The organism is Kitasatospora sp. NPDC048239 (assembly GCF_043202015.1).
In the GTDB taxonomy this organism is placed as follows: Bacteria; Actinomycetota; Actinomycetes; order Streptomycetales; family Streptomycetaceae; genus Kitasatospora.
In genome coordinates this window covers 249,286-358,078 of sequence record NZ_JBICZP010000007.1, presented here as the reverse complement: position 1 = coordinate 358,078, position 108,793 = coordinate 249,286, and the positions used below count along the sequence as shown (strand labels likewise).

Annotated in this window: 111 protein-coding genes and 1 pseudogene (2 of these 112 running past the window's edge); 49 read left to right on the top strand and 63 right to left on the bottom strand. The window is 74.3% G+C overall.

The window, feature by feature from the left end; genetic code table 11:
• On the bottom strand, positions 1–600 hold the 5' portion of the coding sequence (locus ACGFZP_RS21940; protein ID WP_392935454.1) for a hypothetical protein. The gene continues 3,210 nt to the left of window position 1, outside the view; only the first 600 of its 3,810 coding nucleotides appear in the window; the start codon lies at positions 598–600; its stop codon lies off the left edge, out of view.
• A gap of 389 nt (positions 601–989) precedes the next feature.
• Here ACGFZP_RS21940 and ACGFZP_RS21935 point away from each other — a divergent pair, with 389 nt between their 5' ends.
• From ACGFZP_RS21935 to ACGFZP_RS21925, 3 genes are all read left to right on the top strand, one after another.
• Positions 990–1,406, top strand: a complete 417-nt coding sequence (locus ACGFZP_RS21935; protein WP_392935452.1) for a hypothetical protein — start codon at positions 990–992, stop codon at positions 1,404–1,406.
• Positions 1,407–1,554: 148 nt separating this feature from the next.
• On the top strand, positions 1,555–1,701 hold the full coding sequence (locus ACGFZP_RS21930) for a hypothetical protein (RefSeq protein ID WP_392935449.1): 147 nt from the start codon (positions 1,555–1,557) through the stop codon (positions 1,699–1,701).
• A 209-nt stretch (positions 1,702–1,910) separates the two neighbouring features.
• Positions 1,911–2,063, top strand: coding sequence for a hypothetical protein (locus ACGFZP_RS21925; RefSeq protein ID WP_392935447.1), 153 nt, complete (start codon positions 1,911–1,913; stop codon positions 2,061–2,063).
• 353 nt (positions 2,064–2,416) lie between these two features.
• Here the strand turns inward: ACGFZP_RS21925 and ACGFZP_RS21920 are convergent, their stop codons facing one another.
• The 4 genes from ACGFZP_RS21920 to ACGFZP_RS21905 all read right to left on the bottom strand — a co-directional run bounded on the left by ACGFZP_RS21920 (position 2,417) and on the right by ACGFZP_RS21905 (position 4,780).
• Positions 2,417–3,448 (bottom strand): LuxR C-terminal-related transcriptional regulator, encoded by a 1,032-nt coding sequence (locus tag ACGFZP_RS21920; RefSeq protein WP_392935445.1) that lies wholly within the window; start codon positions 3,446–3,448, stop codon positions 2,417–2,419.
• 9 nt (positions 3,449–3,457) lie between these two features.
• Positions 3,458–3,898 carry an ester cyclase gene (locus ACGFZP_RS21915; RefSeq protein WP_392935443.1) on the bottom strand — a complete coding sequence of 147 codons (441 nt, stop codon included), beginning with the start codon at positions 3,896–3,898 and terminating at the stop codon, positions 3,458–3,460.
• A gap of 169 nt (positions 3,899–4,067) precedes the next feature.
• Positions 4,068–4,289 carry a helix-turn-helix domain-containing protein gene (locus ACGFZP_RS21910; RefSeq protein WP_392935441.1) on the bottom strand — a complete coding sequence of 74 codons (222 nt, stop codon included), beginning with the start codon at positions 4,287–4,289 and terminating at the stop codon, positions 4,068–4,070.
• The gene (locus ACGFZP_RS21905; RefSeq protein WP_392935439.1) at positions 4,289–4,780 is read right to left on the bottom strand and encodes a DUF2975 domain-containing protein; all 492 of its coding nucleotides are present in this window, start codon (positions 4,778–4,780) and stop codon (positions 4,289–4,291) included. Before ACGFZP_RS21905 ends, ACGFZP_RS21910 begins: the two co-directional genes overlap by 1 nt.
• A gap of 197 nt (positions 4,781–4,977) precedes the next feature.
• Between ACGFZP_RS21905 and ACGFZP_RS21900 the strand changes: the two genes are divergently transcribed.
• Both ACGFZP_RS21900 and ACGFZP_RS21895 read left to right on the top strand, forming a co-directional pair.
• Complete coding sequence (locus tag ACGFZP_RS21900; protein ID WP_392935436.1) at positions 4,978–5,325, top strand: hypothetical protein; 348 nt, start codon at positions 4,978–4,980, stop codon at positions 5,323–5,325.
• A 4-nt stretch (positions 5,326–5,329) separates the two neighbouring features.
• Entirely contained in the window at positions 5,330–6,172 is an 843-nt protein-coding gene (locus ACGFZP_RS21895; RefSeq protein ID WP_392935434.1) for an alpha/beta fold hydrolase, read from the top strand.
• A gap of 149 nt (positions 6,173–6,321) precedes the next feature.
• On the opposite strand, the gene ACGFZP_RS21890 is transcribed toward ACGFZP_RS21895, so the two are convergent.
• Positions 6,322–7,923 carry a hypothetical protein gene (locus tag ACGFZP_RS21890; RefSeq protein ID WP_392935431.1) on the bottom strand — a complete coding sequence of 534 codons (1,602 nt, stop codon included), beginning with the start codon at positions 7,921–7,923 and terminating at the stop codon, positions 6,322–6,324.
• A gap of 766 nt (positions 7,924–8,689) precedes the next feature.
• Complete coding sequence (locus ACGFZP_RS21885) at positions 8,690–9,163, bottom strand: DIP1984 family protein (protein WP_392935428.1); 474 nt, start codon at positions 9,161–9,163, stop codon at positions 8,690–8,692.
• 166 nt (positions 9,164–9,329) lie between these two features.
• Here ACGFZP_RS21885 and ACGFZP_RS21880 point away from each other — a divergent pair, with 166 nt between their 5' ends.
• Positions 9,330–9,938 (top strand): DJ-1/PfpI family protein, encoded by a 609-nt coding sequence (locus ACGFZP_RS21880; protein WP_392935425.1) that lies wholly within the window; start codon positions 9,330–9,332, stop codon positions 9,936–9,938.
• A 67-nt stretch (positions 9,939–10,005) separates the two neighbouring features.
• On the opposite strand, the gene ACGFZP_RS21875 is transcribed toward ACGFZP_RS21880, so the two are convergent.
• Positions 10,006–10,554 (bottom strand): hypothetical protein, encoded by a 549-nt coding sequence (locus ACGFZP_RS21875; RefSeq protein ID WP_392935422.1) that lies wholly within the window; start codon positions 10,552–10,554, stop codon positions 10,006–10,008.
• A gap of 247 nt (positions 10,555–10,801) precedes the next feature.
• Here ACGFZP_RS21875 and ACGFZP_RS21870 point away from each other — a divergent pair, with 247 nt between their 5' ends.
• Both ACGFZP_RS21870 and ACGFZP_RS21865 read left to right on the top strand, forming a co-directional pair.
• Positions 10,802–11,080, top strand: coding sequence for a hypothetical protein (locus ACGFZP_RS21870; RefSeq protein WP_392935419.1), 279 nt, complete (start codon positions 10,802–10,804; stop codon positions 11,078–11,080).
• A gap of 192 nt (positions 11,081–11,272) precedes the next feature.
• Positions 11,273–12,052 carry an SDR family NAD(P)-dependent oxidoreductase gene (locus ACGFZP_RS21865; RefSeq protein WP_392935557.1) on the top strand — a complete coding sequence of 260 codons (780 nt, stop codon included), beginning with the start codon at positions 11,273–11,275 and terminating at the stop codon, positions 12,050–12,052.
• A gap of 186 nt (positions 12,053–12,238) precedes the next feature.
• On the opposite strand, the gene ACGFZP_RS21860 is transcribed toward ACGFZP_RS21865, so the two are convergent.
• The 4 genes from ACGFZP_RS21860 to ACGFZP_RS21845 form a co-directional block, all read right to left on the bottom strand.
• Positions 12,239–12,586 carry a DoxX family protein gene (locus ACGFZP_RS21860; RefSeq protein ID WP_392935416.1) on the bottom strand — a complete coding sequence of 116 codons (348 nt, stop codon included), beginning with the start codon at positions 12,584–12,586 and terminating at the stop codon, positions 12,239–12,241.
• Positions 12,587–12,950: 364 nt separating this feature from the next.
• On the bottom strand, positions 12,951–13,727 hold the full coding sequence (locus ACGFZP_RS21855) for a hypothetical protein (RefSeq protein WP_392935413.1): 777 nt from the start codon (positions 13,725–13,727) through the stop codon (positions 12,951–12,953).
• Positions 13,728–13,981: 254 nt separating this feature from the next.
• A complete protein-coding gene (locus ACGFZP_RS21850; RefSeq protein ID WP_392935410.1) occupies positions 13,982–14,962 on the bottom strand; it encodes a zinc-binding dehydrogenase in 981 nt (326 codons plus the stop codon).
• Positions 14,963–15,089: 127 nt separating this feature from the next.
• Entirely contained in the window at positions 15,090–15,674 is a 585-nt protein-coding gene (locus tag ACGFZP_RS21845; RefSeq protein WP_392935408.1) for a TetR/AcrR family transcriptional regulator, read from the bottom strand.
• A gap of 508 nt (positions 15,675–16,182) precedes the next feature.
• Here ACGFZP_RS21845 and ACGFZP_RS21840 point away from each other — a divergent pair.
• Positions 16,183–16,617, top strand: a complete 435-nt coding sequence (locus tag ACGFZP_RS21840; protein WP_392935405.1) for a helix-turn-helix domain-containing protein — start codon at positions 16,183–16,185, stop codon at positions 16,615–16,617.
• Positions 16,618–16,677: 60 nt separating this feature from the next.
• Here ACGFZP_RS21840 and ACGFZP_RS21835 read toward each other — a convergent pair whose 3' ends face one another.
• The gene (locus tag ACGFZP_RS21835; protein ID WP_392935403.1) at positions 16,678–17,280 is read right to left on the bottom strand and encodes a ClpP family protease; all 603 of its coding nucleotides are present in this window, start codon (positions 17,278–17,280) and stop codon (positions 16,678–16,680) included.
• Between the two features lies 1 nt (position 17,281).
• Positions 17,282–17,920, bottom strand: coding sequence for an ATP-dependent Clp protease proteolytic subunit (locus tag ACGFZP_RS21830; protein ID WP_392935400.1), 639 nt, complete (start codon positions 17,918–17,920; stop codon positions 17,282–17,284).
• Positions 17,921–18,336: 416 nt separating this feature from the next.
• On the opposite strand from ACGFZP_RS21830, the gene ACGFZP_RS21825 reads away from it, so the two are divergent.
• The 4 genes from ACGFZP_RS21825 to ACGFZP_RS21810 are packed head-to-tail and all read left to right on the top strand — an operon-like array spanning position 18,337 to position 21,094.
• Positions 18,337–18,648 (top strand): WXG100 family type VII secretion target, encoded by a 312-nt coding sequence (locus ACGFZP_RS21825; protein ID WP_392935397.1) that lies wholly within the window; start codon positions 18,337–18,339, stop codon positions 18,646–18,648.
• Positions 18,649–18,651: 3 nt separating this feature from the next.
• Complete coding sequence (locus ACGFZP_RS21820) at positions 18,652–20,238, top strand: peptidoglycan-binding protein (RefSeq protein WP_392935394.1); 1,587 nt, start codon at positions 18,652–18,654, stop codon at positions 20,236–20,238.
• 26 nt (positions 20,239–20,264) lie between these two features.
• Positions 20,265–20,636 (top strand): hypothetical protein, encoded by a 372-nt coding sequence (locus ACGFZP_RS21815; RefSeq protein ID WP_392935392.1) that lies wholly within the window; start codon positions 20,265–20,267, stop codon positions 20,634–20,636.
• Positions 20,633–21,094, top strand: a complete 462-nt coding sequence (locus tag ACGFZP_RS21810) for a protease inhibitor I42 family protein (protein WP_392935390.1) — start codon at positions 20,633–20,635, stop codon at positions 21,092–21,094. The genes ACGFZP_RS21815 and ACGFZP_RS21810 overlap by 4 nt, the downstream gene beginning before the upstream one ends.
• Positions 21,095–21,221: 127 nt before the next feature.
• On the opposite strand, the gene ACGFZP_RS21805 is transcribed toward ACGFZP_RS21810, so the two are convergent.
• The 4 genes from ACGFZP_RS21805 to ACGFZP_RS21790 all read right to left on the bottom strand — a co-directional run bounded on the left by ACGFZP_RS21805 (position 21,222) and on the right by ACGFZP_RS21790 (position 24,935).
• Complete coding sequence (locus tag ACGFZP_RS21805) at positions 21,222–21,767, bottom strand: DinB family protein (protein WP_392935388.1); 546 nt, start codon at positions 21,765–21,767, stop codon at positions 21,222–21,224.
• Between the two features lie 613 nt (positions 21,768–22,380).
• Positions 22,381–22,812: a hypothetical protein gene (locus ACGFZP_RS21800; protein ID WP_392935386.1), complete on the bottom strand. Its 432-nt coding sequence runs from the start codon at positions 22,810–22,812 to the stop codon at positions 22,381–22,383.
• Between the two features lie 568 nt (positions 22,813–23,380).
• Positions 23,381–23,884: a hypothetical protein gene (locus tag ACGFZP_RS21795; RefSeq protein WP_392935384.1), complete on the bottom strand. Its 504-nt coding sequence runs from the start codon at positions 23,882–23,884 to the stop codon at positions 23,381–23,383.
• A gap of 187 nt (positions 23,885–24,071) precedes the next feature.
• Positions 24,072–24,935: an alpha/beta fold hydrolase gene (locus ACGFZP_RS21790; RefSeq protein ID WP_392935381.1), complete on the bottom strand. Its 864-nt coding sequence runs from the start codon at positions 24,933–24,935 to the stop codon at positions 24,072–24,074.
• A 54-nt stretch (positions 24,936–24,989) separates the two neighbouring features.
• Here ACGFZP_RS21790 and ACGFZP_RS21785 point away from each other — a divergent pair, with 54 nt between their 5' ends.
• Positions 24,990–25,595, top strand: a complete 606-nt coding sequence (locus ACGFZP_RS21785; RefSeq protein ID WP_392935379.1) for a TetR/AcrR family transcriptional regulator — start codon at positions 24,990–24,992, stop codon at positions 25,593–25,595.
• 574 nt (positions 25,596–26,169) lie between these two features.
• On the opposite strand, the gene ACGFZP_RS21780 is transcribed toward ACGFZP_RS21785, so the two are convergent.
• Positions 26,170–26,943: a hypothetical protein gene (locus ACGFZP_RS21780; RefSeq protein WP_392935376.1), complete on the bottom strand. Its 774-nt coding sequence runs from the start codon at positions 26,941–26,943 to the stop codon at positions 26,170–26,172.
• Positions 26,944–27,274: 331 nt separating this feature from the next.
• Here ACGFZP_RS21780 and ACGFZP_RS21775 point away from each other — a divergent pair, with 331 nt between their 5' ends.
• Positions 27,275–28,072 carry a ricin-type beta-trefoil lectin domain protein gene (locus ACGFZP_RS21775; protein ID WP_392935373.1) on the top strand — a complete coding sequence of 266 codons (798 nt, stop codon included), beginning with the start codon at positions 27,275–27,277 and terminating at the stop codon, positions 28,070–28,072.
• A 383-nt stretch (positions 28,073–28,455) separates the two neighbouring features.
• Here ACGFZP_RS21775 and thpR read toward each other — a convergent pair whose 3' ends face one another.
• Both thpR and ACGFZP_RS21765 read right to left on the bottom strand, forming a co-directional pair.
• On the bottom strand, positions 28,456–29,073 hold the full coding sequence (thpR, locus tag ACGFZP_RS21770) for an RNA 2',3'-cyclic phosphodiesterase (protein ID WP_392935371.1): 618 nt from the start codon (positions 29,071–29,073) through the stop codon (positions 28,456–28,458).
• Positions 29,074–29,137: 64 nt separating this feature from the next.
• A complete protein-coding gene (locus ACGFZP_RS21765) occupies positions 29,138–29,875 on the bottom strand; it encodes a class I SAM-dependent methyltransferase (protein ID WP_392935368.1) in 738 nt (245 codons plus the stop codon).
• 279 nt (positions 29,876–30,154) lie between these two features.
• Between ACGFZP_RS21765 and ACGFZP_RS21760 the strand changes: the two genes are divergently transcribed.
• On the top strand, positions 30,155–30,529 hold the full coding sequence (locus ACGFZP_RS21760) for a hypothetical protein (RefSeq protein WP_392935365.1): 375 nt from the start codon (positions 30,155–30,157) through the stop codon (positions 30,527–30,529).
• Between the two features lie 99 nt (positions 30,530–30,628).
• On the opposite strand, the gene ACGFZP_RS21755 is transcribed toward ACGFZP_RS21760, so the two are convergent.
• Positions 30,629–30,988 (bottom strand): winged helix-turn-helix transcriptional regulator, encoded by a 360-nt coding sequence (locus tag ACGFZP_RS21755; RefSeq protein ID WP_392935364.1) that lies wholly within the window; start codon positions 30,986–30,988, stop codon positions 30,629–30,631.
• 52 nt (positions 30,989–31,040) lie between these two features.
• On the opposite strand from ACGFZP_RS21755, the gene ACGFZP_RS21750 reads away from it, so the two are divergent.
• Positions 31,041–31,928 carry an NAD(P)-dependent oxidoreductase gene (locus ACGFZP_RS21750; protein WP_392935361.1) on the top strand — a complete coding sequence of 296 codons (888 nt, stop codon included), beginning with the start codon at positions 31,041–31,043 and terminating at the stop codon, positions 31,926–31,928.
• Positions 31,928–32,089, top strand: a pseudogene (locus ACGFZP_RS21745) (chaplin); the annotation flags it as partial. The gene ACGFZP_RS21750 and the pseudogene ACGFZP_RS21745, both read left to right, overlap by 1 nt.
• A 92-nt stretch (positions 32,090–32,181) precedes the next feature.
• Here ACGFZP_RS21745 and ACGFZP_RS21740 read toward each other — a convergent pair.
• The 6 genes from ACGFZP_RS21740 to ACGFZP_RS21715 all read right to left on the bottom strand — a co-directional run bounded on the left by ACGFZP_RS21740 (position 32,182) and on the right by ACGFZP_RS21715 (position 36,753).
• The gene (locus ACGFZP_RS21740) at positions 32,182–32,592 is read right to left on the bottom strand and encodes a DUF3052 domain-containing protein (RefSeq protein WP_392935359.1); all 411 of its coding nucleotides are present in this window, start codon (positions 32,590–32,592) and stop codon (positions 32,182–32,184) included.
• Positions 32,593–32,802: 210 nt separating this feature from the next.
• Entirely contained in the window at positions 32,803–33,867 is a 1,065-nt protein-coding gene (locus ACGFZP_RS21735) for a cobalamin-independent methionine synthase II family protein (RefSeq protein ID WP_392935357.1), read from the bottom strand.
• A 366-nt stretch (positions 33,868–34,233) separates the two neighbouring features.
• A complete protein-coding gene (locus ACGFZP_RS21730) occupies positions 34,234–34,425 on the bottom strand; it encodes a hypothetical protein (protein ID WP_392935355.1) in 192 nt (63 codons plus the stop codon).
• A 138-nt stretch (positions 34,426–34,563) separates the two neighbouring features.
• On the bottom strand, positions 34,564–35,283 hold the full coding sequence (locus tag ACGFZP_RS21725) for a hypothetical protein (protein WP_392935353.1): 720 nt from the start codon (positions 35,281–35,283) through the stop codon (positions 34,564–34,566).
• A 270-nt stretch (positions 35,284–35,553) separates the two neighbouring features.
• Entirely contained in the window at positions 35,554–36,078 is a 525-nt protein-coding gene (locus tag ACGFZP_RS21720) for a hypothetical protein (RefSeq protein WP_392935351.1), read from the bottom strand.
• Between the two features lie 198 nt (positions 36,079–36,276).
• The gene (locus ACGFZP_RS21715) at positions 36,277–36,753 is read right to left on the bottom strand and encodes a hypothetical protein (protein ID WP_392935350.1); all 477 of its coding nucleotides are present in this window, start codon (positions 36,751–36,753) and stop codon (positions 36,277–36,279) included.
• 107 nt (positions 36,754–36,860) lie between these two features.
• Here ACGFZP_RS21715 and ACGFZP_RS21710 point away from each other — a divergent pair, with 107 nt between their 5' ends.
• Both ACGFZP_RS21710 and ACGFZP_RS21705 read left to right on the top strand, forming a co-directional pair.
• The gene (locus ACGFZP_RS21710; RefSeq protein ID WP_392935348.1) at positions 36,861–37,481 is read left to right on the top strand and encodes an L-threonylcarbamoyladenylate synthase; all 621 of its coding nucleotides are present in this window, start codon (positions 36,861–36,863) and stop codon (positions 37,479–37,481) included.
• 165 nt (positions 37,482–37,646) lie between these two features.
• Complete coding sequence (locus ACGFZP_RS21705) at positions 37,647–38,231, top strand: choice-of-anchor C family protein (protein ID WP_392935345.1); 585 nt, start codon at positions 37,647–37,649, stop codon at positions 38,229–38,231.
• 73 nt (positions 38,232–38,304) lie between these two features.
• Here the strand turns inward: ACGFZP_RS21705 and ACGFZP_RS21700 are convergent, their stop codons facing one another.
• Complete coding sequence (locus ACGFZP_RS21700) at positions 38,305–39,843, bottom strand: TolB family protein (protein WP_392935343.1); 1,539 nt, start codon at positions 39,841–39,843, stop codon at positions 38,305–38,307.
• Positions 39,844–40,175: 332 nt separating this feature from the next.
• Positions 40,176–40,478 (bottom strand): DUF4193 domain-containing protein, encoded by a 303-nt coding sequence (locus tag ACGFZP_RS21695; RefSeq protein WP_392935340.1) that lies wholly within the window; start codon positions 40,476–40,478, stop codon positions 40,176–40,178.
• Positions 40,479–41,829: 1,351 nt separating this feature from the next.
• Here ACGFZP_RS21695 and ACGFZP_RS21690 point away from each other — a divergent pair.
• From ACGFZP_RS21690 to ACGFZP_RS21655, 8 genes are all read left to right on the top strand, one after another.
• Positions 41,830–42,276, top strand: coding sequence for a hypothetical protein (locus tag ACGFZP_RS21690; RefSeq protein WP_392935337.1), 447 nt, complete (start codon positions 41,830–41,832; stop codon positions 42,274–42,276).
• Positions 42,277–42,500: 224 nt separating this feature from the next.
• Positions 42,501–43,049 carry a TetR/AcrR family transcriptional regulator gene (locus tag ACGFZP_RS21685; protein WP_392935335.1) on the top strand — a complete coding sequence of 183 codons (549 nt, stop codon included), beginning with the start codon at positions 42,501–42,503 and terminating at the stop codon, positions 43,047–43,049.
• A gap of 24 nt (positions 43,050–43,073) precedes the next feature.
• On the top strand, positions 43,074–43,430 hold the full coding sequence (locus ACGFZP_RS21680) for a hypothetical protein (protein ID WP_392935333.1): 357 nt from the start codon (positions 43,074–43,076) through the stop codon (positions 43,428–43,430).
• A gap of 225 nt (positions 43,431–43,655) precedes the next feature.
• Complete coding sequence (locus ACGFZP_RS21675; protein ID WP_392935331.1) at positions 43,656–43,850, top strand: hypothetical protein; 195 nt, start codon at positions 43,656–43,658, stop codon at positions 43,848–43,850.
• Between the two features lie 146 nt (positions 43,851–43,996).
• Positions 43,997–44,923, top strand: coding sequence for a class A beta-lactamase (gene bla, locus ACGFZP_RS21670; RefSeq protein ID WP_392935329.1), 927 nt, complete (start codon positions 43,997–43,999; stop codon positions 44,921–44,923).
• Positions 44,924–45,190: 267 nt separating this feature from the next.
• Positions 45,191–45,589, top strand: coding sequence for a hypothetical protein (locus tag ACGFZP_RS21665; protein WP_392935326.1), 399 nt, complete (start codon positions 45,191–45,193; stop codon positions 45,587–45,589).
• A gap of 184 nt (positions 45,590–45,773) precedes the next feature.
• Positions 45,774–48,731 (top strand): ATP-binding protein, encoded by a 2,958-nt coding sequence (locus ACGFZP_RS21660; RefSeq protein ID WP_392935324.1) that lies wholly within the window; start codon positions 45,774–45,776, stop codon positions 48,729–48,731.
• Between the two features lie 182 nt (positions 48,732–48,913).
• Positions 48,914–49,075, top strand: a complete 162-nt coding sequence (locus tag ACGFZP_RS21655) for a hypothetical protein (RefSeq protein WP_392935321.1) — start codon at positions 48,914–48,916, stop codon at positions 49,073–49,075.
• A 36-nt stretch (positions 49,076–49,111) separates the two neighbouring features.
• Here ACGFZP_RS21655 and ACGFZP_RS21650 read toward each other — a convergent pair whose 3' ends face one another.
• Positions 49,112–49,705: an MBL fold metallo-hydrolase gene (locus tag ACGFZP_RS21650; RefSeq protein ID WP_392935319.1), complete on the bottom strand. Its 594-nt coding sequence runs from the start codon at positions 49,703–49,705 to the stop codon at positions 49,112–49,114.
• Positions 49,706–49,843: 138 nt separating this feature from the next.
• Here ACGFZP_RS21650 and ACGFZP_RS21645 point away from each other — a divergent pair, with 138 nt between their 5' ends.
• Together ACGFZP_RS21645 and ACGFZP_RS21640 are read left to right on the top strand one after the other, a co-directional pair.
• Complete coding sequence (locus tag ACGFZP_RS21645; RefSeq protein ID WP_392935555.1) at positions 49,844–50,752, top strand: GlxA family transcriptional regulator; 909 nt, start codon at positions 49,844–49,846, stop codon at positions 50,750–50,752.
• 116 nt (positions 50,753–50,868) lie between these two features.
• A complete protein-coding gene (locus ACGFZP_RS21640) occupies positions 50,869–51,561 on the top strand; it encodes a signal protein (RefSeq protein WP_392935317.1) in 693 nt (230 codons plus the stop codon).
• Positions 51,562–51,619: 58 nt separating this feature from the next.
• Here ACGFZP_RS21640 and ACGFZP_RS21635 read toward each other — a convergent pair whose 3' ends face one another.
• From ACGFZP_RS21635 to ACGFZP_RS21620, 4 genes are all read right to left on the bottom strand, one after another.
• A complete protein-coding gene (locus tag ACGFZP_RS21635) occupies positions 51,620–53,059 on the bottom strand; it encodes an oxygenase MpaB family protein (RefSeq protein WP_392935552.1) in 1,440 nt (479 codons plus the stop codon).
• 119 nt (positions 53,060–53,178) lie between these two features.
• Complete coding sequence (gene uppS, locus ACGFZP_RS21630) at positions 53,179–53,931, bottom strand: polyprenyl diphosphate synthase (protein WP_392935550.1); 753 nt, start codon at positions 53,929–53,931, stop codon at positions 53,179–53,181.
• 439 nt (positions 53,932–54,370) lie between these two features.
• On the bottom strand, positions 54,371–54,589 hold the full coding sequence (locus tag ACGFZP_RS21625; RefSeq protein ID WP_392935316.1) for a hypothetical protein: 219 nt from the start codon (positions 54,587–54,589) through the stop codon (positions 54,371–54,373).
• A gap of 206 nt (positions 54,590–54,795) precedes the next feature.
• Entirely contained in the window at positions 54,796–55,098 is a 303-nt protein-coding gene (locus ACGFZP_RS21620; RefSeq protein ID WP_392935313.1) for a YkvA family protein, read from the bottom strand.
• Positions 55,099–55,323: 225 nt separating this feature from the next.
• On the opposite strand from ACGFZP_RS21620, the gene ACGFZP_RS21615 reads away from it, so the two are divergent.
• Positions 55,324–56,052 (top strand): ribonuclease H, encoded by a 729-nt coding sequence (locus ACGFZP_RS21615; protein ID WP_392935312.1) that lies wholly within the window; start codon positions 55,324–55,326, stop codon positions 56,050–56,052.
• Between the two features lie 64 nt (positions 56,053–56,116).
• On the opposite strand, the gene ACGFZP_RS21610 is transcribed toward ACGFZP_RS21615, so the two are convergent.
• Positions 56,117–56,764 carry a DedA family protein gene (locus ACGFZP_RS21610; protein WP_392935309.1) on the bottom strand — a complete coding sequence of 216 codons (648 nt, stop codon included), beginning with the start codon at positions 56,762–56,764 and terminating at the stop codon, positions 56,117–56,119.
• Between the two features lie 458 nt (positions 56,765–57,222).
• On the opposite strand from ACGFZP_RS21610, the gene ACGFZP_RS21605 reads away from it, so the two are divergent.
• The 3 genes from ACGFZP_RS21605 to ACGFZP_RS21595 all read left to right on the top strand — a co-directional run bounded on the left by ACGFZP_RS21605 (position 57,223) and on the right by ACGFZP_RS21595 (position 61,007).
• The gene (locus ACGFZP_RS21605) at positions 57,223–60,000 is read left to right on the top strand and encodes a M4 family metallopeptidase (protein WP_392935306.1); all 2,778 of its coding nucleotides are present in this window, start codon (positions 57,223–57,225) and stop codon (positions 59,998–60,000) included.
• A 206-nt stretch (positions 60,001–60,206) separates the two neighbouring features.
• Complete coding sequence (locus ACGFZP_RS21600; RefSeq protein WP_392935304.1) at positions 60,207–60,791, top strand: hypothetical protein; 585 nt, start codon at positions 60,207–60,209, stop codon at positions 60,789–60,791.
• A gap of 90 nt (positions 60,792–60,881) precedes the next feature.
• Positions 60,882–61,007, top strand: a complete 126-nt coding sequence (locus ACGFZP_RS21595; protein WP_392935302.1) for a hypothetical protein — start codon at positions 60,882–60,884, stop codon at positions 61,005–61,007.
• Here ACGFZP_RS21595 and ACGFZP_RS21590 read toward each other — a convergent pair.
• Positions 60,998–62,125 carry an AI-2E family transporter gene (locus ACGFZP_RS21590; RefSeq protein ID WP_392935299.1) on the bottom strand — a complete coding sequence of 376 codons (1,128 nt, stop codon included), beginning with the start codon at positions 62,123–62,125 and terminating at the stop codon, positions 60,998–61,000. The two genes, ACGFZP_RS21595 and ACGFZP_RS21590, sit on opposite strands and share 10 nt — an antisense overlap.
• 186 nt (positions 62,126–62,311) lie before the next feature.
• Positions 62,312–65,173: a hypothetical protein gene (locus ACGFZP_RS21585; RefSeq protein ID WP_392935297.1), complete on the bottom strand. Its 2,862-nt coding sequence runs from the start codon at positions 65,171–65,173 to the stop codon at positions 62,312–62,314.
• Positions 65,174–65,690: 517 nt separating this feature from the next.
• Between ACGFZP_RS21585 and ACGFZP_RS21580 the strand changes: the two genes are divergently transcribed.
• On the top strand, positions 65,691–67,769 hold the full coding sequence (locus ACGFZP_RS21580; RefSeq protein ID WP_392935295.1) for a transglycosylase domain-containing protein: 2,079 nt from the start codon (positions 65,691–65,693) through the stop codon (positions 67,767–67,769).
• 99 nt (positions 67,770–67,868) lie between these two features.
• On the opposite strand, the gene ACGFZP_RS21575 is transcribed toward ACGFZP_RS21580, so the two are convergent.
• Positions 67,869–68,768: a spherulation-specific family 4 protein gene (locus ACGFZP_RS21575; RefSeq protein ID WP_392935292.1), complete on the bottom strand. Its 900-nt coding sequence runs from the start codon at positions 68,766–68,768 to the stop codon at positions 67,869–67,871.
• Between the two features lie 651 nt (positions 68,769–69,419).
• Between ACGFZP_RS21575 and ACGFZP_RS21570 the strand changes: the two genes are divergently transcribed.
• The gene (locus tag ACGFZP_RS21570; RefSeq protein ID WP_392935291.1) at positions 69,420–70,070 is read left to right on the top strand and encodes a hypothetical protein; all 651 of its coding nucleotides are present in this window, start codon (positions 69,420–69,422) and stop codon (positions 70,068–70,070) included.
• Here the strand turns inward: ACGFZP_RS21570 and ACGFZP_RS21565 are convergent.
• From ACGFZP_RS21565 to ACGFZP_RS21550, 4 genes are all read right to left on the bottom strand, one after another.
• The gene (locus ACGFZP_RS21565) at positions 70,039–70,845 is read right to left on the bottom strand and encodes an alpha/beta hydrolase (protein WP_392935288.1); all 807 of its coding nucleotides are present in this window, start codon (positions 70,843–70,845) and stop codon (positions 70,039–70,041) included. The two genes, ACGFZP_RS21570 and ACGFZP_RS21565, sit on opposite strands and share 32 nt — an antisense overlap.
• A 42-nt stretch (positions 70,846–70,887) precedes the next feature.
• Positions 70,888–71,307 (bottom strand): hypothetical protein, encoded by a 420-nt coding sequence (locus ACGFZP_RS21560; protein ID WP_392935286.1) that lies wholly within the window; start codon positions 71,305–71,307, stop codon positions 70,888–70,890.
• A 71-nt stretch (positions 71,308–71,378) separates the two neighbouring features.
• Positions 71,379–72,215 (bottom strand): DUF1963 domain-containing protein, encoded by an 837-nt coding sequence (locus ACGFZP_RS21555; RefSeq protein ID WP_392935283.1) that lies wholly within the window; start codon positions 72,213–72,215, stop codon positions 71,379–71,381.
• A gap of 80 nt (positions 72,216–72,295) precedes the next feature.
• Entirely contained in the window at positions 72,296–72,865 is a 570-nt protein-coding gene (locus ACGFZP_RS21550) for a hypothetical protein (protein ID WP_392935280.1), read from the bottom strand.
• A 198-nt stretch (positions 72,866–73,063) separates the two neighbouring features.
• On the opposite strand from ACGFZP_RS21550, the gene ACGFZP_RS21545 reads away from it, so the two are divergent.
• Both ACGFZP_RS21545 and ACGFZP_RS21540 read left to right on the top strand, forming a co-directional pair.
• Positions 73,064–73,993, top strand: coding sequence for a hypothetical protein (locus tag ACGFZP_RS21545; RefSeq protein WP_392935277.1), 930 nt, complete (start codon positions 73,064–73,066; stop codon positions 73,991–73,993).
• Positions 73,994–74,176: 183 nt separating this feature from the next.
• Positions 74,177–74,872: a hypothetical protein gene (locus ACGFZP_RS21540; RefSeq protein ID WP_392935276.1), complete on the top strand. Its 696-nt coding sequence runs from the start codon at positions 74,177–74,179 to the stop codon at positions 74,870–74,872.
• Between the two features lie 45 nt (positions 74,873–74,917).
• Here ACGFZP_RS21540 and ACGFZP_RS21535 read toward each other — a convergent pair whose 3' ends face one another.
• On the bottom strand, positions 74,918–75,865 hold the full coding sequence (locus ACGFZP_RS21535; protein WP_392935273.1) for a hypothetical protein: 948 nt from the start codon (positions 75,863–75,865) through the stop codon (positions 74,918–74,920).
• A gap of 174 nt (positions 75,866–76,039) precedes the next feature.
• Positions 76,040–76,264 (bottom strand): hypothetical protein, encoded by a 225-nt coding sequence (locus ACGFZP_RS21530; RefSeq protein ID WP_392935271.1) that lies wholly within the window; start codon positions 76,262–76,264, stop codon positions 76,040–76,042.
• 387 nt (positions 76,265–76,651) lie between these two features.
• Here ACGFZP_RS21530 and ACGFZP_RS21525 point away from each other — a divergent pair, with 387 nt between their 5' ends.
• Entirely contained in the window at positions 76,652–78,577 is a 1,926-nt protein-coding gene (locus ACGFZP_RS21525) for a WD40 repeat domain-containing serine/threonine protein kinase (protein WP_392935269.1), read from the top strand.
• A gap of 9 nt (positions 78,578–78,586) precedes the next feature.
• Here the strand turns inward: ACGFZP_RS21525 and ACGFZP_RS21520 are convergent, their stop codons facing one another.
• Positions 78,587–79,426 (bottom strand): hypothetical protein, encoded by an 840-nt coding sequence (locus ACGFZP_RS21520; RefSeq protein WP_392935266.1) that lies wholly within the window; start codon positions 79,424–79,426, stop codon positions 78,587–78,589.
• Positions 79,427–79,513: 87 nt separating this feature from the next.
• Positions 79,514–80,215, bottom strand: coding sequence for a hypothetical protein (locus tag ACGFZP_RS21515; protein WP_392935264.1), 702 nt, complete (start codon positions 80,213–80,215; stop codon positions 79,514–79,516).
• 295 nt (positions 80,216–80,510) lie between these two features.
• Between ACGFZP_RS21515 and ACGFZP_RS21510 the strand changes: the two genes are divergently transcribed.
• Together ACGFZP_RS21510 and ACGFZP_RS21505 are read left to right on the top strand one after the other, a co-directional pair.
• On the top strand, positions 80,511–80,969 hold the full coding sequence (locus tag ACGFZP_RS21510) for a MarR family winged helix-turn-helix transcriptional regulator (protein ID WP_392935261.1): 459 nt from the start codon (positions 80,511–80,513) through the stop codon (positions 80,967–80,969).
• Between the two features lie 72 nt (positions 80,970–81,041).
• Complete coding sequence (locus ACGFZP_RS21505; RefSeq protein ID WP_392935260.1) at positions 81,042–81,866, top strand: aldo/keto reductase; 825 nt, start codon at positions 81,042–81,044, stop codon at positions 81,864–81,866.
• 48 nt (positions 81,867–81,914) lie between these two features.
• Here ACGFZP_RS21505 and ACGFZP_RS21500 read toward each other — a convergent pair whose 3' ends face one another.
• From ACGFZP_RS21500 to ACGFZP_RS21480, 5 genes are all read right to left on the bottom strand, one after another.
• Positions 81,915–82,739, bottom strand: coding sequence for an alpha/beta hydrolase (locus tag ACGFZP_RS21500; protein WP_392935257.1), 825 nt, complete (start codon positions 82,737–82,739; stop codon positions 81,915–81,917).
• Positions 82,740–83,038: 299 nt separating this feature from the next.
• Complete coding sequence (locus ACGFZP_RS21495; RefSeq protein WP_392935254.1) at positions 83,039–83,287, bottom strand: DUF5302 domain-containing protein; 249 nt, start codon at positions 83,285–83,287, stop codon at positions 83,039–83,041.
• 277 nt (positions 83,288–83,564) lie between these two features.
• Positions 83,565–83,816 (bottom strand): hypothetical protein, encoded by a 252-nt coding sequence (locus ACGFZP_RS21490; RefSeq protein ID WP_392935252.1) that lies wholly within the window; start codon positions 83,814–83,816, stop codon positions 83,565–83,567.
• Between the two features lie 265 nt (positions 83,817–84,081).
• Positions 84,082–84,540 carry a carboxymuconolactone decarboxylase family protein gene (locus ACGFZP_RS21485; RefSeq protein ID WP_392935548.1) on the bottom strand — a complete coding sequence of 153 codons (459 nt, stop codon included), beginning with the start codon at positions 84,538–84,540 and terminating at the stop codon, positions 84,082–84,084.
• A 281-nt stretch (positions 84,541–84,821) separates the two neighbouring features.
• On the bottom strand, positions 84,822–85,025 hold the full coding sequence (locus tag ACGFZP_RS21480) for a hypothetical protein (RefSeq protein WP_392935249.1): 204 nt from the start codon (positions 85,023–85,025) through the stop codon (positions 84,822–84,824).
• A 243-nt stretch (positions 85,026–85,268) separates the two neighbouring features.
• On the opposite strand from ACGFZP_RS21480, the gene ACGFZP_RS21475 reads away from it, so the two are divergent.
• A complete protein-coding gene (locus tag ACGFZP_RS21475; protein WP_392935246.1) occupies positions 85,269–87,131 on the top strand; it encodes an acyl-CoA dehydrogenase in 1,863 nt (620 codons plus the stop codon).
• A gap of 112 nt (positions 87,132–87,243) precedes the next feature.
• Here the strand turns inward: ACGFZP_RS21475 and ACGFZP_RS21470 are convergent, their stop codons facing one another.
• The 3 genes from ACGFZP_RS21470 to ACGFZP_RS21460 all read right to left on the bottom strand — a co-directional run bounded on the left by ACGFZP_RS21470 (position 87,244) and on the right by ACGFZP_RS21460 (position 89,207).
• The gene (locus tag ACGFZP_RS21470) at positions 87,244–88,035 is read right to left on the bottom strand and encodes a DUF2785 domain-containing protein (protein WP_392935243.1); all 792 of its coding nucleotides are present in this window, start codon (positions 88,033–88,035) and stop codon (positions 87,244–87,246) included.
• Positions 88,036–88,217: 182 nt separating this feature from the next.
• Complete coding sequence (locus ACGFZP_RS21465; RefSeq protein WP_387943830.1) at positions 88,218–88,433, bottom strand: hypothetical protein; 216 nt, start codon at positions 88,431–88,433, stop codon at positions 88,218–88,220.
• 336 nt (positions 88,434–88,769) lie between these two features.
• The gene (locus ACGFZP_RS21460) at positions 88,770–89,207 is read right to left on the bottom strand and encodes a hypothetical protein (protein WP_392935240.1); all 438 of its coding nucleotides are present in this window, start codon (positions 89,205–89,207) and stop codon (positions 88,770–88,772) included.
• A gap of 217 nt (positions 89,208–89,424) precedes the next feature.
• Here ACGFZP_RS21460 and ACGFZP_RS21455 point away from each other — a divergent pair, with 217 nt between their 5' ends.
• Both ACGFZP_RS21455 and ACGFZP_RS21450 read left to right on the top strand, forming a co-directional pair.
• On the top strand, positions 89,425–92,502 hold the full coding sequence (locus ACGFZP_RS21455) for a BTAD domain-containing putative transcriptional regulator (protein WP_392935238.1): 3,078 nt from the start codon (positions 89,425–89,427) through the stop codon (positions 92,500–92,502).
• Positions 92,503–92,629: 127 nt separating this feature from the next.
• Positions 92,630–93,442 (top strand): SDR family NAD(P)-dependent oxidoreductase, encoded by an 813-nt coding sequence (locus ACGFZP_RS21450; RefSeq protein ID WP_392935237.1) that lies wholly within the window; start codon positions 92,630–92,632, stop codon positions 93,440–93,442.
• A gap of 51 nt (positions 93,443–93,493) precedes the next feature.
• Here the strand turns inward: ACGFZP_RS21450 and ACGFZP_RS21445 are convergent, their stop codons facing one another.
• The gene (locus ACGFZP_RS21445; protein ID WP_392935235.1) at positions 93,494–94,510 is read right to left on the bottom strand and encodes an FAD-dependent monooxygenase; all 1,017 of its coding nucleotides are present in this window, start codon (positions 94,508–94,510) and stop codon (positions 93,494–93,496) included.
• Here ACGFZP_RS21445 and ACGFZP_RS21440 point away from each other — a divergent pair.
• Complete coding sequence (locus ACGFZP_RS21440; protein WP_392935547.1) at positions 94,502–94,768, top strand: hypothetical protein; 267 nt, start codon at positions 94,502–94,504, stop codon at positions 94,766–94,768. The genes ACGFZP_RS21445 and ACGFZP_RS21440 overlap by 9 nt on opposite strands.
• An 82-nt stretch (positions 94,769–94,850) precedes the next feature.
• Here ACGFZP_RS21440 and helR read toward each other — a convergent pair whose 3' ends face one another.
• The 7 genes from helR to ACGFZP_RS21405 all read right to left on the bottom strand — a co-directional run bounded on the left by helR (position 94,851) and on the right by ACGFZP_RS21405 (position 102,592).
• Entirely contained in the window at positions 94,851–96,998 is a 2,148-nt protein-coding gene (gene helR, locus ACGFZP_RS21435; RefSeq protein WP_392935233.1) for an RNA polymerase recycling motor ATPase HelR, read from the bottom strand.
• A 338-nt stretch (positions 96,999–97,336) separates the two neighbouring features.
• Entirely contained in the window at positions 97,337–97,501 is a 165-nt protein-coding gene (locus ACGFZP_RS21430) for a hypothetical protein (protein WP_392935231.1), read from the bottom strand.
• 110 nt (positions 97,502–97,611) lie between these two features.
• Complete coding sequence (locus ACGFZP_RS21425; protein WP_392935229.1) at positions 97,612–98,616, bottom strand: NAD(P)H-dependent glycerol-3-phosphate dehydrogenase; 1,005 nt, start codon at positions 98,614–98,616, stop codon at positions 97,612–97,614.
• Positions 98,617–98,692: 76 nt separating this feature from the next.
• Positions 98,693–99,466, bottom strand: a complete 774-nt coding sequence (locus ACGFZP_RS21420; protein WP_392935226.1) for a class I SAM-dependent methyltransferase — start codon at positions 99,464–99,466, stop codon at positions 98,693–98,695.
• Positions 99,463–100,602 carry a YcaO-like family protein gene (locus tag ACGFZP_RS21415; RefSeq protein WP_392935223.1) on the bottom strand — a complete coding sequence of 380 codons (1,140 nt, stop codon included), beginning with the start codon at positions 100,600–100,602 and terminating at the stop codon, positions 99,463–99,465. Before ACGFZP_RS21415 ends, ACGFZP_RS21420 begins: the two co-directional genes overlap by 4 nt.
• Complete coding sequence (locus tag ACGFZP_RS21410) at positions 100,599–101,828, bottom strand: TfuA-like protein (protein WP_392935221.1); 1,230 nt, start codon at positions 101,826–101,828, stop codon at positions 100,599–100,601. Before ACGFZP_RS21410 ends, ACGFZP_RS21415 begins: the two co-directional genes overlap by 4 nt.
• A 374-nt stretch (positions 101,829–102,202) precedes the next feature.
• Positions 102,203–102,592 carry a hypothetical protein gene (locus ACGFZP_RS21405; RefSeq protein ID WP_392935218.1) on the bottom strand — a complete coding sequence of 130 codons (390 nt, stop codon included), beginning with the start codon at positions 102,590–102,592 and terminating at the stop codon, positions 102,203–102,205.
• 384 nt (positions 102,593–102,976) lie between these two features.
• Between ACGFZP_RS21405 and ACGFZP_RS21400 the strand changes: the two genes are divergently transcribed.
• The 4 genes from ACGFZP_RS21400 to ACGFZP_RS21385 all read left to right on the top strand — a co-directional run.
• A complete protein-coding gene (locus tag ACGFZP_RS21400) occupies positions 102,977–104,494 on the top strand; it encodes an XRE family transcriptional regulator (RefSeq protein WP_392935215.1) in 1,518 nt (505 codons plus the stop codon).
• Positions 104,487–105,107 carry a 2'-5' RNA ligase family protein gene (locus ACGFZP_RS21395; RefSeq protein ID WP_392935213.1) on the top strand — a complete coding sequence of 207 codons (621 nt, stop codon included), beginning with the start codon at positions 104,487–104,489 and terminating at the stop codon, positions 105,105–105,107. The genes ACGFZP_RS21400 and ACGFZP_RS21395 overlap by 8 nt, the downstream gene beginning before the upstream one ends.
• 382 nt (positions 105,108–105,489) lie before the next feature.
• A complete protein-coding gene (locus ACGFZP_RS21390) occupies positions 105,490–108,525 on the top strand; it encodes a LodA/GoxA family CTQ-dependent oxidase (RefSeq protein ID WP_392935210.1) in 3,036 nt (1,011 codons plus the stop codon).
• Positions 108,522–108,793: the 5' portion of an FAD-dependent monooxygenase gene (locus ACGFZP_RS21385; RefSeq protein WP_392935207.1), read on the top strand. Its footprint extends 985 nt past the window's final position; only the first 272 of its 1,257 coding nucleotides appear in the window; the start codon lies at positions 108,522–108,524; its stop codon lies off the right edge, out of view. Before ACGFZP_RS21390 ends, ACGFZP_RS21385 begins: the two co-directional genes overlap by 4 nt.

The window sequence follows — 108,793 nt, the reverse complement described above, 5'->3', positions numbered from 1 at the left end:
GCACCGGGAGTAGAAGTCGGACCGCAGCGCGCAGACGACAGTGGCGGCCGGCTCCGGGCCGGCGGCCAGAGCGGCCAGAAGATCGAGGAAGGCGTGCCGCTGCGGCTCGTCGGTGCACAGGGTGAACAGTTCTTCGAGCTGGTCCACGACCAGCAGGAGGCGGGAGGTGCCGGGCAACGCGCGCAGCGCGGAGGCAACCGCGTCCGGGCCCGCCCCGCTCGCACGACGGACCTCTGCGGCACCGACTCCGACGATCTGCTCCAGCCGGGCGGTCAGTTCGTCGACCGGCCGCTCGGTGGGGGTCAGCAGCAGCCGGCTCCAGCCGGCCGAACCGGGCAGGCGGCCTGCCGCCAACGCCGACAGCACCCCTGCCCGCAGCAGCGAGGACTTCCCCGCCCCGGAGGGAGCGACGATGACGAGTGGACCCTCGGCGTCGCGGTCGAGCTCGGCCAGCACCTGTGCGACGAGGTCGTCCCTGCCGAAGAACCACCGGGCATCGCCCGTCTCGAACGGCTTCAGCCCCGGGTACGGACAGTCCACGGCGGCGTCCACGGCGGCCCGCCGGTTCTCGCGGACGCCATCAAGGTAGTGCAGATGCACGTCGCCGGTCTCCGCCACAACCATGTCACGGCCGGATTGGAAGACCCTGGCGTCCCTGTCGGCCGCAGCGCTCATCAAGATCGGCCGCTCCGCGGCGTCCTCGGGCTCCTGCCGCCCTGCGCCGCTCACCGTTCTACGACGTGCTCGTCCCGCGCGGCCTGGTGCGCCCGTAAGGCGATTGCGCCCACCTCAGCTCCCCCCACCGGATCCGACGCCGCCCATGATGCCATCGCCGAGATGGCCCCGCCACGGGGAAAGAGGGTCTGTACGTTGAGCGGCACGGTCGCTCGTTCGGTGGCGGAGCGCCACAACTTTGGCCAAAGGGGCTTGAGTTCGAGGCGATGCCGGTTACGGTTCCTACGGCGGTGTCTTGTCGACGTGGGGGCGGGATGGATCCGGTCGTCCTGGCAGCAGGAAGCGCGCTGGTGAGCGCGATGGCAACCGACGGCTGGCAGCAGGCCCGGGCCGCGGTGGTGGAGTGGTGGCGGAGCCGACGCCCGGATCGGGCCGACGAGGTCGGATCCGACCTGGAGGCAGTGCGCGCACAGGTACTGGCTGCACGGGACCAGGGAGACGAGGACACCGAGCAGGCTCTGGCGGGTGTCTGGCGCCTGCGGTTGCAGCAGTTGGCCGGCGAGGATCCCGCTCTCGTCGATGAACTGCGGCTGCTGCTGGCCGAACGCTTGGCTCCGGTGTCGTCCGACAGCGAGCAGGCCCAGAATCATCCGATCGTCATGAAGGCGGAAGCCCGCGACAGCTCCCGTGTGTACTTGGCCGGGCGGGACCAGCACATCACCGGCTCCTGAACTCCCGAGCGGGGCGGCCCGATGCGGGACCGGCGGCAAGGAACTCGCCGGCCCCAGCGGGTGCACTGCTCGGCTGCGGATCGGCGGCGGTTCGGGCGCGCCGCATCTCGGCCTGGTTCCAGGCCCGGCCGAGGAAGACGACCGATGCATGGTCCATGACCGCACCAGGGAGTACGGCGTCGCGACCGTCGTTCCCACGGAGGACCGGCCCGACGGCGGTCACACGGACGTCTGGTACCAGGTGCGGCTGGACAGCCTGCGGATCGACGGCCGGGAGGACCCGCCCTCCCGGTAGCCCACCGTCCGGGGCCGGTCGCGCTCACCCATTGCTCACCCGCTGCTCACCAAGCCTAAGAACCTTCAAACACCAGGCTAACTCTCCATCATGGCCATGAATTGGTGCTCAACCCTCGAATATTGGCGTAGAATCAGAGGAGCAAGGGAAGCCTCGGGTCGATGCCGAAGCCATCGACGGGCAACCCGCCGACAGGGGGAACCACCGTCATGAACCACCACCTCGACACCGCCCGCGCCATCGCCGACGAGCGGATCCGGGAAGCCGAGCAGCACCGCCTGGCCCGCGCGCTCCACCTGAAGAGCCGCGCTGAGGCCAAGAGCCGACGCGCGCGCCTGCTCCTGGCCCGCCTCGGCGGCTGAGCACCGCGCTCTCCCGCCGACCGGCCCCGACCTGGGGGCTGGGGGCAAGGGGATGAAAGCCCCCGCACGGACGGGTCGAGAGCGCGGCACGCATGCCCGGCCGGCCCGGCGGGGTGGACGGGGGAACGGCGGGCGCTCTGGATGGCCGCGTTGCCACCGCTCAGCGGCACGGTGGAGTGCGGGCGCGAGATAGACGGGGACTGGAATTCCGGCTGGCACTGAGCGGGTGAGCCGTGGGCGGGCTACGGCCGCTGCGGCCGCAGCCGGCCGAACGGAAGGCCCGGTCCCGTCGGCGGCTCAGGCCGGGGAGGTGCCGGCCCGCCGCCGGAGCGGTCGTCTCCGGCCGGGGATCGTCATGGGGGGCCGGTGAGGTCGGCCAGGAGTTCGGCGACCAGCTCGCGGCGGCTGTGGACACCGAACTTGTCGAAGACCGCCGTGAGGTGTTCCTGGACGGTGCCGGCGCTGATGTGGAGTTCGGCCACCATCTCGCGGGTGGAGCGGCCGCGGGCGACGAGGGTGGCGACGCGGCTCTGTGCGGGGGTGAGGCCGCGGGCGCTGAGCAGGATCGGCCCGAGGTCGGCGGGGCGGGCGGGTTCGATGACGACGCCGGTCTGTTCGCCTGCCCGGGTGGTGTGCAGGGCGATCCACCGGCCGGAGCGGCCGCGGAGCCGGATCGTGGAGGGCGCCGGCCCCGCGGCGGCGGCGAGGATGGCGACGGGTATCCGGTCGGGGCCGTGCCGCTCCGGATCGGGGAACTCCGCGAGCCACTGCTCCGCTTCGGGACTCATCGAGACCAGGCGCCGGCCGTGGGAGAAGAGCATCAGTCCGACCGCGCTCGGACTGGACGCGGGGTCGCGGGGCGGCGTGATCGCTGTCGCCCGCAGGGCCCGGGCGAGGTGCGGGCCGAGTGCGCGCACGAGCGCGATGTCGCGGTCGGTGAAGCCGGGCGCCGTGTCCTGCCGGTGCAGGCACAGCACGCCCCAGCAGCGGCCCGCGCTGACCAGGGCGGCGCGCAGTTCGTCGCCGAGGCCGAGCGGGGCCATGATCTCCCGGTAGCGGGGACTGGCCCCGCGGTCCTGTCCGGTGGCCCGGTCGAGCGAGGCCACCGGGTCCGCGGCCTGCGCCAGGGCGGTGAACTTGTTGACGTCCTCGCGCCCGAACTCGTTGTCCAGGAACGCGGCCGTGGTCTCGCCCAGCGGGTCCTCGGCCCGGGCGGAGGTGAACAGCAGCGTCACCGGGTCGACCGTGGCGAGGAACGCCGCGTCCATCGGCACCACACGGCGAAGCCGGGGAAGGATCTCCTGGTGCAGTGCGGTGGTGTCGAGGCCGGTCCGGCACCGCTCTCTGATGGCGGCGACCCTGCGCTCCACGGTGGACCGCTCCATGGCTCCACGCTACGCCGGGGCGGCGGTGATGCCGAGCTGGTGCAGAAGGCCGAGCTCGTCGAGGCGGCCCCAGCGTTCGACGATGAGGCCCTCGCGGATCCGGAAGATGTTGATCCCGCGGAGCGTGACGGTGTGGCCGGTGGGCGCGGACCCGAGGATGTCGCCGCGGTGGGTGCCGGTGGCGGAGAAGTTCTCCACGACGAGGTCGTCCTCGGCGACGAGGAAGTGCGGGGTGGCGTGCCAGTCGGGGAAGGCCCGGCGGAACAGCGCGGCCGCCTGGCGCATGCCCTCGCGGCTGCCGTCGGCGCCGAAGGGCGGGTCGTGGTCGAGGAAGGACTCCGAGAGATAGGTGTCGACGGCGCCGAGGTCGCCGCGGGTGAAGAGCGCGTCGATGAAGGCGCACACGACGGCCCGGTTCTGTTCGGTTCGGTGGTTCTCCAAGGTCTCCATGAGGCGATTCTTCTGCGCGAAGAGGCCTGTTGGTACCCGAAGAAGTTGGGGTGGTCAGCGGTGCCCGGCCCTCGGGGAAGGTCGAGGTCTCCCCGGGTACGGTCCCGGGGTCCTCGCGGGGTTGCTCAAAGGCCGGCGGGATGGGCGAGGGCCCGGCGGCGGGGGCGGTTCATTCGGCCGCGGGGGCCTCGTCCTCCCAGCGGAGCAGGTCGCCCGGCTGGCAGTCGAGGGCCTCGCAGAGTGCGGCGAGCGTGGCAAAGCGCACGGCCTTGGCGCGGCCGTTCTTGAGTACCGCCAGGTTGGCGGGCGTGATTCCCACGCGCTCTGCGAGTTCGCCCACAGACATCTTCCGCCTGGCCAGCATCACGTCGATGTCGACGGCGATCGGCATCAGATCACCGTGTCCAACTCGGCCTGCATCTGCGCCGCTTCGACGTCGCGGGCGACGGCCTGGGTGAGCAGCATCCGCAGGATGAGCACGATGAGCGCGACTCCCAGGATGGCCAGGGCGATGCCGCCCATGATGAGGGTGACGCCCGGGTCGTCCCGCTGGCCGGGGGCGTTGATGGCCGTGACCGCCAGCCAGACGAGGGCGGCCGCGACGATCGCGCCGATGATGGTGTCCACGTACCGGAAGGCGGCGTGGGAGAAGACGGTGCCGCGCCGCACCATCGTCACCAGTCGCCAGACGCAGACCAGGGCGACCTGGGCCGTCCCGATGCCCAGGATCGTGATCACGCGCAGCGGGGTCAGCGGGAGCGAGCCGTCCTCCGGGTCGTTCCCGCTGATCAGCGCCCACGCCATCAAGGCCTGTACGAACACGGTGCCGGTGAGCACCACCACGAGCACGGCGCGCAGCGCGCGTACTGTCAGCTTTCCCATGACCCATCCTTGCATCGATCCACGATGGGAATCTATCGAGTTTCGATAGGTGAAGCAAGGGCTCGGCTGGTGGTCGGCCGTGTGCCGGGTGAGGCGGTCGGCGGGTGCGGAGACCGGGCGTCGGCGCGGCGATGAGTTCTCCGGCTCCTGGGGGTCTACATCTCGACCGGGACGGCCAACTCATCGGGAGTACAGACATGGGACTCATCCACATCGAGATGTTCGCGACCCTCGGCCTCGTCGGGCAGGCACCCGGCGGACCGGACGAGGACCCGGCGGGGTTCCCGTACGGCGGCTGGCAGGCACCCCTGCTGCGCGAGAGGCTCTTCGACCGCCTCGACCTGTGGGTGCACCCGATCGTCCTCGGCGTCGGCAAGAAGGTGTTCGACGGCGGCGCCGTCCCCACGAACCTCGCCCTCCTCGAACCGCCGGCGGCCGGTCCGGAGGGCACCGTCTACCTGCGCTACGCCCGCACCGACGGCACCCCCGCGACGGGCGACATGAGCGCACCCGACCGCGGCCTCGGACACGACGACGCCCGGTGATCCGATGACCACTGTCAACGCCAATGAGATCTCCTTGGGCATCGAGTCGTTCGGTGACGACGACGCGCCGCTCGTCCTGCTCGCGGGCGGGACGACGATGCTCTCCTGGCCCGACGCGCTGTGCGAGCGCCTCGCCGCCGGCGGTCGCCGTGTGGTGCGCTACGACCTGCGCGACAGCGGGGAGTCGACGACGGCGGATCCGCAGGCACCCGCCTACACCCTGCGCGGCCTCGCCGCCGACGCCGCGGCCCTTGCCGACGCGCTCGGCGGGGCGCCTGCGCACCTCGCGGGGATCGGGGTCGGCGGGATGGTCGCCCAGGTGGCCGTGCTCGACCATCCGGGCGCCTTCTCCGCGCTCACCCTGGTCGGCACCCGCGCGGTTGCCCCCGGCCCGCCCGACGACGACCTCCCCGACCACGACCAGGCGACGATGGGCCGGCTGTTCGCGCGTCCGATGCCCGATTGGGCCGACCGCGAGGCGGTCGCGCGGTTCGCCGCCGCCGGCGCGGAGATCCTCGGCGACGACCCCGTCGCCGCGCACGCGAGCGCTGCGCGCATCTGGGACCGCACCCCCGGCACCGCGCCCCCGGTCCAGATGGCCAACCAGATGCGCATGGTGTTCTCCAGGCTCGACTGCAGCCCCCGCTGGCGCGAGCGGCTGCCCGAGATCGAGGCCCCCACGCTCGTCGTCCACGGCCGCCGCGACCGGTTCTTCCCCGTCGGCAACGGCGAGGCGATCGCGCGCGAGATCCCCCGGGCACGGCTGCTCGTCCTCGAGGAGGCCGCCACCGCGATCCCCCACGCGGCGGTCGGCGAGATCACCGAGGCGATGCTCGCGCTCGGGTAGGGCCTGTCCGGCTGGACGACGGGCGCCGCGCGGTGCCGGCCCTGCGCTACCCCGCCCTGCGCTGCCCCGCCCTGCTGTGGCTGCTCCTGCAGACGGCCCGCCCCCGCCGGAGCCGTGCTCCGGCGGGGGCGGGCGTCACGCCGTGGCCGTCAGCTGTCCGCGCGCAGCGCTCCGTGGACCCGCAGGTCGCCCTGGATCGCCACCATGCCGTCGTTGACGTGCATGAGCTGCTGGCCCTTGTTGCGGACCGACAGGCACCCGTTGGCATTCACCTTCCCGAGGAACACCGAGTCCCCGTCGACGTGCAGGTCGCCCTTGGCGTTCACCCGCCCCTCGAGCTCCGACGCCCCGTGGACGGTCAGGCCGCCGTTCAGGGTGAGGCGTTCCTCGACCTGGGCCCGGCGGGTGACCAGGTCGTTCAGGTCCGCCTTGTCCGCTGCGACGGTCCCCCACTGGCGGTCTCCGGCGCCTTGGAACACGTTCAGCCCGGCAGCGGGGAATTCGATCCAGCCGTCGTCGGCTGTGCGCCCCTGCACCCACTTGGTGTTGATGCCGTTGAGGTCGGCCTTGTCCGCCGCGACGGTGCCCCACTCCTGGCCGCCGTCCTTGCGGACGTTGATCCCGGACCGCGGGAACTCCAGCCAGCCGCTGGCGCTGTTGCGGTCGCCGACCCACTTGGTGTTGACACCGAGGACGTCCAACCGGTCGGCGGTGACCACACCGAGGTCCCGGTTCGGACCGTGGAAGACGTCGACGCCGCTGTCGGGGAAGTCGATCCACCCCGAGGCCGGGGTCCGCCCCTTCACCGACCCCGTCCTCACATCCTGCACGTCCGCGGTGGCGGCCGTGACCGTCCCCGGGGCCTGGTTCTGGTCGTCGACCGTCACGCCGTCCGGTGTGAAGGTGACCCGGCCCCTGTCCGACGCCCCCTCGATCCACGGGGTGCGCGTCCCGCTCTCGAACTCGGGGACGAGCGCGTGCACGGTGGTGGTGAGGAAGTACCCGTGCTGCGCCTGCCCGCCGACGTTCGTCCCGGCGATCAGCGTGTACGTGGTGCCGCGCTTCGGGGCGGGGACGGGGGTGGCACCGGGGGCGGGCCAGGTGTAGGGCTGGTCGACCACCGCGGGCCCCGGCCCCGCCTGGGCGACGTGCTCCGACGTGCCGTCCGGAAAGCGGATCCAGTAGTCGAGGTTGCTGGGCCCGTTCCACTCCAGCTTGACCTGCTCGCCCGCGTCCACGTCCAGCCGGGTGCGCGCCGGGCGGAAGTCGCGCGGGACCTTCGGAACGTTCTTGAGCAGCCCGAGCGTGACCACGCGGGATTCGTCGGCCTTGGGCTGGAGGAAGGGGTGGGCCTTCTCGTGGATCTTCAGGAGGGCCAGTCCCGCCGCCGCGGAAACGGTGATGTTCTCCAGTTTCAGGACTATGGAGTCACCGGGATCCACGTTGAGGGACATCCGCGGCTGCAGCGTCAGCTGGAACGCGCTCTTTGCCCCGTCCCAGTCGAACGTCATCGGCGGGTCGGGGAATTGGGGGTGGATCTCGAAACCCCTCTCGACCCGCTCGGGGTAGGGGGTCAGGTCGCCGGGGCCGTCGCCGACGGGCACCTTCACTTCGAGGGCGTGCAGGCCCACGGGGTCCGTGCCGGCGTTGGAGACGACCACGTACACCGCCCCCACGGACGGCGCCCCGTACTGCGACGCCTGAAGCGATGTCGGATCGGTGACGATGTCGTAGTGCAGCAAGGATGGCACGGTGAGGACTCCCTACCTCGGCGTTTCACACGATGCGGGCACAGGACGCGCGGTGGAGGATCGGTGTTCGCAGGCGCTGGGTCGACGCGGTGACGGGTTCGGCGCGGTGACGGGTTCGGGCGGGAAGCTGCGAGGTCCGGGAGGGCGCAAGGTCCGGGGAGAGGCGCACGTCGCCTGCGGCCGTCGAAGCCGCCCATGGCCGGCCGTCACGAACCCGCCCCCCGGGGGTTGTTGCCAGCAGACCTCTCGACAGTACGTTCCGCCCGGCGGCCCGGGCATCGCGATTGCGGCCGGCTGGCCCGAACCGCCCCCTGTCTGGCCGGAACCGCGGCCGGACGGGAGGCGGGGCAGCGCGCCGGGCGCGGCGCAGGCGTCGGCCTTCTCCGCGGCGGCCGGCGGGTCCGGGAGCGCGGTCTGCTGGACTACGGAGGACGGCGGTACGACATCGCGCAGAGATCAATCAGTGGCTGACCCTGATGGCGCCTCCTGAGCGGATGCGGGGTGGAGTGGGTGCGAGGGCCGTGCTGTGCACGGCCCTCGCACCGGGTGTGGGGCGCCCCGCTCCCGCCCTCGTCGTCCGGATCTGCACATGGTGGTGAGCTGTGCGGTGTGCGCTGTCACCTGTACGCGGTGCTGAGCTGCACTGTTGGTGGGGAATCGAACCCCTGCGTTGCTCTTCACGCGCCAGGAGCCGGATTGACCGCCGGCCCTCGGTGTGTGCACGCCTCCGTGACGACTACCTGCTTCCCACACCCTGCTTGTGGGGTCAGTCCTCGATCAGGTCGATCTCCCAGTTGGTGCGCTGGACCAGGGTGTCCACCTCGCGGATCTCCTTGGCCAGGGCGTCCGCCCGGGCGCGGAGCTCGGCGACCGGCAGGGCGGAGAGGATCCTGAGCTCGGACCGCAGCTGGCGTACGGCTCCGCGCTGGTCACGCCCGGAGGCGGCGTCGGCGGCCGCGGTGGTCACCGAGTGGCGCAGCCGCAGGACGTCCCGGCGGGCGAGGGCGTCGGTGAGGGTGCCGCCGCCCTCGATGAGCACGGTGGAGTTGGTCCGGTTGATCTGGCGGATCAGCCGCTCCAGCTCGTCCAGCACCTCTCCGGCCTGGGCCAGGACCTCCGCCGCGTTCTCCGCCGGTTCCTCGCCCTCCTGGTAGCGGGCGCTGCCGACGACGCGCGCCCGCAACTGCTCCACCTGCCGCACCGCAGCCGCGCGCTGCGCGAGCGCCTCAGCCAGTTTCACCGCGTCATCACCCCTACGTCCCACTGATCGTCCGGAAAGTATGCACGCCGGTGCCTGCGGCGCGGTTCGCGGGGCGGGGCGGCCTGCGGGCCCCGGTGGGGCCCGTGACCCGGGCTGGGCGCGCCTGGGAGGATTGTTGTCCGGACGTCATACTCGGGGAGTTGCGATGCAGGTAGCCGTGGTCACCTTCGACGGGTTCAACGAGCTCGACAGCTTCATCGCCTCGGCGCTGGTCAACCGGTGCCGCAAGGACGGCCTGGAGGCCTTCATCACGACGCCCGCGCCCGTGGTCACGTCGATGAACGGTGTCGAGGTGACCGGGCAGCGGCCGATGGGGTTCGTCGCCGAGGCCGATGTCGTGCTGATCGGCAGCGGGGTGAGGACGCGCGACGTGGTCGCCGACGACCGGATGCTCGCGATGCTGCCGCTGGATCCGTCGCGGCAGCTGATCGGTTCGCAGTGCTCCGGTGCGCTGGTGCTCGCGCGGCTCGGGCTGCTGGACGGGATGCCGGCCTGCGCGGACCTGACGAGCAGGCCCTATGTCGAGGCCTGCGGCGTCACCGTGCTGGACGCGCCGTTCCACGCCGAGGGGAACATCGCCACCGCGGGCGGCTGCCTGGCGTCGCAGTACCTCGCCGCGTGGGTGATCACCCGCACGCTCGGGGAGGACGCCGCGCGCGGCGCCATCGGCTACGCGGCTCCGGTCGGCGAGACCCGGGAGACCGTCGCGCGCGTGATGGGCGCCGTCCGCGCAGGCGAGGTCGCGCTGCGCTGAGGACAGCCCTCCGGGTACCCCGCGGGCGGCAGCGGCGGGCCGGGGCTCGGGCATGGCCGCGGCCGGGTCAGGAGCCGCCGAGGTGGCGGGACTCCATGTACACCGTCTGCTCCGCCTGTCCCCGGTCCTGGTCCGCCACCACGCTGAAGCGGCTCCCGGTGGAGGTCGTGAAGTCGACGAAGAGGTCGTAGGTCACGGCCTTGTCGAAGGACCAGCCGAAGTCCCGGGTCACCGTGTCGGAGTCGAACCCGGTCCCGGTCCCCTGCCCGGGGGTCCAGTGGACCGGGCGGGCGAGGTCGACGGAGTGTGCGGAGAGGAAGCGGCCCACGCAGTCCCTCGGAGCCCGGAAGCTCAGGTTGAGGTCCTGAGCGGGGTACTTCGAGCTCCCGGAGAACCCGACGCCCTTCAGGTCGCAGGCCGGCAGGTCCAGCCCGAACGCCTTAGCGACCCCTTCGAGGGTCTGCCCCTTCGGGGTGCCCGGGTACGCCCTCGGATCCGGGTCCGCAGCCGTGCAGCCGGATGCCAGGGCGACGGCGGCGACCACGTGCACGGCCACCGCGGCCGCGCGTCCCGGCCGGCCGGGGCCGCAGCGTCCAACCGTGTTCCGTACTCGCATGGCCGTCCTCTCCCTAGTGGGGACCGTCCCGCGGGGAAGGCCTCGCGGGACGGTATCCGATCCGGATCGGGTGATCAACAGCGGCGGTGCGGAGGGGGTCGGCGGAGCGGCGGCCCCACCGAGCAGGTCTACCTGCACCCCAACGGCGACGGCACCCAGACCGTGGGCTGGAAACTGCGGACCACCCTGCGCGAACAGTTCGACCACACCCACTACCCCCCTCGACCGGCAGGTCATCTGGGCGACGATGTGGGCCAAGGCCCCCGGCACCGTGATGCTCGTCGTCGCCGTCCAGCACAGCTCCCTGCGCTCCACCACCGGCTCCGCCGGCGTCGTCTACGCCGAGTACTTCTACTTCATCCTCTACCTGGTGATCGCCCTGGTCGCCCTCAACGTCGTCGAGTACACCTCCACCCGGCGCCTGCGCCTCCTCGACCGGAACGGCAACATGGCCGCCCGGCTGCTCTACTGGCCCGTCGTCACCGTCCTGCTCCTCACCACCACCGTCGCCGTCTTCCTCCTGTGACCCGGCCGGGGCCGGTCACGACCGGCCCCCGCGCCGACGGTCATCGGCCCTCCCGGGGCGGGACGGGGGCCCGGCGGCGGGCAGTGCGTCCACCGGGCGCGGTCTACCGGTCGGCGAGGGTGGTCTGGGACGATCCGGCCATGGGGCTCGGGCCACGGATCCGGCCGGGGCCGTAGGAGGGGAGAGGTGACCGTGGGGGAACTGGACGGCAGGACGGCACTGGTGACGGGCGGCTCGCGCGGGATCGGGCGGGCGATCGCCCTGCGGCTCGCCGCCGAGGGGGCGCTGGTCGCGGTCCACTACGGGGGCAACGGCGCGGCCGCCGCGGAGACGGTGGCGCTGATCGCCGAGGCCGGCGGGCGGGCGTTCGCGGTGCAGGCCGGGTTCGGCGAGAGCGGTGCGGTGGACCGGTTGTTCGAGGGGCTCACCGCCGGGCTGGCGGACCACGGCGCGGACGGCCTGGACATCCTGGTGAACAACGCGGGCATCCACTCGGTCGGCTCGATCGGGCAGCTCACCGAGAAGGAGTTCGAGCGGCTTCTGGCGGTCAACGTGAGCACGCCGCTCTTCGTGGTGCAGCGGGCGCTGCCGCTGCTGCGGGACGGCGGGCGGATCGTCAACGTGGGATCGGCGGCCACCCGGATCGCGAACCCCGTCCAGATCGGCTACACCGTCACCAAGGCGGCGCTGGCCGCCCTCGGCCCGTCGCTCGCCAACGAGTTGGGACGGCGCGGGATCACCGTGAACACGGTCGAACCCGGGGTGGTGCTGACCGACATGACGGCCGGGTGGACCGGCGTTCCCGAGGCGATGGCGGGACTTGAGTCGATCACCGCGCTCGGCCGGATCGGCGAGCCGGGGGACGTCGCGGATGTGGTGGGCTTCCTGGCGGGCCCGCAGGGCCGCTGGGTGACCGGTCAGACCATCGACGTCTCCGGCGGCACCTACCTCGGCCCGATCGCGGGCGGGTGATCCGCCGCCCCGGGGCCGGTGCCGGGGCGGTCCTGCGTCGGTCGCGGTGCCGTCGTCCGCATCCGGGCGGTTCCCCGCCGGGCCGGGTGGTCTCCGACGGGGATGCGCGGGCAGCGGGCGACGAGTCGCCAGGAGGAACTCCCGGGTGCGGCCCGGCCGTCGGACGGCCTCCGCGGATCGGCCCGGTCAGGCGGTGAGGCCGAGGGCGAGGGTGACCGCGACGGGGGCGAGGTACAGGAGCGGGAAGGGCGTGGTCTTGTACGAGCGGGCCCGCACGTTGGTGATCACGGCGCCGAGGAAGTAGAGGATCAGGCCGACCGCGGCGGCGACGCCGATCGCCGGCACGGCAAGGCCGACCAGCAGGCCCGCGGCACCGGCGAGCTTGGCCAGGGCGAGCGGGGTCCACCACGAGCGGGGCACGCCGTACTCCACCAGCGGCTGGGTGACGAACTCCGCGCGGCGCGCCAGGGACACGCCGGAGAAGCCGACCCACACGGCACTGACGACGGCGAGGACGACATAGGCGACGGACATGGTGGTACTCCGGTTTCGGGTGATGGGAAGGCGGACCGAAAGGGCTCCGACCGCTTGGTTGGTCTTGCTCGGACACTTCACTGACCCGCCGCCCGCCCCGGATGTGACAACGCGGCCGAAGAGGTTTCCGCCGGCCGTTGCGGACCGGGGGTTGGGCGTTGCGGACGGACCGCCGGATGGCGGGCCGGGCGCAGCGGGACGGTCGGGCTCCCGGATCCGCCCCGGCGCCTGGCCGGGTCGGCGCAGGTCCGCCGGGGCCCCTGCCGTGTCCGGGCAGGGGGGTCGCGGCGCGGTAGGGAGCAGGGCTCCTAGCTCGGGCTTTGAGCCGGTGGCGGCAGTGGCGGGCCGGTGGTGGTCCGGTCCGTCAGGGCCGGTCACCGGTAGGGCCGTTGGTGGGGTGGAGTCTGGGCCTGCCGCCGCCCGGGTGGGAGCGGCGCAGGGTGGCGGTGGGCATCACCCGGCAGGTGAAGACCAGGTGGACGATGATGACGATCACGGCGGGAATGGCGCCGACCAGGACCATGAAGGCCGGCATGAGGTTGGCGAGGACGGCGAGGGCGGGACGGGCGTCCAGCCCCCGCACCGCCCATGGCGCCACCATGAGCAGCGCGATGACGACGGGTCCGCCTATCACCAGGGCTGCCAGGCCGATGAGTCCGAGCGCGTCCTGTAGTGGGGAGTCCGGTGTCCAGGTGTCGTCGAAGGCCGCGATGAAGGCCGACGAGACCAGGACGAGGAACAGGATGAGCGGGGCCAGGAAGTAGGCGGTGTAGTACACCACGGCGTGTCCGAACCAGCACAGGGCTGCCCGCCGGTGATCGGCCCAGGCACGGGCGCCGATCGCGAACGGGAGGAGCAGGAGCGGCAGTACGGACAGGAGGAACATCGCCGGGTCCCCGCCGGGGTAGCCGTCGGACAGCTCGAACACCGTCAGGTAGGCCGCGGGCAGCAGGACCAGCAGGGCGACGGTGAAGGAGTGGACGGTGTCGCAGCAGATACCGCTCCCCCTCCCCCTGCCCGGCTGCGGCCGACGCCGCCCGGTGCCGCCGCCTGCCGTCACCGGGGGTGCGGCGAACGCTCCCCCGGCTGGTCCTGCGCCTGCTGCGGCCGCCCCAGGCCAGACGTGCTGAACCATGCCCATGCCCCCCTCCACGAGATTGAACGCGTTCAAAATATGGTGCGGCGGTCCCCCCGGTCAATCCCGTTGTCGGTGGGCCCACCTGACGCCGCCTCGGCCCGGCGGTCCGGTCCGGGAGGGGCGGGTGGAACCCGCCGCCGGTCCGGCGCCCGGCAGCGGCGCGGAGCAGCCGGAACCGCAGACCCTCGTGCGGTGTCCGACCGCTCCCGGTCGCGGCCGCTTGTCGTCCGCCGTCGGCGGCGAAGCCGGGCGGGGCCTCAGCCGACGGTGACGGTCATCTTGCCCAGCGCCTCGCCCGATTCCATGACCCGGTGGGCCTCGACGATCTCGTCGAAGCGGAACACCCGGACCGGCCCTGCCCGGAGGGCCCCTGATTCGACCTTGGCGTAGATCGCGTCCAGGGGGACGTCGGCGAGCGGGAACTCCGGGCCGCCCAGGACGAACGCGCTACCGAAGAAGCTGAGTTGAACGCCGGTGGGGAGATCGGCGATCGGGTCGAAGCCGCGTACCGGCTCGAAGCCCCCGAGGAAGCCGAGTTGGCAGACCCGTCCACGGGGGCCGACCGTGGCCAGGGAGTCGCGCAGGGCGCTGTTGCCGATGAGGTCGAACACCGCGTCGACCGGGGTCGCGCGCCTGTCGACCTGTGCGGCGAGGCGGCCGTCGTCGATGAGCACGTCCTCGGCGCCGAGGCCTTTCAGGAGCGGAGCGTGCGCGGGGTTCCGGGTGGTCGCGAGGACCCTCGCGCCGTGGTCGACGGCGAGGTTGACGGCGGCCTGGCCAAGGGAGGAGGTCGCTCCGCGCACCAGGACCCGTTCGCCGGCCTGCAGGTTCAGGTTGCCGAACAGCCCGTACCACGCCGTCGCATAGACCTCGGGGACGGCCGCCAACTCGGCCCATCCCAGGGAGGAGTTCACCACGGCCACGTTGGCGGCCGGCACGGTGACCAGCTCGGCGTAACTGCCGTTGCGGGTACGGCCCATGCCGCCGAGGATCGCCACGACCCGGGCCCCGGGGGCGAGTCGGCCCGAGGGGTCGGCCTCGACCACGCCGGCGCACTCGATCCCGGGGACGGCCGCGACCTCGCCCCAGGCCCCCGCGCGCATGTACGCCTCCGCGTGGTTGAGGCCGAAGGCCTTGACCCGGATCAGCACCTCCCCCTGCGCGGGCACGGGATCGGGCAGGTCGGTGAGGTGCAGGACCTCGGGAGCGCCGTAGGTGGAGATGACAATGGCCTGCATGGGCGGATCCATTCTTGAATAGTGATTCAACTATTGGTCCGGAAAGTGGGCCACCGCATGCGGTGGCCCACGGGGTCGAGCAGGTCGAGCAGGTCCAACGGGTAGTGCAGGTGGTGCGGGTCGAACGTCAGGCGAGCACGGCGAAGGCGTTGTCGACGATGGCGCGCAGCACCGTCGCGTCGGGGTTCGCCTTCCCCACGACCATCAGCCCCTGGCAGGTCGCGACCAGCACCTTGGCGCTGCCGGACGGGTCCACCGAGGCGCGCACCCGACCCGCGTCGCGGGCGTTGCGCAGGGCCGTGGTCATGCACTGCTCGAGGCGGGCGAGGTGCCCGCGGACGACGGCGGCGGCCTCGTCGTCCTCGGCCGCGTTCTCGATCGCCGTGTTCACCAGCAGGCACCCCTGCCGGCCCTCCGGGCTGAGCAGGTCGTGCACCAGGCCGTCGAAGTACCCGCGGAGCGCGTCCAGCGAGGCGCCGGGCGCCGCCAGCTCGCCCAGCTTCCGGGGAACGACCAGCTCGGCGTACCGCTCCAGCGACTTCAGGAACAGCGCGTGCTTGCCGCCGGGGAACACACTGTAGAGGCTGCCCGGCTTCACCCCCGTCGCCTTGACGAGGTCCTCGACCGACGTGGCCCGATAGCCCCGCAGCCAGAAGCGCAGCATGACCTGGTCCACCACGGCGTCGGGCTCGAACTCTCGGGGTCGGGGCATGGCGAAAAAATACATGAGCGACCATTCAAAAACAAGCGTGCGGCCGCCGGCCCCCGGACATCGCCCCCTCCGCAGCGCCCCTGGCGGTCGGCCGCGCCGAGAACGGGCGCCGCACACCCCGGAGGGGTAGCGTTCGCCACCATGATCGACGACTGGCGGATCACCGGCCACCGCAAGATCATCCCACCGCCTTCGGCCGCGCGCCTCAACCAGCGGCCACGGGACAGCCCTTGGGCCCGGGCCGCCCCGGCGCGGCCGACGGGTCAGGAGTAGACGACGTCGCCGCCGAGCTGCGGCCGGAAGGATGTCATGAAGGAGACGATACGAACGCGCCGGGCCCCTGTCCGCATGTTCGCGACATCCGGTCGCGCCCGAACGGCGATCGTGCGGGTGACGCGCGGTTCGGCCGGTCGGGCCGGCCGGCGGGCCTGCGGTTCGTCCGCGCGGCTTCACTCAGGGCAGAACGACGCTCCCTTCCCCCGGCGCCCCGGGTGCCTAGTCTGAAGGGGTGAGCACTCATGCCCCGAACGAAGCCCGCGTCATCCCCTTGCGCCCGCAGGCCTCGCCGCCCGCGTCCGGTGGAACGGCCCGCACCCCCCAGCGACCGGCAGGCGCCCCGCAGCCGACCGCGCCGAAGGAACCCCTGTGGCGCGACGTCGTCGGCGACGTGCTGCGGCGCGAGCGGCTCGCCCAGGAGCGCACGCTGCAGGACGTCGCGCAGTCGGCCCGGATCTCGATGCCGTACCTGTCGGAGCTGGAGCGCGGACGCAAGGAGGCCTCCTCCGAGGTGCTCGCGGCCGCCGCCCGGGCCCTCGGGCTCGGCCTCGGCGACCTGCTCTCGCTCGCCCAGGGCGAGCTGGCCCGGCACACCCCGAGCCGGGTGATCGGCCGGGGCCGCTCGGCGCCCACGGCGCGGTACGACGGCCTCTGCCTGGTCGCCTGACCGCACCGGCGACCGGGTCGGGGTTCGAGTCGAACTCCCGGCCCGGTCCGCCCCGCGGGCTCAGTCGAACGCGAGCCGTCGGCTCAGCACCTCGTCGGCGATCCCGTAGGCGACGGCCTCCTCGGCGGTGAGCACCTTGTCCCGGTCCATGTCCGCACGCAGCGTCGCCGTGTCGTGCCGCGTGTGCCGGGACAGGACCTCCTCCACCTGCGAGCGGATGCGGACCATCTCCTTCGCCGCGAGGCTGAGGTCGGAGACCGTCCCCTGCCGGCCGCCGCTGGCCGGCTGGCCGAGCAGCACCCGCGCGTGCTGCAGCACGAACCGCCGCCCGGGATCCCCGCCGGCCAGCAGCACCGCCGCCGTGGAGGCCGCCTGGCCGACGCAGAACGTGGCGATCGGGGACTGCACGAACGTCATCGCGTCGTAGATCGCCATGAGCGAAGTGAACGACCCGCCGGGCGAGTTGAGGTAGATCGAGATCTCGCGCTCCGGGCTCTCCGACTCCAGGTGCAGGAGTTGGGCGATGACCACGTTGGCGACCCCGTCGTCGATCTCGGTGCCGAGGAAGATGATCCGCTCGTTCAGCAGCCGGCTGAAGACGTCGTAGGACCGCTCGCCCTGCGCGGTCCGCTCGATGACGTAGGGAACCGTGTACGAGCCCATGTCACAACCCCATCCGTCGGCGCGACGAGGCCGGGCGGATGTCGGCGACCGACTCCACCACCCGGTCCACGATCCCGTACTCCCTGGCCTGCTCGGCCGTGAACCAGCGGTCCCGGTCGCCGTCCCGCGCGATCGTCTCCACGCTCTGCCCGGTGTGCTCGGCGGTGATCCGCTCGATGGACTCCTTGGTGTACTGGAGGTTCTCCGCCTGGATCTCGATGTCCGCGGTGGTGCCGCCGATGCCCGCCGAGGGCTGGTGCATCATGATCCGCGCATTCGGCAGCGCGAACCGCTTGCCGGGCGCGCCAACGGCGAGCAGGAACTGGCCCATGCTGGCGGCGAAGCCCATCGCCAGCGTCGAGACGTCGTTCGGGATGAGCCGCATGGTGTCGTAGATGGCGAGACCGGCGGTGACCGAGCCGCCGGGGCTGTTGATGTACAGGCTGATGTCGGTGCGCGGGTCCTCCGCCGACAGCAGCAGCAGCTGCGCGCACACCCGGTTGGCCGACACGTCGTCGACCTGCGTGCCGAGCAGGACGATCCGCTGGGCGAGCAGCTGCGCCGCGAGGTGGTCGTCGAATCGGCTGGGCGGTGTGTCGCCCTCCGCCGCACGGGGCGGGGGCGTGGTGAGTGGAGCCATCGGATCTCCTTGTCGGGGCGGGGTTGCCTCGACTCCACTCTTGACCGGGGAAGGCCCCCTGATGCGCTTTCTCTGCCCGCCGCAGATTCGCCACGGGCAGAGGTGACGCCCCGGGACCGGCCGACACCACGGCGACCCTGGTGAACCGTCAGGAATCGGGCACCGACCGGCGGCTACGGCCGCGAGGACCAGGTGTCGGATAAAGGGCCCACACCGCGCGGGGCGGGGCACGTCCTGGTCCTGGACGAATTACCCGGGCAAAGCCTGGATGGCCGTTCACGATCGATTTGTGCCCGCCTCGCGAGGGTGTCGTGACAGGGCAGGCAGGGCGGCCGTAGCGGGGCCGTACCGCCTGCACGCTGCGGTTATGCTGTGCGGCGGCCTTGACGGGCCGTGAGTGAAACGGGGGCAGGAATTTGACTGGCAGTACGGGGACGGGCTTCACCGCCCATCCGGGGAAGCTGGATTCGGCGGCGGACAAGCTGACCGCCGCGGGAAACGATGTGGGGACGATCCGCGACACCCTGGGCAGGCTGAGCATGTCCGGCGAGGACACCTTCGGGCCGTACGGGGCGCCGGACGCGGCGAAGGCCTTCTGGACGGCCTGGCAGGACGAGTTGGGCGTCAACACCGACGCGCTGCACGACCTCGGCGACAAGGTCAGGACGACCGCCGCCAACTACGCGGGCGTGGACGGCAACGTCTCCCAGCACCTTCAGGTGCGGTGACCGATGCCCGACCACGACGCACATCCGCTCGGCATCGACCCGGGCAACCACCGGCAGCAGGTCGAGCGGCTCAAGCAGACCATCGACAAGTCGCACGGCATGTGGGGCGCCGGCGACCTCAAGTACGCGGTGCACGACGCCCTTCAGCTCGACGCGCCCAAGGGCGACCCGGGCAGGCTCGGCGAGCTGGCCGCCGCCTACCACAACGCGGGCACCCAGCTGGACCAGGTCCAGCTGGACGTCTCCCGGACCGTCTCCGAGCGGCTCCCGGAGGCCTGGACCGGCCAGGTCGGCGAGAAGGCCGCCGAGGTCGTCAAGGCCTCCGCCGACGACCTCCAGCGGTGCCGCGAGACCCTCGCCAAGGGCCACGACCACCTCAAGGCGCTGGCCGGCTCCCTCGGCGAGGCGCAGGCGCTGCACGGCCGCGGCGACGCCCCGCTGCGGGAGGCGCTCGGGCTGCTGCACGACATCACCGTCGGCGGCGCGCCGGACCCGGTCCACTGGGACGACGACAAGATGCACTCCGCCCACGCCAAGGCCAAGGACGGCATCAAGTCGATGCACGACGCGGCGGTGAAGGCCGAGGACGCCGGTCGCGCCGCGGCCCGGGAGCTGAACGCGCTGGCGGGCAAGGCGTTGGCCGGCAAGTTCAAGAACAAGGGGCTCGGCGCGGCCGACAAGCTGGTCCTCGTCGACGCCTCGGTGGCCGGCTCCGACAAGGCGGGCGCGATCCTGAGCGCCAACGACGTGACCCGGGCCGGCCGGTTCATGGACGAGATGAGCGACGCCGACCGGGCCCGCTTCGACGAGCTGCTGGCCGGCGCGAAGTCCCCCGAGGAGCGCGCCTACCTGATGAAGGCGCTGGCCGCCGGGCACGGCTACGACGAGGTGAAGGCCTTCGGCGCGCAGATCCACGAGCACGGCGACGACCCGAACTGGCTCGCCCAGCGGATCTCCCCCGTACAGCTCGACTCGCTCTCCCCCGGCCAGGCCGACACCGGCTACGGGGGCGTCGTCTGGGAGCAGGGCCAGCACCCGACCTGCGTGGCCGCCTCGACGGTCACCGCCCGGGCGATGGTCGACCCGCTGTTCGCCTTCCAGCTCACCACCGGCGGCCACCCCGGCGACCCGAAGTTCGACAACGGCCAGGCGGCAAAGGACCGTTGGGACAAGGAGACGAACCGGGTCTACGACTCGGAGGGATCCTGGCACGAGTTCATCGCGGACGGCAGGTACGACTACGAGTCCAAGGACATGGCCAACGACGAGATCGCCAAGCACACCGGCGCGACCTACCGCACCGTGGACCTGGACGACGACGCCGAGAAGCGCCGCGACGTGCTGGCCCAGGTCGAGGCGGCGGTGGACCAGGGCAAGCCGGTACCGGTCGGCGTCAAGGAGGACACCTGGATCCGTCCGGACGGCCACCAGATGATGATCATCGGCCACCGCGGCGACCAGCTGGAGATCTACAACCCGTGGGGCTACACCGTCTGGGTCAGCGAGAGCGACTTCGTCGACAACCACATGGAGGGCGCCGCCGCCGGCGGCGGGATGCCCATCGCCGACCACGTCCAACTCCCCCGGTGAGGAACCCTTTGAGCACTCCGCAGTCCATGAGCGACAGCCGGCTGGCCGCGCTCGACATCGAGGTCCTGCTGCGGTTCGGCCTGCCGTCACAGGGAGCGCACCGCTCGACCCTGTTCGGGGACGGCGCGGTGGGCGCCGCCATCACCGTCGACCGGCTGGGCGTGCTGCCGCGCGCCCTGGTCTTCCTCGGCGAGGTCGTCAGGGCAGGCGGCACCCGGTACGCGGCGGCCCTGCCCGAACCGCTGCCGGGCCCGGCGGCGCCGGTGGCGCAGAGGTGGCTGGAGGCGGCCGCGACGGTCGCCCAGGACCCCTCCGGGGACCTCCTGGTCGCCCGCTGGCTGGACGCGGTCGCGGCCGTCCTGGCCCTGCGGGTGACCAGCCGGGAGGCGGCGTCGTGACGAGGCGTCGGATCCTGCTGACCGTGGCCGCCGCACTGGTCGCCGTGGTCGCGGCGGGGGCGGTGGGGGTCCAGCTGCTGACCCGCGGCAAGCTCGACCACGGCAGGGTGTTCACCGCCGTCTCGGGGCAACTCACCGTCAGACCCGGGCAGTTGTTCTCGATCGAGGTCGGCGCCTACCCGACCTGGGGCGACACCTGGCACCTGGCCGACCCCGGCCCGGACGCGGCCACCGTCCAGAGCGCGGGCCAGGAGTTCGTCGACAACCTCGGCCTGGTGTCCGGCCACTACGACAACGTGCTCGCCTCGGGCGGCCACTACTACTTCGTCTTCCGGGCCGGGAATCCTGGCCAGGCGACGATCACGCTGCGCAGCAGGTACGGGGACAACCCGCACCCGTCGGCCGACAAGACACCGGAGATGCTCGGTCGCAGCTTCACCGTGGACGTGCGGGCGTAGCGAGAACACCGTCGAGGGCCCCGGGGTCGAGAGCCGGTCGGGGCCCGGACCGGACGGCCCGCCCCTCCGAGGACCGGAGCCTCGGAGGGGCGGGCCGTGCGGCGCTGCGCCGGGGGCCCACAGGGGGTCAGCCCATGCTCTTGGCCCCGTCCAGGGCCTCGCGGATGATGTCGGCGTGACCGGCGTGCTGGGCGGTCTCGGCGATGATGTGGAGCAGGACGCGGCGGGCGGACCACCGGACGTCGCCGTCGAACCAGGGCGCCTTCGGCAGCGGGTGGGAGACGTCCAGGTCGGGCAGGGTGGCGACCAGGTCGTCCGTGCGGCGGGCGACCTCCACGTAGTCGGCGAGCACCCCGGCCAGGGTCTCGCCGGGCAGCAGCCGGAAGCTGTCGTGGCGCTCGGCCAGGTCCTGCTCGGTCATGGCGGTGAAGTCCGGCATCGCGGACGGGCCTTCGAGGATGAACGCGACCCAGGTCTTCTCGACCCCGGCGACGTGCTTGAGCAGGCCGCCCACGCAGAGCTCGCTCACGGTGGAGCGCTCGGCGGCCTGTGCGTCGGTCAGCTCGTTCGCGGTGAAGCGCAGGAAGAACCGCGCCTGGCCGAGCTGCTCCAGCAGGTCCGCGCGCTCGCCGGTGAGGGCCGGGGTCAGGGTGTCGGTGGTGGGCTCGGTCATGGTCTTCTCCGCCTTCGTGAGGTGCTGTGCTGTGGTGCGCTGCGCTGTCCTGTCGACGAGACATACGATAGGCGGGATCTAGGTCAGGTCATGGCCTAGATCGCCTTCGGCCGCACTTCGGTTGCTCTCGGGCGGTCGCGGCCGGCCTCCCGGCGCACCGGAGTTGGCTCTGCGTCACATCCGCTGGAGCCGGCGCTGCCGCGTCTTCGGCATCTGCGTCGCTCGCGGTCGACGGGGTCCCCCGGCCCCGGCGCCGCGGGCAAGCACCGGTCGCCCTCGAAGCCGGTCCTGAGCGACGAGCCCGCAGTCCCGCCCTCGCGCCCGCCGCCCCATACTGGCCACCATGCAGTTCACCACCGGTGGCACCCGCGGCCCGCGGTTCGACGAGGACGGGTACGACCTGCGCCTCGGCAACAACGTCTACGGCTTCCTCCCGTCGGCGGCGAGTGCCCCCGGTGCCGGGCCCGGCGATGATCTCCGCGAGCGTATCCGGGGCCGTCCCTCGCCGGGCAGGCGCCCCGGCGGACCCTGGTCACGAGGTCCGCGCGGTCACGGTGTCGGCGGGCCCGCGCAGAACTGCCGCGGAGCAGGAGGGCCGCGGCGCCGGATGGGCTCAGGGCCTGGTCCGCTCTCCGCCGAACCAGGCACGGACCTCCTGCTCGTTCGGCCAGACGAGGGCCACGACGGCCACCACCAGCAGCAGGAGCCCGAAGAACCGGAGCACCAGCAGGAGCGGCAGGGCGAGAGCGAGTGCCGCCCAGCCGTAGGCGCGGGCGGATGCCCTCACATTGGGCCTCCGGGTAGGGAACTGCAGAGCGGTGAGGATCCCCCATGCGGCCACCGCCAGCAGGAGGACGCCGGCGAAGGTGACGAGCCCGGCGTGCGCCTCGCCCTGCGTCCGGCAGCACTGCTGTGACACCCCGTCATTGCCCCAGACCGCTATGGCCACCGAGAGGCTGTTGGTGACCAGGAACAGCCCGGAGACCGCCTGAGCGGCGCCGAGGACCGTCATCAGCACACGCAGTCTCCGCACCAGCTGGGGCATCCCCTCCTCCCCCAGCGGGCCCGGGCCTGATCCCGGGCCTGGGCCTGGGCCTGAGCCTGGGGGCCACTCCCGACCGCCGCCGGCGCCGCCCGCGTGGAGCCCCTCGTCCTCCGGGTGTTCCCAGGGCCGCCTGTTCTCCGCACCCATCGCATCCCCCCGGGCTCTGCGCCGAATCCACGTGGTCCTCGCGCAATCGTCCGGTGCCCCACAACGCCTGTCCAGACCGTCCAAGCCGCAGCACCGCCCGGATCACCCGCCGGTCGGTCTCCGGTGACACCGGCCGAGTTGGACCGGTCCGGCCGGGCGCTCACGGGTCCAGGGTGAGAACCCCGAAACACGTCGTGCCGGGGCGCTGGCAAAGATCACGCGGATCGGGCGACGGGTGGGCACCCGGTCGGGCACTCGGCGGACCCGCCGGCGGCGGACCGCCGCTCCCTCGTCCAGCAGGAGCGGCAGGGCGCAACCCCCGCCCACCAGCACCGCCCACACGCCGACCGCACCCCACTGCCACCGCTTCACGGCATCCCCTCCATGCGCCTTCCGCAGCCGCACCGGCCGCGCGCCGGTCTCACGCTGTCGGCGTCGAACCGGTCCCCGCGGCCGCGGGGCAGTCATGGTGGTGGGGCGGGGGGCTGACGATGTTGAGGAGGGGTTCCTCCCCTTCCGGGATCTCGAAGGTGAAGACGACGCCGGACGCAGCCTGGACCGAGCACTGGGTACCGAAGGTCAGGGGTTCGTACGGCTGCCAGGCGCAGCCGGCCCGGTCGAGAGCCCCGGTCACCTCGGCGTACTCGGGTCGGCCGGGAAACGCCTCCCTGCCGACCAGGCCGGCAGGGAGCTCCACAACGTCGCGCCAAGTCTGGAGACAGATCAGGATGGTCTTCCGGCAGCGGCAGACACTGAGTTCGAGGTCGCCGTAGGCGAACAGGCGCGGCCAGGACCGGCGCTTTTCGACCAGCACTTCAAAGGGCTCGCCGAGTGCTTCGGTCACCGTGCCCCAGGACGCGCCGGTCGCGACCGGACCCAGCCGTCCCGATCGGGCGAGTTCCGTCAGGACGTCGAGTAGCTCCATGAGGCGGGAGCCTGTCACCTGTGGGGACGGCTGTCGAACGGATTGGGCGGTGGGGGCGGGTGGCGAAATCGGGTGCCCCCTGCGCGAGGCCCTTGTGGGACCTGACGCTTCGTCAATTCCGGCCTCCCCCGGTGGACGGGTTCTTCTCGCCGACCCACCGGCCTTCGCAGGCCCCTCCGCAACGGGTCTATCGGCCGACGGCGTGGAGGATGCGGTCGGCCACCAGGTCCGGCTGGTCGGTCGGCAGTGCGTGGCCGGCGTCGGGCACGATCTCCACCCGGGCCGAGGGCACGAGCCTGCCCAGGCGGTCGGCGACCTCGCGCGGGTCGTGCAGGGTGCTGCGTGCGCCGAGCAGGAAGAGCGAGGGGGCGCTCAGGGCGCGCAGTTCCTCGTCGGAGAAGACCGGGGGTACCGGGAGTGCGCGGCGAAATCCCATCGACGCGCGCATCAGGCCCATCAGTTCGCTCTCCAGGATGGTGCTGTTGCCGACCAGGCGGGCCAGGCGGGGGCGGAGCGGGCGGGGTGCGGCTGCGGCGAGTCCGCCGGCGATGAGCCAGGCGTAGAACCGGGGTCCGAAGCCGGCGAAGCCCGCGGGGTCCAGCAGGGTCAGGGAGGCGGTGCGGCCGGGGTGGTGGATCTGGTGGTTCAGCGCGAGCCAGCCGCCGTAGGAGCAGCCGACGAGGTGGGCGGCCGGCACCTCCAGTGCGGCGAGGAGTTCGTCCAGCCAGGCGGCGCCGTCCCGGCCGTCGCCGATGGGGGCGCTCTGCACGCTCGCGCCGGGCTCGCCGACCGTGTCGACGGCGATGACCGGGCGGTGCCGGGACAGCCTGTCGATGTACCGGTACCACATCAGCGCGTTTCCGCCCGAGCCGGGCAGCAGGACGATCGGCTCGCCGCTCGGCGGGCCGGTCCGGTAGACGCGGGTGGTCCCGAACGCGGTCGGGAGGTCGAGCACCGTCCGCCGGCCGGGCCACAGTTGCGCAAGCGTCCGCTCGTAGGCGGTGCGGAATCGGTCCTGGGCCCGGTCGTTCTTGAACTGGCTGATTCGCATGATACATATGTATCACAGCATGATACGGGTGTACCACGAGAGGGAGGTCGCACCATGGCCGCACAGGCGGATCACGAGGAACGTCGACGACAGATCGCCGAGGCGCTCCTGCGTATCGCCGACACCCAGGGCCTGCAGGCGGCCAGCATGCGGGCGGTCGCCGCCGAGGCCGGCGTCTCCCTGCGGCTGGTGCAGTACTACTTCACGACCAAGGAAGGGCTGCTGCTCGACGCACTGGCCAGGCTCGGCGCCCAGCTCCAGGCCCGCATGGAGCAGTGGATCCGCGCGGCGGGATCCCCGCCCACGCCGCGCGGCATCGTGACCGCGGTCCTCTCGTGCATCCTGCCGACCGATCCGGAGAGCCGCCGGATCACCAGGACCTACTCCGCCTACTACACGCTGGTGCTCAGCGACCCCGAGGTGCTGGAGAAGCACGGCGCGCGCCAGCCGGAGCTGCTGGAGGGCTTCCTCGCCAAACAGCTCCGCGCGGCCCAAGAGGCCGGGCAGATCGACTCCGACAAGGACCCCGAGATGACCGCCGCCGGACTGCTGGCCATGGTCAACGGCCTCGGCTCGAGCGTGCTGGGCGGCCAACGCACCGGCGACGCCGCCCTGGCGATCCTCACCCATCACCTGGACGAGCTGTACCGATCCCCCTGAAGCAGCCGGCGAGGCCCGCCCCGGGTACACATTCCAGGGGCTTCTGTAATCGAACAGTCACTCCATGAGAGGTTGGCTTCGGCGCGTCCATGCGGATGCGCCACGTGCACGGCCCGATTCCGCCTCCGGGGGGGGGAGATCGCGTTGGCTGCCGATCCCGTCTCGCCACTGGCGATTCAGGGCGTTCGGGGGGCGTGGTTTTGGCAGTGCGGGACGCCCTGGTCTAGGGCCTGTGTGATGTTGTGATCAGTTGAGCGGTCGCACGAGGCCCTCTATCCAGATCATCGAGGCGCGGAGGTGAAGGCCCGCCAGGTAGCTCTTGTCCGCGGCGACCGCGCCGGGCCGGGGTAGGGCCCGGACCTGCCGATCGGCAGGTAGGGATCGATCAAACTCCACTGCCCGTCGGTGAGTTGCCTGCGCGTCACAGCCGACATTCCTACCGGGTTCCGCCCCGGAACAGGGGCAGAACCCGAAGATTGATCACAACAGCACACAGGCCCCAGATCCTGGAGGAGCCGCCGGCTCGTCCACCCTGCCGGTCGCCGGCGGCGGCGACCGGCAGGGCACGCCCGGCTCAGGCCGGGTAGGCGATCGAGCCGAGCGGCGGGCAGGGGCCGAGCGTGGTGCCGGCGCCGGGGCGCTCGACGAACTCGCGGGCCCAGGCGGCCTGCTGGCGGTGGGCGTCCAGGCCGTCGGCGTACCAGGCGTCCTGCCTGGCACCGGCGTAGTTCCACGTGTCGTCGATCAGGCTGAGGCTGACGTTCTCGGCGCTGCGCTGGAAGTCCGCCTTTATGGCGGCCGCCCGCAGCGCGGTCTGGACGGCGGCGAGTTCGACGCGGGTGCACAGGACACCGGGGCTGTTCGGCTCGCGGGTGGGCAGGGGTGCCTGCGGCAGCAGCGCCACCCCGGTGTCACGGCGGCCGATGTTGTCGACGGTCGACTGCTGGGCCTCCTGGATCATGGCGTACATCTCCCGGTGCAGCCAGAAGAGTTCGTCGAGATCGGCCTGGGTTATGCGCATCCGTTCGTACAGCGCCCAGAAGCGGGGGTCGCCGTGCAGCAGCGAGCGGATCGGTTCGAGGTGCACCGCCACGCAGTCGTTGTACCCGGCCGCCACCGCCGCCTCGAACCGGAACACGGCCTGCTCCACCTGCCCCCGTGCACACGCCAGCCCGGCCAGGCTGGAGTGGCCCGCCGCGACGAGCCACGCGCCGTCGGGCCCGAGCGTCGAGGCGCGCGCGACGATGCTCTCCAGGCCCCTGGTGCCCACCGCGTCGGCGCCACGGCTGATGAGGTCCACCAACACCTCGTACAGGTGCTGGGTCAGTGAGTTGACGGTGTCGGCCATGGATCTCCTCTGTGGTGGTGGAGAGCGGAGCACGTGCTGATCCTGCGTAGGTTTCCGTGGAGAAGACAGCCGAATCGGGTGATCGGTTCCGGGAGCCGCACGTACGCGATTCGGCCGGATCGGCCGCGCGCCCGGCCTGCCCGGACCTTCCCGTGCCGCGCCGCACCCCCCTCCGTACGTGGACGGACCGTTGGCGTGATCTCCGCCCAGCCCCTTGACCGTGGACATGACGCGCCAGAGGCTTTCGCACGGCCCGCACGAGTGCCACACAATCACCACAAGTGCTTCACAGGCGGGCCGGTTAGGTCACCCTCTCCGAAAGGACCATCCCGTGCGCCGCACCTCCGCGCTGCTCGCCACCGCCCTGCTCTCCGGGGCCGCCGCACTCACCGCACCCGCCGCAAGCGCCACCGGCACCAGCGCCACCGGGTCCGCCGCCCAGGGCGCCCAGAGCGCCCAGAGCGCGCAGTCCGCACCGGCCGTCGCAGGCCCGGGAGGCGTGGGGAACTGTACTGTCGGCACCAACGGCTGGGGCTTCTCCGGCACCTGCTCGGGCATCGACCCGATGCAGACCTGGTCCGTCGGGGGCACCTGTGTGAGCTACGACTACAGCACCGGAATGCCCTCCTACTCGTACACGTCCAGCCTCACGGTCGCCGGCAACACCACTGTCACCACCATGGCGTGCTACCCGGGGACGCCGTACTACGGCAGCATCTCGTTCGGTCCCGCGGCCCCGGCCGGCCCGGTCGGTCAGATCACCGGCTTCGCGAACAAGTGCCTGGACGTGCGCGGCGGCAGCATCGCCAACGGGACCCCTACCCAGATCTGGGACTGCCTCGGCAACGTCAACCAGACGTGGAAGGTCGGCGCCGACGGCACCATCCGCGCCGTCGGCGCCTGCCTGGAGGCCCAGGGCGGAAACACCGCCAACGGCACCCGCGTGCAGACCTGGGCCTGCAACGGCACCGGCTCCCAGCAGTGGCGGGTCCGGGCCGACGGCTCGCTCCTCAACCCGCAGTCCGGCCGCTGCCTGGACGTCACGGGAGTCTCCAGCGCCAACGGGACGCAGGTGCAGCTCTGGGACTGCCTCGGCACCGCCAACCAGACCTGGCGCGTACCCGCCTGACGCGACCCGACCGCCCGGTCGGCACCTTCACCGGCGGCGGTCCGACCCCTGCGGCGGCGCGCACGGCTCCGGCCCGGCAAGCGGGCGGCCTGCTCCCGGCTGGCGGTCCACACGTCCGTACCGGCGGCCTGGACGATACCGGCGCCCCCCGCCGCGGCCAGTGCGCTCAGCGGCTCCACCATCATTGCTGACGGCCCCGGCCATCGACGGCATCCCCCTGCCGGAACTGACGGTCGTTCAACTCCGTTGGTTCCGGCGCAGGAAGACCGGGCGCGGCCCGATCCGGATTGTGATCCACCCCGGATCGGGCCGCCGGCGGGCCGGCCATCGGTGAACCGGCCGGCGCCCGTCTGCCGGCGGGCCGACCCTCTCCCGCCCGTCGGCTACGGCTCGGTGAGGGCGCCGTCGCCCCCGGCCCGGACGGCGGCGCCCAGTCGCCACGCCTCGATGTCGCGGTAGCGGATCGGCCCGGGGCCGCGGCCGATGTTGCTGCCGACCAGGTGGAGGTACTCGGTCCGCCACGGCCTGCCCACGAACCCGGCGAGCCCGGCCGCGGCCTGCGGCACGCTGGCGGGGTCGTCGCGGCGGGAGCGCGCCAGGGTCAGATGGGGGTGCAGCGGGCGGTCCCTGAACTCGATGCCGCAGGATCTGACCAGGGCCCGGACGTCGGCGGCGAGCAGGTGCAGCCCCTCGAGGTCCCCGTCGATGCCGCTCCACAGCAGTCGCTGGTCGAAGTGGCCGCCGCCCCGCAGGCCCAGGTCCAGGGCGGGGTGCGACGCGGCCTGGGCGGCCAGCGCCGCCCGCAGCGGCGGCACCGCCGTGGACGGCAGTTCGCCGAGGAAGGCCAGGGTGATGTGCCAGTCCTCGATCCGGTTCCACCGCAGCTGCGGGTAGCTGGCGTAGGCGGGCTGCAGGGCCCGGGCCAGCTCGTCCTTGGCGTCGTCGGGCGGGGCCAGTGCCACGAAGACGCGCAGGGTCGAGGGCTCGGGGTGATCGTCCACGAAGGGGGAGGTTAGCCGAGGACGGGCCGCCTGCGCCCACCGGGGGCCGCCGGGTCGGCGCCCGCTACCCCGCCGGGCCGTCCGGGGTGGCGGCGACCACGAACCAGTGGGCCGGCAGCGCGACCCGGGTGCCGTCCGGGTGGCGCTCGCTCATCGCGAGGTCGGTCCCGCCCTGGTCGAGGATCTCCAACCCGGCGCCGTGCAGCAGCTCGGGCAGTTCGCCCGGGGCGACCTCGGCCGGGCGCAGCTGGTGCTTGCGGACCAGGCGGAGCTTCTCCGGCGGGCCGCCGGGCCGTTCGGCGACCTGTTGGAGCACCGTCTTGGCGGCGGCGGTCGGCTCGACCACGAAGCCCCGGCCGCGCCGGCCCAGCAGCAGGGCGACGGCGGCCGCGACCGGCGCCCGGTCGGCCGGGTCGCTCTGGTGGAGCACCGCCCGCAGGTAGACGTTGGCCTCGCCGAGCCGGTCGCCGAGCCGCCGCACCCCCGCCAGGTCGGTGAGGTCGAGCTGCTCGAACTCGGCCACCGCGTCGCGGTCCGACCGCCGGGCGTGTGCCACGGCCGAGGCGGACAGGTCGACGCCCACCGCGCGCGGGAAGTGCCCGGCCAGGTAACGGGTCTGGGTGCCGTTGCCGCAGCCGAGGTCGACGATCGGCAGCGTGCGGTCGGCGTGGCCTGCGAGCAGTGCGGTGTGCGGGGCCGCCGTCAGCGTCGGATCCGCGTCCCAGAACGGCTCGCCCGGCTCGCCCGTGTTCTCCGCCCAGAAACCCTCCCACGCGCGCACGTAGCGCTCCGAGGTACTCATCGGCAGGTCTCTCCCGGGTGTCGTGGCAGCGAGTCCCAGCCTCCATACCGGCGCCCGCACCAGCGGAAACCCCGCGGCCGGATCCTTCACACCGCGTTCGACCCCCACACCGGTAAACCACCCGATCGGCTGGCCCCGGCCACACCTGCGGCGGGACTTTCACGCACCCGCCGCGGCACCGGTCCCGGCGTCCCGGCCCCATGACGCGTCCGGCGGATAATGGCCCGCGCCGCAGTCGGCTGCGACTTCGGCACCGAGCGGATGAGAGGCGGAGGACGGATGCCCTTGAAGGAAGGCCAGCGTGTCGGGCTGGCGGAGGACCTCGGGATCGGCGAGGCGGTCGCCGGGGAGCCCGGGGCCGTCGTCGGGTTCCTGTCCCTGCCGGCCGGGACCGAGGGCACGGTCGAGCGGGTGGACGGGGAGCTCCCGGAGAGCCGGGAGGTCCTCGAGTACCAGCGGCTCAAGGCGCTGTTCGAGGAGTACGGGCACACCATGCCCGCGGAGAGCCTCAAGCGGCTGGAGGCGGAGATCTCCGCGCTGGAGCCGCAGTGGGCCGCGCACCGGGAGCGGGGGAACCGGGTGACGGTGCGGGTCCGGCTGGACAACGGCTTCGTCCTCGACGGGACGCACGAGGACATCCTCACCCCCCTGTAGCGGGCGGCCTGCCCCGTACCCACTTATTTGTGGGTACTGGGCAGGGCGGTGCGTGGCGGGCAGGCTGGATCCCGGCAGGCGGGGGGAGATGACGGCAGGTCAGGAGGCTGCCGGCTCGGCCGGTTCGGCGGTCAGGCGTTCGAGGCGTTCGTGGCCCCAGTCGGAGACGGGGCCCAGGGCCTCGGAGAGGCGGCGGCCGAAGCCGGTCAGGGAGTAGACGGTCTTCAGCGGGAGGACGTCGTGCACCTCGCGGTGCACCAGGCCGTCGGACTCCATCTCGCGCAGCGCCTGGGTGAGGACCTTCTCGCTCAGGCCCGGCAGCCGTCGGCGGAGTTCGGCGGGCCGGTGCGGGCCGCCCTCCAGCAGCCAGAGCAGGGACGTCTTCCACTTGCCGTCGATCACGGAGATCGCGGCCGTCACCCCGCAGACGTTCGGGTCCATGGCCCGGCTGCGCGTCATCCCCGCCCCCTTTGTTCTCGATGTCCACCACCATGTCTACAGGAGCCGAAGTATGTCCACCAACCACATACCGTCCGCCGTCACCGTGCTCGGCCTCGGGCCGATGGGCCGCGCCCTGGCCGGCGCCTTCGTCGGGGCCGGGGTGCGTACCACGGTCTGGAACCGGACCCCCGGGCGGGACTCCGAGCTGGCCGCCCAGGGGGCGGTGAGCACCGCGACCGCCGAAGAGGCGGTGGCGGCAAGCGAGTTGGTCGTCGTCTGCGTGGTGAACTACGACGCCTCCGACGCCGTGCTGCGCCGCCCGGAGGTCACCGCCGCGCTCAGGGGCCGCACGGTGGTCAACCTGACCGCCGACTCCCCGGATCGGGCCAGGGACACGGCCGCCTGGGCGGCGGAGCACGGCGTCGGGTACCTGGACGGCGCCATCATGACCCCGGCCCCGAGCATCGGCACGCCGCAGGCGGTGTTCATCCACAGCGGTCCGATGGAGCTGTACCGGCGGCACCAGCCGGCGCTGGCGGCCCTCGGCGGCACGCACACCCACCTCGGCGAGGAGATCGGCCGGGCGGCCGGGTTCGACATCGCGCTGCTGGACATCTTCTGGACGGCGATGGCCGGGTACGTGCACGCGCTGGCGCTGGCCAGGGCGGAGGGGATCAGCGGGCGGGAGCTGGCGCCGTTCGCCCAGGGCATCGGCGCGATCCTCCCGCCGCTGTTCGCCGAGTTCGCCGAGGACTTCGACAGCGGCACCTACTCGGGCGCGATCAACCCGCTCACCTCGGGGGTCTCCACGATGGCGCACGTCGTGCACACCGCCGAGTCGCACGGCATCGACTCCGGCGTGATGCGCGCGGCCGAGGGGCTGGTCCGCCGGACCATCGCGCTCGGCCACGGCCAGGACGGTGTGAGCCGCCTCGCCGAGGTCCTCGGCCGGCGCTGAACTCCGCCGGAGCGGGCGGCGCCGTCGTCCACTCCCCCGGTTCCCCCAGCGGCGACATGGTCCAGGCCCCCGCCCACGTCCCCGTCAGCGTCTGCGGCAACGCCTGCAGCGTCATCGGGCTGCTCGACCCGGCCTTCGGCAACGCCCGCAGCGACAGGTGACGCCCCGGAGCGGGACGGCGTGAACCGCCGCCGGCGGCAGCGAGGCCCTGCGGTCCAGGCGGACCGCAGGGCCTTCGCCGGGTCCGGTGCGACTACCGCTTCGGAGCCACGAGGCGGGCGCCCGCCCAGCCCTCGGCCACGGAAACGGACTTGGTCTGCGACAGGCCCGCGGTCTGGGCGGCCTCGCTGACATCACCGGGCTCCAGGTAGCCGTCACGTCCGCTCTTCGGCGTCAGCAGCCAGATGATGCCGCCGTCCTCGAGCAGTCCGATCGCGTCGACCAGCGCATCGGTCAGGTCGCCGTCGTCGTCGCGGAACCACAGCAGGACCGCGTCAGCGACATCGCCGTAGTCCTCGTCCACCAGGTCCTGGCCGGTGATCTCCTCGATCGCCTCCCGCAGCTTCCTGTCGGCGTCGTCGTCGTACCCGATCTCCTGGACCACCTGGCCGGGCTGGAAGCCCAGCCGTGCCGCGGGATTGATCCGCTCCTCTGCCACTGACATCGCCGTTCTCCTTCATCTCGTTCCACCACCCCTTACAGAAGGTAGCCAACCAGATACGGGAAGCAGCGAAGGCGGGCCCCGCGCGCCCGGCGCGGATCAGCCCGGCGAAGGCCCCGGGCCGCGGCGGTCGGCGGGTGGCAGGTGGCAGGACGTAGAGCGGGGCCGCACGCCGGGGTGAGCGGCGGCCTGCCGCCGCCGCTCACCCCTGGGTCACAGGCCGAGCGCCTGCCCGGCCAGGGCGGTGCCCCGCACCCGTGCCCCGATCTTGGCGAAGGCCACCTCGCGCGAGGTGGAGGTGTCGTCGGCGAAGGGCGAGAAGCCGCAGTCGTCCGTGGTGCCCAGCTGCTCGACCGGGATGTACCGGGCCGCCAGCAGCACCCGGTCGCGTACCTCCTCCGCCGACTCGACGACGGGGCTGATCGGGTCGGTCACCCCGACGAACACCCGGATGCCCGGGCGCAGTTGGTCGGCGATGATGCCCAGCACGCGGTCCGGGTCGGCCTCGCTGGCCAGCTGGACGTAGAAGTTGCCGACCTTCAGCTGGAAGAGCCTGGGCAGCAGGTCGGCGTAGTCGACGTCCAGGCTGTGGGTGGAATCGTGGTCCCCGCCGGGGCAGGTGTGCACCCCGAGGCGGGCCCGCTGCTCCTCGTCGAACCGGCCGAGCACCTCGTTGTTGAGGCTGACGAACTGGTCGAGCAGGCCGCCGGACGGGTCCAGCTTGAGGGACAACCGGCCCTCGGTGAAGTCGAGTTGGACGCTGTGCGCGCCGGCGTCCAGGCAGCCCCGGATGTCGGCCTCGGCCTCGGTGGCCAGGTCGGCCAGGAACGCCTCGCGCGAGTACCCGGCGATGCCGTCGGCCGGGTAGAGCAGGCTCAGTGCGGAGGGCGCGATGACCGCCTGCTTGACGGGCCGCTCGGTGTGCCGCTGCGCCTCGCGCAGGTAGCTGTGGGCACCGACCTGGTAGCGGAAGGGGCCCTCGGTCAGCACCGGCAGCTGCCTGGTGTGGCCGTCGGCGAAGGGGATGACGGCGCCGCCCGGGTCGAGGGTGGTCAGCCCGGCGAGGGGGTAGGTGACGAAGCTGGGCTTGCTCTGCTCGCCGTCCACCAGGACGGTGCAGCCCAGCTCCTCCAGCGCGGTGAGGGTTTCGGCCGTGGCCTGGGCCTGAAGCTTCGTCAGATCGGCTTCGCTCAGGCGGCCTTCGGCATGTTCCGCGAGGGCGTCCTGGAGGGCGCGCGGGCGCGGGATGCTGCCGATGGGCTCCGTGGGAATACTCATGACAGTGAAGGTAGGAATCGCCAACGACCGGTGCAATAAGGCCTGGACGCCGATTCGCCCCTTCTCGGCGGCCGGTACCGTCGCCTCATGATCGGGAATCCCGCAGGTCAGCGGCGCGACGGTGGGCGGCCGGGGCCCGGGGCAGGATCGCCGACCGGGCGCGGGGCGCCTGGGATTGCTTGCGGAAGTTCACTACATCGGTTCGATTCCGGCCCGAAATTGACCCGATCAGGAGCCGTTCTGCCACAATGCCCACCCGGTCGGTCGGCGACGGGCAGGCCTAAGGCCTCCGCCAACTCTCCCCGTGCAGCCGTCTGTTCACCGGCGGGGAGCCCCGGGCTCCGCCCGCTCTGCGCGGTGCGGCCGTCAGCAGTCGGCGTCGCCGGAGTTGGGGCGGCGGGAGGACTTCGCCACGGCCTTGAAGGCGACGAGGAGCCCGTCACGGGCGACCCCCGCGAACAGCACGGCGACCCGCATCCGGTAGCTGCGGGCGTACCGGGCGCGGAGGGAGCGGACTGCCGTGTCCTGGCGGGGCGACGGGTGGCGCGACTCGTTCATGAGGGGACGGTACCCCGGGGGCCCGGCATGATGCCGCAGCGGGCCGGTCCGGGCGGTGCACGACCGGTACCCGGGCCGGAAACGGCCGGTGCGGGTGCCGGGCCGGAAGACCCGGCTGCGGCACCCGCACCCGTACCGCTACTTCCAGGAGATGGCGCCCTTGCCGAGGCTGTACGGGGAGCCCCAGTACTCGGCGCCCGAGACCTTGGTGGCCGTCGGGGCGAGGGCGACGGCGCAGCCCTGGGCGGTCTGGCCGTTGGTGAACCCCTTCGGCAGCGAGGGGCTCGCGCACTTGGCGAAGCTGCCGATGATCATCAGCTCCTGGGCCTCGCTGCCGTCCGGCAGGAGGCCCTTGATGTGGTCCACGCTGGTGAAGGACAGGTCGGTGGTGCCGGTGTTGGTGATCGTGTAGCGCACGTAGTACGGGACCAGGCCCTTCACCTTGTCGCCGAGCTTGAGCGCGTCCAGGTCGGTCGGGTCGCCGGCCTCGATGGCGCTGACGGACAGCGCGATGACGCCCTTGGTGCTGCCGGAGGTGAACTGCACCTGGGCGGGCTGGCCGAGCTTGAAGGTCTGCCCCGGGGTGGCGTCCTTGCCACCGCCGGCGGCCGGGGCGGGCGCGCTGGTGGGCGCGCCGCCCGGGGCGCTGGCGGACGGGCTGGCGGCCGCCGGGGTGGTCGGCGCGGCGGCGGGCGTGCTCGCGGCGGCCGACGGGGTCGTCGGGGCGGCGGCCGGCGGCGGGGTGCTGATCGCCGTGTCGGCCGCGTTGTCGTCGTTGCAGGCGGTGAGGGTCAGTGCGCCGACTGCCGCGAGAGCGGCGAGCGTCCACATTCGCTTGCCGGTGTGGATGCTGCTCATAGGAGGTCCCCCCGTGTTCCGGGCCGTCAGGCGGCGGCCCTGCTCACACGTTAGTAGCGTGGCGGAGGGGGCCCGCGCCATGGCTTTGGCGCGCTCTTGACCCGGATGTGACGTGATCGCGTCGGGGTTGTTGACGAGCCGATACGGACGGGAGGTGCCCGGGGCCGGTCAGGTGTGCACCTGCGGGCCCGCGGGCCCGGTGCGAGGCGCGCCGGGGGCCCTCGGGGGCGGCCGCGGCCGGGGTGGAGGCCGGCTGCCGAGCCCGGACGGTCAGGCGGCTCGGCAGAGCTCCGCGACGCTGGTCGGGGCGCCGGCGCGGGCCACGGCCGCGGGCAGGGAGAGGGCGGTGCGGGCGGTGGCCGCGGCCTGCGAGCGGCCGCGTGCGAAGACGACCAGGCGCAGCACCGCGAAGCGTGCGATGCCGGCGAGTGCGGAGGCCGTCAGGTAGACGGCCTGTTCGAGCATCGCACCGGGCGCCGCCGCCAACTGGTGCAGGGCGAACATCGCCGCGCAGGTCACCGCGTACGCCGCCACCGCCGACCCGGCCGACTGCGCGTGCTGGCGCCGGGTCGCGCGCCCGCCCGCGCCGAAGGTGAAGCGCGCGTGCAGCTCGGTGGCGAGGAGCGTGGAGAGCGCGGTGACCAGGGCGTTGGCGAGGGCCCAGGGAATCCGGGAGGCGAGGGCCGCCACGGCGAACCCGGAGGCGACCCCCACCCCGCCGCCGCAGAGCACGAAGCGGGCGAAGGCCGTGAACGCACCGGGCGCCGCCTGTTGCCGGTCCTGTGCTGCCTTCATGGTCCCGCCCCCTCTTGATGACTCGTCACGTGAGTGCACGCCGTCGTTTCCGATGATGGAAAGCTACGTTGCCTTTACGGTTCACGCAACAAGATTGTTGCGTGAAATGTATATAAATGCAGGTGAGAGCGGCAGTATCGTTGCAATGATCGAGAACATAATGCAACGTCAACCCGGTACCCTCCGCACTCCGTCCGGCTAGAGCCAGGCCACCAGGTGCGACAGTCCGTTGCCGGGGTTGTCCGCGGCGGCCGACGGCGGGCGCAGTTCGGCCAGCTTGACCGGAACCGCGTCCGGCACCAGATCGATCCGGTGGATCGACTCGACGCCGTCGGCGGCCGACAGATAGGCGAGCGCCTTGCGGTCCGGGGAGAGCACCGCGCCCGAGACGAACCGCTGCTCGGCAGGCAGCAGCGCCGCCACGCCCTCGACCCGGCCGAAGTCGGCCGCGAACCCGATGCGGTAGAGGTTGTCCCGTGTCCCGCAGAGCAGCTGGCGGCCGTCGAGCCAGAGCCGGGGGATGCAGCCGGGCGGCACCTTCTCCGAACCGGGCACGGTCTTGGAGCCCGCCCCGGCCGCACCGAGCACCAGCGGTTCCACGATGCCGTCGGCGGCCCCGGCCGCCTGGTCGTCGCGCCACAGCACCGCGTTCTGCCGGGTGTAGCCGGCGGCCACCTTGCCGCCGGGGGCGACGGAGACCCCCTCGGGCGAGAGGCCTTAGGTGGGCGGGTTCCGGCGCGGGCCGGTCCGGGGCGGGTGGGTGGATCCCGTAGGGTCGGCCAATGGCGAAGTACTTCGACGTGCACCCGCAGACCCCCCAGGCCCGCACCATCGGCACCGTGGCCGACAGCCTCCGCTCCGGAGCCCTCATCGCGTACCCGACCGACTCCTGTTTCGCCCTGGGCTGCCGCATGGGCAACCACGAGGGCCTCGAACGGATCCGGTCGATCCGGCGTCTCGACGACCGCCACCACTTCACGCTGATGTGCGAGAACTTCGCCCAGCTCGGGCAGTTCGTCCACATCGACAACGCCGTCTTCCGTGCCGTCAAGGCCGCGACGCCGGGCAGCTACACCTTCATCCTCCCCGCCACCAAGGAGGTCCCGCGCCGCCTGATGCACCCGAAGAAGAAGACGGTGGGGGTCAGGATCCCCGACCACGTCGTCACCCAGGCGCTGCTCGCCGAACTCGGCGAACCCCTCGTCTCCAGCACCCTCCTGCTGCCCGGCGAGGACGAGCCGCTGACCCAGGGGTGGGAGATCAAGGAGCGGCTCGACCACGTGCTGGACGCCGTGGTGGACTCCGGCGACTGCGGCACGGAGCCGACGACGGTCGTCGACTTCTCCAGCGGCGAGGCGGAGATCGTCCGACGCGGAGCCGGCGACCCCGCGCGCTTCGAGTAGCCCCCAGGGCCTGGATATTTCGAGGAATCCAAGAGCAGGGCATTAGGTGGGATTAAATGTCTTTCTTTCGGGGGCTTTTTCCGACCCCTGAACCTCCCTATCTTATTTGTGGACACACCGTTTCGGTGTGATGCCACCCGTTCGGGAGGGGAAACCGTGCTTGCCATGCGCGCCTGTGCCATCGCCGCCACCTCTGTCCTGCTCGCCAGTGCCGCCACCACCGCCTCGGCGCAGACCGTCAGCCGCTTCGACGACGGCAGCTTCGAGTACCCGAGGGCGGCGGCCAACAGCTTCACCCCCCTGGCCGCGGGGCAGACCATCGGACCGTGGCGGGTGACCGCGGGGAGCGTCGACCTGATCGGCGCCGGCTTCTGGCAGGCCGCGGAGGGCGACCAGTCCGTCGACCTCAACGGCTCCAACTCCGGCGCGGTGGCCCAGACCTTCTCCACCGTCCCCGGCGCGACCTACACCGTCACCTACGCCCTGGCCGGAAACCCCGCGGGCGCCCCGGCCCTCAAGACCGGAAGCGCCCTCATCGACGGGCAGAACTTCCAGGACTTCTCCTTCAACACCACCGGCAAGTCGTTCACGAACATGGGATACGTCGGCCGGCAGTTCACCTTCCAGGCCACCGGCTCGGCCACCTCGATCGGCTTCACCAGCACCACGGCCAACAGCGCCTACGGGCCGGTCGTCGACGACGTCCAGATCCAGCGCTGCGCGCCCTGCCCGCCCTGCGGCACCAGCTGACCGGCGCGGCACCCCGGCCGGGCGGGGCCATCCGGCTCCCGCCCGGCCGACGCGTGCCCGCGGCGGCTACCGGTCAGCCGTCACCGTCCTCGTCGGCGTCGCCGTGGTGCCCGGTGGTGCGGGCGAAGACCTGGTTGTCGGCGGTCGCCGGGCCGCCGGCGCCGGCGGTCAGGTTGCCGCTGGTCGAGCCGAACACCACCGTCCGGCCGCGGGCGTCCACGGCCGGGGCGATCGAGGAGCCGTTGCCGAGCGAGCCGTCCGGCGCGGTGGCGACCCGCTCGGTACGGCCGGTGCGCAGGTCGTGGCGGTAGACGTCCCAGTCCCCGTCCGGGTGCTGCGGGCCCGCCACCAGGTTGTCGGCGGCGGAGGAGAAGTAGACCCAGCGGTTGTCGGCGGTGATCCGGCCGTGGTCGGAGGAGCCGACCGAGGCGGTGCCGGGCAGGCCCCCGCTGATCTTCGTCACGGTGCCCTTCCCGAGGTCCCGGACGTACAGCACGGTGTGGTACCGGTGGCCGTGGGTCGATCCGCCGGGCTCGGGCAGGGCGTAGACCGCGCGCCGCCCGTCGGGGCTGATCGTCGCGTCGAAGCTCGCGTAGCCGAGGTTGCCGTCGAGGTCGATGCTCGCGGCGGAGATGCGGCCGGACCCCACGTCGTACGTGTAGTAGGCGCCGGTCGTCGGCCGGGCCAGGTCCGGCCGGGCCGCGCTCTCCCGGGCGCTGCGGGGCTCGGCCGGGGCGGTGCCCGGGGCCGGCTCGACGTCGGCGGGGGCGGCGCCCTTCGCGGCCGGGGCGGCCGGGGCGGGGGTCTGCTCGGCGGGCAGCAGGTTCCCGGCCAGGGAGGTGAAGCCGATGGTGCGGCCGTCCGCGCTGATCGTCGGGTTGAGGGACATGCCGTCGCCCGGCGCGCCGTCCACGCCGCGGGTCACCAGGCGGGTCTTCCCGCTCCAGCGGTCGGTCACGTAGATGTTGTAGTCCCAGGTGTAGGGCCTGGCCAGCGAGGGCTCACCGCCCCGGAGGTCCGGGACGAGGTCGGTCCGGCTGGAGGTGAAGGCCACGTAGCGGCCGTTCGCGCTGATCGAGGGCGCGTACGAGGCGTGGAACCGGTCGGTGTCGGTGCTGGTGAGCCCCCCGCTGACCAGCTCGGTGCGGCCGGTCCTCCGGTCGCGGACGTACACCTCGCCGCGCCCCTGGACCTGCTTGCCGGGCACCACGTCCGCGGCCTCGCTGTCGAAGGCGACGTAGCGGCCGTCGGCGTTGATCGCGACGTAGTCGGTGAAGCCGTCCAGCGCGTTGCCGTCGTCGGACAGGTTGACCCGCTCGGTGCGGCCGGTCCTGAGGTCGCGGACGTAGGCGTCGCGGGCGCTCTTCGCGGGCTGGGACACCAGGTTCGTGGCCCACGAGGTGAACAGGGCGTAGCGGCCGTCGGCGCTGACCGCCTGGCTCCATGACTGGCTGTCCGGTACGGCGCCGTTCAGTCCGACGCTGATCTGGACGGTGCCGCGCGGTGCCGGGCCGGCCTGGGCGGGGGCGGCGGTCGCGACGAGTACGGCGGTCGCCGCGAGGATGCCGCCGCCGGCCAGCCACCGGTTGCCGGTGGTACGGGTGCGTGCCATGAGGTCCGTCCTTCCCCTGGGATCGCCCGGCCGGGCTCCCTCCCGGCGACGGGCTCCAGGAGAGCCAATCGTCGGGAGGCACCGCGGTCAACGGCCGCGGGTGATCTCGGCGGAAGATACGTCAACGGACGTATCCCGCAGGGGGGTCACCGGTGGTACGGGGCCACGCCCGAGGCGCGGCCGGCGGCGACGGGCCGGTTCGTGCGGTGCCGGGCCCGTCCCGGGCGGTGCCGGGTGGTGCCGGGTGGTGCCGGGTGGTGCCGGGCGGAACGGACCCGGGGCGGCACCGGCCACCGGCGCCGCCCCGGGTGTGTGTCCGGGTGTGCGTCCGGTCAGTCGCAGTCGCGGCAGACGGGCCCGCTCTTGTCCGCGCGCGCGAGCCGGCTTCGGTGGTGGACCAGGAAGCAGCGGGTGCAGGTGAACTCGTCGGCCTGCATCGGCTGGACGGTGACGGTGAGTTCCTCGCCGGAGAGATCGGCACCCGGCAGCTGCACGCCGTCGGCCGACTCCAGCTGGTCGACGGCGTCGATGCTGGAGGACGAGGTGTCGGTGCGTCGGGCCTTCAGCTCCTCGATGCTGTCGTGCGACCCCTCATCGGAGTCGGTCTTGCGGGGGGCGTCGTAATCGGTTGCCACAGGTGGTGGTTCCCTGTCCTCGTGGGTGTAGAGCCGTGTCGTGTTTGCGGTGCGCCCGGTGGTGTCCGCGATGGGTGGAGCGTTCCCCGGCCGCAGCGTCCGCTGTGCGGGATGATGATGTCAGGCGCCGGCACCCGCGCCCGCTGCCGAGGCGGTCGTGCGTGCCGTGTGTCCGGCGAAGACGTCCGATGGACGGCGTCGCCGGAGCGTGGCGGCCGTGTGGAAGAGGGCTCCGGCCTTCCCCTCGCCCCGGTCGCTCGCCTGCCGCTCCCCCGCCGGGCCGCGGCGGCGCGGGCGGGCCTGCCGGTGCCGGGATCCTCCAGCCGGTCCGCACCGAAGAAGGTCGGCAGGCCTGCCGACCGTGCCGACGGATCGTCGGAACCCCTCGCCATGATCGGTGTCACGGCGCCGGGCCCCGCCGTCGCGGCGCCGTCGCGCGCGAGCCGCGCCACTGCCCGTGGCGCGTCGACCCGGGCGCGGGTCGGGCCCCGGTGGCAGAAGATCCGTTGATGCTCCGGTGACTGTCCGCTGTCACGGTCCGGCACCGTCCACGACGATACAACGGGTGAAGCATTCATGCGCAAACGGCCCCGCGGGACCGCCGTCGACGCCACCGCGGCGGCGGGCGCCCGGGGCGCCGGGACGACCGGCTGCGGCCGGCGCCCGGGCGCGGCGTTTGCCGGACGGCCGCTGCGGACCGGGTGCACCCGGGCGCGGCACCGCGGCGCAACGGCCGAGGGCAGCCGCAGGGCCGGGGCGCGGGCTCCGGGGAGAGCCGGGCCGGGGCCGGTACCCCGCCCGCGGGCAGCGCGGGCGGGCCGGACAGGGGCAGGGCCGGACAGGAGCGGGGGCAGGGGCGGCGCACGGCCCGGGCGCACCCCGACGGGTGCGCGCCGGGCCGCCGTCACGGGCGCCGGGGGCGCCGAGGGCTGCCGGGGCCGGTCAGCCGTAGGAGACCCACCCCTGCTGGGCCAGGGTGTTCGGCGGGCAGTAGACGCACACGTCCTGGAAGGTCGTGTAGGGGCCGGCCGTCCGCGTGGTTCCGTTCGAGCAGCTGACGTCGACCCACCACTTGGTGGTGCCGGTGGCCCTGCGCCCGGGGCCGAATCGTCCGAAAGTCGCGCCCGCGACGCGGCCCCGACGGGGACCGCGCGGCACCGCCCGCTCGGCCGCCGCGGGCCTGCCGCAGGTCTGCCGCGGGCGGGGACGGCGCCCCGCGGTCCGATGAGGTGGCGCTCCGTGTCGGTCCGTATGCATCCGGCCCTTCGCGGATTGAATCGTCCCGTTCATCGACCCGCGGTATCGATCCGCGGCGCCGTGCGGCGCCGCACGAACGAGGGGAGTCCCGCCCATGGCACTCGTACCGGGCGGCACCTACGGCATCAACAAGCCCGACGAGCAGTTGCTCAGCCTTCTGGGGCCGGCGGAGAACGTGGTTCTCCTCCCGCCCACCGAAGGCGAACTGGAGGCGCAGTCGTGGGAGGTGGAGGAGCTCGACAACGGCAACGTCGTGCTCCGCAACCAGCGGCACCGCTCCTACGCGGGCTACGAGGGCGACCCGAAGGAGAACTCCGAGGTGGTCGGCTCGTCCGAACCCCGGGAGTGGGAGCTTCGCCCGGCGGGGCATCCGGACATCTTCCGCTTCCACGTGGTCGTCCCCGGAGGGCCGGTCAGGGGCACCGAGCTGGCCCTCGACCTCAGCGTGCTGGACATCGCCCCGCAGCGGATCGCGCTGCGGCCGCTGGACGTCCACGACGAGCAGCAGGCCTGGGGCTTCCTGATCCACATCCCCGGCTAGGGCCTGACCGGTAGCCGGACAGCGCCCCCCGAAAGTCCGGTCCAGGGCCCGGTCCTCCACCAGGCCCTGGACCTTCTCCGCGGAACGCCGCACCGCGCCTCACCGCCGCACCACGCGATCCGCTGACGCCCGGTCACCCGGCTGCCCGGCCGCCCAGCACGCGCGGGCGAGTTTAGGAACGATTGTTCTTGACTGATCGTTCCCCAACTGCGTACGGTCATCCCATGGGACGGCCAAGAGGATTTGACGAAGCCGAAGTGATTCGGTCGGCGGCGGAGCTGTTCGCCAGCCGGACTTACGACGGCATCTCCATCGATGACCTGGTCACCCGCCTCGGGGTGCACCGCAACAGCCTGTACAAGACGTTCGGCAGCAAACGCGGGCTCTACCTGGACGCGTTGCGATGGTCCCTGGACCACGACCTCGCGCCACTGATCGACCGCATCGCCGCAGCCGCCGGCCCGCTTGAGGGAGTGCGCGAGGCCCTCGCCGCACCGGCCCCGGGGGCGGGTCTCGACCTGCTGCTGCTGGCCGCAGCCGAACGCGCGCCGGAGGACACCGAGGTGGCCGACATGGTCGCCGAAGCATTCGCCGCCCTGGACCGGGCCACCGGCGCCCTGGTCCGGGCGGACGACGGCGGCGAAGCGCCCGCCCTGGCCACGGCGCTCACCGCAGCAGTCCTCGGGCTGCGCCTACGGGCCAGGTCCGGCGCTGCGGGCGCGGCCGTCGACCAGGCCGGCGCCGCCCTTGCGCAGCGCCTCGACCAGCACTGAACCAGCCACCGCAAAGGACCCGACATGGCCAACGTCAGTATCGACGGCGACAACCTGATAGTGGAGATCGAGGGGCTCGACAAGCTCTGGGCCCTCAAGAGCCGACTGGTCATCCCCCTGGCCAACGTCCGCGGCGCGACCGCCGATCCGGGGATCTCCCGGGAGTCGAAGGGCTTTCGGGCCCCCGGCACCCACTTCCCCGGCATCATCACCGCCGGCACGTTCCACATCCACGGGGACCGGGTCTTCTGGGACGTCCACGACGCGGCCAAGGCCGTGGTCATCGAGCTGGCGGACAAACGCTACGCCCGCCTGGTCGTCGAGGTCTCCGATCCGCGCGCGACCGTGGCACTCGTCGAAGGTGCCGCGGCGGCGAACTGACTCCTGCGCGGTGACCGCCGCCGGATCCGGGCCGATCCGGCGGCCGTCACCCAGCACAACCCAGCACAGCACCCCGCGAACGCCCATCCCACTGGAGCCACGACCTGGCGCAGCCGGGCACTTTCCGCCTTCGCAGCCCTGATAGCCACCACCACCGTCGGCGCCGGCACCTGCTCGGCCGCGACCCCGGGCGTCCACGGCCTGCTGCCTGCCGTCGACCGCGAGGTGCGGTTCGACGCGGACGGCACCACCACGTACGCCACCGTCCAGGTGCCCGCCCACCGCGCGGGCCACCGGACGGCCGCGGCCCTGCTCCTGCCCGGCAGCGGCCCCACCGACCGCGACGGCAACGAACCGCCCGGGCTCACCGCGTCGACCCCCGCCCTCGTGGCCGCCACCCAGCGCCGTGACGGCGTGTGAGGCGGATCACTCCACGGGCCCGTACGGTCGGCGGGCGGGAACGGGCGCCTGCGGATCCGCGTCCCCATCAGGGATGAACGGGCCTGGACGGCCCGAGAAGGGACGGCCGTCGTGCCCGGTGGCCGCACGAGCGAAGGGAATCGGCCATGGAATCGCGTCCGGGTCGGCGTGGGGTTCTTGCCGGGGTCGCTGCGACGGCCCTCACCGTCGTCCTGCCGGCCGGGGGGACGGCCTTCGCGCAGGAGGCGGCCTTCGCGCAGGAGGCGGGCGACGAGGGGATCGCGGGGCGGCTGCGCGCTCTCGAACAGGCGCATTCCGCGCGCCTGGGGGTCTTCGCGTGGGCGGCGGGCACCGGCAGGACGGTCCGGTACCGCGCGGACGAGCTGTTCCCGATGTGCTCGACGTTCAAGACGATCGCCGCGGCCGCCGTCCTGAGGGACCTCGACCGGGACGGGGAGTTCCTCGCGAGGCGCATCCGGTACACGCAGAAGGACCTCACGGACTCGGGCTACGCGCCGATCACCGGACTGCCCGGGAACCTCGCCGACGGCATGACCGTCGCGGACCTGTGCGCGGCCGCCATCGGCTACAGCGACAACACCGCGGCGAACCTCCTGCTGCGCGAGCTCGGCGGCCCCGGGGCGGTCACCCGCTTCTGCCGTTCCCTCGGGGACGGGGTGACCCGGCTCGACCGGTGGGAGCCCGAGCTGAACTCGGCGGAGCCGGGGCGGGTGACCGACACCTCCAGCCCCCGTGCGATCGGCCGGACCTACGCCCGGCTCGCGCTGGGGGAGGCCCTGGAGGCGCGGGACCGCGAGCGGCTGACCGGGTGGCTGCTCGCCAACACCACCGGCGGCAACCGCCTGCGGGCGGGGCTGCCCGCGGGCTGGACCATCGCGGACAAGACCGGTACCGGCCGCTACGGCACCGCCAACGACGTGGGCATCGCCTGGCCGCCCGGCCGGGGGCCGATCGTGATGGCGGTCCTGTCCACCCGGGACGGCGCCGCCGCACCCGTGGACGAGCCGCTGGTCGCCGAGACCGCCGCGCTGCTGGCAGCGGCCCTGGCCTGACCGCCGGCGGCGGCCGCCGGCGGGGCCCCGCCGGGCCTGCGAACAGGTACGGGGCGAGAGATAGGTAGTCCCCCGCATTGTTCCCCTGGCGGTTCCCGAGGTCCGCTTGACCATCTGCCCGGGGCGCCCCACGGGTCACAGCGGCCACCGGAGCGCCGGAGCGCCGGACGGTACCGCGTCCGGCGCGGCCGCGGCCCTCCCGTCGCACCGGCCTCCACGGCAGGCTCCCGCACACGGCTTCACGACAGCAAGGCCAGGTGAAACGGCATGGACGACGCCCGCACGCCGGCGAGACCGCTCCGCCGATCCGCGATGTACCTGCGGTGCCACCCGTACGACACCCGCGAGGCGCAGTACGTGCGCACCGCCATGGAGATGCTGGCCGCCCGGCTGGGACTGCCCCTCCCGGAGGGCTACGCCGACCACGGCCGGTCCGCCAGGGGCCCGCTGCCCGCCCTGGAGAACCTGGTGGCGGCGGCCGAGCAGGGGTGGGTCGACGTCGTCCTGGTCCCCGGGCCGTTCGTGTTCTCGCTCGACGACCGCGTCGCCGCGGCGACCGTCGCCCGGCTGGCGCGGGCGGGCTGCGAGGTCGTCGAGACACCGGGCCGCGTCGTGCGGCCCGCGGAGCGGGTCCTGGGCGGTGTTCCGGCCGGCCTGCCCGGGTGAGGGCGGGCCGTGCCGCGAGGGCGGCCGCACCCCGCCGGTGGCCGCGCCGCGCCGCAGTCCGTGCCGCGCCGCAGTCCGGGGGCCGACCGGCCGGGCCCGCCCGCGCGGGGCAGGGGCATCATAGGGTCATGCCCGCCCCGACCGGACCCGCCGTCCGCCACCACCGTCCCAAGGCACCGCGGCGATGAGCCGGCCCCAGCCGCCGGCCGCCCACGGCACCGGATTCGCGTTCGTCGGCCGCGAGGGCGTGCTGGCCCGCGCCCGTGAGGCGCTGTCCCACCCGTCGGCCGTGCTGGTCGTCGAGGGCGAGGCCGGCATCGGCAAGTCGCGCCTGGTGGCCGAGGCCGTCGCGGCCCGGGCCGGGCAGGGGCGTGCCGTCCTCGCCGGCCTCTGCCACCCGCTGCGCGAACCGCTGCCCTTCGGCCCGGTGGTCGACGCGCTGCGGGACGCCGCCGCGCTGCTGCCCCCGCCCGGGGACCTCCCGCCCAGCACCGGGGCGCTGCGCTGGGTGCTGCCCGATCTCGCCCCGGCCCTGCCCCCCGCGCCGTCCGGCGGCGAGGGCCTGCTCTCCGGGCGCCATCTGCTGGCCCAGGGACTGCGCGCGCTGCTCGGCGCGCTCGACGACCCGGTCCTGGTGATCGAGGACCTGCACTGGGCCGACGACGCGACGCGCGACCTGCTGCTCCAGCTGGCCCGCGACATGCCGCCGCGGCTCGCCCTGGCGGTCACCTACCGTGCCGAGGACATGGCGCCCGACACCCCGGCGTTCGGCGCGGCCTACCGGCGCCCGCCCGGTGTGGCCGGCGCGGTGATCCGGCTGGGCCCGCTGACCGAGCCGGACGTCCACGAGCTGGCCCGCGCCGCGCTCGGCCCGCGCGCCACCTCCGACCTCGCCCGGGTGCTCTTCGAGCGCAGCCAGGGGCTGCCCCTGACCGCCGAGGAGGATCTGCTCGCCATCGCCGAACGGCCCCGGCCCGAGGGCCGCTCCGGCGGCCGTCCCGGCGGCGGCGACCAGGCCCCCGACCTGGCCGCCGACCTGGCCCGGCGCGATGTGCCGCAGGGGCTGCGGGACGCCGTCACCGAACGGCTCGCCCGCCTCGGCGCAGGCGGCGACGCCGTGGTGGCGGCCGCCGCCGTCCTCGCCGTCCCCGCGGACGAGGACCTGCTGGCGGCCGTCGCCGGGCTGGACGCCGCCACCGGGGCGAACGGCCTGACGCAGGCCCTGCACGCGGCCGTCCTGCACGAGACCGCCCCCGACCGCTACGCCTTCCGCCACGTGCTGGCCCAGCAGGTCGCCTACCAGCGGGTTCCCGGCCCGCAGCGCCGGGTCCTGCACCGCAGGGCGGTCGAGGCCCTGGACACCCGCGTCCCGCGGCCGCTGGTCCAGATCGCCCACCACACGCTGGCCACCGGCGACCACCGGGCCTGGCAGGACCTCGCCCAGGCCGCCGCGGACCAGGCGGTGGCCCTCGGCGATCCGGGCAGCGCCCGGACGATGCTGCGCGGCCTCCTCGACGAACCGGGCCTCGACCCGCAGCGGCGCGGCCGCGCCGCGCTGGCCCTGGCCCGGATCGCGGCCGACGACGTCGACCCGGCGGCCAGCATCCAGGTCCTGAGCGGCATGATCGCCGACCCCCGGCTCCCGGTCGCCGACCGCGGCGAGATCCGCCTCGCGCTCGGCTTCCTCACCGCCGTGCACAGCGGCAACCGGGCCGGGTTCGACCGGATCCGCGACGCCCTGGAGGAGCTGGAGGAGCGCCCCGCCCGGGCGGCCCGGGCCATGGTGGCGATCGCCATGGACGAACGCGACGGCGCCGGCCGGCAGGCGGCGGCCTGGCTGTCGCGGGCGGAGGGCCTGCTGGCGGCCAATCCGGACGAGGACGTGGCCGCCGCGGTGCGGGCCACCTCCCTCACCTTCCTGGCCCGGGACGGCGACCCGGCGGTGTGGGACCGGCTGGACGAGCTGCCCCGCGCCTCCGAGCGCCCGGAGGTCATGCGCCAGACCACCCGGGCGCTGTACAACGCGGGTGAGATCGCCATCGAGCTCGGCTACGACCGCCGGGCCTCCCACCTGCTGGCGGAGAGCCGGCGGCTGGCCCGGCAGACGGCCATCCCGTACCTGGAGTGCTACAGCCGCCTCGCGCTGATCCGGCTGGACATGCTGGCCGGCCACTGGCAGGGGCTGGAGCAGCGCTTCGACAGCCTGGGCGCGGAGTTCGACGACCTGGCGATGGCCGGGGCCGAGCGCTCCCTGCTGCTCGGGCGCCTGGCCGCCGCGCGCGGCCGGCTGGCCCTGGCCCGCGAGGAGTTCGAGATCGCCGGCCGGTACGGCCAGCGGGAGTCCCAGGTCACCGCCGCCCTGCGCGCGGCGGCCGGTCTCGCGGGCCTGCAGCTGCTGGAGGGCGACGCCGTCGCGGCCGCCGCCACGGTCGGCCCCGCCCTCACCACCGCGCGCCAGGCCGGCGCCTGGGCCCGTACCGCCGAGCTCCTGCCGGTGGCCGTCGAGGCGCTCATCGCGACCGGCGGCCACGCCCTGGCGGGCGCCGTCGCCGAGGAGGCCGCGGACGCCCTCACCGGCCGGGACGCGCCCGCCGTGGCGGCGGCCCTCGACCTCGCCCGGGGCCTGCTGCTGACCGAGGCCGGGGAGCCCGGCGCCGAGCAGGCGTTCACCCGGGCCCGGGACCAGTGGCACGACATCGGCCGGCCGTACGAGGCGGCCCGCGCCGACGAGCGGATCGCCGCCGCGCTCGCCCCGCAGGACCGCGCCCGGGCCGCCGAGCGGATCGCCGCCGCGGAGCGGGTCTACCTCGCCGTGGCGGCGACCTCCGACACCGCCCGCTGCCAGAAGCTCCGCCGCGACCTTGACCTCGGCGGCACCGGCTCGCCGGGGCGCCGCGGCTACGGCAAGCGCCTGTCGCCGCGCGAGCGGCAGGTCGCGGAGCTGCTCGCGCAGGGGGCCGGCAACCAGGACATCGCCCAGGCCCTGTTCCTCTCCCCCCGGACCGTCGAGCACCACGTGGCGAACGTGCTCCACAAGCTGGGTGCGAGCCGCGGCGAGACGGCGCGGGCGCTCGCGAAGGCCGACGCGCAGGAGGCCGACGGACAGGAGGCCTGGGACGGCGCGGCGGGGAGGGCGCTCTGACCTGCGGGCCGCCGCCGCCCGGCCCGTCCGGTTCGCGGACGGCCCACCCAGTGTTCGCCCGGGCCGGTAGGTAGTCCCCCGCATTGATCCGGCGGCTGCGGGCCGGTTCCCTGGAGTGGCCGGCGAGAGGGTTGCCGGCGAGGAGGGCCGCCGTGCCCCCGACCGGGAAAGGCTCCGCCGACATGAGCGCACGTCACCACTCGCTGAATCCGCCCGCCGCGCCGCTGTACGGCACGGAGCACGCCCGTGCCACGGTGTGGATCTCCCCCTCCCCCCGCCGGGGCGCCAACCACCCGCTCGCCCTGGTCCGGCTGGCCAGGCTGAGCCGCCCCGGCACGGTCTGAGGCGGGAGGCCGGATGGGCCGGCGGGTGCAGGGTCTCTAGCGCGGCACGGTGTCGTCGGCCTTGAACGGGGCGCCGTGGCCGGGCACGATCAGGTCCGCGGCGGCCAGGACCCGCAGCCGGGAGGCGCGCAGTACCTCGCGGTCCGGGGCCACCGGGTCGTCCGCCGGCCCCTCCGAGTGCCACCACAGGTCGCCGGCGAACGCCACCACGCCCGAGTCCGTGCCCGCCAGCAGGGTGATGTCCTCGGCGCTGTGCCCCGGGGTGCGGATCAGCCGTAGCGACGGGGTGAGCTCGTAGCCCTCCGCGTCCCGGTTGCGCCACTGGTCGCCCAGGTACTCCACCTTGTGGTCGTGCACCCGGGCGCGGCCGAACAGGCCCACGTTCATGGTGTTGTCCGGGTGGTGGTGGCTGAGCACCACGTCGGTGATGTCGTCGGGGCCGAGCCCCAGCTCGGCGAGCGGGCCGAGGATGCGGTCGGGGCCCGCGACCATGCCCGGGTCGAAGATCACGTGTCGGCCGGCGTCGGAGACGTAGGAGACGGTGGCGGCGACCCCGGGGCCGGTGGAGCCCACGTAGCCGGTGGTCAGGACCTGGTACACGGCGCTGCGGCCGAGCGGTGCGTCTGTCATGGCTCCATCCTTCCGGGCGGGCCGGCCGCCCACGAGTGGCACTGATGCCACTGATCGCAGGATTCGTGCCAGGCGTGCCAGACTGCTCCCGTGCCGCCTTTCACGACCGTCGCCGCGTACGCCCCGCCCGGAGTCGGCATGCTCGCCGTCGGCATCGTCGCGGAGGTGTTCGGCCCGCACGGGGAGGCGCTGCCCGGCTTCGACTTCGCCCTGTGCACCGACCGGCCCGGGCCGGTGCCCACCGACCTCGGTGTGCCGCTCACGATCGCGCACGGCCTGGACCGGCTGGCCGGCGCCGACCTGGTGATCGCCCTGCCGTGGGCCGGCTTCCGCACTCCGCCCGGTCCCGCCGTGCTCGACGCGCTGTCGGCCGCGCACGGGCGCGGCGCGCTGGTCGCCGCCCACTGCGTCGGCACGTTCGCGCTCGCCGCCGCCGGGCTGCTCGACGGCCGGCGGGCCACCACCCACTGGCGGTTCGCCGAGCTGCTGGCCCGCCGGCACCCGGCCGTCGCCGTCGAACCCGACGCCCTGTACATCGACGAGGGGCGGATCACCACGGGCGCGGGGGCCGCCGCGGGCTTCGACCTGTGCCTGCACCTGCTGCGGCGCGAGTACGGCGCCGCGATGGCCAACGCCGTCGCCCGGGACATGGTGCTGGCGTCCCACCGCGACGGCGGGCAGGCCCAGTACCTGGCCGCCCCCGTCCCCGAGGACTGCCAGGACGAGCGCCTCGCCGAGGTGCTGGCCTGGGCCCGCACCCACCTCCACGAGCCGCTCCCCGTCGCGGACCTGGCCCGGCGCGCCGTGATGAGCAAGCGCTCCTTCGCCCGCCGCTTCGCCGCCGCGACCGGGACCACCCCGCACGCCTGGCTGCGGGGCCTGCGGCTGAGCAGCGCCGAGGAGCTCCTGGAGACCACGGACCTGCCGGTCGAGGAGATCGCCCGCCGGGTCGGGTACGGGAGCGCGGCCGTCCTGCGCGAACAGTTCGTGCGCCGCCGGGGAGTCCCGCCCCGCTCCTACCGCCGCTCCTTCACGAGCACCCCGTAGCGGACGGGCGCGCGCCCTGGCGAACAGCGTGCGCCTTGCCGATCCGCCACCGGGCCGGAGCAGCCGGCGGGGAGGTGCCGGGAGGTCTCCGACATGCCTCCCGTACGATTCCGATCATGCGTCCCGGTCGAATTCCCGTGCTGTTCTCCGCGGTTCTGGCCCTGGTCAGCGCCTGCTCCAGCGCGGTGGACCCCACCCCTGCAACGTCCTCGGCACCCGGCGCGGAAGCCCGGACGAGCGCCGAACCGTCGCCCGAGCCCACCCGCGTCGACCTGCGCGCCCTCACCCCGGCCGAGCTCCAGGGCCGCTGGTGGAGCTGGGCCGCGTCGATCGAGTCCGGTCGCAACCCGGTGGTCGACCCGGACGGCCGGTTCTGCGGCGAGCAGCAGAAGGACGGCATCTGGCTGTTGGCGGGCACCTTCGGCAGGACGGTCACCCGCGCCTGCACCCTGCCCGTGAACACGCAGATCGCCTTCCCGGTGCTCAACCTGTACGGACCGGCCGCGGACTGCCTGCCCTTCATGAACGACGCGAAGGGCAGCGCCGTCCTGGACGGCCGGAACCTGCCGATCGAGGAGCTGGGCGCAACCCCGATCACCATGAACACGGTTCGGGGCAACCCCGTCTCCGACAAGCCGGGCTACTTCTTCACCTACTCCTGCGGCCTCTGGGTGCGCCTCGACCCGCTCGCACCCGGCCGCCACGAGATCGTCTTCCGCGGGTCCTCCGGGGACTTCTCGGTCGGCGTCGACTACTCGCTCACCGTCACCGACCAGACCCCGTCGCCGTCCTTGTCGCAGTCCGTGTAGGCGGGGCGCCCTGCGTGCTCCGGCGGCGGGGCGCGCGCGCCCGGGCGCCCCGCCGGGGTCAGGCCTGGGCGAGCAGCGGGTCGTAGGCGGTGGAGCGCCGGCGGCCCGCCATGAAGGCGAGGAAGTCCTTGACGAAGGCGGCCCGCGAGTACGTCCCGTCCGGGTCGAGCAGCTCGCGCCGGAAGCCGGTGCGGAACAGGGCGCGGTACTCGTCCGCGTCGATGGACTGGTTGCCGTCGGCGTCGGTCACGTCGAACAGCACCTCGGCGACCCGGATCAGGGCCGGGCCGGCGAGGGAGGGGACCGCCTGCGCGTACTCCTGCCGGCTGATCCGGCCGTCGCCGTCGGTGTCGAGCGTCGACTGGAGCTCCCGCCACCACGCGGCGTAAGCGGCGTAGAGCCTGGTCTCCTCCGGCTCGTCCAGGTCCAGGCGCCCGGACAGCTCCCGTGCCATGGCCGCGAGGTCGGGCCAGTCCAGGTAGCCGTTCCCGGTCTGGTCCAGCACGGTGTCGAAGAACTCCTCGGCGCCGCGCTGCGACCGGCCGTCCGGTGCCGGGCGCCCGGCCGACCGTCCGGGGCCGGGCCGGTCGGGCTCGTCCGGCAGCGGGGTGACCAGCCGCAGGAACGCACCGAACCGCTTCATCCCGTCGCCCACGGCGGCCAGTGTCCTGGCCCTGGGGTCGTCGCTGTCGGGTGACAGGGAGAGCAGGTCGAGGAGGTTCTCGGCGGTGAGCCAGCCGTCCGGCAGCAGACGTGCCGCGCCCAGGGCCAGATAGGCGCTCTGGGTCAGCGCCTGGGCGCCGGGGAGCTCGGTCAGCCCGGCCCGCCTGCGGAACGCCTCCGGGAGGGAGGCGACCGTGACCACGCCGATCGTCGGCCCGGCCAGGGCGCGCCCGGCCGCCCACACCGTGGGCAGGCCCGCCAGCAGGGGCGGCGCCGGGAGGTGGTCGAAGAGGTGGTAGAGGATCGTGCGCAGCGCCTCGGTGTTCTCCAGCTCCTCCTCGACCACCCGGTCGTAGTACGGCCAGAAGTCCCGCAGGGATTCGGGGAGCCGGCCGGCGGAGTCGCCCATCACCGCCTGGAAGGCCCGGAACTGCGCGTACAGCTCCTCCATCGCGGCCTGGTCGAGCGGCCGCCCGCTCCAGCGGAACATGGTGACGGCGCTCTCGAACATGGTGGCGACCACCCACGCGCGGGCCGCCGGGTCCATGGCGTCGTAGGGCCTGTTCGCGGTGTCGGTGCCGTTCAGCCGGGCGTGCATCCGGTTGAGCCGGGCCGCCTCGCGCTCCCGGGCCGGTTCGTCCGTGCCGGTCATCCGCTGCAGGCTGCGCAGGGTGTTGGTCAGCCGCCGCCAGGGGTGCGTGACGAAGGTGGAGCTGTCGACCAGGGCCGCGCCGATCTGCGGGTGGGCGGCCTCCAGGACCGTGGCCCGGATCATGGCCACGGCCCAGCACGGGTCGTCGAAGAGCCGGTGGAACCTCGTCCCGGGGCCGAACAGCGGTCCCGGCCGCGCGGCGGACCCGGCGTCGGGCTCGGCGGTGGGTGCGCCCGTTTCGGGGGCGGGCTCCGTTTCGGGGGCGGGCTCCCGGCTGCCCGGGTGGTTGCCGGTGGTCTGGGTCACGGCCTGGGTTCTCCGTTCGTGTCGGCCGCCACCGCGCCGAACCGGCGGTGGCGTCGCTGATAGGTGTCGAGGCACTCCAGGAAGTGCGTGGCGCGGAAGTCGGGCCACAGCACCGATGGGAAGACCCACTCGGCATAGGCGACCTGCCAGAGCATGAAGTTCGAGATGCGCTGCTCCCCCGAGGTCCGGATGACCAGGTCCACGTCCGGGGTGTCGGGGAAGGGCAGATGGGCCGCGAAGCAGTCCTCGTCCACGGCCTCGGGCGCCGCGCCGCTGCGGATCAGCGAGCGCGCGGCCTCGACGATGTCCCGGCGCCCGCCGTGGTCGAACGCCACGGTCAGCGTCATGCCCCGGTTGCGGCTGGTGAGCGTCGTCAGGTCGTCGAAGTCCCGGGCCAGTGCGGCCGGGATCCGCGGGTCGGCGCCCCCGAGGAAGCGGCAGCGGATGCCGCGTGCGTGCAGCAGCGGCGCGTGTTTGCGCACGACCCGGCGCACCAGGCGCAGGAGGTAGTCGACCTCCTCGCCGGGGCGGTGCCAGTTCTCGGTGGAGAAGGCGTACAGGCTGAGCCACCGCACGCCGGCCGACCGGGCCGACTCGATGACGTCGATCACCGTCGCCTCGGCGGCGCGGTGGCCGGAGGTGCGCGGCAGGTCGCGCCGCGCCGCCCAGCGGCCGTTGCCGTCCATGACGCAGGCCACGTGGTGCGGGGCCGTGCCCGGCCGTGCCCCGGCGCCCTGCCGCGGCACCACCGCGCCCAGGGGCGGGGCGGGACCTCCGAAGACCTGTTCCACCGCCACCGCCGCCCCTCCGATCGCCGCCGGCCCGCGATCCCCGCGAACCCGTCAGCAGCGTGCCGGTGGCCGGCCCGGCGTGTCCGGCACTCGGGGGATCTTCACCCGATCAGGTAACGGGCCCGGCGCCGTTGCCGAACGGCGGTTCTACCCGGCGTCGGCCCGCAGGTGGGGGCTTGGAGACGGGCAGTCGGCCGAGACCGCGGGGACGGGGGGCACTCCGCGGTCCCGGCCGTGGGAGGCACCGGCCGTACGGAGGCGCGGCCGGGCTGCTCAGCAGCCCGTCAAGGGGGTGGTGGGGCTGCTGTGACCGGAATGCTAGACCCGCCCGATGACCATGAAAAGGGCTTTGACCTGCAATTTTTCGGCCGCGAACATGCCAGGAAGCCGGGGCCGATCAGATCTGCCGGTCCGGGTCGGAGAAGGTGAGGCCGCCGATCGCGAGCGGGTGCCGGGCCGGGGCGGGTTCGGCCACGGTCTCGCCCGGCGGCTGGCGGAAGTCGGCGCCCTGTTCGAGCGGCGGCAGCCGGCGCGCGCCGGGCTGGGCGGGCACCGAAGCGTCGGCGGCGGGCTCGGAGAAGGCGGGCAGCGCGAGGCTGCGACGGTCAGGGGTCATGATCCCAGTCTCGCAGCACGGGCCGACGAAGTGGGCCGGAGCCCCGTCGCTGCCGCCGCCCGGGCCCGCGGACCCGCCTCGATACGCCCCGCGTCCGCCCCGCGTCCGCCCCGCGTCCGCCCCGCGTCCGCCCCGCGTCCGCCCCGCGTCCGGCCCGCGGCCGGGCTGCCGGGCCGGCTTCCGCGGACCCCGGCGCAGGACGCGCGTCAGCGCTTGGGCTGCGGGATCCCCTCGGGAGCGCCGACCCGGAGTCCGGCCTTGCCCAGCGCGCGCAGCGCCACCAGCAGGAAGCCGATGTCGTCCAGCAGGACGGGGTCGGGCAGCAGGTCCACGGGGCTGACCAGGTAGGCGATCGACGCCCAGAACAGGACCTTGGTCGACATCGGGATGCCGGTCGCCCCCAGCAGCCGCCGGACCCGGATCAGCTTGACGACCAGGACGACCGCCACCACCGCGGTGACCGCGACGAGGCCTGCGGCCACCCACCAGAACACGCTCGTGCCGTCCATCCGCTGCCCCTTCCGCCCGGAGTCGCCGGGGAACTTGTCCCGTCTTTCGGCAGAGCGTGCGCGCGATCGGGCGACGCCGGCCTTCCCCTCGACGATACGGGTACCGCCGGGCCCGCGTCCGGTCATCTGCGCCGGGGCCGGCCTGCCCGCCGGACCCACGGGTCCAGGCCGGGCCCGGCCTGAGGGCGGTACGCCCCGGCCCCGGGACGCTGGCATGATCGCCGTATGGCAGAACGCATCATCAGCGCATGTGACGGCGCTTCGAAGGGCAACCCGGGACCGGCCGGCTGGGCCTGGGTCATCGCCGGGGCCGACGGCCGGCCGGAGCGCTGGGAGGCCGGTCCGCTCGGCCGCGCGACCAACAACGTCGCCGAACTGACCGCGCTGAAGGAGCTGCTGGGCGCGGTCGGGCCGGGCACGCCGCTGGAGGTGCGGATGGACTCCCAGTACGCGATGAAGGCGGTCACCCAGTGGCTGCCCGGCTGGCGCCGCAAGGGCTGGAAGACCGCCGCCGGGACGCCGGTCGCCAACAAGGACCTGATCGTGGCGATCGACGCCCTGCTGGCCGAGCGCGACGTCGAGTTCGTCTACGTCCCCGCGCACCAGGTGGACGGCGACCCGCTGAACGCCTTCGCCGACCGGGCGGCGAGCGACACGGCGGTGGCCCAGCAGCCCGCGGGCACCTCCCTCGGCTCCGCCGCGCCCGACCTGCGCGCGGAGTCGGCGCCGCCCGCCCGCAGGGGCTCGGCCGGGTCCGCGGCCGGGTCCGCGGGGCAGGCGCCGCGGGCCCGGTCGGGCGGCAGGCCGGGCGGCGCCTCCGCGGGCGGCCGGACCAAGGCCAAGTTCCCCGGCGCGTGCCGCTGCGGGCGCTCCTACGCCGTCGGCGACCCGATCGCCAAGAACCCGGACGGCTGGGGGCACCCGGACTGCGCGAAGGCCGCCGCCTCCGCCTGACCCGGCCGGGATCCGCCGCAGGGGCCCCGCCGCCCGCCCGCCCCGGTGCGGGCGGCGGCGGCGCTCACCCGCCGTCCGGCGGGGTCCGCGGCCCCTTGCGGGGGTGCAGCAGCAGCGGGAGGAGCGAGAGCACCACGACCGCTCCCACCAGCAGCCACAGGTAGTGCTCGATCCCGGGGACGGCGGCGCCCAGCCAGTAGCCCGCGAGGACCAGGGACTGCGACCAGAGCACGCCGCCGACGATCTGCCAGAGGGTGAAGGTGCGGGTGGGCACGTCGAGCATGCCCGCCAGCGGGCTGAGCACCGTGCGGACCAGCGGTACGAAGCGGCCGATCACGATCGCCTTGCGGTAGCCGTAGCGGCGCAGCAGCGCCTCCCCTCGGGCGGCGGCCGCTTTCAGGCGTCCGCTGCGGGTGCGGGCCAGGAGCGGGCGGCCGCCGTGGCGTCCGAGCAGGAAGCCCAGCTGTGCCCCGGCGATCGCGCCGACGGCGGCGCAGAGCATCACCTGCCAGAGGGACAGGTGGGGTCCGGTCCGGCCGCCGGCGGCGCAGAGCACTCCGGCGGGCAGGAGCAGGGTGTCGCCGGGGAGCAGGAAGCCCACCACCAGCAGGCCCGACTCGGCGAAGACGACCACCAGGACGGCCAGGGCTCCGAAGGCGGCGAGCAGGGAGTCCCCGCTCGTCGGGTCGACGGCGAGCAGGGGCCCGGTCATCGGGGCCCGGTCGCGGCCGCCCGGTGGTTCGGGGGTCGTCCTGCGGGGGAACCGGGCACGTCTCGACCGTACTCGGGCGGCCGGGACGCCCGCCACAGCAGGAGGCGGGGCCGCAGAACGGCCGCGCGGCGGCGGGCGGGCCGCAGAACGGCCGCGCGGCGGCGGGCGGGCCGCAGAACGGCCGCGCGGCGCGGCGGCGGGCGGGGCCGCAGCGGGGGTGTAACGGGGTGGGGCCGGGGGCGGTTCACCGGTGGGGGCGGTTTCTGCGGCCGGGGGCGGTCGGTGCCCGTTCGGACACGGGGCGCGGGTGCCGGTGCGCAGGGGTTGCGGCCCCCCGCTGCACTTTCTCCCGGCGGCCTGGACGGGCCGGGCGTCCACGATCGAGCATCGGGTGACCCTTCGTCACATCCCTGCTCCCGCAGCGCTTATGCCGCTGCCGATCCCCGTGGAGGACCGCAGTGCACCACCGTTCCCGTCCGGCGGCCAAGGCCTTCGGCGCGGGCGCCGCCCTGAGCCTGGCGCTGGCGCTCACCCTGGCCTCCTCCCCCGCCCTGGCCGCGCCGCCGGGCCCGGCGGCCGAACCCGATCCCGTCCCCGGCCTGGTGGCCGGCGAGGGCACCGCCGCCCCGCAGTTGGTGACCGGGCTGTCCGAGGCGGCGCCCGGCGGTCCGGTGGAGGCGGCCCGGGCCCATCTCGCGGCCCGCTCCGACCGGTACCGGATCGACCCGGGGGAGCTGGCCGAGCTCGCGGTCGAGCGCACGGCCGAGGGCCGGCAGACCGTCAGATTCCAGCAGTACCACGGCGGTATACCGGTCCTCGGCGGGCAGTACCTGGTCCGCCTCGTCGGCGAGGGGGCCGGCCAGCGGGTGGAGTCGGTCGGCGGCAAGTACTTCACCGGGCTCACCGCGCCGACCGCCCCCGCCGTGCCCGCCGCGACCCTGCGGCGGCTGGCGCTCGACTCGCTCAGGGACCCGCGGGCCCGCTCCGGGGCCACCGCCGAGGACCGCGGCCCGGTCGTCCTGCCGGGCGGCGCCGGGCGGCTCGCCCAGCACTTCACCGTGCGCGCCGCCGACCCGGCGGCCGGGGGCCCGCTGGTCCGCGAGGTCTACGTGGACGCCACCCGCGGTGTGGTCGCCCTCGCCCACGACGCCGCCTCCCCGTACCAGGCCGAGGGCGCCGGCGCCGCCCGTGCCGCGGCCGCCGCCGGGCCCCCGGGGGCCGCCGCGGAGCCCGCCACGGGGACCGCCCCCGACTTCCTCGGCCGTACCGTGCCGGTGAACATCGCCCGGCAGCCGGACGGGGGTTACCGGCTCGTCGACCTCACCCGGCCCGCCACCATCTCCACCTACGACGGGGAGGGGCGGGACTACACGGAGTTCGGCGCACTGCCCGAGGGCGGCCTGCCGGTCGGCTCCCCCGGCCCGGACTTCCCCGCGTCCGCCGGTACCAGCGGCACCACCGACGCCCACCTCAACGCCGCCGCCGTGTACGACTTCTACCGCGACCGGCTGGGCCGGGCGGGCGTGGACGGCAAGGGCAGCCCGATCATGTCCGTGGTGAACGTGGGCAGCGGCGGCAAGTCCTTCCCGAACGCCACCTGGGACGGGCGGAAGATGATCTACGGCAACGGCGACGCCAAGTACCGCCAGTTCGCCGTGGCGCTCGACGTGGCCGGCCACGAGATGACCCACGGCGTCATCCAGCACACCGCCGACCTGCAGTACTCCGGGCAGTCCGGTGCGATGAACGAGGCGATCGCCGACTACTTCGGCAACGCCGTCCAGGTGACCGCCCACAAGGTGCCGATGACCGACCCGAGGGCCGCGCTGCTCGGCGAGGACCTCTGCCGCACCGGCACCCCGGAGGAGTGCGCGGGGCGCCGGCTGGACGACCGCCGCACCACGGTGGACGACTACCTCGGCACCGGCCTCGACCTCGACAGCGGCGGGGTGCACCTCAACTCCACCATCTTCGGCGGGGCGTTGTGGGACATCCGGCGCACCCTGGACCCGCTCACCGCCGACCGGCTGGTCTACCGCGCGCTCGCCGAGTACCTCACCCCGCTGGACGACTTCGTCGACGGGCGCAACGCCGTCCTCGCCGCGGGCCGCTCGCTCGGCCTCGGCCGCTCCGAACTCCGCGCGGTGGCGGCGGCGTTCGACGCGCACGGGATCCGGGCCGGCTGGCAGGGCCGGATCGCGGCGGACAGCCGTGCGCTGCTGCGCGGCGCCTCCACCCCGGTCGGGCCGGCCGCCGGCGGCGGCCACTGGGTGATGGGCAACGCCGAGGACCCGACCGGCCAGGGCGGGGTCGCCCTGTACACCGGCTCCACCACCGCGCCCGGCACCCCGACCCGGCTCAGCCCCGAGGACGGCCGGATCCACGGCTGGGCCGCCACCGACGGGAAGTCCGCCGTCTGGCTGGCGATCGGGCCGGACGCCACCGGTACCTGGGGGACGGAGGTCCTGACCCGGCCGCTGTCCGGCGGTCCGGTGCGCAGCGTCTTCCAGTCCTCGAAGCTGTCCCCCGGCAGCGTGCGGATATCCGGCGGGGACATCGCCTTCGTGGCGACCGACGGCGAGAGCGGCCGCAGCCGGGTCCAGCTCTCGCGCAACGGCGCCGCGCCGGTGGAGATCCCGCTGCCCGAGGGCCACGGCCTGCCGCCGTACGCCCTCTCCTCCCTCACCTTCAAGGACGGCCTGCTCGGCTGGATCGAGGCCTGGACGACCGGGGAGGCGACGGTCCAGGCGCCGACGGTGTTCTCGGTCGCCGCCGGCCGGGTCACCGCGCAGTACCCGGTCAGCACCCCGAGCGGCGGCAGGGCTCCCTACCTCTCGACGCCGCTGCTCGCGGGCGGGCGGCTGCTGTGGCTGCAGGCCCCGGCCGACCCCGACGCCGGGACGGCCATCCGCTCCGGGGCCGTGGACGGCTCCGGTGTGAGCGAGCTGCTGTCCGGGGGTGCGCCGTACACCCCGTCGGACACCGAACTCACCGCCTCCGAGCAGGCCGTGACGTTCCAGCACCGCGGCGCCCGGCCGAGCGGCGGTTGGTCGAACGCCGCGTTCCCCAAGCTGTACCAGCTCCCGGTCGCCGGCGGCACGCCGGTGCGGGTCTCCTGCAACCGGGGCGGCCAGCTCCACCCCGCCGCCGACCAGGGCTCCCGGGTGGTCTGGCTGGACTCCACCCCCGGCCGCGACGACCTCGTGGTCCGAGGCCGCCCGGCCGGGTCCTGCTGACCGGCCCTGCGCAGGGCCGTCCCGGGGCCGCGCTGCTGTCGGCCGACTGCCGGCGCTGACCGCCGCGGCGCCCGCCCGGCCCGTCCCTGCTGGGGCTGGGCCGGGCGGGTGGGGTCCGGCGGTGTACCGGTGTGGCCGCGGGGGGTGGGGGCGGTCGGGGGCGGGAGGCTGGTGCCCGGCAGGCGGACAGGCAGGGAGGGCGAGCATTGGGCGGGCGCAGCAGTCGGGGTGTGCGCGGCCCGCTGGCCGCGGGCAAGGACCGGGCGGCCGGGGATCCCGGGGTGCTGGGGACCGCGCTGGCCGTGGTGCTGGCGTTCTCGCTCGCGCAGGGCTCGTGGCAGTGGTTCTCCACCTATCTCGGGGTGACGCTGCTCGTGGTGGTGCTGTCGTTCGGCCGTGTGCCGGTGCCGGTGGCGGGCCGGCGGGCCTCCTACGGGTGGAGTCTGGCGGCGTACTCGCTGGTCGTGGGTCTGTGCGTGGCGCTGGCGGTGGCTCCGGCGCTGCAGCGCTGGGACTGGCTGTTCCCGGTGCCGGGTGCCCGGCACGGGTGTGTGGAGTCCGGCCGGTACGAGAGTCTGCGGACGCAGGCCGCGCTGGGGGATCTGGCCGGTCGTGACGTTGTCGCGTTGGCGTACACGCAGCGGGAGCAGAGCCGCCAGGTGGTCGACGTCTGTCTGGCGGCGACGACGACGCGGTGGCTGCCGGTGTACGCGCTGGGGGCGGCGCTGCTGGTCGGGGCGGGGGCGTGGGTGCGGACCAGGGAGCGGCGGGCGGCGCCCGGAGCCGGTTGAGCCGGCCCCGGCAGCGGGGAGCGCGCGCCGGTCGGCCTCCTGGCGCAGGGACCGGTCCTGTACGGGTGAACCCGTCCCGTCGCCCGCGCCGTGTACCAGAAGCAGGGCACGACCGTCATCGGCGCGGTGACGCTGCTGGTGCTGGTCCACCTGGTCACCACCCTGGTCGTGGACGTGCTGTACGCCGTGCTCGACCCCCGGAGCCGCTACGAGTGAGCGGAGTCGCCGGCCCGGGCCGGCCGCGGTGGCGGCGCCGGGCGTGCCGGGCGCAGTTCGGCGTAGACCGACCAGGCCACCGAGGTGGCGGGGACGGCGACCACGGCGCCGATCACCCCGGCCGCGATGCTGCCGGCGAGGACGGCGACCGCGACCACCACGGGGTGCAGGCTGACGGCCCGGCTCATCACCAGGGGGTGGAGCAGGTGGCCCTCGATCTGGCCGATCACCACGATCAGCAGCAGCACCACGATGGCGGTCACCGGGCCGCGGGCGGCCAGTGCCACGAGGGAGGCGACCAGCATCGCGACCGGTGAGCCGACCAGGGGGACGAAGGAGGCGAGGAACTCCAGCACGGTCAGCGGCAGGGCGAGCGGAACGCCGAGGAGGACCAGGGCGATGCCGACCATGATCGCGTTGCTGGCGGCGACGATGAAGATGCCCCGGGTGTAGCCGGCGAAGGTCCGCCAGGCCGCCCGGCCGCCCCGGTCGAGGTGGTCGGCGGCGGCGGGCGGCAGCTGGGCGGCGGTCCACCGCCACATCCGCTCCCCGGAGTGCAGGAAGAACACCGACATGAAGAGGGCGAGCGCGGCGCCCGTGGCCACCTCGAACACCCGGTGGGCGCCGCTGACGGCCGTGCTGATCAGGGTGGAGCGGTGCTTGGCGGCGAAGTCGGAGATCTTGTGCTGGAGGTCGTCGAAGACGGTGGGGTCGAGGCGCAGGGGCGGTCTCTGCAGGACCCGTTCCAGCCGGTCCAGGCCGCCCTGGAACTCCTTGGTCAGGCGGTCCACGTCGTCCGCGACGCTCTCGCCGATCAGGGTGAGCAGTCCGGCCGGTACCAGGATCGCCACGGCCAGGCCGATCAGCACCGCGAGCGGGCGCGGGACGGCGCGGGCGGCCAGGTCGACCACGGGCCGGATCACCGAGGTGATCACCAGGGCGAGGAAGGCGGCCAGCGTGATCAGGTGGAACCGTCCCAGCACCGTCAGCACCAGGTAGGCGGCCGCCGCGACGACGAGCAGCCGCCAGGCGTAGTCGGACAGGCGGCGCAGTGCCGGGCCCGCGCCGGCGGGGGTCGCGGGGCCGGGCCGGCGGGGTCTGGGCGGCCTCACCGGCATGCCGCGCCGCCGCAGGGGGTCGGGCCGCCCGGGGTCGGGGGCCTGCCGTGGGGCCGGGGGCTGCTGGGGTGCGAAGGCGACATGAACCCTGGATAGCGGGTGGAGCGCCGTGCGGGGTGTTCCCGCGCCGACGGGCACCCGCCGTGCGGTCGATCCTTCACCCGGCTCCGGGGCGGGCGCGGGGGGTCAGGGGCGGTCGCCGACCCGTAGGTGGGTGGCGAGCTGGCGGCGGCCGCCGGTGAGGGCCTCGATGAGGACGGTGAGGGTGGTCAGCGCGGCGAGGGCGGCCGCCGGCAGCAGGAGCGGGGCGGGGGCGGGGCGCAGGCTGGTCGGGACGGGGGCTCCGACCAGGGTGGACAGGTCGACGGCCGGTCCGAGCAGGGTGACGGCGGCCAGTGCGGCGAGGGTGCCGCCGACCGCGGCCGTGAGGGTCTGCGGCAGTGTCTCGGCGAGGATGAGCGCCAGGCCCTGGCGGGGCCGCAGGCCCATGGTGCGCAGTCGGGCGAGGACGGCGGCCCGGTCGGGGGCGGCGCGCAGCAGGGTGAGCAGGACGGCGAGCAGGGTGAGCGCCGCGGCGGCGGTGACGGCGTGCCGGAAGAGGCGGCCTGCGGCGTCCTGGAGCGGGTCCTTGGCGAGGTCGGCGGTGACGGAGGCGCTGGTGCGGGTGACGTAGCCGCTGCGCAGGGCTTCGGGGTCGTTGCCGATCACGGCGGCGGAGGCGGTCGGGCCGGCGGACGGGGCGCCGGGGTCGGAGAGGATCGAGGGCGGCAGTTGGCGGACGAGTCCGGCGAGGGCCGGCTCGTCGATGTGGCCGACGGCGAACCAGTGGGTGGCCCGGTCGAGTTCCGGTAGCGCGGCGGTGGCGGCGGGGGTGGGCAGGACGACGAAGGGGCGGGTGGCGCCGGGCAGGGCGGGGGTGGCGTCGAGGGCGCCGGCGCTGGTGGCGAGGATCTCGCCGCCGCTGGGCAGCCGGATCCGGTGGCCGCCGGGGCCGAGGTGGCGTGCGAGGTCGTTGCTGAACAGGGCGGGGACGGTGGGCGTTCCGGTGGGCGGGGTGGCGAGCGCGGCCGGGTCGAAGGCGCCCGCGCCGACGGTCCGGGCGATCCGTGCGTACGCCTGCGGTTCGGCGACGACCAGGGTGACCTGGGTGGCGTGGGGGTCGACTCCGGTGCCGACGCCCGGGAAGCCTTCGAGCAGGAACGCCTCGCTCTCCAGCCGGGCGGCGGTGGCGGCGGTGACTCCGGGCAGGGCGGCGGCGGCCGGGCCGAAGCCGGGGGGCAGGGTGAGGCCGGTGGGCGCGGCGACGGAGGCGTCCGCGCCGACGGTGAGCCGGGCGGCCCGCTGGCGGGCGAGGTCGACGCCGCCCAGCACGCTCGTGCCGAAGCCGGCGGTGGTGACGGCGAGGACCAGGGCGAGCAGGGGCAGTGCGGAGGGGCGGGGGCGGCCGTCGCTGCCGCGGGCGGCGCGGGCCAGGCCGAGGAAGCCCACCACTCCGGGGGTGCGGACGGCCGTGCGGGCCAGTGCACCGGCGAGGAGGGGCAGGGTTCGTGCCAGCAGCAGTGCCGCGGTGAGGGCGATCAGCAGGGGTGCGGCGACGAGCAGCAGGTCGGGGTCGTCGCCGGGGGGTGCGGCGCCGCGGCGCCGGACGCCGGCCACGGCGGCGGCGGTGAGGGCGAGGACGGCGAGTTCGGCGGTCAGCCGGCCGCGCCGGGCGGCTTTGCCGCGGTGCTGTCGGGCCGGCGGCAGTGCGGCCCGGACGGGGGCGGTGAGCAGCGCGAGGAGGGTGGTGAGCAGGGCGGCGGTGGCGGCGGCACTCCAGCGGGGGGTGGGCAGCAGCCACAGCGCCAGCGCGGTGGCGGCCGCGGCGGCGGGGAGCACGCCCGCCGCGCCTTCGCCGAGCAGGCGCAGCAGGAGGCCTGGGCCGGAGCCGCCGCGGGCGCGCAGCAGGCGCAGTTCGGCGCCGCGTCGTTCGATGGTGAGGGCGGTGGCCAGGGCGAGGACGACGCCGGCGATCCCGGCGACGGCCGCCGGTCCGATCAGGGCCAGTGGGGCGACGGCGGCCTGGCGGAGGGCGGCCTGGCGCAGGTGGCCGGGCAGCCTGGAGGTGGTCGACAGGCTGGGGCGGTCGATGGCGGCCATCAGCCGGGTGGCGGTGGGGCCGGTGAGGTAGGAGGCGAGGTCCCGTTGGGCGTCGGGCAGCCGGTCGGTGCGCAGGGCGCCGGTGTCGACGGGCAGCCGCCAGAAGTCGCGGGCCTGGCGGCCCCAGGCGGCGAGGGACGGCAGGTTGTCGCCGCCGACGACCCCGGCGGTGTGCCAGTGCCGGACGTTCGGTTCGCTGAGGGAGCGTTCCAGGCAGGCCCGGCCGGTGCAGGGCAGGTCGGACCAGTAGGGGTCGCTCTGGTCGGTGACGGTGTAGAGGCCGCTCACCCGGACTTTCTTGGTGGGTGCGGAGTCGTCCTCGAGGACGGCGCCGAGGCGGATGCCCATGGTCTCGGCGGCGGCGCGGCTGACGGCGATGGGGATCGGGTCGCCGGGGGCGGTGGCGCCGCTGGGCCAGCTGCCGGCGACCAGGGTGGTGTGGTCGGTGAGGCCGTGCAGGTAGAGCAGGTGCAGGGTGGGGGCGGTCTTGCCGTCCGGGCGATCCAGGCCGGGGGTGGTGAGCGCGCGGCGCTGGATGCCCTGGGCGCCGAAGACCGGTCCGGAGGGCGGTACGGAGAAGCCCGCGCCGGTCTGGGCGAGGAGCCGGCCGGCCACCTCCTCCAGGTCGGCGACGGTTTCGGGCCGGTCGTCCGGGGGTGCGGCGGTGGTGAGCAGGCTGGTCTCCAGCGGGCCGCGGTCGTGGAGGAAGTCGCGGAGCGCGTCGTCGGCGCCGCGGTCCAGGGCGCGGGGGAAGGCCGCGGCGAGGAACACCAGGACGAAGGCGAGGGCGGCGGTGAGCAGTGCGGCCGTGGGTGCCGTGCGCAGCCTGGTGCGCACCCAGGGGGCGGGGCGGTGGTCGCCGGTGGGGGCCGTGCGGGCGGGTCGGGTGCGGCGGGCGGGGGTGGTCACATGGTCCTCCGTCGGGTGGGACGGCGGTCACCGACGTTCCGTCACGGGATAGCGGACGATGCTGTCAGAGGTGGTGCCCGCAGGGGAAGGGTCCTGTGCGAAGCGTGTGCCGAAAGGGCAGATCCGGTGCGGCCGTCGGGGCAGCGGCCGGCCGGGGCCCCGGCCCGTGCAACGTTTCGCCCCGTCTGGCGCATCTTCATGGTGTCCGGGGTGGTGCGGATCCGTTTCGGGTCCGCACCACCGGGGGCAGCCGAATTCACTGCGGGTGGTTCGCGATCCCCTTTCACGACCATTCAGTATGTACACGAATGGCTGTTTTCGGGACCTCGGCCTGCTTTGTCACAGGGTTGTGACACCCTTGCACGCCAAGGCAATTCGATCCGCCGGGGGCGGCGGCTAGTGTTCCGACATGGCATCGAATCTCCCCCCGATACGGAATTCATCCGATGGCGCGCCGCTCCCCCCGCCGCGCAATTCGCCGCTTCGGCTGGCCCGCTACGGTGCGACGTTCCTGGGGGTGAGCGTGGTGTCGGGTGCGCTGCTCGCCGGTATGGCCCTGCCCGCCGCCGGGGCGCTCGGGCTGACCGCGAAGAACACGGCGGAGGGCTTCGACGACATCCCCGACGACTTCAGGACCCCGCCGCTCACCCAGGCCACCCAGATCTTCGACGCCAGGGGCGGCCTGATCGCCAAGGTGTACGAGCGCGACCGCACGGTGGTCACCGCCGACCAGATGTCCCCCCTGATGCGCCAGGCGCAGGTGGACATCGAGGACGCGCGCTTCTACGAGCACGGCGCCGTCGACCTCAAGGGCGTGCTCCGCGCGCTGAGCAAGAACGCCGAGAGCGGCACCGCCTCGCAGGGCGCCTCGACGCTGACCCAGCAGTACGTGAAGAACGTCAACGTCGAGAAGGCCGGCGACGACCAGGCCGCCGTCCAGGAGGCGCAGCGCAAGACCCTGGGCCGCAAGATCCAGGAGCTGAAGGTCGCGATCAAGCTGGAGGAGGATCTGACCAAGGACCAGATCCTCACCAACTACCTGAACATCACGTACTACGGGAACGGCGCCTACGGTGTGGAGGCCGCCTCCCAGCGCTACTTCGGCAAGAGCAACCGGGACCTGACGGTCGCCGAGGCGGCGACCCTGGCCGGGCTGGTGCAGAACCCGTCGGCCTACGACCCGCGGCTGCACCCGCAGGCCGCGCAGAACCGCCGCGACACCGTCATCGACAAGATGGTGGAGAACAGGCACATCACCGCGGAGCAGGCGAGGGAGGCGAAGGCCGCCCCGCTGGGCCTGAAGTACCGGGAGCCGCAGAACGGCTGCATCACCGCCAACGCCGGGACGGGCTTCTTCTGCGACTACGTCCGGCACGTGGTCAAGCAGGACCCGGTGTTCGGCAAGACCGCCGCCGAGCGCAAGAAGTTCTGGGACCAGGGCGGCCTGAACATCTACACCACCCTCGACCCGGACAAGCAGGCCGCCGCCCAGAGCGCGGTGAGCGACAACGTGCGCGTCACCGACAGCGTCTCGGCCGCCGCGACCATGGTCGAGCCGGGCAGCGGCAGGATCCTGGCGATGGCCCAGACCCGCCCGTACGGCCTGGACAAGGACAGGAACCAGACCGTCGTCAACCTCAACGTCGACGCGGCGATGGGCGGCGGAAACGGCTTCCAGCCCGGGTCCACGTTCAAGCCGGTCGTCGCGGCCGCGGCGCTGGAGGCGGGCCTGCCGGCGACCCGGGAGTACTCGTCCCCGAACAGGCTCGAGTACCCGACGATGAAGACCTGCTCGGGGACGTGGAAGAACGACTCCCGGCCCAAGGCCGTGGTGCCGAACGAATCCGCGAACGAGAAGGGCCCCTACCAGCTGAAGAAGGCGATGGCGCTCTCGGTCAACACCTACTTCGTGCAGATGGAGCAGGAGATCGGGCTCTGCCCGGTCAAGCAGATGGCCGACCGGCTCGGCATCACCGCCCGGGCCAGCGGCAAGCCCCTGGAGGAGGTCCCGGCGATGGCCCTGGGCGTCGGGGAGGTGAGCCCGCTGACCATGGCGAACGTCTACGCGACCTTCGCCGCCGAGGGCACGCACTGCGACCCGGTCGCCATCACCAGGATCACCACGGTGGACGGCCGGGACGTCCCCGCCCCCGCGGGCCGCTGCGAGCGGGTGCTCTCCGACACCACCGCGCAGGCGATCAACACCATCCTGAACGGCGTGACCGCGGACGGCACCGGCATGGCGCTCAACCTGGAGGGCGACCGGCAGATCGCCGGCAAGACCGGGACCTCGGACCGGAAGAAGGCCGCCTGGTTCAACGGCTACACCCCCCAGCTCGCCACCGCCGTCTGGCTCGGCGGCCCGAACGGCGGCGTCGAGATGCGCAACATCACCATCAACGGGAAGTACCGCACCGAGGTGTTCGGCGCCGACGGCCCCGGGCCGATCTGGCAGGACGCCATGAACCGGGCCCTGCGCGGCGCGCCCAAGCAGCCCCTGAAGATGGCCGACATCCCCGACCCGGCGCCCGCACCCGACCCGGGCCCCACCGGGACCGCCACCGCACCGGCCACCTCGCCGGCCGCGCAGCGCTGACCGTCGCGGTGGCGGGCGTCGGGACGGCCGGGCGGGTGCGAGCCCGGCCGGCCCGGCGCCGGCGCCCCGTCAGGCCTGGTCGGACCTGGTCGGACCTGCTCAGCCCTTGCTGGCCGCGTAGGCGGTCTCGGTGGCGAAGCCCCAGCCGGGGGCGGCGTCCCAGGGGATGTCCATGGCGTCGTCGGTGGCGTAGACGTAGCCGGCGCCGCGGGTGAAGGCGGTGTCCAGGGCGGTGCGCATGGCGGCCGCGTCCGGGGTGTCGTACACCAGGTGCCAGAACGCCGTGCCGCTCGGGTCCAGGGCGGCGCCGGAGTAGTAGCCGGCGGCGGGGTTGAAGACGTTGCCGCCCAGCCAGCCCGCGGCGTAGTCGGCGTAGGGGCCCTCGAAGGTCACGAAGACGTCGGCCGTGCGGTGGCCGGGCTCCAGGTAGCAGTCCGCGACGGCGGTGCCCGGGTTGTCCACGACCAGGTCCTGGGCCTGCGGCGATATCGCGTAGACGGTCTCCTGGACGTAGGCGCGCAGCGCCGCGTAGTAGTCCCGGGTGGCGTTGGCCGCCCCGCAGTCCCGTTCGGACTGGTCGAAGAAGATGCCGTCGACGTGCAGGCGGTGGTCGGCGGTCTTCAGGTAGTTGTCCACGGTGGCCCGGACCACGGCCTGCGGCAGCGTGCCGTGGGCGGTGTCGACGTAGCCCAGCACCCGGGTGCGGCCGCCGTGCGCGGTGGTGCCGGTGCGCAGGGCGTCGGCCTGCGCCTGCCAGGCGGCGTCGAACGGGGCGTAGCCGTTGTAGGGGTTGAGGATGACGATCGAGGGCGCGGGGCGGGTGGTCGGCAGGGCGGCCAGCATGGGGTCGCCGGGCAGCACGTAGGCCGGGACGGCGACCTCCAGGCCCCGCGGTCTTTCGGCGGCCGCCGCGGCACCGCCGCCGGGGGCCGCCACCGCGGTGGCGGCCAGCGCCGCGCCGGCCAGGAGTGCGGGCAGGGTCTTGGTGAACGAACGCATCGTGTCCCTTGATCGGAGAGGTGGCAGTCGGGTGATGGAGTCGAGGGGCGACGTCCCCCGCGGTGTCCGGGCGCGGCCATCCCCGCCCCCGGCGTCCCCCCGCACCCGGCCCGGGCGGGCCGAACGCCCCCATTCCTACCGCCCGCCCCCCACCCGGGTGGCCAACTTCGGTAGAACACAAGGAACTTCGTGGAAGCACCACCGCCCCGCGCCGATCGGTCGGCGCGGGGCGGGTGGGCCGGGCAGGGGCTAGCGCGGCGGGGTCGGGCAGTCCGTGTTGCTCAGGACCACCCGGGTGGCCTGCCGGGGGTCCAGCCAAGGCGAGCCCCACGGCCGCCCACGAGATGATCTTGAAGTTCTGCGGGCTGGTCCCGCAGCTCTACCACCAGGGATCCGGCCCTGCCCCAGGTTCCCGTGTTCCGATCCTCTCCGGGCGCCGGCCCGGCAAGGATCCCGCGCGGGCGTGCACCAGTCGCATCCCCGCGCAACTGAAAGCAAGCACCCGATGGCCTGGCGGGCGCCGCCCCGGTACTCGACCTCACCGCCCTGGATCACCTCACCGCCGCCGCCCACGGCGCCCGGCGCTACGGCGAGCGCGAGCTACTCGGCCACCTGCGGACCGCGCTGGACGACGCCGCCCGCGCCGACGGCATGGCCGGCCCGCACGAGGCGCTGCCCACGGTGCTGGGCATCCTCGCGGCGATCAACTCCGCCGCCCGCACTGCCGCCCCCGGACCGCGGCGCGAGCTGCTGGTCCTCGACGCCCGGGGCGCCGAGCTGGCCGCTTGGCTCCACCGGGACGCCGGCGCCCCCGCCCCGGCCGTCGCGTACTGGCACCACCAGGCGAAGGAGTGGGCGACGCTGACCGGCGACGGCGCGATGCACGGCTACGTCCTGCTCCGCCAGGCCCAGGCCGCCGACCGCACCGACGCGACCCGGATGCTCGACCTCGCCCGCGCCGCCACCGATGGCCCCTGGACGCTGCCGCCAAGGCCGCGCGCGGAAGCGTTCCAGCAGCAGGCCCGGGCGCTGGCTCTCACCGGCGCCGATACCGACCAGGTGGCCCGTGTGCTCGACCAGGCGCACAACGCGCTCGCCCAGTCCACCCTCGCGAGCGGGCCCGCCACCTGCACCGGCCCGCTCGGCGACGGCTACACGAGCGAGCGGCTGATGGTGCAGAGCGCGATCTGCTACCGCGAAGCAGGCCAGAGCCGCCGGGCCGTCCGGGCGTGCGGGAGTTCCGGCAGCGCCTCGGCGAACCGGTGGTGGCCTAACCGAGGAAGGCGCTCACCTTCGCGATGACCTCGCGCTGCCACGCCTGCGACTTCGGGTGCAGGTACTGCGGGTCGTCGTGGACGGCGAAGCCGTGCTGAGCGCCGGCGAGCTCCAGCAGTTCCACCGGACCGCCGAACATCGGCCGGTGCCGGCGGGACGACTCGACCGGCACGAAGGTGTCCGCGGTGCCGTGCACCATCAGCACCGGCGCCCGCACCCCGGCCAGGATCGCCGGAGTGTCCAGGTGGAAGACCTCGTTCAGCAGGGACCGGTTCAGCTCGAACGGCGACTTCTCGGTGAAGCCCTGCTCGTTCAGCCGCACCGCCATGTCCTTGGACAGGTAGTCGTCCGACCAGCCCGGCCGGGAGGTGACGTACCGCTCCTTGTAGTCCAGCCGAGGGTTCAGCAGCACCAGCCTGTCGACGTCGCCCGGCCGGTGGGCGGCGTGCAGCGCGGCGGCGCCGCCCGAGAACGAGGCGGCGATCACGTGCACCGGACCGGGCCTGCCGGCATGTGCGCGCAGGTGGTCGCCGGCCGCGCGGATGTCGTTGGTCACCGACGCGATCGTCAGCTCCGACTCGCGCCCGCCACTGGCCCCGTGCGCCCGCAGGTCGAATCGCAGACTGGTCACCCCGGAGGCTGCCAGCGCGGCGGCCAGGCGCGTGAAGAAGCCGCCCTCCTCCCGGGTCACCCCCGACCCGTGGACCAGCACCGCCGTCCCGACCGGCGCCTCCGCCGAGCAGACCGTACCGAACAGCGCGGTACCGTCCAGGGACTGAAACGCCGTCTCGTGATCGACCATGAGCAGATCGTAGCCACTCGACCCGACCGCCCGGGACCGGGGTCAGCTGCCGGGGTGGGGGGCCGCGGCCGGCGGAGGCGGGTACGGGCCGGCCGGGGCGTTCGCGGCGAGGTGGGTGCGGGTGGCGGCGAGGGCGGCGGCGGCGGTGCGCAGGTGGTGGGCGATCAGCGGCAGCAGGCTCGGGGCGATCGCGCGGGCGGTGTGGCGTCTCGCGGCGTCGAGCGGGGCGGTGGCCTCTTCGAGGAGGTCCGCGGTGCGCCCGCCGAGGCCGCTGGAGCGGGTCTCCCCGATGGTGCGCCGCAGGAGGATCAACGCGTCCTCGGCGTCCGGCGGGCCGTCGGGGAACTCATGCCCCCACCAGGTCAGTTCGTACTCGACGGCGCGGGCGTGCCGGTCGCAGCGGCCGGCCCAGAAAACGGTCGACGCCGACGGAGGTGACGGTCGCGGGTTCTCACTCTGCACGCACAGATCATGTCTCACCTGCGGCCGGTCCGTGGCCGGTTCGGGAATCCGGTGGGACGGAATCCGGCGGGTCAGCGCTGGACGGTGACGGCCTCGACCCTGCTGAAGTCGGCCGCGGCCAGGTCCTCGTCGCGGATCACGTAGTAGAGCGGGCAGCCGGTGAAGTCCGGGCGGCCTGCGTCGAGCAGGATCCGCTCCGGGCCGCGGCCGCCCGGCGCCACCACGTACTGGTCCGTCTCCCGGTCGGGGCCCAGCAGCACCATGTACGCGCGGTGCTGCGGGGCGGTGTCCAACACGGCCCGGTCCAGCGCGGCCAGCCGGTCCGCGGCCTCCTGCGGGAGCTCGACGAGCGGATCGTCGTGAAACCGCCCGACCTGCGCCACCATGGCCTTGCCGGCGGCGTACAGCGGGGCTGGCGGGCCGGTGAACTCCCATGGCGGGGCGCCCCAGCCGGCGTCGGGGTCGGCGAACAGCGGGTCCGAGGCCACCTCGTAGGGCGCGGTGTCGGCGGCCGAGTGGTCCGGGAAGTAGAGGACGTTCACCGGGTCGCGGCCGCCGAAGCCCTCGTCGCCGAGGAAGAAGAAGTAGAGCAGTCCGCGCGGCGGCAGCAGCCCGTTGGCGTCCTCGCCGCGGACCTCCGCCAGGTCGATCTGGGCGACGAAGCAGTCCGCCGGCGCGTCCGGGTCGGCGCCCGTGCTCGGCCACACGAAGCCGGGCGGGACGTCCGGCACGCCGCCGCACCGGGAGAACGGCTCCGGCCCCTCGAAGCCGGCCGGCCGCGGCCCCAGCGCGATCCCGTGCTCGGCCACCCCCGTCAACTCCGCCTGCCACGGCGCGAGTCCGGCCTCGCCGATCAGCCGCCGCAGCATCCGCTCGCCGTCGGCGGTCACAGGGTTGGGGCGCATCATGGCGCCACTCTACGAAACCCCCGCCCCCGAAGCCGGAGGCGGGGGCGGGGGCGGGCGGGCGGGCGGGCGGGCTGTGCGGGCTACGCCCCGGCCGAGGCGGCGTGGCGGGCGCGGGCGATCGGGGGGTAGCGGACCGTGAAGAGGACGGGGAGGGCGAACGCGGCGACGGTGAGCAGGGTGCGGGCGTCGCCCGCGTCCGGCTCGTAGTGGCGCAGCAGTGCGCCGCCGATGCCGGAGAGGGTGAACGCGGTGGCCCACACGGTGGTGATGACGCGGTTGATCCGCAGGAACAGCGGGCTGTTCCAGAGGTGTTCGGGCGCCTGGGTGCGGGCGATGCCGAGGGTGAAGGGGCGGCCGAGTGCGAGGGAGCCCCAGGCGGTGGCCGCCAGCCAGAGCGAGGAGAGCGGCGGGCCGTAGTGGGCGACGGCGCTGGAGTGGGGGGCGGCGAACGCGGCGGCGGTGTAGCCGGCGAGGAACAGGACGGCGCTGGCCTCGATCACCTGGGCGTCCCAGGCGCGGCCCGCGCGGCGCTGGGTCGCGACGAGTGCGACGGCCAGCAGGAGACCGGTGAGCGCGGCCCAGCGGATGTCGACGGTGCCGGTGAGCAGGGCGACGGCGATCCACGGGACGAAGCTGCGGATGTGGCCCATGGCGGTGGTTCCCCCTGTGCTGGTGCGGGTCTGCGTCGGTCGGCACCGACCTGTGCTGGTGCGGGTCCGCGTCGGTCGGCGCCGTGGGCGGTCCCTCCGCCCGGCGCGTCGTTGCCAGCATGACGATCGCCCGTGTGCAGGCGGAACGGGGAGATGGTGCAACACTCCTTGCAGGAAACTGCACGGCAGGGGGCGGCGATGAGTCTTCAGAGCCTGGGGCTGACGTACGACCAGGAGCGCGTCTACCGCTACCTGCTGCGTACCCGGCACAGCGATCCCGACACGGCCGGGGCGGAGCTGGGCCTGCCGGGCCTGCGTGCGGTCCTCGCCGAGCTGCAGGCCCTGGGGGTGGTCGACGCGCGGATGGCCGCGCTGGCGCCCGCGGCCGCGGTGGACCTGCTGGTGCGCCGCCGGGTGGAGCACACCTCCCGTGAACTGGCCCGGTTGGACGCGGCCTTCGACGTGGTGCGGGAGCTGGCGGAGGAGTCGCGCCAGGGCCGGCCCGTCGAACTCGTCGAACGCATCCTGGACCCCGCGCAGGTCACCCACCGGATCCGCACGATGCCCGGCCGCTTCGAGATGATGAACGCCAAGCGCCTGCCGCGCGGCAGGACCCCGTGCCAGGGCGTGGAGGCCGACCGCTTCCGGCGCCAGCTGGCGGACGGGCTGGCCAACCGGACCCTCATCAGCACGGCGGCCCTCGACCAGCCCGACCAGATGGCCTACGCCCGGTACTGGCACGCCCTGGGCGACGTGCACCGGGTGACGGCCGAGCCGTTCGGCCAACTGCTCATCGTCGACCGGCGGGTGGCCTTCGTGCGGATCGATCCGGACCGGCCGGATTCCGACACGCTGCAGATCGCCCAGCCCGGGATCGTGGCCGCGCTGGTCGACCTGTTCGAGCGGCAGTGGGCGCGTGCCACGGACATCGACCGGCTCGACCTCAGCGCCGTCGAGGCCGAGGTGCTGCGCACGCTCAGCGAGCACGGCAAGGACGAGACGGCGGCCCGCGAGCTGAACATCTCGGTGCGCAAGTACCGCTCCCATGTGGCCGATCTGCTGACCCGCCTCAACGCCGCGACCCGCTTCCAGGCGGCCCTGCGCGCCAAGGAGCGGGGCTGGCTGTGACCGCCGGGCGCCGGGCGGGGCGGCGCCCCCGGCCGTGACGATGTCGCGGCCCTGTCACCGGTTGGGTGGAGAGTCGGCGCAGGAGTGTGCCCCGGGGGCGGCCGGCCGGAGAATCGGACGGTCGGATGTACGGACGTACCGGTGTGCGGACGTGCGGGTGTACGGGGAGAGGGGGGCGGGGTGGTGTTCGGGCCTTCCGTGCAGTGGACGGCGTTCCAGCGGCGCTGTGCCGCGGGCGTGGTGGTGGCGGTGGCGGTCCTGGCGGTCGCGGCCGCGCCGGTGGTGTGGGCGGGTTCGCAGGACGCGCCGGGTGACCGGGGCTGGTGGCCCGCGGTCTGCGGGATCGCGCTGCTGGCGGCCGTCGGCGCCTCGCTTCCGCTGCGCCGGGAGGTCTCCGGCGCCGGCTACGCCGTCTCCTGCCTGGCGGTCGCGGTGCTCCTGACCCTCGCCCTGGGCACGGTCTTCGCGACGGCCCAGGCCAACCACGCCATCCGGGACCGGCAGCACGAACCGCCCGGCGTGACGGCCACCGTGACGAACTGCCGGACGACGGGGCGGACGGTGAACGCCGAGGGCGGCGGCCACGCCACCTACGGCTGCGTGTACCACTGGAGCGCCGACGGCCGCGAGTTCAGCGAGGACCGGCCGGTCGAGAAGGTGTATCCGGACGGGCACGAGACCAGGGTGTGGCTCGACGGCGGGCGGATGGTCACGGGGAGGCCGAGCGTCCTCGCGATCCCGCTGTGGATCGCCGCCGCGCTGGCCGGGCTGCTGGGCACGGCCCGGTTCGCGACGGCCCTGGCCTGGAAGGCGCGCGAGGAGGGTCTGTTCGGCCGGCCGGGCGGGCCAGGCCGATCGGTCGGTGGCGGGCACGGGTGAGGGCGGGCGCCGGTGGTGGCGCCCGCCCCGGCGCCCGGAGGGGGATCAGCTCCAGGGGTTGGCGGGCTGGTCGCTGATGGCGGTCCAGAAGCGGGTGTTGGCGGGCAGCGTGCCGTTGGCCCACAGGCCCCAGCCGGAGCCGTCGTGGAACTCGGCCATCCGGAAGCCGGCGCCGAAGCTGTTGGCGCACTTCTGGTCGGCGGCGGCACGGCTGGAGAGCTGGTAGCCGGGCAGCGGCGCGGTGGCCCTCACCTCGCCGCCGGCCCAGCTGTGGAAGCCGCTGGTGGGGACGCCGGCGGGGGCGGGGCGGCCGTCCTGCCTGAGGCACAGCAGCGGCAGCACGGCGCTCGACGGGGTGTCACCGCTGTACGGGTTGCTGTTGGTGGCGTTGTCGTAGCCGACGTGCACCACGTTGTCGGCGCGCTGCTCCAGGGCGGCCCAGGTCATGCCGTTGTGCCGGCCAGGCGCGCCGAACAGGGCCTGGTAGGTGTCCGGGTAGACGTTCCACTGCTGGTACGGGCCGTTGTCGCAGCCGCGCATGACCAGCTTCCAACCGCCGAAGTTCCTCCGCGAGTTGTCCAGGCAGTTCGAGCTCGACACGTTCTTCAGCCGCAGCCCGACCAGGCCGTACAACGGCGCCTCCGCCTGGAAGGGGGTGACCTCCCACTGCTGGGTGGTCAGACCCGCCAGACACGAGCTGGTCTTCGGCAGGTCGTCGGACGTCAGGCAGATGTCCCCGTCGGCAGTGCGGGTGGTGATCGTGTACCGCTCGGGGTAGCCCGGGACGTTCCTGACCACCCACTTGCCCGGGGTGTCGGACGGGGCGCAGACGCGCATCTCCTGGAGCCCCGACCTCCCGTCCGGGCAGCGGTCGGAGTACTGGTTGAACAGGATCGTCTCCGGGGTGTCGGCGGACGCGGCGCCCGGCACCAGGACCAGACCGGTCAGGGCGAGCGCGATCGCGAGGACGAGGCGCCTGAGGGATGAACGCAAGACTGCTCCAGGAGGTGTCGGCACAAGGGGAGGACCGCCCGCCACTTGGGGCAGCCACTCGCGGCGGGCGATCACTCGCCAGTTTGTCCGCGTCCTGCCAGGATTCGATATCCCAGCTTTCTGGGATGCCCGGCGTCCGCCCTTGCCACAGACGGGAGTTCGAGGACGGGGCCCCTAGCGGTCGAGCCGGCCGGCCTCGGTCCGTGCGCCGAGGTCCGCGGCCGCCCGGGCGACTCCCGTGACCGCGCTGTCGGCCGTGCGGCTCGGGCAGGCCAGGGAGCGGGAGCACTCCACGGCCTGGCCGAGCCGGAGGGCGAACAGGGCGACGGCGGCGGTGAGCGCCAGCAGCAGCGCGGCGGCGGACAGCGCGACAACGGTCTGGAGGTGCCTGGTGGTCAAGGGGTACTCCGTGCGGTCGGGGCGAGGCGCACCTCGCCGTCTCTTTCGACATGCGCCCCCCGCCGCGGCGGCCCGCGGCCGGGGGGCCTGCGGGGACGCGCCCGCGCCGGGCCGCGGGAGGCCGGCCGGGCGCGGCGGGCACGGACCGGTCCGGCTCCCGCAGTTGACGGGTGGCCACGACCGCGAGCATAGGTCAATGATGAGAGTATGTCGATGGCTGAGCTATCGATCCGCCCGCAGAGGCCCCACCCCCGCCGAAAGCGGGACAAGCCGCCGTCCGGGGCCGGTCCGGGCCCTGGCGTGATCCGACCGCGGCCCGGCGGGTGCGCATACGTCCTGCACAATGGCCCTTGTCATGACCGGGGTTGATCGGGCGCAGGGGGAATCGTGCAGGCGGGGGACCAGATCCTCGGGAGGTACCGGCTCGACGCACGGCTCGGCCGGGGCGGCATGGGCGAGGTGTGGAAGGGCCACGACGTCGGGCTGGAGCGCGGCGTCGCAGTGAAGGTGCTGCTGGAGTTCGACGCGGGGGACGAACTGCTCCAGCGGTTCCGGCGGGAGGCCTCGATCGGTGCGGGGCTCCAGCATCCGGGGATCACGGTGGTGCACGACTTCGGACGCCACGAGGACCGGCTGTTCATCGTCATGGAGCTGCTGGAGGGGCGGGACCTCGCGGCGGTCCTGGCCGGGGCGCCGGGCGGCCTGCCCGTCGCCGAGGCGGTCTCCCTCGCGCTCCAGGCGGCCGAGGCGCTGGCCGCCGCGCACGCCCGCCAGGTGGTCCACCGCGACCTGAAGCCGGGCAACCTGTTCCTGCTGGACGACGGCCGGTTGAAGATCTGCGACTTCGGGATCGCCCGCACCGCGGAGGCCACGACCGGGCTGACCATCACCGGCCGGCCGTTCGGCACCCCGCCCTACATGGCGCCCGAGCAGTGGCGCGGCGAGCAGGTCGACGGGCGGTGCGACCTGTACGCGCTGGGGTGCGTGCTGTACGCGCTGCTGACCGGCGCCCCGCCCTTCCCCGCCACCGAGCAGGCCTGGGCGCTGATGCGCCGCCACCTGGACGAGGTGCCGGCACCGCTGCGCTCGGTGCGCGCCGACGTCCCGGTCGAACTCGACCGGCTGGTGGCCTCGTTGCTGGCCAAGGACCCGGCCGAGCGGCCGGACACCCCGGACGTGGTGCGCCGGCTGCGCGGGCTCCGGCAGCCCGCCGCCCGCCCGGCCGCCCCCACCCTCGACCTGGGCACCGCCCCGGCGCCCGCACCGGCTGCGGCGGCCGTGGTGCCGATCGACCGCGCGCCGACCGCGGCCGCCACCGCGTTCGCGCCGGGCGCCGCACCGACCGACCCGGCGACCGACCCGGCGGCCCACCCGTCGGCCGCCCGGCGCGGCCCGAGCCGGCGCGCCCTGCTCCTCGGCGGCCTCACCGCGCTGGCGGCGGCCTCGGGCGGGACCTTCCTGGCGCTGCGGCCCACCGGTGGCTCCGGCGGATCCGGCGGCGGCGCCAAGGGCCCCCGGATGGGGTTCGTCCTCGACCCGGGATCCGGCACCCGGGTGGACGCGCTGGCGTTCGGCCCCGACGGCAGGACCGTCGCCGGCGGCTGCCACGACGGCGTCATCCGGGTGTGGGACCTCACCACCCGGACCACCACCACCGTCCTCAGCGGCAGCATCGGCTCGGTGGCCTCGGTGGCGTTCAGCCCCGACGGGAGGAGTCTGGTCAGCTGCGCCTCCGAGAGCGCCGTCCGGCTGTGGGACCTCGCCTCCGGGGCCGGTACCGGCACGCTGCTCGGCCAGCACGAATCGGCCGTGTCCGCGGTGGCGTTCAGCCCGGACGGGAGGAGCGTCGCCAGCGGCGACCGGGCGGTCCGGCTCTGGGACCTCGCGAGCGGATCCGTCACCGCCGTCTTCACCGGCCACACCGACTACGTGAGCTCGGTGGCGTTCAGCCCCGACGGGAAGACCCTGGCCGGAGCCGGCTGGGACGACTCGGTCCGGCTGTGGGACGTCGCGACCCGGACCGCCGCCGGCACCCTGGAGAACGGCGGCGGCAACGTGTTCGAGGTGGCGTTCAGCCGGGACGGCGGCACCGTCGCCGGCCTCCTCGGCAACGGCGAGGTCCAGGTGTGGGACACCGCCACCCGGGGCGCCACCCACGCGCTCTCCCCCGCCGCCAACGCCGAGAACGGCTCGATGGCACTCAGCCCCGACGGGAGGACCCTCGTCACCAGCGGCGGCAGCGAGGGCGCCCTACGGGTGTGGCAACTGCCCCCGGGCCCGTCGTCGACCGCCACACCGCAGGCGGGGGCTTGAGGGCGGGCCCTACGGCCGCTCGAAGTACTGCAGGACGCCGCCGACCGAGAAGCACAGCGCGCCGGCGAAGGTCCCCCAGTCGGCGATGCCGGTGCTGACCAGGTCGCCGGTCTGCGGGCGGGTGAAGGCGGCCAGCGCGGAGACCAGGAACAGCACGGACCCGAACTGGTTGACCGCGACGACCCACCAGCCGAGGCTGCGCGAGCGCCAGCACGGGCGGCCGTGGCAGACCTCGACCAGCGCGAGGTGCCCCGAGACCAGGAACAGCGCGCAGCCCACCATGTCGGGGGCCCAGATCAGCCGGTTGACCTGCTGGGCCGAGAGCCCCTGGAGGAACGAGTCGAACAGGTTGACGCCGAACACGAGCGTCCCGGCGAACAGGACGAAGGTGCTCAGCCAGTCGATCCGTCCGGGCTCGTAGCTCCACCACCGCCAGCCGCCCGTGACCAGCGAGTCCGCCGTGCCGGAGCGGCGCGGGGCGTTGACCGCCTGGAGCAGCGAGGCGTAGCCGCCGGTGTTGAAGAACAGGCCGCCGGCGAAGTAGACCGAGGCGATCGCGGTGGGGCCCGCCGAGCCGGCCTCGGCGAGGGCGGCGCCGAGGGCGAACAGGGCGCCGCCGACCGTGAAGGCGACGGCGGCGACGGTGTTGAGGACGCGCAGGCGGTGCAGTGCCCTGTCGTCGGCGCTGCGCGGCGGGCCCTCCGCCCCCGTCTCGGCGCGGACCCTGAGCGCGCCGCGCTTGCGGGCCAGCCGGGACTCCCAGACGGCCGAGCCGCCCTCGGCCAGCCGCCAGGTGAGGCGGGTGGTGAACGGTCCGGCGCCTTCGGCGCGCTCGTCGGGGCGAACCATGGGGTGAGCCTAGGCGGTGTCCGACGGTTCGCGCCGGATCAGCGCGGCGCCGGGTTCAGCGCGGCGCGGTGGTGGCGCCGGGCCGGGTCAGGCCAGCACGTTGACGGCCCGGGCGACGACCAGGCCCAGGATGAGCAGGGAGATGATGGACTGGGCGGCCATGGCGATCTTGGCCCAGGGTGCCAGCGGCATGACGTCGGTGGGGCTGAAGGCGGTGGAGTTGGTGAGCCCGAGGTAGAGGTAGTCGATGTACCGGGGCCGCCAGTGCGGGGGGCTCAGCTCGGGGGTGAGCTGCTGGGGGAAGGCGAGGGCGGGGGCGGCGGGCATCCGGTGGGCGCGGACGGCCGGTCCCCCGCTGTCGAGTTCGAAGTAGAGCAGGGAGAAGGCCAGCACCGTGTTGCCCCAGACGCCGCCGCCGGCGCGCAGCAGTGCGGCGGCCGAGGCGGTCTCGTTCCCGCCGTGGACGAGGTCGTCGACCAGTTGGGCGGTCGACCAGGCGGCGCTGAGGACGAGTACGCCGACCAGGGCGATCGACAGGGCGCGCAGGGCGGTCGAGCGGCGGTCGATCCGTCCCGGGTCGCCGGCGATCAGCGCCACCAGGAGCAGTCCCTCGACGAGGGGGACCACCCAGCGGGGTGCCAGTCGCAGGTCGTCGGGCAGCAGCACGGTCAGCACCATCGCGGTGCCGACCGCGGTGGCCATCGGCCAGCGGGCCTCGCCAGGGACCGGCTGTTGCCCCGGTCCGGGGCCGTCCGCCGTGCGGTGGCCGGTGGGGCGGTGTCCTGTCATGGTGGGTGGGCTTCTTCGGGTCGCCGGGTGGTGGGGGGTGGCCGCCTCGCCGGGCTCGGGCCGGGCGGCGGGACGAGGCGCAGCGGGGCGGGCTGCGAGCGTAACCCGGTGGTGGGCGGCTCCCCGGGTGGCCGGGCCCGGCGGGTGGCGCGTGTCCTCCCGGCGGTCGCAGGGGGTGGGAGGGGGCCCGGCCGGGCTCCGAGATACTTGCTTACGCCGACTACTTACATTCGCGGATAATTGCGTATGTGAGCTATCCTGGGATCGTAGTCGCCCGGGACGGAGGAACCACCCCATGACCGCTACGGACCCCGCCCTCACCGCCCTCGCCCAGGGCTGGTGCGCGCTCTCGCTGCTGCACGACAGGATCGAGACCCGTGTCGAGCGGGCCCTGCAGGCCGGGCACGACCTGAGCGTGCGCGAGTACTCGCTGCTCGACGTCCTCAGCCGCCAGCACGACGGCGAGGGCGGCCACCTGCAGATGAAGCAGGTCGCCGACGCCGTCGTGCTCAGCCACAGCGCCACCACCCGTCTGGTGACCCGCCTCGAGGACCGCGGGCTCCTGGCGCGCTACCTGTGCCCCACCGACCGCCGGGGCATCTACACCAACGTCTCCGAGGCCGGCCTGAAGCTGCTGGAGGAGGCCCGCCCCACCAACGGGGCCGCGCTGCGCGAGGCGCTGGAGGCGGCGGACCTCGACCCCCGGCTGCGACCCCTGGTCGCGACCGTCAGGGCGGCCGGCGCCCCGGCGTGACGGGCGCGGCGCGGCCCTGACCGACCATCACTCCCCCACCTGTACACATCCTCACGACAAGGAACGTCTCCCATGGCATCCGCCCCCACCGTCAAGCTCAACAACGGCGTCGAGATCCCCCAGCTCGGCTTCGGCGTCTTCCAGATCCCCGACGACGAGACCGCCGCCGCGGTGGGCTCCGCCCTGGAAGCCGGCTACCGCTCCATCGACACCGCCGCGGTCTACGGCAACGAGGCCGGTGTGAGCCGCGCCGTCGCCGCCTCCGGGCTGGCCCGCGAGGACCTGTTCATCACCACGAAGGTGTGGAACGCCGACCAGGGCTACGACGCCACCCTCAGGGCCTTCGACGCCAGCCTCGCCAAGCTCGGCACGGACTACGCCGACCTGTACCTCGTCCACTGGCCCGCCCCCGCCCGGGACCTCTACCTCGACACCTGGCGCGCCCTGGAGAAGCTGGCCGCCGAGGGGCGCATCCGCGCCGCGGGCGTCTCCAACTTCCTGCCCGCGCACCTGCGCCGCCTGGCCGAGCACAGCTCCCTCGTCCCGGCCGTCAACCAGATCGAGCTGCACCCCGGCCTGCAGCAGGCCGAGCTGCGCGCCCTGCACGCCGAGCAGGGCACCGCCACCGAGGCCTGGAGCCCGCTGGCCCAGGGCGCGGTGCTCGGCGACGAGGCGATCGTCGCCGCGGCCGCCCGGCACGGCAAGTCGCCCGCCCAGGTCGTGATCCGCTGGCACCTGCAGCTCGGCAACGTCGTGATCCCCAAGTCCGCGACGCCGGCCCGGATCCGCGAGAACATCGACGTCTTCGACTTCACGCTCTCGGACGAGGAGATGGCCGCCGTCGCCGCACTCGACCGCGGCCTGCGCACCGGCTCGCACCCCGACGCCGTCAACTAGGCCCTGTCCGGCCGCGGCCCGGGGCGGGGCCCCGGGCCGCGGGTGCGCTCAGGTGAGGTTCTTCTCCCGGAGCCAGCCGAGCGCGGCCTCGGCGACGTCCGGCCAGCCGCTGTCGACGATCAGGGAGTGGCCGCGGTCGTCGAACCTGCGGTACTCGGTGACGGCGCCGGACTTGCGGTACTGCTTGAAGGTGGAGCGGGTCAGGACGTCCGGGACGGTGTGGTCCAGCTTGCCGGACAGCAGCAGCAGGGGGCCCCGGTTGTCGTTGTGGGTGTCGACCCGGGCCGGGGAGCGCCGGGCGAAGTTGGACAGCGCCAGCTGGAACAGCGGCCTGGCCGGGCTGGGGACGGTCCACTTCTCGAAGAGCTCGTCGGACTCCTCGCGGGAGACGGCGTTGGCGAAGGCGTAGCGGAACTGCTCGGCGTCCAGGGAGACCGCGCGCTTGGTGTTGGCCGGGTGGCTGAGGAACGCGAACGTCGACTTCGCCTGGGCCGGTCCGACGGCCTTGACCCCGCGGATCTGGCCGGGGCAGATCGCCACCGCCCCCGCCGCCAGGCCCTGGCCGAGAAGGTGCTGGGCGATGAACCCGCCGACCGAGTGGCCGACCAGGACCGGCCTGGTGCCCAGGTCGCGGATGATCCGGGCGTGGTGCTGGGAGATCTCGGCGAGACCGTGGCCGGCCTGGAGCTCCGGGTTCTCGCGGGCCCCGGCGACGGTGTCGGGGGCCCCGGGCCACTCCGGCATCAGGGGCTCGTACCCGGCGGCGCGGAACGCCTCCGCCCAGGGCTGCCAGCTCGTGGAGTGCAGCCACAGCCCGTGGATGAACATGACCGGGGTCGGGGAGGAGGGCGCCGGGGAGGAAGGTGGCGTCATGGTGCGGCTCCCGTCACAGCAGATGTCGTCGGACCCCGCCCTCAGGTGCACCGGCACTACTCATTACACCAACGATCGCCGGGCGCCGCCCTCCGGCACCGGCCCCGCGCCCCGGGCCCGGCCACCCGCCCGGCCGCCTCGCGGGCGGCCCCGGCCGGGGAGCGGAGGCCGCTCACGGACCGGCCGGGGACGGCGTGCACGGCCGTTCCCCGGGCGGTGCGAAGGCCCGCTCCCCCGGCCGGGTGCTCAGGCCGCTCGGCCGGGACCCGGCCCGGCGGCCCCGGCGTCAGCCGGAGTGGTCAGCCACCGCTCTTGCGGCGGAAGTTGCGCTTGCCGCCCGCTGCGCTGTGGGCGCCGTGGATCTTCGAGTCCCCGTCCGGACCGCCGCTCCTGCCGCCGGTCTTGGCGCCGTGCTTGCGCTCCAGCGCGGCGAGGAAGCGGGCCTTCACGTCGTCCTGGGAGCCGGGCGCCGGAGCCTGGGCGGCATCGGTCGTCTCGGATTCGTCGGGCGTCTCGGGGCTGTTGGATGGCGCTACGTCGCTGCTCATGCAGGACCTCCTGGGTGGGTGGTGCCGGTAGACGGCTTCACGGGACACCATGTCATGTCCGAAGGCCCCCCTGCTGACGGTGCCCGTCGCGCCCGGGCGCAGCCCGCACCACCCGCCCGGCCGCCCGCGGCCAGGGGCGTTGAGGACGGCGGGCGTTGAGGACGGCGGGTGTTGAGGACCGGCCCGGAGCCGAACCGTCGCCGCCCGGCGGCCCGCCGAACGCGCCGGCCCCGGGCGGCATCGGTCGCGGCCCGGGGCGGGAGACGGAGCGTTCGGCTCAGGCCATGCAGGCGTACCACTGGCCGCGCGCGAAGGCGGCGCCCCCGGCCCAGTAGTTGACGTTGTACGCCGCCACGCACTGGTCGTACTTCGACAGCTGCAGCACCCCGACCGGCTGGTCGACGGTGATGTCGAACGGCAGGTCGGCGACCGTCGGCTTGGAGGTCGGCGCCGCGGCGTTCGCCTGGGCCCCGGCGGTCATGACCAGCACGGGGGCCAGCACGGCCACGGCGGCCGCTGCGGTGATCATTCGGCGGATTCTCATGGGTGTGCACTCTCCTTCGAGGCGGGCGGGCAGCCCGGCGGCAGTGCGCACCCGCGGTACGGCGGCGTGCGCGCTCCCCCGGTGTCCGGGCTCCCGCGGCGGCTTGCGGCGCCCGGCGCCTGATCGGCGTCGGCGCCGTACGCCGGATCCTCTCAGCGGCGATCGGTGCGGCGACATCCCAGATTCCAGGGATGTTCCCGGGCACGCTCCGGGCGGCGGGCGGCGCGGCGCGCCGTCGGCCGGGGGTGCGTCAGGTCCACTGCCGGGTGGGGGCCACGCCGGGGACGGGCTTGCCGATGAGGGCGAGCGGCACGAAGAAGTTGACCTGGCCGATGGCGATGGTGAGGGTCGCCAGCGCCCTGGGGTCGTAGTGGCGGGCGGCCTCGGCGTAGAGGGCGTCCGGGACGCGCTCGCCGTGGGGGTTGGGGGTGAGGACGGCCTCGACGAGGGCGAGGGCGGCGCGCTCGGCGTCGGTGAAGTACGGGGCGGTGGGCCAGGTCGCCACGGCGTCGATGCGCTGGTCGCTCTCGCCGGCCTTGCGCAGCAGGCCGGTGTGCATCGCGGTCAGGTAGGTGGAGCCGACGATCTGCCCGGCGCGCAGCTGGACCAGGCCGATCGTGGTGCGGGCGACGGAGTGGTTGCCGGTCGCCCGGTAGAGCCAGCCGCCCAGCTCCTTCAGCTCCGGGACCAGCTCGGACGGGTCCGACATCCGCGAGGTCAGCCCGGCGGCGGCGGTCTCGGTGGCCTCGGTGACGGTCTCGGTCTCGGTGGCGGTCTCGGTGGCGGTCTCGGTGGCGGTGGCGGTGGTGTTCATGGCGGGCTCCCCTTCAGCGGTCTCTCGTGCCTACACCCCACTGACGGATCCCGGACCGGGGATGTGACAGACCGCCGCGGGAAAGGTGTCCGCGGCTGCCGGCGGTCGACACCGGCGGTCGGACCCGGCGGGCGGCGGGATCACCCGCCACCGGCCCCGCCCGCCACCGGACCCGGTCAGTGCCGGGCCGCCGCCTCGGGCAGGTCGCCGCCGAACGGGTCCTGCCAGGTGTCCTGCCACTGCTGCGGGTCGGCCGAGCCGGCGGGCTCCAGGAAGGGGGACCGCTCCACGGGCAGCAGGCGGGGGCGCTCCTGCTGGGCGGGCAGGTCGGCGGCGGGTTCGGAGAAGGGGCGCCACGACGGGCGCTGGTCGACGGTCATGATCACCAGTCTGTCAGTCCCGGGGCGGCTCCGGCGCCGGATCGCGGGCCGGCGGTTCGGCGGCGGTGAACCCGCTCCGCCTGACGGCCCGTCGACACGGGTGCGGGACCTCCCGCGGCCACCGGTCCGCGGCGCTTCGCCGCGCCCTTCGGGGAGCCGGGCCCGGGCCCCGGTCGGGCTTGCGGGCGGTGAGTTTGATCACAGAGGCGTGTCATCCGGGCACCGTGCGCAATTAGTCAGAGCATGATCCCCATTCCTGGTATCCGCACGGTCGATACCGGCGCACCCGACACGCCGGCCGACCCGGCCACCGCCGAGTTGAGCGGCCTCCTCTTCGGGGCGGACCGCGAACGGGTCCACGGGCCGTGGCGGGAGTTAACCACCGACCCGTGGATGCACCGGCAGCCCGAGACGAGCCCCGCCGACCAGCTCACCGCGTCCTACCGGCGGCTGCGCCGGGTGAACCGGGCGGCCGACCCCGCCCGACTGGCCTCCGACCCCTACCTCCTGACCGCCCTTCACGAGTGGACCGCCCTGCTGGACGGCGGGCTCACGGTCCTGGCCGGCATCCACTACAACCTCTTCCTCGGCAGCCTGCTCGACCACGACCCCCACGACAAGCGGCCGTTGGACGAGTACCTCGCCATGGAGCGGATCGGCACCTTCCTGTGCACCGAACTGGGCCACGGCAACGATGCCACCGCCCTGGAGACGACCGCGGTCTACGACCCGGCCGACCGCACGTTCACCCTGCACACCCCGCACGCCGGCGCGCAGAAGTTCATGCCGAACACCGGTCCGGCCGGCGGCCCCAAGTCCGCCGTGGTCGCCGCCAGGCTCCTGGCCGAGGGCCGCGACCACGGGATCTTCCTCTTCCTCACCCCGCTCACCGACCAGGACGGCACCCTGCCCGGGGTCACCGTCCGCCCGCTCCCGCTGCGTCCCGGCAGCCCGGTGGACCACTGCCTGACCTCCTTCGACCAGGTCCTGCTGCCCCACGAGGCACTGCTGACCGGCGAGCACGGCCGACTCGGCGACGACGGCACCTTCACCAGCGCACTGGGCAGCAAGCGGAAACGGTTCCTCACCAGCATCGGCCGGGTCGCCCTCGGCAAGCTCTGCATGAGCGCCAGCGCCATCGGCGGCGCCCGGGTCGCCCTGGCCACCGCCGTCCGCTACGCACACCACCGCCACGTCAGCGGCGCCCGCCCGGACCGCAGGGTGCCCCTGTGGGCGCACCGCACCCACCACGGCCCGCTGCTGGAAGGGCTCGCCACCGCCTACGCCATGACGGCGCTGCACCGCGCCACGACCGCCCTGTGGGCCGGGCACGAGCACACCGACCCGGCCGCCAGGGCCCTCGCCGAACGCCGGGTCGCCCTCGCCAAGGGCTGGATCACCTGGCAGGCCCGTGCGCTGCTGATCGAGTGCCGCGAGCGCTGCGGCGCCCAGGGGCTGCTGCCCGTCAACGGGATCGTCTCCCTCACCATGGACATCGAGGGGACGATCACCGCCGAGGGCGACAACCTCGCCCTCTGGGCCAAGACCGGCGCCGAACTGCTGCTCGGCCACGACACCCCGCCGGCCGCCGCCCCCGAGGGCGAGCCGGCCGACCCGGCCGTGCGCCAGCAGCTCCTGCAGGCCGCCGAGCACCTGCTGCTGGCCCGCGCCCGCACCCGCCTGCGCCAGGCGCCGCCCGGCGACGGCCTGCACCGGTGGAACGCCGCCGCTCCCGCCGCCCTGGCCGCCGTCACCGCCCACGCCGAGCACCGCGCCGCGACCGCCCTGCTCGCCATGGCCGAGCGCGCCACCGACCCGACGGCCCGCGCCGTGCTCCTCGACCTGCACCAGCTCTTCACCGTGCGGCGCATCCAGGCGCACGCCGCCGCGCTCCACGCCGGGCGGTACCTGGCGGCCGACCGGGCCGACGCGCTCGCCGACCTGGCGGAGCAGAGCATCGCCCGGCTCGCCGGCCACGCGGGAGCGCTGGTCGACGCCTTCGACATCCCGGAGCAGGTCCTCGCCGGGCGCCCGATCGCCAACCCCGGCTACCAGGAGGCCTTCGACGACCCGACCGCGCACTGGAACGCCGTCCACCGCTCCTGAGCGGGCCGGGTGAGCGGCGTCCGGGGGGCGGGCGCCGCCCCGCCCCCCGGCGCCCCGGGAGCGGGCAGCAGAGGGCGGGCGACGGTGCCGGTGCCCGGGGGGTGCGCCGCCGTCAGCGCTTGACGATCAGGTCGAGGACCTCGGCGAGGCGGGCCTTGACCGCCTCGCCGTGCGGCAGGGGCTGCGGCGGCGAGGCGCCGTCCCAGCGCACGCCCCGGTCGGCGAGGACGTAGAGCATGCGCAGCGTGCGCAGGCAGTTGCTGCGGTCGGCGGGGACGGGGACGCCGATGACGGGGGCGCCGAAGCGGGCGGCGACCTGGTCCAGCCAGGCCGTCGCGTCGTGCCGCTCCAGGTCGGGCCGGGTGAGGATGCGGGCGACCGCCCGTGCCAGGCGGTCGTCCTCCAGCTGGTCGAAGACGTGGTCGGTGGGGGCCGTCAGCCGGGCGGCGGCGAGGTCGAGCATGCGTGTCGGAGCGACCTCGGGGTGGCAGCCGAACCGGCCCAGCAGGTCGGCGCCGTGGGCGACCGCGTGGAGCCAGCCGAGTTCCCCGTCGTGGCCGCGCAGGTCCTGCTCCTGCGGGTACCACTGCTCGAAGGCCGTCACCCAGGGGGCGCTGAAGTCCCCTGCGCCCACCAGCATGTCGAGGACGAGGGGGGCGAACGTGCGGGCCTGGATCTCCCGGTCGAGGAAGCGGGCGGCCATCTCGTCGCCCAGCGCCAGTCGCCGGGGGGCGTCGATCACCCCGCGCTCGATCCAGGTCGACAGGACCTCGTAGGCCGCTCCGTCCCGGATCAGCGGGTCGGGGTCCGCCAGGGCCCGGGAGAGGCCTTGTACGAGCTCCTCCAGGGGGCGGTCGGCGGGTATGGCGCAGTCGGCGGCTTCGATCCCGCTCCAGTCGATCATGATGGGGAGGATAGGGCCGCCATGCGGTGCGGCGCCTCCTATTTTCGAGCCCGCGCGGCCGGGCCTGGGCCGGGAGCGGGTGCCCCGCGGCGGACGGCCGGCGGGCCCGGGGTGGTGTCGCCCCGGGGCCGCCGGCCGTCGAACCCCTGGTGCGGCCGTCGGCCGCAGGTCGGCCGGGCCGATCAGCCGTGGGTCTCCTCGGACGCGACCAGCCAGTTGATCCGCGGGCCGACGAGGCCGACCGCGGCGTTCCCGGCCTCCAGCTTGCTCAGGGAGGAGGGCAGCTGCGGCTGGTGCTGGCCGCCGTACGCCAGGGCGGCGGTCGGGGCGGCGACCGCCGCGGCGGCGGCCAGGGTGGCGATCACGACAAGCTTGGGGAGCGTTCCACGCACCGACATTTCAATGTCCTTCCGGTCGTCTCTGGTCTTCCACCGGCCCGCAGGGCGAAGCGCCCCGGGCGGGCCGGGCATGGAGCTCCCGCAGGGGAGCCGCCGAAGAGACGTTTGCACACAAACTCCGGCCGTCCGCAATCCACCCGGGGCGGACGGGTGAACGGATGCCCCGACCGGGTGAGGAATGCGGTCATCCAGCCCAAGAGCCAGCTCTGTCGGGCGGTCCTGACGGCCCGTCGGGCGCGGCGCCCCGGGGCCGGCCGGCCCGGTCCCCCGTTGCTGTTCGGGCCGGCCGGTGTCACGTGTGCGGCGCCGGGCGCGGCGCCGCGGATGCGGGGCGGGTCAGAGGCGGTCGGCCGTGATGGACAGGGAGCCGCCCCCGTAGAAGAAGAGCGTGGCGGTGGGGTAGCCCGACCACTTGTTCACCGGGCCGGCGGAGACGCCCACGCCGGTGCCGCCCACCTTCCACTCCGAGTACAGCTGCTCGCCGTTCGCGGCCCGGACCCGCACCTGGTAGCTCTTGTTGGTCTTGTCGGAGTAGCCGTTGGCCCAGGCATAGCCGTCCCTGCTGACGTGCACGGCCACCCAGTCGCCCTGGTACCACTTGGAGGCGTTGAAGTACATCTTGCAGCTGGAGTCGTTCGATCCGACCTCGTTGTCGCAGCTCCTTGTCCCGCTCATCAGCGGGACGGGCGCGGCGGAGGCCTGCGCCGGGACGGCCATCCCCGCTCCCAGCAGGGCCAGTGAACTCAGCGTTGCAGCAAGGAACTTCGATCGCATGGCGGATTCCCATCGGTCGGCCCGCCCGTGGTCCGGGCGGCGCTTCGGTCCTGTGGAGGACTGTGCCGCCGGGCGCCACGGATCCGCCCCGGTTCCGCTATGGCCTGTACACGCCCCGCCCTCTTGGTGGGGCCGCTGCCGTCTGTCAGGGTGGCATACGGACGGTCCGGTGGGCGGACGCGGCGGCCAAGGGCGGGGGCCTGGTGTGGAGTTGAGGGTGCTCGGGCCGCTGGAGGCGGCGGTCGGCGACCGCCCGGTGGCCCTGCCGGGCGGTCGCGCCCGGATCCTGCTCGCGGTGCTCGCCGTGCAGCTCGGGCGGTCGGTGTCGGTGGAGCAGCTGACCGCCGCCGCGTGGGGACCCGAGCCGCCGGCCACCGCCCGCGCCCAGGTGCAGGCCATGGTGTCGGCGCTGCGGCGCGCCCTCGGTGCGGGCGGCCCCGGGCGGGCGGCGGCGATCGAGACCCGGGAGGCCGGTTACCGGCTGTCCGCGGACGCCGTGGACACCGATCTGGGCCGCTTCGAGCGGCTGGTCCTCGACGGGCGGGCGGCGGCGGCCGGGCGGCGCCCGGCCGAGGCGGTCCAGCGACTGCGGGCGGCCCTCGCCCTGTGGCGCGGGCCCGCGTTCGACGGGTTGGCCTCGGAGCCGCTCCAGGCGGAGGCCGCACGGCTGGCGGAGGGGCGGGTGGAGGTCCTGGAGGAGTGCCTGGACCTCGAACTGGCCCTCGGTCCACGGCCGGACCTGGTCGCCGAGGTGCGGGCCGTGGTGCGCGCCCATCCGCTGCGGGAGTCGGCGTACCGGCTGCTGATGCTCGCCCTGTACCGGGCCGGGCGGGCCGCCGAGGCGCTGTCCGCGTTCCAGGACGCCCGGCGGGTGCTGTCCGCCGAGCTGGGCGTGGAGCCGGGGGCCGCGCTGCAGGAGCTGCACCGGCTGATCCTGACGGAGGACCCGGGCCTGCCGCCTGCCGCGGCCGCCGTCCGCGCGCCCGGGCCGGCGCCGGACCCTGCTCCGGGCCCGGCGCCGGTGCGGTCCGCCGTCGTCCGGTCCGTGCCTGTGCGGGCTCCGCTGTTCGGGCGGGACGCGGAGGTGGCCGAACTGGCGGCGCTGCTCGCCACCCGGCGGCTGGTGACCCTGGTGGGCCCGCCCGGGGTCGGCAAGACCAGCCTGGCGCTGGCCGTCGCGCAGCGGGCCGGCGACGAGAGCGGGTGCGGCGGCGGGCACGGGTGCGGCGGCGGGCACGGGTGCGGGATCGGCGGCGGCGCCCGGCCGGTGGAGCTGGACGCCGTGGACGAACCCGAGCTCGTGCCCGCCGCCGTCGCCGCCGCGCTGGGACTGCCCGCCGGGCCGGGCCGTCCGATCCTCGACGCCCTGTCCGCGGGGCTGGCCGCCCACAACGCCCTGCTGGTGCTCGACAACTGCGAGCACGTGCTGGAGGCGTGCGCCGACCTGGCCGACGCCCTACTGTCGCGCTGCCGCGGCCTGCGCATCCTGGCCACCAGCAGGGAGCCGCTGGCGATCCCCGGCGAGAGCGTGCGCACGGTCGGTCCGCTGGAGGTACCGGCGCGCGACTCGCCCGAGGAGGTCCTGCGGTCGGCGGCGGGCCGGATGCTGATCGACCGGGCCGTCGCCCAGGTGCCGTCGTTCGCCGTGACGGCGCGCACGGCGCCGTCGGCGGCCCGGATCTGCCGGGCCACCGAGGGGCTGCCGCTGGCTCTGGAGCTCGCCGCGGCGCAGCTGCGGACGCTGCCCTCGGCCACGGTCGCCGCCCGGCTGGACCGGCAGTTGCAGGTGCTGGCCCGGCGGCGGGCCCGGCCGGCCCGGCACAACTCGCTGCGCTCCGCGATCGGGTGGAGCCACCGGCTGCTGACCGAGGAGGAGCAGTACGTCTTCGCCCGGCTGTCGGTGTTCGCCGGCGGGTTCACCGAGCAGGCCGCGCTGGCGGTGGCCTGTGGCGGCGACAGCGGCGGCGGGCCGGGGGTGGGCGCGGTGCTGCGCGACCTCGTCGAGCGCTCGCTGGTCGTGGCGGAGCACGACGGTGACGCGGTGCGCTACCGGCTGCTGGGGGCCGTACGGGAGTTCGCGGCGGAGCAGCTGGCCGCGGAGCGGACGGCCGAGCACCGGGCGGCGGACGGGGGTGCGCGGGCGCAGGCGCTGCGCCGGCACGCCGCCCACTACTGCGAGCTGTGCGTCCGGGTCGGGCAGGGCGCGGGCGACGGCAGCGATGTCGGGCTGCGCACGGAGCTGCGGCGGGAGTTGCCGAACCTGCGGGCCGCCCTGGAGTGGGCGCTGGGCTCCGGCGCCCGCGCACCGGGCGATCCGGCGCTGGGGGCGGACCTCGTCGGCGCCATGGCCTGGCTGTGGGCCGACCTGCCGCGCGAGGGGCTGTACTGGGTGCGGCGGGCCCTGGAGCGGCTGGATCCGCCCGCACCGCCCGAGGCGCGCCGGCAGGTGCTGTACGCGGCGGGCATGATCTCCTTCAGCATCGACCTGAACCATTCGGCGAGCATGCTGGCCGAGGCCGCCCGGCTCGCCGAGGGCTGCGGCGACGTCCCGCTGTGGCTGGAGGGGCTGGCCCAACTCTCGGTCGTGCGCTGCCTGCAGGGCCGTGCGGCGGAGGGCGCCGCGATCGCGGCGGGCGTGTTGGCGCCCGTGCTGCGGCACGGCACGCGGCAGGCCGTCGCGCAGCTGCGCACCGCGGTGGCGATCACCCACTGCGCGCTGGGCGACACGGCCGCGGCCGGTGCCGAACTCGCCCGCGCCGAGGAGGTCCTGGCGGCCTGCGGGGCCCGCACTCCGCTGGCCGCAGTCCGCTGGGCGCGGGCCGAGACGGCCTACTACGACGGGGATCCGGCGCGTGCCGCGGCCCTGTCGGGGGCCGCGCTGCGGGACACCGCCGTGGCCGGCGACCTGTTCGCCGCCGTGTGCCACCGGGCCCAGCACGCCCGGAACCTGCACGCGGCCGGCGATCCGCGCACGGCCGCCCGGTGGCTGGCGGCGTCCCTGCGCGGCTGCCTGGAGGCGGGGCTGTGGATGCCCGTGGTGGACGCGCTGACCACGGCGGCGCGCCAGGAGGCCGGGGCCGGGCGGCCGGAGCGGGCCGTGGTGGTGCTGGCCGGGGCGCAGGCGCTGCGCGAGCGGACCGGGCGCCACCCCGCGCCCGTGGAGCTCCCGCTGCTGCGAGCGCTCCACGAGCGCCTGCGCGGGCAGGTGGGCGAAGCGGACCACGCGCACGCGCTCAGGAGCGGCGCCGCCATGGGGGTGGAGGAGGTCGTCCGCTACGCCCTCGCCACCCTGTGAGCCCGGGCCCGGGCCGGGGCCGGGGCGGGGGCGGGGCGGGCGAACAGGCGCGGAGGGGCGCCGCTCTGACGCGTCGTAGGATCGGATGGTACGCAGAGCACCGATTCCCCGGCGGAGGCGCCCACCCATGTCCGACCAGCGCGTTGTCCTCGTCACCGGCGGCGGTACCGGTATCGGTGCGGCCACCGCCCGGCTGCTGCGCGCCGACGGCTGCCAGGTGGTGGTCTCCGGGCGGCGCCCCGAGCCGCTGGAGCGCATCGCCCGGGAGTGCGGCGCCCTCGCCCGCGTGTCGGACGCCACCGACCCGGACGACGTCCAGGCGCTCGTGGAGGCGGCCGTGTCGGCCTTCGGGCGGCTCGACGGGGTGGTGCTCAACGCCGGTGTCGGCCGGGGCGGTTCGGTGGGCGACGTCACCCTGGAGGACTGGGAGCTGGTGATGCGGACGAACCTCACCGGCCCCTTCCTGCTGCTGCGGGCCGCGCTGCCGCACCTGCTGCGCGCGCGGGGGGCCGTCGTCGCGGTCGCCTCCGTGGCCGCCCTGCGCAACGGGGGCTCCAGCGCGGCCTACGCCACCTCGAAGGCCGCGCTGCTCCAGCTCTGCCGCTCGCTGGCCGTGGACTACGGCCACCTCGGGCTGCGGGCCAACACCGTCTGCCCGAGCTGGGTGCGCACGGAGATGGCCGACCGCCGGATGGCGCGCTTCGCCGAGGAGGAGGGCCTGGCCGGCGGTGCCGAGCAGGCGTACCGGGAGGCGACCGTGCTGAGCCCGGCGGGCCGGCCCGGGGAGCCCGCGGAGGTGGCCGAGGCGATCGGCTGGCTGCTGTCGCCGGCGGCGAGCTATGTGAACGGCGCGGTCCTCACCGTCGACGGCGGGGTCACCGCGCTCGACCCGGGGACCTCCGCCTTCGACTTCCGGATGGAGCCGCGGCGCCCGCGCTGACGCCGCCGGGGCGGCCGGCGGCTCCGGGCTCAGGTGCCGGTGCCCCGGGGGTCAGCGGGCCTGGGTGCGGGGGGCCGGGTAGTCGGGCAGGGGCCGGCGGGAGCCGCCGGGGGCGAGGCGGCGCTCCGCCGCCGCCATCACCCGCATCAGCGGCAGCCGGACCAGGGCGTCGCGCACCCGTCGGGCGGAGCTGCTCCCGGGCACCATCAGGCGGATGTTGACGCCGATCCGCTGCTTCTCCTCCACCCGCGCGCGGTGGCCCTGCCGGTAGCGCCGGAACGCGCTCCCGTGGTCGCCGCCGGCGGCCGCGAGCTCGCCGGCCAGCCGGTAGGCGCCGACCAGGGCGAGTTCCGCGCCCGCACCGGACGCCGGCGAGGCGCAGTGGGCGGCGTCGCCCACGAGTGCCACCCGGCCCGTCGACCACGAGTCCATCCGCACCTGGCTGAGCGCGTCGAAGTAGAACTCCGGATCGGCGAGCGCCCCGGCCAGCAGGTCGCCGGTGCGCCAGGACGCGTCGGCGGCGAAGGCGGCGCCGACCAGGCGCTTCTGCCGCTCGACGTCGCGGTGGTCGTAGGCGATCGGCTCCTCGCTGCGGAAGATGAAGTACGCCTTGGCCTGGGCGTGGTTGCCCGAGCGGTAGATCCCGGCCATCCTGCCCGGCAGGTTGTACATCGTCACCCAGCGGTCCTCCCCCAGGGCCGCGTCGGCATCGGCGAAGGCGAAGTAGTGGCCCTTGTACTGCAGGAACCGCGATTCGGGGCCGAACGCCAGACGCCGGACGGCGGAGTGCATGCCGTCGGCGCCGACCACCAGGCCGAACCGGCGGGCGGGGCCGTGCTCGAAGGTGACGTCGACGCCGCCGCCGTCCTGCCGCAGGGCCGTGACGGAGTCGCCGAAGAGGTACTCGACGCCGCTTCCCGCCGCCTCGTGGAGAAGCGCGACCAGGTCCCCGCGCATGACCTCCACCCCGTCGTCCACCCGCGTGTCGATGCGCGCCACGTCACGGTCGGCGGCGTCCACGAACCTGATCCCGACGACGTCCGTCGCCGCCGCCCGGACCTGGTCCATGACGCCCATCCGCTCGGCCACCTCGATCGCCTGGCCGCGCAGGAGGCCGCGCTGCAGCAGGCCCTCCTGGACGTGGTCGTCCGGGCGCGCGAGGCCGGGGTGATCCGCACCGACCTCGACCCGGCCGCCACCACCACCCTGATCGGCGAGTGCACGTACGCGATCGCCAGGTCGCGGGCGCGCGGGCCGGGCCTCTCGGCGGACTACCTCACGGTGCTGATGGACGGCCTGCGCCCGCAGCCGCCCGCCGCCCGGTAGGCGCCCGCGCGCCCGCCGACCCGCCGCGCCCACCGAACGGGCGCGGCGGGCTCGGCGGGCGCGGCGGGCGCGGCGGGCGGTGTCAGGGGCTGGTGAGGACGACGAGTTGACGGGTCGCCCGGGTCATCGCGACATAGCGGTCGACCGCCCCCTCGACCCCCGTGCCGAACGCCTGCGGGTCGACGAGGACGACCAGGTCGAACTCCAGCCCCTTCGACAGCTCCGGGGTCAGCGACCGGACGCGGGCCGTCGCCCGGAACCCCGGGTCGCCGATCACGCAGGCGATCCCCTCCGCGTTCTCGGCGAGCCAGCCGTCGAGGACCGCGTCCAGGTCCGCGACGGATCCGTGGACGACGGGGATGCCGCTGCTGCGCACGGAGGTCGGCACGTTGGCGTCCGGGAGCGCGGCCCGGATGGCCGGCTCGGCCTGCGCCATGACCTCCTCCGGCGTCCGGTAGTTGATGCTCAGGGAGGCCACGTCGATCCGGTCGAACCCGACCCGCTCCAGCCGCTCCCGCCACGACTCGGTGAACCCGTGCCTGGCCTGGGCGCGGTCCCCGACGATGGTGAAGCTCCGGGACGGGCAGCGCAGCAGCAGCATCTGCCACTCGGCGTCGGTCAGTTCCTGGGCCTCGTCGACGACGATGTGCGCGAACGGTCCGGCCAGGGGCTCCGGGTCGGCGGCAGGCAGTGCGCTGCCGTCGACCAGGGTGTCGCGCAGGTCCTGTCCGCGCAGCATCGTCAGCGCGCCCTCGCCGTCGTCGTCGGCCTCGATCAGGCGGTCGATGACGTTGGACATCTGCGCGCGTTCGGCGGCGACGGAGGCCTCGTGGCGGCGCTTGCGCAGCGACGCCTGCGCGTCGCCGAGCCGCTGGCGGGCCGCGTCCAGGAGCGGCAGGTCGGACACCGTCCAGGCCTGGGCGTCCTTGCGCTGCAGCCTGCGCACGTCCTCGACGGCGAGGCCGGGGGCGCACTTGCGCAGGTAGGCGGGTACCGTCCACAGGTCCCCGACGAGGTCGGTCGCCTCCAGCATCGGCCACGCGCGGTTGAGGGCCCGGTTCAGCTCCCGGTTCTGCAGGAGCGACCTGCGCAGCTGCTCGGGCGGGGCGTTGCCGGGGTGCTTGTCCATCAGGATCGTCAGCAGCTCCTCCCGGATCTGCTCGCGCGCCTCGTTGTGCGGGGTGCCCGGCTCCGGCGCCTCGAACGCGGCGGCCCAGTCGTCGGGGCCCAGCCAGATGTCGGACCAGTGGGTCTCGACCGTCATCCCCTCGGTGGGCGGCTCCTCGTAGATGCCGACGGCCGGCTCGATCGCCCTCACCAGGTCGGCGGACGCCTTCAGGAGGGCCACCTGAGGGTCGGCCTCGACGCCTGCCGCGGCGCCCTCGGCGACGAGGTCGCGCAGGGTGCAGGTCTGCACGCCCTCCTCCCCGAGGCTGGGCAGGACGTCGGCGACGTAGGCCAGGTAGGGCTGGTGCGGGCCGACGAACAGCACGCCGCCGCGCCGGTGGCCCAGGCGGGGGTCGGAGTAGAGGAGGTAGGCGGAGCGGTGCAGGGCGACGACGGTCTTGCCCGTGCCCGGGCCGCCGTCGACGACCAGGGCGCCGCGGGATCCGGCCCGGATGACGGCGTCCTGGTCGGACTGGATGGTGGCGAGGACGTCGCGCATCCGGGCCGAGCGGTTGCCGCCCAGGCTGGCGATGAAGGCGGACTGGTCGTCGAGCGCGGCGTGCCCTTCGAGCGCGTCGGCGGTGAACACCTCGTCCCAGTAGTCGCCGATCCGGCCTCGGGTCCAGCGGTACCTGCGGCGGCTGGCCAGGCCCGCCGGGTTGGCGTGGGTGGCCGCGAAGAACGGCTCGGCGGCGGGGGCGCGCCAGTCGAGCAGCAGCCGGCGGCCCTCGCTGTCGGTGAGGCCGAGCCGCCCGATGTACACGGGCTCGGGGCTGTCCGCGGCGACGATGCGCCCCAGGCACAGGTCCAGGCCGAAGCGGCGCAGGGTGCGCAGGCGGGCGGTCAGCCGGTGGATCTCGATGTCCCGGTCCATCGCCTCCCGCCCGATGCCGCCGGGCGCCCGGCGCTCGGCGTCGAGGCGGTCGGACAGTTCGGCGATCGCCTGCTCAAGGCTCTCCGTGATGGCCGCGAAGTGCCGCTCGTCCTCGGCGATCAGCGCCGGGTCGGCCTTGGGGGAAAGACGGTCGGGGAGGTCGAACGCGCTGGTGGTCAGGGGGCTCATGTCAGCGGCTCCGATCCTGGGTCGCGCCCGCGGGGTCCGGCCGCGCGCCCGCCCGCCTCCCGGCGACGGGGGTGCGCAACCGCGCCGCGGACCCCGCCACCGGCTCGGTGGCACCGCACGACCTGTGGACCGACAACAGCACACGCACTTGGTGGATCTCCCGTTTCTGCAGGTTACGGCCTTAGTCAGGGATTCTGCGGCATCACCGGGGCCTTGCCGCAAGCCCCCTGGTGCGCTATAGATTGAGAGTGGCAAGGAGTGGGTTCTTCCTCCTGCCCTCATCGTCCGCTGTGGACGGACCAGCCCTTTCCGGAGCCGACCCGGGCGTCGTCGGGCGCTCAGGCGCCCTGTGTGAGCAGCGGCAGGACGGCCGCCGGGGTGAGGCCGATCTGGAAGGCGGCGTGGGCGTGCGGGCCGCTGTCGGTGGAGGGGCCCCGGTAGACGGCGTAGCCCGCATGGAGGGCGAAGCGCCGCGCCGTCGGTTCCCCGTCCCCGTTGTCCACCCCGCGATGGTGCCAGAGGCCCGCGGCCCGGCCCCCCCGGCGGGGTGCCCACCCCGCGGGCGGGCACCCGGTCCGGGGACACGAGCGGTGCACTGACCCCGTTCTTCGGCTCAGCTGTACAGCTCGGCCTTGGGTTCCCTGGTCATCAGCATGGCGACGGCCCGGCCGGGCGTGACGGAGCCCTGAAGGACGGCGACGACGAGTTCGGTGATGGGCATCTCGACGCGGTGGCGCCGGGCCAGGTCGAGGACGGAGAGGGCGGACTTGACGCCCTCGGCGGTCTGGCCGGTGGCGGCGGTGGCCTGTTCGATGGTGAGGCCCCGCCCCAGGTGCTCGCCGAAGGTGCGGTTGCGCGAGAGCGGGGAGAGGCAGGTGGCGGTGAGGTCGCCGAGCCCGGCCAGGCCGGCGAACGTCGCGGGGTCGGCGCCGAGGGCCGCGCCGAGGCGGGTGGTCTCGGCGAGGCCGCGGGTCATCAGGGTGGCTTTGGCGTTGTCGCCGAGCCCGAGGCCGGCGGCCAGGCCGACGGCGAGCGCGATGACGTTCTTCACCGCGCCACCGAGCTCGCAGCCGATGACATCGGTGTGGGTGTAGGGGCGGAAGTACGGTGTCCGGCAAGCGGTTTGGAGCCGGCGGGCCACATCGTGGTCGGTGCAGGCGATGACGCCGGCGGCAGGCTGGCGGGAGGCGATCTCGCGGGCCAGGTTCGGGCCGGAGAGGACGGCGACGCGGGCCGGATCGATGCCGGCGCTCCGCGCGATGACCTCGCTCATCCGCCGACCGGTGCCCAGCTCGATGCCCTTCATCAGGCTGACCACCAGGGTCTGCGGCTCGATCAGGGGCGCCCAGGCGGCCAGGTTGTCCCGCAGGCTCTGGGAGGGGATGGACAGGACCGCGACGTCGGCGCCGGCCAGCGCGAGGCCCGCCTCGGTGGTCGCCTTCACCGTGTCGGGGAGCGCGATGCCGGGCAGGTAGGCCGGGTTCTCGCCCCGGCCGTTGACGGCCTCGGCGATCTCGGGGCGGCGCGCGTGCAGGACGACGTCGCAGCCGGCGTCGGCGAGGACCAGGGCGAAGGCGGTCCCCCACGATCCGGCCGACAGCACTGCGACCCGGGTCATCCACTTACCTCCAGCCGGCGGTGCACTGCTTTCACTTCGGCCAGCCTAACGGTCGCCCGGCACGGGTCACGCCCGGTCAGCGGCACCGCAGGGTGAGGGCAACAGCGCGTCGTTCGTCGAGCGTGGGAAGCACCCGGGAGGCCTCGTCGAGCATGCTCTCGGCCTGCATGTCGCCGAGCTCGCGGCGCAGCTCGGCGGCGTGGAAGAGCCACAGGCGGTAGAGGCGGCGCCAGAAGTGCGGCTCGTGGGGGCGCTCGTCGAGGTGCTCGATATCGAAGCCGGCCGCCTCCACCCGGCTGCGCCAGCGGGGGCCTCCGGTGTGGCCCATGGCCCGGGTGATCACCGCGCGGGCGCCGGGCCGCAGGATGCGGCGCATCTCGTGGAGGGCTTCGCCTCGGTCCCCGGCAGGGCCGAGGGCGTCGACACACACCAGGGCGTCGGCGTGGGCGGTGGGCAGCCCGGTAGTGCGGACGGTTCCGGTGTGGAACACGGCGCGGTCGGCGGGGACGAAGCCGGTGATGCGGGCGGTGGCCAGCCGGACGGCGGCCGGGGAGATGTCGACACCGATGAGGCGGGCGCCGGTGGCACGGGAGAGCCACAGGCCCGCGCCGCCGGTGCCGCAGCCGAGGTCGACGAGGAGCCGGCCTGGTAGCAGGGCGAGGCGCCGGATCATCAGGTGCAGCAGGGGCAGGTCGAGGCTGCTGGAGGGCGCGGCATCGGCCGGATAGTGCTCGCCCATCGCCTGGGCGTACAGGGCGGCGACGATGCTGGTACGGGCGCGGGCGAGGTGGTAGGCGTCGTAGGCGGCGCCGAGTCGGCTTTCGACGGGGGTCAGGGCGGTGGTGGTCATCGGGTGAGTGACCTTCTGGTGCGGGAGCGGGTGCCGGGGCAGACGACTTGCAGGACGGCGAACGGCTCGGTGGGGGCGGAGAGGAGGACGGCGATCGGCGGCCATCCCGTGACGAGTTCGATACGGACGGCCAAGGCATGGGCCTGGGCGCTGAGGTCGGTGCCCGCCGGGGCCCGGTCGAAGGCGGCGGTGGCCTCGCCCCACGGGCGCAGCCCGGTCGGGGCCGGCGGCCCTGCGGCACACAGGCCGAAGACCGGGTCGTGCGAGGGCAGGTCACAGCGGGTGCCGACGATGGAGGTGAGACGAGACTGGGCGGCCTCGGTGACGGCGCGGGACAGGGCGATGTGCGGGTCCGCGTGGCAGCCGGAGCCGCCGAACCAGCGCGGGTACTCCTCCGACCAGACGAACGCCGCACAAACGGGCAGCCGGTAGGAGTTGGTGACGGTGTAAAGGGCGACCGTGGCCCGGGCCTGGTGGAGGCGGTCCAGGAGGGATCGGCAGTAGGGATCGATGACGGTGTCCGGGTCGACGGGGGTGCGGTGGCGGCCTGCCTCCAGGTCGTCGGCGTGCAGGGCGTCGCGCTCGACCACCTCGTACATGCCGTGCAGCGCCGCCTCCGCCCAGGTGTTGCCGGCGGCCAGGCCGGTGCTGGTCGCCCGCAGGATCTGGACGCCCAGTGGGCCGTAGGGGGTGCGGCGGAGCAGGTCTGCGGGCAGTAGGGCGGGGGTTCGGTCGGCGACGGTTCGACCGGCCACCCAGTCGAGCGGCAACTGTTCGAGGGCGTCGTGGTGCACACGCACGGGCAGGGCGGACATCGGGTAGGACAGGCCGGCCTCCGCGGCACTCGCCCGCAGGGCGATGTCGCGTGGCTGCTCGACGTGCCACAGCTCGATCGCCTCCATCGCGGCGGACAGCCAGGCGAGCAGATCGGTGGCGCCCTTTCCCTGGGAGGCGGCCAGGGTCCGGGCGGCGGGGCGGATCGCGGTGGCCACTGGCAGGCCGAGACAGTCCAGGCCGGTCAGCCGCGCGACCCGGGTGATGCCGTAGCGGCCAAGCCGCGGGGCCAGGAGCCGGTGCGTGTGCTCGGGTTCACGGGCGCGAACCGTGCCGTCGAGCGCGACCATGTCGGCGTTCACCGTGCACCGCCCGCGCGCGCGGCGGCGGCGAAGGTCCGACGCTCCTGTAGGAAGCCCAACATGAAGGTCTTCATCTCCCCGATGGCATGGTCGTGCCCGCGCAGCCCCCGAGCAGCGCACTCGGCAGGCAGGTCGTCCGGGGTGGTGTTCCACAGCCGCAGCAGAACGCCTCGGGCCGCCGCATCGGTGACGGCCTCGGGGGTGAAGTGCGGTGCGGCCAGGCGGTTGGCGGCGAGGTAGCGGCCCACGGCTGCACGGTCGTCTGCACTCTCACGTGCGAGTAGCACCGCGAGGCCGGCCTCGTCGGCCAGGTCGATGCGCGGCCGAATCACCAGGTGGAGCGGCAGGGAGGCGGGCAGGCCAAGCCGGACGGCCTGGTCGGCCGACGGCCTGCCGCCGTGCAGGCGGCAGACCCGGTCCAGGTAGGCGGCCCACACGGTCGGGAAGGCCGGGTCGAAGATCTGCTGGTAGGCGACCCGGGCGGCGACCCGGGCACGGCCGGGGGCGAAGCGCTCCGTCCAGCAGCGGTAGTAGGGGCTGTCCCAGTCGGCCCGGGCCGGCCGCGTGTCCGCGCGGGCGCCCCTGGTCAGCGCCGCTCGCACCGCCTCCACCGCGTCGGTGCGTTTCAGGTCGCCGAAGAACCGGTCGGCTCGGCGCCGACCGCCGAGCCAGGGGCCGAAGGCGGGCACGCCCACGCTCCGGGCGGCGGCCTGTACCGCATCGAACGTGCGCTGCGCGTAGTACACCCCGGCGCAGGCCTCCAACAGGGCGGTGGCCTGTTGGACGGTGACCACGCCCTCGGCCCGGGCGAACACCATCACGTGCCGGAGATTGACGAGCGGCCAGGTCAGGGACCGACGCGTCCCGTCCGCCATATGCGCGACGGCGACCTCGTCGTCGCCGGCGAGCACTCCTGCGGCGTACCAGCCGAAGATCCGGCCGACGCCGAGCACCCCGTAGGACCCCAGCTCCGCGGCACGCAGCGCGCCGATGCTCGCGGCGCCGATGACGTGCACGCCCCTGCCGAGGGCGGCAAGGATCTCCTTGTGCCGCAGAGCCGGGGCGTGATGGTAGAGGCCGTCGATCAGGACGACGGTGTCGCCGGGGGCGATCTCTGCTCGGAACAGGTCGCCGTGACGGGCCGGCGGGTGACAGCAGACGCTGGGGGCGGCGAGGACGGGCTCGTCGGGGGCGAGTGTCGGTCCGGTGAAGACGTGGGTGATCACGGAGGCCTCGCTGAGGTGTGGAGAGCGGGGACGGATGGGGTCGGTGGCGCCCCCTCGGCTATGGAAGGGGCGCCACCGGCCGGGTACCCGGCCGTGCAGCGGCCGGGCGGGTTGCTCATCGACCCGAAGGGCCGACGGCCGCTACCACTCGCCCTCGACGTCCTCGGTGCGCACGAGGCTGTCGGGGGCGGTGACGTCGGTGTCGTCGTCCCCGGCCAGCGCCGCGGCGGCGATCGTCGACTTCGCATCCATTTCTTCCACCTCCTTCCTGCAGGTCTTGTTGTGCTGCCTCCCTGCGGGCTGCGAGGAGGAATCTCGGGGTGAAAGGGCCGGCCCCGCCCCACGTGGGCCTTTCCGGCAAGCGTGAACGGTCCTCAGGCCGTGTGGCGGGCTGTGTCCGTGGCCACCGCGGTGAGCACGGCCGCCAAGTGGGCGGGGTCGGTCGGCTCCGGATCGACTGGCATGTGCACCCATCCGACTCTTCCGTTCAGCCAGTCCATTTCCGGGGACGGCGCGGCGAGGTAGGCGCCGGTGGACAGCAGCCGCACGCCCGGGCGGCTCCAGCCGATCCCGCCCGCCGGGGCGACGAGGGCGTAGACGAGCCGGGAGTCGCGGTCGTGCAGGAACGGGCCTGCCCCTTGGCCGCCGGTCAGCAGCACCTCCAGGACCGCCAGGCCCACCGCCTCGGGCATCCGGACCGCGTCCCAGTGCACCCCGCAGGGCAGGAGCAGCAACCCTCCGGGCTGACCGAGCCACTGAGCCACCTGCCTGTCCCGGTCAGGGCCGAAGGCGGAGGCGAGCCACAGGGCCGGCAACCGCGGGGGCCGCCGTGCGGCCGGGCGCCGGGGGGAGTCGGGGAAACGGGATGCCGCCTGAACGGAGGCTGTGCTGGAGGGTGTTGTCATCGCGGCCTGTCCAACGGGGTTTCTGGGGACTTCTACGGTCCCGCCCGCGACCCGTCCTCGTCACGGGCAGCAGCGTCCGACCTTTCCGGACGGGCCATCACCTCCCCGACATGCAGGAGCACCGAAGAAGCGGCCATCTTCCGGACGGTGCGTCACTCAGGATTCGCGCAGTGTGACCCGTGTGGCGTAGTCGGGTCGCTACCGTGAAGTGGTCAGGCCGCTCTGTACCCCTGGGAGCCCTCCATGCCTTCACACCCCAAACCCGGTTCCAAAACCGACCGCGACGCCCTGCGCTCCGAGTTGCTCGCCATTGGTGCCCCGCTGGGGGTGATCGCCGCCGAGATGCGCACCCGTTTCGCCTTCCGGCCGCGCGAGGCCTGGCGGCACGCGCACGGCTGGACACTCCAGGAAGCCGCGGATCGGTTCAACGCGGCCACCGGAGCCTGCGGGCCTTCCGCGGACGGCAGCCTCCTCGGCAAGTGGGAGAAGTGGCCTGACCAGGCCGGACGGCGGGTCACCCTGACGGTGCTTACGGTTCTCGCCGAGCTGTACGGGGCCACACTGGAGGACCTGCTCGACTTGGAGGACCGCAGGTCCCTACCGGAGTCCGACCGGCGGCTACTGCGCCACCAGCCAGACCCTGCGGCCCCCACCCTCGCTCCCGCTCCACCGCCCGCGATCCCGTCGCTACCGGTATCGGTCTCGACAACCACGCTCACCGGATCCGACCTCGTCCGAACCGCCGCACAGGAGTCGGCGCAGTGGGCACAGTGGGCCGAGGTCAGCAACTGCGGCCCCATCGCGCTCGAACAGCTCGCCGCCGACACCCAGTACCTCGCCAGCGCCTACCTGATGGCCGAGGACCCGCTGCGGGTCTTCGGCCAGACCAAGCACCTCCTCAACAGGGTCTGGGACCTGCTCTACGGCCACCAGCGCCCCCGGCAGCGCCGGGAGTTGTTCACCACGGCCGGCTACCTGTTCGCGCTGATGTCCTGGATGACCAGTGACCTGGGGCACCGCACCCAAGCCGAGACCCAGGCCCGCGCCGCCCTGCTGTGCGCGGACAGTGCGGACGACCCGGGCCTGCACGCCTGGGTCCACTCCACCCGCAGCAAACTCGCCTTCTGGGACGGTCAGTTCCGCCAGGCCATCCAGCACGCCCAACTCGGCGCCGCCTACCAGGCACCCGGCACTGTCACCGTCCTCCTCAACTGCCAGCTCGCCGATGCCTGGGCCGAAGTAGGCGCCCGCACCGAAGCGCTGACCGCTCTCGGCCAAGCCGAGGACGCCGCCACCCGCGACCGGTCCAGCACCCTCCACGACCAGGTCGGCGGCCTGTTCTCCTGTCCGGGTGGACGGCACGCCAACTACGGGGCAGCGGTCCACCTGCGCGGCGGCTCCGCACCCAACGCCCTCGCCCACGCCGACCGCGGACTCGCCGAGCTCCAGCGCCAGCCCGTACGCGCCTACGGCACCGAGGCTCAACTGCACATCACACGCGCCGGCGCCCACCTGCTCGCCCGCGACCCCGAGGGCGTCCTCGACGCCCTCGGGGTCGTCCTCGCCCTACCAGCCGAACATCGCACCGCCCCCGTCCGCCGACGACTGCGCGACCTCGCCCGGGACACCGCCGCCTCCCCCATGGGCGACAGCGCCGTCGGCCTACGCCTGCAGGACGCCATCGAGACCGCCGTCCGTGAGGCCGCCCGCGCCCTCTCCCCCGCGGCCCCGACCAGTGCTTGGATCAGCAGTCATGACTGACACCCCCGCACAGATGGCCGACCACTGGTGGTGGCGTCCCGGTTGGGCCGAAGGCCGCCGCTTCTACACCTGGCACCTGGTCTTCGACGGCGCCGACGATGTTCACCGCCTGGCAGCCGACTACCGCCTCGCCCTGGCCGGCGTACCCGGCCTCGACCTCGTCCCCGACCGGTGGCTCCACCTCACCATGCAGGGCCTCGGCTTCGTCGACGAGGTGGGCGAGGCCGACGCCCGCGCCATCGCCGACGCCGCCGTCCATCACCTCTCGAAGATCCCCACCTTCGACCTCGCCCTGGGGCCTGCGATCGTCACCCCCGAGGCGCTGCTCCTCACCGTCGACCCGGCCGACCCGGTCCGCGCCGTCCGCGCCGCCATCCGAGCCGCCATCGCCGACGTCTGGCCCGAGGCCCCCGAGCCCGCCGAGGGGTTCCGTCCTCACGTCTCCGTCGCCTACAGCAACTCCGCCGGCCACTCCCGGCCCGCCGCCGACGCGCTCGCCGGTGTCGCCTCCTACCCGGCGACTGCCCGTGTCACCTCGGCCGAGCTCATCGTCCTCGGCCGGGACCGGCGTATGTACGAGTGGGAGAGCTTTGCCCGCGTGCCCCTCGGTTAGGCCCTCTCTTTCGGATCACGTCGGATGGCCGACGTGATCCGAAAGAGAGGCTCTTCCAGGCCCGGAGGGTGGCTGGGTCCGCGAATCGCGGGCGAACGTGATGCTCGCCAGCGGCAGGTCCGCCCCGTACATCCAGCCCGGCTCGCTCATCGGCGCCCTCTTCGCATGGTGATCGAGGCCCCTCAGCAAGGAAGGCTCAGCCCCGGCGGGGCTGAGGTGCCGTCCGGATGGAGTGCGAGGTCCGCCCGAAAAGACCTGCCGGGTGACTTGCATGGCGGTACCGGGCGCGCTTTTCGGGGGCGGCCTTTGCAGGCTGGACCCAGAGCGGGCGGGCGCGGCGGTGTCCGCCGTGTGACCGGAGCGCCGCACCTAGGGAGCACACATGATCGGGACCCCTGAACCCGCCGACGGGCCCGCCGGGCCGGCGGGGCTGCCCGGCTGCGCCGACGACGCGGCGGGCGCGCTGCAGCAGATGTTCGTGGACATGACCCAGGGCGCGCGGATGGCCCGCGGGCAGGAGCCCCTGCAGCGGCCGGTGTTCCTCAAGCCGCACGGCGTGGCCCGCGGCGTGCTCACCGTCGCCCCCGACCTCCCGGCCGAGCTGCGGGTCGGCTTCCTGCGGAGCGCCTTCGAACAGAGCGAGGGGCTGCCCGCCTGGGTGCGCTTCTCCAGCGACACCGTGCCCGCCCGGCCGGACCTGCGCACCACCCTGGGCGTGGGCGTCAAGCTGTTCGGGGTCCCCGGCCCGAAGCTGCTGGAGGACGAGCGGGAGGCGGGCACCCAGGACCTGCTGCTGCAGAACCACGACGTCTTCTTCGTCGACACCGCCCAGGACATGTGCGAGTTCACCCGGGCCGGCGTCGTCGACGGCGACTACGAGTCGTACCTGCGCGCGCACCCGCGCACCCGGGAGATCCTGGACGCGATGGCCAAGGCCGAGGCCAGCGTCCTGACGGCCGTCTACTGGGGCGTCCTGCCCTACGCCTTCGGGCCCGAGCGCTTCGTGAAGTACAAGCTGGTGCCGGCCGGCTGCCCGGACGGCGACCCGTCGGCGGTGCCGCCCGACGAGGACCCCGCCTACCTGGGCGCCGACCTGCGCCACCGGCTCGCCGCGGGAACGGCGGCCTTCGACCTGATGCTCCAGTTCCGCACCGACCCGCAGCGCATGCCGCTCGACCGGGCCACCGTGTGCTGGGAGGAGGACGACAGCGCCCCCGTGCGGGTGGCCCGGCTGACCCTCCACCAGCAGGACGTCGACGCCCGGGGCCAGGCCGCCTACGGCGAGAACCTCGCCTACAACCCGTGGCACGGCCTCGCCGAGCACCGCCCGGTGGGCAGCATCGCCGAGGTCCGCCGGAGCGTGTACCAGGCCTCGGCCCGCCAGCGCCGCGACGTGAACGGCATCCCCGCCACCGAACCCGGCCCGGCCCGCCCCCAGCTCACCTCCCCGCCCGGGCGCGACACCCGGATCGTGCGGGCCGCGGTGCACCCCGCGATCGGGGTGGCCCGGGTCGGCGACAGCGCCGACGAGTTCTTCCTCGCCCCCGAGACCGAGGACCAGCCCGCCCTGCCCGCCGGCGGCTACAAGGACGCCACCGGCGCCCTCAAGCGCCAGGCCGTGCGCTTCCGCGTCTACGGCTACAACGCCGCCGGCGAACCGGTCGCCGAACTCACCGCCGACAACGCGGACCTGCGCTGGACCGTGCACGTCGCCAACTCCAAGGCCGCCTGGTACCAGTTCCAACTGGCCCTGGACATCCCGGAGTCCGAGCACACCGACGACAGCCTGCTGCGCAACCCCAAAGTCCCCGACGCCCAGCGCGGCCGCCTGGTCATCGACCCCGGCCCCCGGTCCGTACGCGGGCGGGACCGCTCCGGCGGGGCCGAGCACCGCTTCGACACCGGCACCTTCCTGGACAAGCCCGTCTACCTCGGCGAGCTGCGCACCGACGACAGCGGCCGGCTGCTCTTCCTCGGCGGCCGGGGCGTCTCCGCCTCCGCCACCGACACCCCCGCCGACACCTTCGCCAACAACGACGGCTGGCACGACGACGTCAGCGACGGCCCGGTCACCGCCGAGGTCCGCATCGACGGGCGGGCGATCCCGGTCGACCCGGGCTGGGTGGTGACCACCCCGCCCAACTACGCGCCCGAACTCACCTCGGTGCGCACCATGTACGACCTGGTGCGCGACGCCTTCGTCACCGCCGGCCTGCTCCCCGCCCCGCGGCAGGTCTCCTTCACCCGCGACGTGCTGCCCGTCCTGCGCCGGCTGTGCGACCTGCAGTGGGTCAACCGCGGCCTGGCCGCCCAGTTCGGGTACGGCGGGCGCGCCCACTTCCTCGACCCGCAGCAGCTCGCCGCGCTGGCCGACCCCGCCCCCGTCCACAAGGAGCTGCGCCGCCAGGTCTGGGCCACCATGCGCAACCACGAGCGCGACGGCATCTCACCCGTCCCGTGGCCGGCGATCTACGGCGACGCGATGAGCCTGCCGCCCGAGTCCCCGCTCCAGCACATGGCGCTCTCCCCGCTCCAGTACCGCCTGCTCGACCGCTGGGCCGACGGCGACTTCACCCCCGACTACGACCCGCAGGCCCCGCCGCCCGCCGCCCTCGACCAGCTCCCGCTCTCCCAGCGGCCCCGCGCCCTCGACCGGGCGGCCCTGTCGTTCTGCCTCGCCGACGCCTTCCACCCCGGCTGCGAGCTCACCTGGCCGATGCGCCACACCACCCTGTACAGCACGCCCTTCCGGATCCGCCACCGCGACCCGCTCGCCCCTCCCCCGCCCTCCTACGGCCCGAAGCTCACCGCGCAGATCGCGCTCTCCTTCGACGGCCCGCTCTACGCCCAGGGGCCGGGCGACCTGACCCGGTGGATGGCCGTGCCCTGGCAGACCGACACCGCGAGCTGCCTGTCCGGCTACGGCTACGGCTCGCCGGGCTTCGGCCCCAAGTACGACCCGTACCTGCCCACCTTCTGGCCGGCCCGGGTGCCCAACCACGTCCTCGCCCAGGAGGACTACGACGTCGCCGTGGACACCTCCCGCCCCGTCGAGGAGCGGCTGGCGGCGTTCGGCAGGCGCCGGCCCTGGCTGCGGTGGCTGCCCTCCGGCTACCTCAACACCATCAACGCGATGGTGAAGGACTTCGGCCGGCTCGGCCTCGTCGAGCGCCGCCCGGGGGCCGTCGACGACCCGCGCCTCCCGGCGGAGATGCTGGTCGAGTCCGAGGTGAGCTTCCCGACCGAGCCCGCGCCCCCGGCCGGACGCAACCTGGTCACCCTGCACGTGCCGCTGGGCGCCGACCCCGTCCTCGGCGAGGCCGCGATGGCCACCGCGGTGAGCATGGCGGAGCAGCCCGACGAGGAGGTGTCGGCGGGCTACATCGACAAGGTCGTCCGCTTCCGGCACCGCCGGTGACCGCCCGCACGCGCCCGCCCCGGCCCCTGGACGCCGCCGTGGCGGGCGGGGGCCCGGCGGGCGCCGTGGCGGCGCTGGTCCTGGCGGGCGCGGGCCACCGCGTCCTGCTCGTCGACGACCGCGCCGGAGACGACCGCACCGGAGACGACCGAGCCGAGGACAACCGAGCCGAGGACAACCGAGCCGGGGACGACCGCACCGGGGGCGGCGGCGCGCAGGACGACGGCGCCGGGGGCGGCCCCGGGGCGGTCAAGATCGGGGAGTTCCT

What these genes read in the sequence shown, in the direction of transcription:
- ACGFZP_RS21680 (WP_392935333.1), top strand. Translation starts at nt 43,074, where the DNA reads ATGGCCAACGTCAGTATCGACGGCGACAACCTGATAGTGGAGATCGAG.
- ACGFZP_RS21480 (WP_392935249.1), bottom strand. Translation starts at nt 85,025, where the DNA reads ATGACCGTCGACCAGCGCCCGTCGTGGCGCCCCTTCTCCGAACCCGCC.
- bla (WP_392935329.1), top strand. Translation starts at nt 43,997, where the DNA reads ATGGAATCGCGTCCGGGTCGGCGTGGGGTTCTTGCCGGGGTCGCTGCG.
- ACGFZP_RS21550 (WP_392935280.1), bottom strand. Translation starts at nt 72,865, where the DNA reads ATGGGCCACATCCGCAGCTTCGTCCCGTGGATCGCCGTCGCCCTGCTC.
- ACGFZP_RS21390 (WP_392935210.1), top strand. Translation starts at nt 105,490, where the DNA reads ATGATCGGGACCCCTGAACCCGCCGACGGGCCCGCCGGGCCGGCGGGG.
- ACGFZP_RS21500 (WP_392935257.1), bottom strand. Translation starts at nt 82,739, where the DNA reads ATGACGCCACCTTCCTCCCCGGCGCCCTCCTCCCCGACCCCGGTCATG.
- ACGFZP_RS21805 (WP_392935388.1), bottom strand. Translation starts at nt 21,767, where the DNA reads ATGACCGAGCCCACCACCGACACCCTGACCCCGGCCCTCACCGGCGAG.
- ACGFZP_RS21860 (WP_392935416.1), bottom strand. Translation starts at nt 12,586, where the DNA reads ATGTCCGTCGCCTATGTCGTCCTCGCCGTCGTCAGTGCCGTGTGGGTC.
- ACGFZP_RS21785 (WP_392935379.1), top strand. Translation starts at nt 24,990, where the DNA reads ATGGCCGCACAGGCGGATCACGAGGAACGTCGACGACAGATCGCCGAG.
- ACGFZP_RS21710 (WP_392935348.1), top strand. Translation starts at nt 36,861, where the DNA reads ATGGCGAAGTACTTCGACGTGCACCCGCAGACCCCCCAGGCCCGCACC.
- ACGFZP_RS21730 (WP_392935355.1), bottom strand. Translation starts at nt 34,425, where the DNA reads ATGAACGAGTCGCGCCACCCGTCGCCCCGCCAGGACACGGCAGTCCGC.
- ACGFZP_RS21780 (WP_392935376.1), bottom strand. Translation starts at nt 26,943, where the DNA reads ATGGCCGACACCGTCAACTCACTGACCCAGCACCTGTACGAGGTGTTG.
- ACGFZP_RS21765 (WP_392935368.1), bottom strand. Translation starts at nt 29,875, where the DNA reads ATGAGTACCTCGGAGCGCTACGTGCGCGCGTGGGAGGGTTTCTGGGCG.
- ACGFZP_RS21920 (WP_392935445.1), bottom strand. Translation starts at nt 3,448, where the DNA reads ATGGAGCGGTCCACCGTGGAGCGCAGGGTCGCCGCCATCAGAGAGCGG.
- ACGFZP_RS21465 (WP_387943830.1), bottom strand. Translation starts at nt 88,433, where the DNA reads ATGTCGGTGCGTGGAACGCTCCCCAAGCTTGTCGTGATCGCCACCCTG.
- ACGFZP_RS21625 (WP_392935316.1), bottom strand. Translation starts at nt 54,589, where the DNA reads ATGACCCCTGACCGTCGCAGCCTCGCGCTGCCCGCCTTCTCCGAGCCC.
- ACGFZP_RS21895 (WP_392935434.1), top strand. Translation starts at nt 5,330, where the DNA reads ATGACCACTGTCAACGCCAATGAGATCTCCTTGGGCATCGAGTCGTTC.
- ACGFZP_RS21760 (WP_392935365.1), top strand. Translation starts at nt 30,155, where the DNA reads ATGCCCTTGAAGGAAGGCCAGCGTGTCGGGCTGGCGGAGGACCTCGGG.
- ACGFZP_RS21705 (WP_392935345.1), top strand. Translation starts at nt 37,647, where the DNA reads ATGCGCGCCTGTGCCATCGCCGCCACCTCTGTCCTGCTCGCCAGTGCC.
- ACGFZP_RS21510 (WP_392935261.1), top strand. Translation starts at nt 80,511, where the DNA reads ATGACCGCTACGGACCCCGCCCTCACCGCCCTCGCCCAGGGCTGGTGC.
- ACGFZP_RS21835 (WP_392935403.1), bottom strand. Translation starts at nt 17,280, where the DNA reads ATGGGCTCGTACACGGTTCCCTACGTCATCGAGCGGACCGCGCAGGGC.
- ACGFZP_RS21590 (WP_392935299.1), bottom strand. Translation starts at nt 62,125, where the DNA reads ATGCCGGTGAGGCCGCCCAGACCCCGCCGGCCCGGCCCCGCGACCCCC.
- ACGFZP_RS21900 (WP_392935436.1), top strand. Translation starts at nt 4,978, where the DNA reads ATGGGACTCATCCACATCGAGATGTTCGCGACCCTCGGCCTCGTCGGG.
- ACGFZP_RS21830 (WP_392935400.1), bottom strand. Translation starts at nt 17,920, where the DNA reads ATGGCTCCACTCACCACGCCCCCGCCCCGTGCGGCGGAGGGCGACACA.
- ACGFZP_RS21855 (WP_392935413.1), bottom strand. Translation starts at nt 13,727, where the DNA reads ATGGGCATGGTTCAGCACGTCTGGCCTGGGGCGGCCGCAGCAGGCGCA.
- ACGFZP_RS21875 (WP_392935422.1), bottom strand. Translation starts at nt 10,554, where the DNA reads ATGCGAGTACGGAACACGGTTGGACGCTGCGGCCCCGGCCGGCCGGGA.
- ACGFZP_RS21520 (WP_392935266.1), bottom strand. Translation starts at nt 79,426, where the DNA reads ATGGTTCGCCCCGACGAGCGCGCCGAAGGCGCCGGACCGTTCACCACC.
- ACGFZP_RS21425 (WP_392935229.1), bottom strand. Translation starts at nt 98,616, where the DNA reads ATGACCCGGGTCGCAGTGCTGTCGGCCGGATCGTGGGGGACCGCCTTC.
- ACGFZP_RS21850 (WP_392935410.1), bottom strand. Translation starts at nt 14,962, where the DNA reads ATGCAGGCCATTGTCATCTCCACCTACGGCGCTCCCGAGGTCCTGCAC.
- ACGFZP_RS21660 (WP_392935324.1), top strand. Translation starts at nt 45,774, where the DNA reads ATGAGCCGGCCCCAGCCGCCGGCCGCCCACGGCACCGGATTCGCGTTC.
- ACGFZP_RS21615 (WP_392935312.1), top strand. Translation starts at nt 55,324, where the DNA reads ATGGCAGAACGCATCATCAGCGCATGTGACGGCGCTTCGAAGGGCAAC.
- ACGFZP_RS21845 (WP_392935408.1), bottom strand. Translation starts at nt 15,674, where the DNA reads ATGCCCCGACCCCGAGAGTTCGAGCCCGACGCCGTGGTGGACCAGGTC.
- ACGFZP_RS21655 (WP_392935321.1), top strand. Translation starts at nt 48,914, where the DNA reads ATGAGCGCACGTCACCACTCGCTGAATCCGCCCGCCGCGCCGCTGTAC.
- ACGFZP_RS21740 (WP_392935359.1), bottom strand. Translation starts at nt 32,592, where the DNA reads ATGTCAGTGGCAGAGGAGCGGATCAATCCCGCGGCACGGCTGGGCTTC.
- ACGFZP_RS21470 (WP_392935243.1), bottom strand. Translation starts at nt 88,035, where the DNA reads ATGATCGACTGGAGCGGGATCGAAGCCGCCGACTGCGCCATACCCGCC.
- ACGFZP_RS21800 (WP_392935386.1), bottom strand. Translation starts at nt 22,812, where the DNA reads ATGCCCCAGCTGGTGCGGAGACTGCGTGTGCTGATGACGGTCCTCGGC.
- ACGFZP_RS21820 (WP_392935394.1), top strand. Translation starts at nt 18,652, where the DNA reads ATGCCCGACCACGACGCACATCCGCTCGGCATCGACCCGGGCAACCAC.
- ACGFZP_RS21620 (WP_392935313.1), bottom strand. Translation starts at nt 55,098, where the DNA reads ATGGACGGCACGAGCGTGTTCTGGTGGGTGGCCGCAGGCCTCGTCGCG.
- ACGFZP_RS21445 (WP_392935235.1), bottom strand. Translation starts at nt 94,510, where the DNA reads ATGGACCAGGTCCGGGCGGCGGCGACGGACGTCGTCGGGATCAGGTTC.
- ACGFZP_RS21905 (WP_392935439.1), bottom strand. Translation starts at nt 4,780, where the DNA reads ATGGGAAAGCTGACAGTACGCGCGCTGCGCGCCGTGCTCGTGGTGGTG.
- ACGFZP_RS21495 (WP_392935254.1), bottom strand. Translation starts at nt 83,287, where the DNA reads ATGAGCAGCGACGTAGCGCCATCCAACAGCCCCGAGACGCCCGACGAA.
- ACGFZP_RS21720 (WP_392935351.1), bottom strand. Translation starts at nt 36,078, where the DNA reads ATGAAGGCAGCACAGGACCGGCAACAGGCGGCGCCCGGTGCGTTCACG.
- ACGFZP_RS21400 (WP_392935215.1), top strand. Translation starts at nt 102,977, where the DNA reads ATGCCTTCACACCCCAAACCCGGTTCCAAAACCGACCGCGACGCCCTG.
- ACGFZP_RS21795 (WP_392935384.1), bottom strand. Translation starts at nt 23,884, where the DNA reads ATGGAGCTACTCGACGTCCTGACGGAACTCGCCCGATCGGGACGGCTG.
- ACGFZP_RS21555 (WP_392935283.1), bottom strand. Translation starts at nt 72,215, where the DNA reads ATGATGCGCCCCAACCCTGTGACCGCCGACGGCGAGCGGATGCTGCGG.
- ACGFZP_RS21685 (WP_392935335.1), top strand. Translation starts at nt 42,501, where the DNA reads ATGGGACGGCCAAGAGGATTTGACGAAGCCGAAGTGATTCGGTCGGCG.
- ACGFZP_RS21485 (WP_392935548.1), bottom strand. Translation starts at nt 84,540, where the DNA reads ATGTCGGACCCGTCCGAGCTGGTCCCGGAGCTGAAGGAGCTGGGCGGC.
- ACGFZP_RS21735 (WP_392935357.1), bottom strand. Translation starts at nt 33,867, where the DNA reads ATGAGTATTCCCACGGAGCCCATCGGCAGCATCCCGCGCCCGCGCGCC.
- ACGFZP_RS21665 (WP_392935326.1), top strand. Translation starts at nt 45,191, where the DNA reads ATGGACGACGCCCGCACGCCGGCGAGACCGCTCCGCCGATCCGCGATG.
- ACGFZP_RS21515 (WP_392935264.1), bottom strand. Translation starts at nt 80,215, where the DNA reads ATGACAGGACACCGCCCCACCGGCCACCGCACGGCGGACGGCCCCGGA.
- ACGFZP_RS21575 (WP_392935292.1), bottom strand. Translation starts at nt 68,768, where the DNA reads ATGCGTTCGTTCACCAAGACCCTGCCCGCACTCCTGGCCGGCGCGGCG.
- ACGFZP_RS21935 (WP_392935452.1), top strand. Translation starts at nt 990, where the DNA reads ATGGATCCGGTCGTCCTGGCAGCAGGAAGCGCGCTGGTGAGCGCGATG.
- ACGFZP_RS21790 (WP_392935381.1), bottom strand. Translation starts at nt 24,935, where the DNA reads ATGCGAATCAGCCAGTTCAAGAACGACCGGGCCCAGGACCGATTCCGC.
- ACGFZP_RS21475 (WP_392935246.1), top strand. Translation starts at nt 85,269, where the DNA reads ATGATCCCCATTCCTGGTATCCGCACGGTCGATACCGGCGCACCCGAC.
- ACGFZP_RS21645 (WP_392935555.1), top strand. Translation starts at nt 49,844, where the DNA reads ATGCTCGCCGTCGGCATCGTCGCGGAGGTGTTCGGCCCGCACGGGGAG.
- ACGFZP_RS21505 (WP_392935260.1), top strand. Translation starts at nt 81,042, where the DNA reads ATGGCATCCGCCCCCACCGTCAAGCTCAACAACGGCGTCGAGATCCCC.
- ACGFZP_RS21610 (WP_392935309.1), bottom strand. Translation starts at nt 56,764, where the DNA reads ATGACCGGGCCCCTGCTCGCCGTCGACCCGACGAGCGGGGACTCCCTG.
- ACGFZP_RS21930 (WP_392935449.1), top strand. Translation starts at nt 1,555, where the DNA reads ATGGTCCATGACCGCACCAGGGAGTACGGCGTCGCGACCGTCGTTCCC.
- ACGFZP_RS21870 (WP_392935419.1), top strand. Translation starts at nt 10,802, where the DNA reads ATGTGGGCCAAGGCCCCCGGCACCGTGATGCTCGTCGTCGCCGTCCAG.
- ACGFZP_RS21690 (WP_392935337.1), top strand. Translation starts at nt 41,830, where the DNA reads ATGGCACTCGTACCGGGCGGCACCTACGGCATCAACAAGCCCGACGAG.
- ACGFZP_RS21420 (WP_392935226.1), bottom strand. Translation starts at nt 99,466, where the DNA reads ATGACCACCACCGCCCTGACCCCCGTCGAAAGCCGACTCGGCGCCGCC.
- ACGFZP_RS21395 (WP_392935213.1), top strand. Translation starts at nt 104,487, where the DNA reads ATGACTGACACCCCCGCACAGATGGCCGACCACTGGTGGTGGCGTCCC.
- ACGFZP_RS21570 (WP_392935291.1), top strand. Translation starts at nt 69,420, where the DNA reads ATGGCCGGCCCGCACGAGGCGCTGCCCACGGTGCTGGGCATCCTCGCG.
- ACGFZP_RS21915 (WP_392935443.1), bottom strand. Translation starts at nt 3,898, where the DNA reads ATGGAGACCTTGGAGAACCACCGAACCGAACAGAACCGGGCCGTCGTG.
- ACGFZP_RS21815 (WP_392935392.1), top strand. Translation starts at nt 20,265, where the DNA reads ATGAGCGACAGCCGGCTGGCCGCGCTCGACATCGAGGTCCTGCTGCGG.
- ACGFZP_RS21880 (WP_392935425.1), top strand. Translation starts at nt 9,330, where the DNA reads ATGCAGGTAGCCGTGGTCACCTTCGACGGGTTCAACGAGCTCGACAGC.
- ACGFZP_RS21650 (WP_392935319.1), bottom strand. Translation starts at nt 49,705, where the DNA reads ATGACAGACGCACCGCTCGGCCGCAGCGCCGTGTACCAGGTCCTGACC.
- ACGFZP_RS21755 (WP_392935364.1), bottom strand. Translation starts at nt 30,988, where the DNA reads ATGACGCGCAGCCGGGCCATGGACCCGAACGTCTGCGGGGTGACGGCC.
- ACGFZP_RS21750 (WP_392935361.1), top strand. Translation starts at nt 31,041, where the DNA reads ATGTCCACCAACCACATACCGTCCGCCGTCACCGTGCTCGGCCTCGGG.
- helR (WP_392935233.1), bottom strand. Translation starts at nt 96,998, where the DNA reads ATGAGCCCCCTGACCACCAGCGCGTTCGACCTCCCCGACCGTCTTTCC.
- ACGFZP_RS21725 (WP_392935353.1), bottom strand. Translation starts at nt 35,283, where the DNA reads ATGAGCAGCATCCACACCGGCAAGCGAATGTGGACGCTCGCCGCTCTC.
- ACGFZP_RS21460 (WP_392935240.1), bottom strand. Translation starts at nt 89,207, where the DNA reads ATGCGATCGAAGTTCCTTGCTGCAACGCTGAGTTCACTGGCCCTGCTG.
- ACGFZP_RS21565 (WP_392935288.1), bottom strand. Translation starts at nt 70,845, where the DNA reads ATGGTCGATCACGAGACGGCGTTTCAGTCCCTGGACGGTACCGCGCTG.
- ACGFZP_RS21450 (WP_392935237.1), top strand. Translation starts at nt 92,630, where the DNA reads ATGTCCGACCAGCGCGTTGTCCTCGTCACCGGCGGCGGTACCGGTATC.
- ACGFZP_RS21545 (WP_392935277.1), top strand. Translation starts at nt 73,064, where the DNA reads ATGAGTCTTCAGAGCCTGGGGCTGACGTACGACCAGGAGCGCGTCTAC.
- ACGFZP_RS21910 (WP_392935441.1), bottom strand. Translation starts at nt 4,289, where the DNA reads ATGCCGATCGCCGTCGACATCGACGTGATGCTGGCCAGGCGGAAGATG.
- ACGFZP_RS21640 (WP_392935317.1), top strand. Translation starts at nt 50,869, where the DNA reads ATGCGTCCCGGTCGAATTCCCGTGCTGTTCTCCGCGGTTCTGGCCCTG.
- ACGFZP_RS21490 (WP_392935252.1), bottom strand. Translation starts at nt 83,816, where the DNA reads ATGATCACCGCAGCGGCCGCCGTGGCCGTGCTGGCCCCCGTGCTGGTC.
- ACGFZP_RS21700 (WP_392935343.1), bottom strand. Translation starts at nt 39,843, where the DNA reads ATGGCACGCACCCGTACCACCGGCAACCGGTGGCTGGCCGGCGGCGGC.
- ACGFZP_RS21925 (WP_392935447.1), top strand. Translation starts at nt 1,911, where the DNA reads ATGAACCACCACCTCGACACCGCCCGCGCCATCGCCGACGAGCGGATC.